The sequence below is a fragment of the Paenibacillus sp. FSL R10-2771 genome, from assembly GCF_038000205.1.
GTDB classification, from domain to species: domain Bacteria; phylum Bacillota; class Bacilli; order Paenibacillales; family Paenibacillaceae; genus Paenibacillus_AQ; species Paenibacillus_AQ phytohabitans.
The window spans coordinates 1,153,431-1,268,773 of the sequence record NZ_JBBOBM010000001.1; the positions used below are offsets into that span (position 1 = coordinate 1,153,431).

At 49.3% G+C, this 115,343-nt stretch carries 111 protein-coding genes, 3 tRNA genes and 3 pseudogenes (1 of these 117 only partly in view); 93 read left to right on the plus strand and 24 right to left on the minus strand.

Translation table 11 applies throughout. The features are described from left to right. Window positions 1-176: 176 nt before the first annotated feature. From NSU14_RS04875 to NSU14_RS04900, 6 genes are all read left to right on the plus strand, one after another. Entirely contained in the window at window positions 177-836 is a 660-nt protein-coding gene (locus tag NSU14_RS04875) for a TerC family protein (RefSeq protein ID WP_042139408.1), read from the plus strand. Between the two features lie 170 nt (window positions 837-1,006). Continuing rightward, window positions 1,007-1,519: a hypothetical protein gene (locus tag NSU14_RS04880; protein ID WP_042139407.1), complete on the plus strand. Its 513-nt coding sequence runs from the start codon at window positions 1,007-1,009 to the stop codon at window positions 1,517-1,519. 255 nt (window positions 1,520-1,774) lie between these two features. Then, window positions 1,775-3,619 carry a translational GTPase TypA gene (gene typA / locus NSU14_RS04885; protein ID WP_039304185.1) on the plus strand — a complete coding sequence of 615 codons (1,845 nt, stop codon included), beginning with the start codon at window positions 1,775-1,777 and terminating at the stop codon, window positions 3,617-3,619. Window positions 3,620-3,779: 160 nt separating this feature from the next. After that, window positions 3,780-4,076, plus strand: coding sequence for a YlaH-like family protein (locus tag NSU14_RS04890; RefSeq protein WP_042139406.1), 297 nt, complete (start codon window positions 3,780-3,782; stop codon window positions 4,074-4,076). 82 nt (window positions 4,077-4,158) lie between these two features. After that, window positions 4,159-5,280, plus strand: coding sequence for an LCP family protein (locus NSU14_RS04895; RefSeq protein ID WP_076244064.1), 1,122 nt, complete (start codon window positions 4,159-4,161; stop codon window positions 5,278-5,280). A 91-nt stretch (window positions 5,281-5,371) separates the two neighbouring features. After that, window positions 5,372-5,824 carry a pyridoxamine 5'-phosphate oxidase family protein gene (locus NSU14_RS04900; protein ID WP_042139404.1) on the plus strand — a complete coding sequence of 151 codons (453 nt, stop codon included), beginning with the start codon at window positions 5,372-5,374 and terminating at the stop codon, window positions 5,822-5,824. Between the two features lie 61 nt (window positions 5,825-5,885). Here NSU14_RS04900 and NSU14_RS04905 read toward each other — a convergent pair whose 3' ends face one another. After that, complete coding sequence (locus NSU14_RS04905) at window positions 5,886-6,458, minus strand: YhcN/YlaJ family sporulation lipoprotein (RefSeq protein WP_076244062.1); 573 nt, start codon at window positions 6,456-6,458, stop codon at window positions 5,886-5,888. 105 nt (window positions 6,459-6,563) lie between these two features. Between NSU14_RS04905 and NSU14_RS04910 the strand changes: the two genes are divergently transcribed. After that, the gene (locus NSU14_RS04910; RefSeq protein ID WP_039304201.1) at window positions 6,564-7,895 is read left to right on the plus strand and encodes a PhoH family protein; all 1,332 of its coding nucleotides are present in this window, start codon (window positions 6,564-6,566) and stop codon (window positions 7,893-7,895) included. Between the two features lie 485 nt (window positions 7,896-8,380). Beyond that, entirely contained in the window at window positions 8,381-9,613 is a 1,233-nt protein-coding gene (locus NSU14_RS04915) for an extracellular solute-binding protein (RefSeq protein ID WP_042139402.1), read from the plus strand. On the opposite strand, the gene NSU14_RS04920 is transcribed toward NSU14_RS04915, so the two are convergent. Continuing rightward, entirely contained in the window at window positions 9,605-10,735 is a 1,131-nt protein-coding gene (locus NSU14_RS04920) for a hypothetical protein (RefSeq protein WP_052422050.1), read from the minus strand. The two genes, NSU14_RS04915 and NSU14_RS04920, sit on opposite strands and share 9 nt — an antisense overlap. Window positions 10,736-10,941: 206 nt before the next feature. Further along, window positions 10,942-11,178 carry a DUF2626 domain-containing protein gene (locus NSU14_RS04925; protein ID WP_039304209.1) on the minus strand — a complete coding sequence of 79 codons (237 nt, stop codon included), beginning with the start codon at window positions 11,176-11,178 and terminating at the stop codon, window positions 10,942-10,944. Between the two features lie 347 nt (window positions 11,179-11,525). On the opposite strand from NSU14_RS04925, the gene NSU14_RS04930 reads away from it, so the two are divergent. The 41 genes and pseudogenes from NSU14_RS04930 to NSU14_RS05130 all read left to right on the plus strand — a co-directional run bounded on the left by NSU14_RS04930 (window position 11,526) and on the right by NSU14_RS05130 (window position 56,689). Next, window positions 11,526-12,173, plus strand: coding sequence for an RsfA family transcriptional regulator (locus NSU14_RS04930; RefSeq protein WP_340943250.1), 648 nt, complete (start codon window positions 11,526-11,528; stop codon window positions 12,171-12,173). Between the two features lie 132 nt (window positions 12,174-12,305). Further along, window positions 12,306-13,286, plus strand: coding sequence for a ketopantoate reductase family protein (locus tag NSU14_RS04935; protein ID WP_340943253.1), 981 nt, complete (start codon window positions 12,306-12,308; stop codon window positions 13,284-13,286). 33 nt (window positions 13,287-13,319) lie between these two features. Beyond that, on the plus strand, window positions 13,320-13,679 hold the full coding sequence (locus NSU14_RS04940) for a DUF3397 domain-containing protein (protein WP_305954203.1): 360 nt from the start codon (window positions 13,320-13,322) through the stop codon (window positions 13,677-13,679). A 150-nt stretch (window positions 13,680-13,829) separates the two neighbouring features. Beyond that, window positions 13,830-15,554 carry a peptide ABC transporter substrate-binding protein gene (locus NSU14_RS04945; protein WP_340943256.1) on the plus strand — a complete coding sequence of 575 codons (1,725 nt, stop codon included), beginning with the start codon at window positions 13,830-13,832 and terminating at the stop codon, window positions 15,552-15,554. Window positions 15,555-15,781: 227 nt separating this feature from the next. Beyond that, entirely contained in the window at window positions 15,782-16,714 is a 933-nt protein-coding gene (locus tag NSU14_RS04950) for an ABC transporter permease (protein ID WP_039304450.1), read from the plus strand. Window positions 16,715-16,717: 3 nt separating this feature from the next. Further along, window positions 16,718-17,665, plus strand: a complete 948-nt coding sequence (locus NSU14_RS04955; protein ID WP_042139397.1) for an ABC transporter permease — start codon at window positions 16,718-16,720, stop codon at window positions 17,663-17,665. A gap of 14 nt (window positions 17,666-17,679) precedes the next feature. Then, window positions 17,680-18,675 carry an ABC transporter ATP-binding protein gene (locus tag NSU14_RS04960; RefSeq protein ID WP_042141541.1) on the plus strand — a complete coding sequence of 332 codons (996 nt, stop codon included), beginning with the start codon at window positions 17,680-17,682 and terminating at the stop codon, window positions 18,673-18,675. After that, window positions 18,672-19,592, plus strand: a complete 921-nt coding sequence (locus NSU14_RS04965; RefSeq protein ID WP_042139395.1) for an ABC transporter ATP-binding protein — start codon at window positions 18,672-18,674, stop codon at window positions 19,590-19,592. Before NSU14_RS04960 ends, NSU14_RS04965 begins: the two co-directional genes overlap by 4 nt. A 187-nt stretch (window positions 19,593-19,779) precedes the next feature. Continuing rightward, window positions 19,780-21,411, plus strand: coding sequence for a bacillithiol biosynthesis cysteine-adding enzyme BshC (gene bshC / locus NSU14_RS04970; RefSeq protein WP_340943262.1), 1,632 nt, complete (start codon window positions 19,780-19,782; stop codon window positions 21,409-21,411). A gap of 24 nt (window positions 21,412-21,435) precedes the next feature. Next, window positions 21,436-22,707, plus strand: a complete 1,272-nt coding sequence (locus NSU14_RS04975; RefSeq protein WP_042139393.1) for an adenosylhomocysteinase — start codon at window positions 21,436-21,438, stop codon at window positions 22,705-22,707. Between the two features lie 203 nt (window positions 22,708-22,910). After that, on the plus strand, window positions 22,911-23,348 hold the full coding sequence (mraZ, locus tag NSU14_RS04980) for a division/cell wall cluster transcriptional repressor MraZ (RefSeq protein ID WP_039304237.1): 438 nt from the start codon (window positions 22,911-22,913) through the stop codon (window positions 23,346-23,348). Between the two features lie 38 nt (window positions 23,349-23,386). Further along, entirely contained in the window at window positions 23,387-24,340 is a 954-nt protein-coding gene (rsmH, locus tag NSU14_RS04985; RefSeq protein WP_039304239.1) for a 16S rRNA (cytosine(1402)-N(4))-methyltransferase RsmH, read from the plus strand. Window positions 24,341-24,363: 23 nt separating this feature from the next. Further along, complete coding sequence (locus NSU14_RS04990; RefSeq protein ID WP_042139392.1) at window positions 24,364-24,759, plus strand: hypothetical protein; 396 nt, start codon at window positions 24,364-24,366, stop codon at window positions 24,757-24,759. Between the two features lie 142 nt (window positions 24,760-24,901). Continuing rightward, window positions 24,902-27,046, plus strand: a complete 2,145-nt coding sequence (locus NSU14_RS04995; RefSeq protein ID WP_340943268.1) for a penicillin-binding transpeptidase domain-containing protein — start codon at window positions 24,902-24,904, stop codon at window positions 27,044-27,046. Between the two features lie 92 nt (window positions 27,047-27,138). Beyond that, window positions 27,139-29,064 carry a stage V sporulation protein D gene (locus NSU14_RS05000; protein WP_336103450.1) on the plus strand — a complete coding sequence of 642 codons (1,926 nt, stop codon included), beginning with the start codon at window positions 27,139-27,141 and terminating at the stop codon, window positions 29,062-29,064. 36 nt (window positions 29,065-29,100) lie between these two features. Beyond that, window positions 29,101-30,588, plus strand: a complete 1,488-nt coding sequence (locus tag NSU14_RS05005; protein WP_340943274.1) for a UDP-N-acetylmuramoyl-L-alanyl-D-glutamate--2,6-diaminopimelate ligase — start codon at window positions 29,101-29,103, stop codon at window positions 30,586-30,588. After that, window positions 30,585-31,997, plus strand: a complete 1,413-nt coding sequence (locus NSU14_RS05010; RefSeq protein ID WP_340943275.1) for a UDP-N-acetylmuramoyl-tripeptide--D-alanyl-D-alanine ligase — start codon at window positions 30,585-30,587, stop codon at window positions 31,995-31,997. The genes NSU14_RS05005 and NSU14_RS05010 overlap by 4 nt, the downstream gene beginning before the upstream one ends. A gap of 16 nt (window positions 31,998-32,013) precedes the next feature. Continuing rightward, window positions 32,014-32,979 (plus strand): phospho-N-acetylmuramoyl-pentapeptide-transferase, encoded by a 966-nt coding sequence (mraY, locus tag NSU14_RS05015; protein ID WP_039304257.1) that lies wholly within the window; start codon window positions 32,014-32,016, stop codon window positions 32,977-32,979. A gap of 3 nt (window positions 32,980-32,982) precedes the next feature. Further along, the gene (gene murD, locus NSU14_RS05020; RefSeq protein ID WP_042139387.1) at window positions 32,983-34,404 is read left to right on the plus strand and encodes a UDP-N-acetylmuramoyl-L-alanine--D-glutamate ligase; all 1,422 of its coding nucleotides are present in this window, start codon (window positions 32,983-32,985) and stop codon (window positions 34,402-34,404) included. Between the two features lie 49 nt (window positions 34,405-34,453). Continuing rightward, window positions 34,454-35,551, plus strand: a complete 1,098-nt coding sequence (spoVE, locus tag NSU14_RS05025) for a stage V sporulation protein E (RefSeq protein ID WP_171721020.1) — start codon at window positions 34,454-34,456, stop codon at window positions 35,549-35,551. Window positions 35,552-35,556: 5 nt separating this feature from the next. Next, on the plus strand, window positions 35,557-36,672 hold the full coding sequence (murG, locus tag NSU14_RS05030) for an undecaprenyldiphospho-muramoylpentapeptide beta-N-acetylglucosaminyltransferase (RefSeq protein WP_076244035.1): 1,116 nt from the start codon (window positions 35,557-35,559) through the stop codon (window positions 36,670-36,672). 186 nt (window positions 36,673-36,858) lie between these two features. Next, window positions 36,859-38,142, plus strand: coding sequence for a UDP-N-acetylglucosamine 1-carboxyvinyltransferase (gene murA, locus NSU14_RS05035; RefSeq protein ID WP_340943283.1), 1,284 nt, complete (start codon window positions 36,859-36,861; stop codon window positions 38,140-38,142). A gap of 66 nt (window positions 38,143-38,208) precedes the next feature. After that, entirely contained in the window at window positions 38,209-38,973 is a 765-nt protein-coding gene (locus NSU14_RS05040; protein WP_042139383.1) for a cell division protein FtsQ/DivIB, read from the plus strand. Window positions 38,974-39,123: 150 nt separating this feature from the next. Then, on the plus strand, window positions 39,124-39,327 hold the full coding sequence (locus tag NSU14_RS05045; protein WP_340943289.1) for a hypothetical protein: 204 nt from the start codon (window positions 39,124-39,126) through the stop codon (window positions 39,325-39,327). Then, complete coding sequence (gene ftsA / locus NSU14_RS05050; protein ID WP_039304274.1) at window positions 39,314-40,576, plus strand: cell division protein FtsA; 1,263 nt, start codon at window positions 39,314-39,316, stop codon at window positions 40,574-40,576. Before NSU14_RS05045 ends, ftsA begins: the two co-directional genes overlap by 14 nt. A 64-nt stretch (window positions 40,577-40,640) precedes the next feature. Further along, window positions 40,641-41,756, plus strand: a complete 1,116-nt coding sequence (ftsZ, locus tag NSU14_RS05055) for a cell division protein FtsZ (protein ID WP_042139382.1) — start codon at window positions 40,641-40,643, stop codon at window positions 41,754-41,756. Between the two features lie 127 nt (window positions 41,757-41,883). Beyond that, window positions 41,884-42,744 carry an Rpn family recombination-promoting nuclease/putative transposase gene (locus tag NSU14_RS05060; protein ID WP_340943293.1) on the plus strand — a complete coding sequence of 287 codons (861 nt, stop codon included), beginning with the start codon at window positions 41,884-41,886 and terminating at the stop codon, window positions 42,742-42,744. Between the two features lie 210 nt (window positions 42,745-42,954). Beyond that, the gene (gene spoIIGA / locus NSU14_RS05065) at window positions 42,955-43,920 is read left to right on the plus strand and encodes a sigma-E processing peptidase SpoIIGA (RefSeq protein ID WP_171721024.1); all 966 of its coding nucleotides are present in this window, start codon (window positions 42,955-42,957) and stop codon (window positions 43,918-43,920) included. Window positions 43,921-43,943: 23 nt separating this feature from the next. Beyond that, window positions 43,944-44,663 carry an RNA polymerase sporulation sigma factor SigE gene (gene sigE, locus NSU14_RS05070; RefSeq protein ID WP_039304286.1) on the plus strand — a complete coding sequence of 240 codons (720 nt, stop codon included), beginning with the start codon at window positions 43,944-43,946 and terminating at the stop codon, window positions 44,661-44,663. Between the two features lie 78 nt (window positions 44,664-44,741). After that, window positions 44,742-45,524 carry an RNA polymerase sporulation sigma factor SigG gene (gene sigG / locus NSU14_RS05075; RefSeq protein WP_039304289.1) on the plus strand — a complete coding sequence of 261 codons (783 nt, stop codon included), beginning with the start codon at window positions 44,742-44,744 and terminating at the stop codon, window positions 45,522-45,524. A gap of 165 nt (window positions 45,525-45,689) precedes the next feature. After that, complete coding sequence (locus tag NSU14_RS05080; RefSeq protein ID WP_039304293.1) at window positions 45,690-46,034, plus strand: YlmC/YmxH family sporulation protein; 345 nt, start codon at window positions 45,690-45,692, stop codon at window positions 46,032-46,034. Window positions 46,035-46,219: 185 nt separating this feature from the next. Beyond that, window positions 46,220-47,077: a peptidoglycan editing factor PgeF gene (gene pgeF, locus NSU14_RS05085; RefSeq protein WP_042139379.1), complete on the plus strand. Its 858-nt coding sequence runs from the start codon at window positions 46,220-46,222 to the stop codon at window positions 47,075-47,077. Between the two features lie 3 nt (window positions 47,078-47,080). Further along, entirely contained in the window at window positions 47,081-47,764 is a 684-nt protein-coding gene (locus tag NSU14_RS05090) for a YggS family pyridoxal phosphate-dependent enzyme (RefSeq protein WP_039304298.1), read from the plus strand. A gap of 11 nt (window positions 47,765-47,775) precedes the next feature. Continuing rightward, window positions 47,776-48,219, plus strand: coding sequence for a cell division protein SepF (locus NSU14_RS05095; protein ID WP_039304302.1), 444 nt, complete (start codon window positions 47,776-47,778; stop codon window positions 48,217-48,219). Between the two features lie 7 nt (window positions 48,220-48,226). Next, window positions 48,227-48,496 (plus strand): YggT family protein, encoded by a 270-nt coding sequence (locus NSU14_RS05100; RefSeq protein WP_039304304.1) that lies wholly within the window; start codon window positions 48,227-48,229, stop codon window positions 48,494-48,496. A gap of 4 nt (window positions 48,497-48,500) precedes the next feature. Continuing rightward, window positions 48,501-49,283 (plus strand): YlmH family RNA-binding protein, encoded by a 783-nt coding sequence (locus NSU14_RS05105; protein ID WP_076244023.1) that lies wholly within the window; start codon window positions 48,501-48,503, stop codon window positions 49,281-49,283. A 165-nt stretch (window positions 49,284-49,448) separates the two neighbouring features. Next, entirely contained in the window at window positions 49,449-49,934 is a 486-nt protein-coding gene (locus tag NSU14_RS05110) for a DivIVA domain-containing protein (protein WP_042139375.1), read from the plus strand. A 336-nt stretch (window positions 49,935-50,270) separates the two neighbouring features. Beyond that, window positions 50,271-50,564 carry a hypothetical protein gene (locus tag NSU14_RS05115; protein ID WP_076244022.1) on the plus strand — a complete coding sequence of 98 codons (294 nt, stop codon included), beginning with the start codon at window positions 50,271-50,273 and terminating at the stop codon, window positions 50,562-50,564. Window positions 50,565-50,630: 66 nt separating this feature from the next. Next, window positions 50,631-51,604: pseudogene (locus NSU14_RS05120) on the plus strand (N-acetylneuraminate synthase family protein). A gap of 1,296 nt (window positions 51,605-52,900) precedes the next feature. Then, entirely contained in the window at window positions 52,901-55,993 is a 3,093-nt protein-coding gene (gene ileS, locus NSU14_RS05125; RefSeq protein ID WP_336103783.1) for an isoleucine--tRNA ligase, read from the plus strand. A gap of 393 nt (window positions 55,994-56,386) precedes the next feature. Further along, a complete protein-coding gene (locus NSU14_RS05130) occupies window positions 56,387-56,689 on the plus strand; it encodes a DUF5665 domain-containing protein (protein ID WP_144026082.1) in 303 nt (100 codons plus the stop codon). 33 nt (window positions 56,690-56,722) lie between these two features. Here the strand turns inward: NSU14_RS05130 and NSU14_RS05135 are convergent, their stop codons facing one another. Then, a complete protein-coding gene (locus NSU14_RS05135; protein ID WP_042238479.1) occupies window positions 56,723-57,451 on the minus strand; it encodes a TraR/DksA C4-type zinc finger protein in 729 nt (242 codons plus the stop codon). Window positions 57,452-57,707: 256 nt separating this feature from the next. On the opposite strand from NSU14_RS05135, the gene lspA reads away from it, so the two are divergent. The 3 genes from lspA to NSU14_RS05150 all read left to right on the plus strand — a co-directional run bounded on the left by lspA (window position 57,708) and on the right by NSU14_RS05150 (window position 60,533). Then, window positions 57,708-58,211, plus strand: a complete 504-nt coding sequence (gene lspA / locus NSU14_RS05140; RefSeq protein WP_076244020.1) for a signal peptidase II — start codon at window positions 57,708-57,710, stop codon at window positions 58,209-58,211. Then, window positions 58,208-59,179 (plus strand): RluA family pseudouridine synthase, encoded by a 972-nt coding sequence (locus NSU14_RS05145; RefSeq protein WP_340943305.1) that lies wholly within the window; start codon window positions 58,208-58,210, stop codon window positions 59,177-59,179. Before lspA ends, NSU14_RS05145 begins: the two co-directional genes overlap by 4 nt. Window positions 59,180-59,279: 100 nt before the next feature. Continuing rightward, window positions 59,280-60,533, plus strand: a complete 1,254-nt coding sequence (locus NSU14_RS05150; protein ID WP_340943308.1) for an LL-diaminopimelate aminotransferase — start codon at window positions 59,280-59,282, stop codon at window positions 60,531-60,533. A gap of 403 nt (window positions 60,534-60,936) precedes the next feature. Here the strand turns inward: NSU14_RS05150 and NSU14_RS05155 are convergent, their stop codons facing one another. Further along, a complete protein-coding gene (locus NSU14_RS05155) occupies window positions 60,937-61,500 on the minus strand; it encodes a GNAT family N-acetyltransferase (protein ID WP_340943311.1) in 564 nt (187 codons plus the stop codon). Window positions 61,501-61,774: 274 nt separating this feature from the next. Here NSU14_RS05155 and NSU14_RS05160 point away from each other — a divergent pair, with 274 nt between their 5' ends. After that, window positions 61,775-62,596, plus strand: coding sequence for an inositol monophosphatase family protein (locus NSU14_RS05160; RefSeq protein WP_340943313.1), 822 nt, complete (start codon window positions 61,775-61,777; stop codon window positions 62,594-62,596). Between the two features lie 243 nt (window positions 62,597-62,839). On the opposite strand, the gene NSU14_RS05165 is transcribed toward NSU14_RS05160, so the two are convergent. Next, a complete protein-coding gene (locus NSU14_RS05165; RefSeq protein WP_340943316.1) occupies window positions 62,840-62,965 on the minus strand; it encodes a hypothetical protein in 126 nt (41 codons plus the stop codon). Between the two features lie 238 nt (window positions 62,966-63,203). On the opposite strand from NSU14_RS05165, the gene pyrR reads away from it, so the two are divergent. The 12 genes from pyrR (at window position 63,204) to NSU14_RS05225 (ending at window position 75,138) form a co-directional block, all read left to right on the plus strand. Continuing rightward, window positions 63,204-63,785, plus strand: a complete 582-nt coding sequence (pyrR, locus tag NSU14_RS05170) for a bifunctional pyr operon transcriptional regulator/uracil phosphoribosyltransferase PyrR (RefSeq protein WP_039304472.1) — start codon at window positions 63,204-63,206, stop codon at window positions 63,783-63,785. Between the two features lie 2 nt (window positions 63,786-63,787). After that, the gene (locus tag NSU14_RS05175; protein WP_039304360.1) at window positions 63,788-64,696 is read left to right on the plus strand and encodes an aspartate carbamoyltransferase catalytic subunit; all 909 of its coding nucleotides are present in this window, start codon (window positions 63,788-63,790) and stop codon (window positions 64,694-64,696) included. A 116-nt stretch (window positions 64,697-64,812) separates the two neighbouring features. Further along, a complete protein-coding gene (locus NSU14_RS05180; RefSeq protein ID WP_340948888.1) occupies window positions 64,813-66,093 on the plus strand; it encodes a dihydroorotase in 1,281 nt (426 codons plus the stop codon). Window positions 66,094-66,168: 75 nt separating this feature from the next. Beyond that, on the plus strand, window positions 66,169-67,347 hold the full coding sequence (carA, locus tag NSU14_RS05185) for a glutamine-hydrolyzing carbamoyl-phosphate synthase small subunit (protein ID WP_042139367.1): 1,179 nt from the start codon (window positions 66,169-66,171) through the stop codon (window positions 67,345-67,347). Between the two features lies 1 nt (window position 67,348). Further along, the gene (carB, locus tag NSU14_RS05190) at window positions 67,349-70,570 is read left to right on the plus strand and encodes a carbamoyl-phosphate synthase large subunit (protein WP_340943318.1); all 3,222 of its coding nucleotides are present in this window, start codon (window positions 67,349-67,351) and stop codon (window positions 70,568-70,570) included. Window positions 70,571-70,764: 194 nt separating this feature from the next. Beyond that, window positions 70,765-71,481, plus strand: coding sequence for an orotidine-5'-phosphate decarboxylase (gene pyrF, locus NSU14_RS05195; protein ID WP_042141534.1), 717 nt, complete (start codon window positions 70,765-70,767; stop codon window positions 71,479-71,481). Continuing rightward, on the plus strand, window positions 71,478-72,119 hold the full coding sequence (gene pyrE / locus NSU14_RS05200; RefSeq protein ID WP_340943321.1) for an orotate phosphoribosyltransferase: 642 nt from the start codon (window positions 71,478-71,480) through the stop codon (window positions 72,117-72,119). The genes pyrF and pyrE overlap by 4 nt, the downstream gene beginning before the upstream one ends. Window positions 72,120-72,273: 154 nt before the next feature. Further along, window positions 72,274-72,399, plus strand: a complete 126-nt coding sequence (locus NSU14_RS05205) for a hypothetical protein (protein WP_256703856.1) — start codon at window positions 72,274-72,276, stop codon at window positions 72,397-72,399. 289 nt (window positions 72,400-72,688) lie between these two features. Beyond that, window positions 72,689-74,257 (plus strand): extracellular solute-binding protein, encoded by a 1,569-nt coding sequence (locus NSU14_RS05210; protein WP_340943323.1) that lies wholly within the window; start codon window positions 72,689-72,691, stop codon window positions 74,255-74,257. A gap of 435 nt (window positions 74,258-74,692) precedes the next feature. Continuing rightward, on the plus strand, window positions 74,693-74,857 hold the full coding sequence (locus tag NSU14_RS05215) for a hypothetical protein (RefSeq protein WP_019909365.1): 165 nt from the start codon (window positions 74,693-74,695) through the stop codon (window positions 74,855-74,857). Between the two features lie 83 nt (window positions 74,858-74,940). Next, window positions 74,941-75,017 (plus strand) — tRNA-Met (locus tag NSU14_RS05220). 47 nt (window positions 75,018-75,064) lie between these two features. Continuing rightward, window positions 75,065-75,138, plus strand: a tRNA-Ile gene (locus tag NSU14_RS05225). Between the two features lie 423 nt (window positions 75,139-75,561). Here NSU14_RS05225 and NSU14_RS05230 read toward each other — a convergent pair. Continuing rightward, entirely contained in the window at window positions 75,562-75,978 is a 417-nt protein-coding gene (locus tag NSU14_RS05230) for a VOC family protein (protein ID WP_340943325.1), read from the minus strand. A gap of 776 nt (window positions 75,979-76,754) precedes the next feature. Here NSU14_RS05230 and NSU14_RS05235 point away from each other — a divergent pair. Then, window positions 76,755-77,558 (plus strand): undecaprenyl-diphosphate phosphatase, encoded by an 804-nt coding sequence (locus tag NSU14_RS05235; RefSeq protein ID WP_336101029.1) that lies wholly within the window; start codon window positions 76,755-76,757, stop codon window positions 77,556-77,558. A 180-nt stretch (window positions 77,559-77,738) separates the two neighbouring features. Then, a complete protein-coding gene (locus tag NSU14_RS05240) occupies window positions 77,739-78,128 on the plus strand; it encodes a hypothetical protein (RefSeq protein WP_076243876.1) in 390 nt (129 codons plus the stop codon). 72 nt (window positions 78,129-78,200) lie between these two features. On the opposite strand, the gene NSU14_RS05245 is transcribed toward NSU14_RS05240, so the two are convergent. Then, the gene (locus tag NSU14_RS05245; RefSeq protein WP_340943327.1) at window positions 78,201-78,911 is read right to left on the minus strand and encodes an SDR family NAD(P)-dependent oxidoreductase; all 711 of its coding nucleotides are present in this window, start codon (window positions 78,909-78,911) and stop codon (window positions 78,201-78,203) included. 99 nt (window positions 78,912-79,010) lie between these two features. Between NSU14_RS05245 and NSU14_RS05250 the strand changes: the two genes are divergently transcribed. The 3 genes from NSU14_RS05250 (at window position 79,011) to NSU14_RS05260 (ending at window position 80,090) form a co-directional block, all read left to right on the plus strand. Further along, a complete protein-coding gene (locus NSU14_RS05250) occupies window positions 79,011-79,370 on the plus strand; it encodes a MerR family transcriptional regulator (RefSeq protein WP_076244111.1) in 360 nt (119 codons plus the stop codon). A 98-nt stretch (window positions 79,371-79,468) separates the two neighbouring features. Then, complete coding sequence (locus NSU14_RS05255; RefSeq protein ID WP_076243871.1) at window positions 79,469-79,738, plus strand: hypothetical protein; 270 nt, start codon at window positions 79,469-79,471, stop codon at window positions 79,736-79,738. Between the two features lie 88 nt (window positions 79,739-79,826). Continuing rightward, the gene (locus NSU14_RS05260; RefSeq protein ID WP_144026075.1) at window positions 79,827-80,090 is read left to right on the plus strand and encodes a hypothetical protein; all 264 of its coding nucleotides are present in this window, start codon (window positions 79,827-79,829) and stop codon (window positions 80,088-80,090) included. Here NSU14_RS05260 and NSU14_RS05265 read toward each other — a convergent pair. Next, window positions 80,044-80,808: a WD40/YVTN/BNR-like repeat-containing protein gene (locus tag NSU14_RS05265; RefSeq protein WP_340943333.1), complete on the minus strand. Its 765-nt coding sequence runs from the start codon at window positions 80,806-80,808 to the stop codon at window positions 80,044-80,046. The two genes, NSU14_RS05260 and NSU14_RS05265, sit on opposite strands and share 47 nt — an antisense overlap. Window positions 80,809-80,838: 30 nt before the next feature. Here NSU14_RS05265 and NSU14_RS05270 point away from each other — a divergent pair, with 30 nt between their 5' ends. After that, window positions 80,839-81,108 (plus strand): hypothetical protein, encoded by a 270-nt coding sequence (locus NSU14_RS05270; protein WP_336101025.1) that lies wholly within the window; start codon window positions 80,839-80,841, stop codon window positions 81,106-81,108. On the opposite strand, the gene NSU14_RS05275 is transcribed toward NSU14_RS05270, so the two are convergent. The 4 genes from NSU14_RS05275 to NSU14_RS05290 form a co-directional block, all read right to left on the minus strand. Further along, window positions 81,105-81,263: a hypothetical protein gene (locus tag NSU14_RS05275; RefSeq protein WP_156118710.1), complete on the minus strand. Its 159-nt coding sequence runs from the start codon at window positions 81,261-81,263 to the stop codon at window positions 81,105-81,107. The two genes, NSU14_RS05270 and NSU14_RS05275, sit on opposite strands and share 4 nt — an antisense overlap. A 342-nt stretch (window positions 81,264-81,605) precedes the next feature. After that, entirely contained in the window at window positions 81,606-81,770 is a 165-nt protein-coding gene (locus NSU14_RS05280; RefSeq protein WP_156118709.1) for a hypothetical protein, read from the minus strand. 87 nt (window positions 81,771-81,857) lie between these two features. After that, window positions 81,858-82,400, minus strand: coding sequence for an ImmA/IrrE family metallo-endopeptidase (locus tag NSU14_RS05285; RefSeq protein WP_171719980.1), 543 nt, complete (start codon window positions 82,398-82,400; stop codon window positions 81,858-81,860). 143 nt (window positions 82,401-82,543) lie between these two features. After that, window positions 82,544-82,720 carry a YjfB family protein gene (locus NSU14_RS05290; protein WP_076243860.1) on the minus strand — a complete coding sequence of 59 codons (177 nt, stop codon included), beginning with the start codon at window positions 82,718-82,720 and terminating at the stop codon, window positions 82,544-82,546. 169 nt (window positions 82,721-82,889) lie between these two features. On the opposite strand from NSU14_RS05290, the gene NSU14_RS05295 reads away from it, so the two are divergent. Next, window positions 82,890-83,045: a hypothetical protein gene (locus NSU14_RS05295; RefSeq protein ID WP_155991357.1), complete on the plus strand. Its 156-nt coding sequence runs from the start codon at window positions 82,890-82,892 to the stop codon at window positions 83,043-83,045. Between the two features lie 48 nt (window positions 83,046-83,093). On the opposite strand, the gene NSU14_RS05300 is transcribed toward NSU14_RS05295, so the two are convergent. Next, window positions 83,094-83,231, minus strand: a complete 138-nt coding sequence (locus NSU14_RS05300; RefSeq protein WP_156118708.1) for a hypothetical protein — start codon at window positions 83,229-83,231, stop codon at window positions 83,094-83,096. 239 nt (window positions 83,232-83,470) lie between these two features. Beyond that, on the minus strand, window positions 83,471-83,911 hold the full coding sequence (locus NSU14_RS05305; protein WP_340943343.1) for a NucA/NucB deoxyribonuclease domain-containing protein: 441 nt from the start codon (window positions 83,909-83,911) through the stop codon (window positions 83,471-83,473). Between the two features lie 227 nt (window positions 83,912-84,138). Here NSU14_RS05305 and NSU14_RS05310 point away from each other — a divergent pair, with 227 nt between their 5' ends. Continuing rightward, entirely contained in the window at window positions 84,139-85,614 is a 1,476-nt protein-coding gene (locus tag NSU14_RS05310) for a glycosyl hydrolase (protein WP_340943345.1), read from the plus strand. Between the two features lie 15 nt (window positions 85,615-85,629). On the opposite strand, the gene NSU14_RS05315 is transcribed toward NSU14_RS05310, so the two are convergent. Continuing rightward, entirely contained in the window at window positions 85,630-86,127 is a 498-nt protein-coding gene (locus NSU14_RS05315; protein WP_336101021.1) for a zinc ribbon domain-containing protein, read from the minus strand. Window positions 86,128-86,325: 198 nt separating this feature from the next. On the opposite strand from NSU14_RS05315, the gene NSU14_RS05320 reads away from it, so the two are divergent. Together NSU14_RS05320 and NSU14_RS05325 are read left to right on the plus strand one after the other, a co-directional pair. Further along, the gene (locus NSU14_RS05320) at window positions 86,326-86,946 is read left to right on the plus strand and encodes a hypothetical protein (protein WP_144026073.1); all 621 of its coding nucleotides are present in this window, start codon (window positions 86,326-86,328) and stop codon (window positions 86,944-86,946) included. A 244-nt stretch (window positions 86,947-87,190) separates the two neighbouring features. Beyond that, window positions 87,191-87,526, plus strand: a complete 336-nt coding sequence (locus tag NSU14_RS05325; RefSeq protein WP_340943347.1) for a YolD-like family protein — start codon at window positions 87,191-87,193, stop codon at window positions 87,524-87,526. 36 nt (window positions 87,527-87,562) lie between these two features. Here NSU14_RS05325 and NSU14_RS05330 read toward each other — a convergent pair whose 3' ends face one another. Then, a complete protein-coding gene (locus tag NSU14_RS05330; RefSeq protein WP_340943350.1) occupies window positions 87,563-87,724 on the minus strand; it encodes a hypothetical protein in 162 nt (53 codons plus the stop codon). Between the two features lie 251 nt (window positions 87,725-87,975). Between NSU14_RS05330 and NSU14_RS05335 the strand changes: the two genes are divergently transcribed. The 3 genes from NSU14_RS05335 to NSU14_RS05345 all read left to right on the plus strand — a co-directional run bounded on the left by NSU14_RS05335 (window position 87,976) and on the right by NSU14_RS05345 (window position 89,429). Continuing rightward, window positions 87,976-88,662 (plus strand): M15 family metallopeptidase, encoded by a 687-nt coding sequence (locus tag NSU14_RS05335; protein ID WP_340943352.1) that lies wholly within the window; start codon window positions 87,976-87,978, stop codon window positions 88,660-88,662. Between the two features lie 76 nt (window positions 88,663-88,738). Then, window positions 88,739-89,194, plus strand: a complete 456-nt coding sequence (locus NSU14_RS05340; protein WP_052422035.1) for a WGxxGxxG family protein — start codon at window positions 88,739-88,741, stop codon at window positions 89,192-89,194. A gap of 149 nt (window positions 89,195-89,343) precedes the next feature. Further along, window positions 89,344-89,429 (plus strand) — tRNA-Leu (locus NSU14_RS05345). A 169-nt stretch (window positions 89,430-89,598) separates the two neighbouring features. Here NSU14_RS05345 and NSU14_RS05350 read toward each other — a convergent pair. From NSU14_RS05350 to NSU14_RS05360, 4 genes are all read right to left on the minus strand, one after another. After that, entirely contained in the window at window positions 89,599-90,810 is a 1,212-nt protein-coding gene (locus tag NSU14_RS05350) for a tyrosine-type recombinase/integrase (protein ID WP_336101017.1), read from the minus strand. 77 nt (window positions 90,811-90,887) lie between these two features. Then, window positions 90,888-91,160 carry a helix-turn-helix domain-containing protein gene (locus tag NSU14_RS35920; RefSeq protein WP_445669996.1) on the minus strand — a complete coding sequence of 91 codons (273 nt, stop codon included), beginning with the start codon at window positions 91,158-91,160 and terminating at the stop codon, window positions 90,888-90,890. Window positions 91,161-91,677: 517 nt separating this feature from the next. Next, complete coding sequence (locus tag NSU14_RS05355) at window positions 91,678-91,869, minus strand: helix-turn-helix domain-containing protein (RefSeq protein WP_336101042.1); 192 nt, start codon at window positions 91,867-91,869, stop codon at window positions 91,678-91,680. 81 nt (window positions 91,870-91,950) lie between these two features. Further along, window positions 91,951-92,331, minus strand: coding sequence for a sigma-70 family RNA polymerase sigma factor (locus NSU14_RS05360; protein WP_336101016.1), 381 nt, complete (start codon window positions 92,329-92,331; stop codon window positions 91,951-91,953). A gap of 894 nt (window positions 92,332-93,225) precedes the next feature. Here NSU14_RS05360 and NSU14_RS05365 point away from each other — a divergent pair. The 5 genes from NSU14_RS05365 (at window position 93,226) to NSU14_RS05385 (ending at window position 99,652) form a co-directional block, all read left to right on the plus strand. Further along, complete coding sequence (locus NSU14_RS05365; protein ID WP_340943355.1) at window positions 93,226-94,719, plus strand: response regulator; 1,494 nt, start codon at window positions 93,226-93,228, stop codon at window positions 94,717-94,719. A 10-nt stretch (window positions 94,720-94,729) separates the two neighbouring features. Then, window positions 94,730-96,490 (plus strand): sensor histidine kinase, encoded by a 1,761-nt coding sequence (locus NSU14_RS05370; protein WP_336101014.1) that lies wholly within the window; start codon window positions 94,730-94,732, stop codon window positions 96,488-96,490. Window positions 96,491-96,589: 99 nt separating this feature from the next. Next, window positions 96,590-97,945 carry an ABC transporter substrate-binding protein gene (locus NSU14_RS05375; protein ID WP_336101013.1) on the plus strand — a complete coding sequence of 452 codons (1,356 nt, stop codon included), beginning with the start codon at window positions 96,590-96,592 and terminating at the stop codon, window positions 97,943-97,945. A gap of 16 nt (window positions 97,946-97,961) precedes the next feature. Beyond that, a complete protein-coding gene (locus NSU14_RS05380) occupies window positions 97,962-98,828 on the plus strand; it encodes a carbohydrate ABC transporter permease (RefSeq protein ID WP_336101012.1) in 867 nt (288 codons plus the stop codon). Window positions 98,829-98,854: 26 nt separating this feature from the next. Continuing rightward, the gene (locus NSU14_RS05385; RefSeq protein ID WP_340948889.1) at window positions 98,855-99,652 is read left to right on the plus strand and encodes a carbohydrate ABC transporter permease; all 798 of its coding nucleotides are present in this window, start codon (window positions 98,855-98,857) and stop codon (window positions 99,650-99,652) included. Between the two features lie 116 nt (window positions 99,653-99,768). On the opposite strand, the gene NSU14_RS05390 is transcribed toward NSU14_RS05385, so the two are convergent. Continuing rightward, window positions 99,769-100,845: an AraC family transcriptional regulator gene (locus NSU14_RS05390; RefSeq protein WP_336101011.1), complete on the minus strand. Its 1,077-nt coding sequence runs from the start codon at window positions 100,843-100,845 to the stop codon at window positions 99,769-99,771. 148 nt (window positions 100,846-100,993) lie between these two features. Here NSU14_RS05390 and NSU14_RS05395 point away from each other — a divergent pair, with 148 nt between their 5' ends. From NSU14_RS05395 to rhaD, 6 genes are all read left to right on the plus strand, one after another. Then, complete coding sequence (locus NSU14_RS05395) at window positions 100,994-102,388, plus strand: MFS transporter (protein ID WP_336101010.1); 1,395 nt, start codon at window positions 100,994-100,996, stop codon at window positions 102,386-102,388. A gap of 37 nt (window positions 102,389-102,425) precedes the next feature. Further along, on the plus strand, window positions 102,426-105,176 hold the full coding sequence (locus tag NSU14_RS05400) for an alpha-L-rhamnosidase (protein WP_336101009.1): 2,751 nt from the start codon (window positions 102,426-102,428) through the stop codon (window positions 105,174-105,176). A 9-nt stretch (window positions 105,177-105,185) separates the two neighbouring features. Further along, a complete protein-coding gene (locus tag NSU14_RS05405; RefSeq protein ID WP_336101008.1) occupies window positions 105,186-106,016 on the plus strand; it encodes an MBL fold metallo-hydrolase in 831 nt (276 codons plus the stop codon). Between the two features lie 140 nt (window positions 106,017-106,156). Beyond that, window positions 106,157-108,484 carry a family 78 glycoside hydrolase catalytic domain gene (locus NSU14_RS05410; RefSeq protein WP_340948890.1) on the plus strand — a complete coding sequence of 776 codons (2,328 nt, stop codon included), beginning with the start codon at window positions 106,157-106,159 and terminating at the stop codon, window positions 108,482-108,484. 29 nt (window positions 108,485-108,513) lie between these two features. Continuing rightward, the gene (locus tag NSU14_RS05415) at window positions 108,514-110,784 is read left to right on the plus strand and encodes a glycoside hydrolase family 3 C-terminal domain-containing protein (protein ID WP_336101006.1); all 2,271 of its coding nucleotides are present in this window, start codon (window positions 108,514-108,516) and stop codon (window positions 110,782-110,784) included. A 396-nt stretch (window positions 110,785-111,180) separates the two neighbouring features. Beyond that, window positions 111,181-112,026 carry a rhamnulose-1-phosphate aldolase gene (rhaD, locus tag NSU14_RS05420; RefSeq protein WP_336101005.1) on the plus strand — a complete coding sequence of 282 codons (846 nt, stop codon included), beginning with the start codon at window positions 111,181-111,183 and terminating at the stop codon, window positions 112,024-112,026. Between the two features lie 200 nt (window positions 112,027-112,226). Here the strand turns inward: rhaD and NSU14_RS05425 are convergent, their stop codons facing one another. Then, on the minus strand, window positions 112,227-112,523 hold the full coding sequence (locus NSU14_RS05425) for a hypothetical protein (RefSeq protein WP_340943362.1): 297 nt from the start codon (window positions 112,521-112,523) through the stop codon (window positions 112,227-112,229). Next, complete coding sequence (locus NSU14_RS05430) at window positions 112,492-112,620, minus strand: hypothetical protein (RefSeq protein ID WP_336101004.1); 129 nt, start codon at window positions 112,618-112,620, stop codon at window positions 112,492-112,494. The genes NSU14_RS05425 and NSU14_RS05430 overlap by 32 nt, the downstream gene beginning before the upstream one ends. Before the next feature lie 66 nt (window positions 112,621-112,686). Here NSU14_RS05430 and NSU14_RS05435 point away from each other — a divergent pair, with 66 nt between their 5' ends. The 4 genes and pseudogenes from NSU14_RS05435 to NSU14_RS05450 form a co-directional block, all read left to right on the plus strand. Next, window positions 112,687-113,328, plus strand: coding sequence for an FAD-dependent oxidoreductase (locus NSU14_RS05435; RefSeq protein WP_340943365.1), 642 nt, complete (start codon window positions 112,687-112,689; stop codon window positions 113,326-113,328). A gap of 426 nt (window positions 113,329-113,754) precedes the next feature. Further along, window positions 113,755-113,862 (plus strand): annotated as a pseudogene (locus NSU14_RS05440) (cysteine synthase A); the annotation flags it as partial. A 110-nt stretch (window positions 113,863-113,972) separates the two neighbouring features. Further along, a pseudogene (gene cysK, locus NSU14_RS05445) lies at window positions 113,973-114,891 on the plus strand (cysteine synthase A). Between the two features lie 374 nt (window positions 114,892-115,265). Then, a protein-coding gene (locus NSU14_RS05450; protein ID WP_336101002.1) for a beta-glucoside-specific PTS transporter subunit IIABC crosses the window boundary here: on the plus strand, window positions 115,266-115,343 show its 5' portion. Its footprint extends 1,797 nt past the window's final position; the window shows 78 of its 1,875 coding nt (coding positions 1-78); its start codon is at window positions 115,266-115,268; its stop codon lies beyond the right edge, outside the window.

A 115,343-nucleotide genomic window follows, 5' to 3' on the forward strand; every position in this document is an offset into this window, starting at 1 on the left:
TCGAATTTGTTTGGAAGATATACGGGCTTTTTTGACATACGGCAGGCAGGCTATGATTTTGTATACGCTGGAACAGCCCCGCTCATGCGTAGTTTCTAAAAAAGCAGGACAGGATGCATAGCTTGTCACCCTGAGGCATACATGTATTTACATGGAGTTCAGGGAGGTTGAAAAGAATGGATTCTTTATTGCTGCTGGGTGAAATACTGATGATCAATCTGGTGCTGAGCGGAGACAACGCGATGGTCATTGCGATGGCCAGCAAGAATCTCCCGGAGAAGCACCGCAGGCAAGCGGTATGGTGGGGAGCTGCAGGGGCAGTGGGTCTGCGCTGCATCCTGACTTTTGCCGCAGTGCTGCTGCTCAAAATTCCTTATATTGAAGCCGGAGGCGCGATACTGCTGCTCTGGATCTCCTTTAAGCTGCTGCTGGAGGAGGAGGGGGAACTTAAGATTGAGGGGAGCTCCAGTGTATGGAAGTCGGTACGCACCATTCTGCTCGCCGATTTCATCATGAGTCTGGACAATGTGCTGGCGATTGCAGGCTTGGCCAAAGGAGATCTGGCACTCATCGTAATCGGGATTGCCATCAGCATTCCGATTGTGGTCTGGGGAAGCGGCATCATCGTGGGCTGGCTGCACCGTTTCCCGGTGCTGGTCTTCATCGGAGCCTATATTCTGGCGTATACGGCCGGTAATATGCTGCTGCAGGATGCTAAATTTGGTGCGGTCATTTCCTTCATGCTGCCTACATTCCACTCCATGCTGCCGATGGTGCTGGGGATTCTTGTCGTAGTAACAGGTATGCTTAAGCGGAGGATGGTATCTGCAGGATAAGAAGCGGCAATACTAGAGGCTGTGCCAAAAGCTGGAAAGCTTTGGTGCAGCTTTTTTGTGCAATTCCCCCGAATACACGAAGAATGATGGTGTTTTAATTATTTTTCAGATAAAATATAAAATGACGAGGGTCAGAGAAAAGACGCGAATTTTGAAGGGATGGGTGAAAGATGTCTTCCAAAAACGACATGAAACTGGGTGTGTTCATCGCCGCCGCCGGCATTGTGATTCTGTTCGGGAAGCTGGGGGTGTTCGGATTTCTTGGACATGCCTTGTGGCCGCTCGTAATTCTGGTTCCGGGCCTGTTCCTGCATGTGCTCTTCTTCACCCGCCGTGCTTCTGCATCTGTATTGATACCTGCGGGCATATTAACGGTATACGGTCTGCTATTTGGACTATGCAATACATGGGGCTGGGACCTGATGAGGCATTTGTGGCCTATCCTGCTGCTGGGCATTGCGGTCGGACTTTATGAATATTCGCTGTATTCTTCAGCCAGAACCAGAGGACTGACAACAACCGCTGTTATCCTTGGGCTGCTAAGCATTGTGTTGTTCATCTTCACCCTGCTCGGGACCGGAGCCTTGTATCTGCTGGGTGCCGTTCTGGTTGCCGCAGGCCTCTGGCTGATGCTGGGCCGGGGCAGACCGGGCGGGCGCAAGAAGTGGAACGGCGGCTGGTAAGACAGCCAGGCAAACGGCACAGACTGAGGGAATGGGCACCGCTGAATGTAACGCAAGGCAAAATTAGAAAAATTAAACGAAGTTGGTAACGTTTTTTTCAGAAAAAGACTTGCTTTTCATGGTGCTTTCACGATACTATTAAGGATATGTTGGAGCGTCGGGTTTCTGCCTGGCGCTTCTTTTGTGAGACTGCCGTGACATGCTATAAATTTAAACATTTTTAATTTGATAAATGAGAGGATTTGGATACAAATCATGCATTCAAGAAAAGATATTCGCAATATTGCGATCATTGCCCACGTTGACCATGGTAAAACAACACTCGTCGATCAGCTTCTCCAGCAATCAGGGATTTTCAGCGCGCACGAGCACTTGCAGGAACGGGCCATGGACTCTAACGACCTGGAGCGGGAACGCGGAATCACTATCCTAGCCAAAAATACAGCAATTACCTATAAAGAGTTCCTGATCAACATCGTAGATACCCCTGGACACGCCGATTTCGGCGGTGAAGTAGAACGTATCATGAAGATGGTTGACGGCGTACTGCTGGTTGTGGATGCTTATGAAGGCTGCATGCCGCAGACTAAATTCGTTCTGCGCAAAGCACTGGAGCAGCACCTTACACCTATCGTTGTCGTGAACAAAATTGACCGTCCGGCTGCACGTCCGAAGGAAGTTATTGATGAAGTTCTGGATCTGTTCATTGAGCTTGAAGCCAGTGACGATCAGCTTGAATTCCCGGTTGTATATGCTTCTGCGCTTAACGGCACATCGAGCATGGACCCTGAGAAGCAGGATGAAACGATGCTTGCCCTTTACGAAACCATTGTTGAACATATCCCGGCTCCAACTGAAAAAGTTGAAGAGCCCCTGCAGTTCCTGGTAACTCTGATGGATTACAATGAATACCTTGGCCGTATCGCCATTGGCCGTGTTAACCGCGGTGTAATCAAGCAGGGCCAGTCCGTAACTGTTATCATGCGTGACGGCAAGAGCAAAACAGCGCGTATCGAGAAGCTGTTCGGTTTCCAGGGCCTGAAGCGTGTTGAGACAGAAGAAGCGGGTGCAGGCGACATCGTAGCAATTGCCGGTATCAAAGACATCAACATCGGTGAGACCATTGCCGATCCGCAGCATCCAGAAGCGCTGCCTGTTCTTAAGATCGACGAGCCTACAATGCAAATGACGTTCCTCGTGAACAACAGTCCGTTTGCCGGTAAAGAAGGCAAGTGGGTAACTTCCCGTAAGCTGCGCGAACGTCTGTTCAAAGAGCTGGAAACAGATGTCAGCTTGCGTGTAGATGAAACGGATTCCCCTGATGCATTTGTCGTATCCGGCCGTGGTGAGCTTCACCTGGGTATCCTGATCGAGAATATGCGCCGTGAAGGTTACGAAATGCAGGTTTCCAAGCCTGAAGTTATCGTCAAGGAAATCGACGGAGCCAAGATGGAGCCGCTTGAACGCCTGATGATTGATGTTCCGGAAGAAAGCATGGGCGCTGTTATGGAAAGTCTGGGAACACGCAAAGCAGAAATGGTCAACATGATCAATCATGGTACTGGCCAGGTTCGTCTGGAGTTCCTGATTCCTGCACGTGGCCTGATTGGTTACAACACCTACTTCCTGACCCTGACCCGCGGTTATGGCGTTATGAACCATGCGTTTGACAGCTATGCTCCACTGATTGGCGGACAGGTTGGCGGACGTCACCAAGGCGTACTCGTATCCAGTGAAACCGGCAATACGACTCTATATGGCATGATGGGCGTAGAAGACCGCGGTATTCTCTTCCTGGAACCAGGAACTGAAATTTATGAAGGCATGATCGTAGGTGAGCACACCCGCGATAATGACATCATTGTAAATATCTGCAAGGAAAAACAGCTGACCAACGTTCGTTCTGCAACGAAGGATGAGACTGTTAAAATGAAGACCCCGCGTATGTTCTCTCTGGAAGGCGCGCTTGAATACCTGAATGATGATGAATATTGCGAAATTACACCTAAATCCGTTCGTCTGCGCAAAAAGATCCTGAACAAGGGTGAGCGCGAACGTGTAGAGAAGCAGCGTAAAGCGGCGCAAGCCAGCCAAGCGTAAGCTGTCACCCATTCAAGCCGCCGGATGAAGAATCCGGCGGCTTTTCTTGTTTATTTTCCCGGACAGAAGACCGTTCAAATTGCAGGGATTAAAAGCAGTATAAAAACGCTGAGGATGATATAATGTAAACGATACTTATATCCGGGAGGAGTGACGAGCTGTGCAGAGCTGGTTCGCTGAGCATCCAATTGTCGCTTACATTGTCATCTTTATTCTACTGACTTATGTGTATAACCGTGTATTTCGCGTCAACCAGAAGCTGCCCATCGGCAAAGAGATCGTACTTTATATTATGATGGCTATAGGCTCGGGGATGCTGCTCATCTTCCAGCATGACAAGCTTCCGATCATCCAGTGCCTGCTGGTGGCGGTAGGGTTAATGCTGCTCGTGCGGGTCCGCTACCTGGTAGAGGCCCGGCAGAAGCGGAAAGCTGCAGCTGCGGCGAAACGGCACTAGGCGCAACTTTTAGTGCTCAGGATCGTCTAAGTTATTATAAAGTTATCTAATTCTACCTGAATGAAAAGGACCTAATTCAATTATGAATACAAGCAAGGGCAGTCTGCCACCCAGATCGAACGGCCAGCAAGGAACCAACAGACAGCAGTCCAGACCCGCTGCCTCGACCAAATCAAAGAAATCAACCAACTCAACCAAATCTAATAAGAAGAAGCCTAAGAAACGCGGGTTTTTCGCCAAGCTGATGAGACTGCTCCTGATCATCCTCCTGGTTGCCGTAATTGCGGCTCTGGGCTACGCAGGGTACTTGTACTGGAAGTTTGATCAGGGAGGGTTCGGAGTGGACCAGCCGGTTCAGGCCGGGCAATCCGCTTCAGAGAAGCCGCTGACGATGCTGCTGCTAGGCACTGACAACCGTCCGAAGCACCCGTCCAATCTGACGGATGTGATTATGGTTGCGGCGTTGAACCCGGAGACCCAATCGGCGACCGTAGTCTCACTGCCGCGCGATACTTACGTAGAGCTTAGCGGCTATAAGAAAACGAAAATCAATGCGTTCTACTCCCGCTTCAAGAGCAAGGAGAAGACCTCTGGGATTCTGGCCGGGGATGAAATGAAGACCATGATGAGCAAATATCTCGATATTCAGGTCGATTATGTCACTGTGCTTGATTTCCAGGGCTTCCGGGATATCGTGGATGAATTCGGCGGTGTAGATGTCAATATCAGCGAGAATATGTGCTACACGGACAGTGTGGACGGAACCGATATTAATCTCAAGAAAGGCCAAGCCCAGCTAAACGGGGATAAGGCGCTTGATTATGTACGTTACCGTAAATCCAATTGCAGTCCGGCAACGAAGCCTTCCGATGATTTTGACCGCAATAAACGCCAGAATGAAGTGCTTAATTCGCTGATCGCGCAGATGCAGTCACTCGGAGGGGTGCTCAAAATCGGCAAGGTGCTGGATGCCGTGGACGATAATCTGGCAAGCGATATTGAGAATGCGCAGATCAAGAGCATGATAGCGACTTACTGGAATATATCTAAGGAGAATGTAGAATTTGTGCCGGTGACAGGAACCTGGCGCAGTCCCTATGTATATATTGACGATAAGGAACTGGACGCAGCCAAGCAAAGCCTTCAGGACCAGATATCCGGCCTCTCCGGTGCCGCTGCTTCTGCGGCCGCAGACAGTCCATAAGGAAAAGAATCTACAAATTGAATGCAAGTTTCATCCTGTGCTATAATATAATAAATTGAATGCACTCACGCCGCATAGGGGGCCTGTACTTATGTCCGAAGCCGTTGCTCAGCTGGGCGAAACACTGCTAGCTATGCTGCAGTCGGAAACCTTTGTTCTTCTAAACACTGTGGATGCTGAATCAGGTGGTCCTACATCTACTGCGATTTCCTGGATCTATGCAGTGAGCCCTTCTATTGTGCGCTTATCGGTAGATCACCGTTCGAGACTTGTGAACAACATGAAGGTCAACCCGCTGGTAACTATTACTGTGTTTGGTGAGGGAACGGTTCATGCCATCAACGGCCGTGCTTCTGTGAAGCAGGACCCGCTGCCGGATGTTCCTTTTAAGATGTGCTGTTTTGATGTTGAGATTGAAGCGGTCCGCAATGCGCTGTTCTATGGTGCTCATCTGGAATCTGCTCCGAAATATGCGAAGGTATACGATGCGCGTGCGGCTGAGAAGCTGGACGGACAAGTATTTGCCGCCATGCAAAAAGCCTAGTGTGCCATCACTAGGCTTTTTTTGTCTCCAGATCCTGTGCTTTGTACAGGAATGTGCAAGCTTATTGTCCGTTGCCTTGCGGTTTGGTATCCTCCGGCAGCTGCGGGATGATCCGGCCGATAATGTCGGCCATTTCTGAGGCAAAGCCGGATACCGGGTTTCCTTTGGTAATATGCTTTCCCATCTCGGCTAACCTGCTGGTGAGGTCCATGTCGGCAGTAACGAGCGTTCTTACACCCCTCGGGTCTTTGCGGATAGCTTCCGCTACCGTGTATTTCACGCTTCCGACCCGTGAGCGGGTAAGCGATCCGTCGACATCAATGCCGACAACGGCAATGTTGTTCATTACGACACAGTGGGCTCCGTTTACACCGGGAACTCTTTTGGCTAACTGTTCAAAATGATCCTTAAGTGCAACATCGCTTTCGCCCTTAACGTCAGAAGGTTGTCCGTTCTCTGGTGTAGGTTCAAGGGCTGTACCATCTTCGGACAATGTCCGTACTCCGCGATTCCCCTGGCTGCTCAAGGCCTTTGACGATTGTTTATCCTGAGGAGAGGGTGATGTCTCTTTATTAGCGATACCGCAGCTTGTCAGCAGCAGCAGTACCAGCAACAGACACATTGATTTTCTCATATGTGCTTACTCCTTTCAGCCATAATTCAGTGGTTTACCTTATCTTGCCCTTGCTGAAAAGAGTTATGTATGATCAATCAAACCAGGCGCTGTGGAGGGGATAACATGAAAAAGATATTCGTACTAGACACTAACGTGCTACTGCACGACCCCAATTCGATTTTTGCTTTCAAGGCGAATGAAGTTGTCATTCCTGCTGTAGTCCTGGAAGAAATCGACTCCAAGAAGCGTAATGCCGATGAAATCGGCCGCAACGCCCGCACCGTGTCACGCTTGTTAGACGGACTCCGGGAACTGGGCCACCTGCACAGCGGTGTGGTACTGGAACATGGAGGCACGCTGAAGGTAGAGCTTAACCACCGCAGCTTCGTAAAGGTACAGGAAATGTTCGGGGAGGTCTCGAACGATAACCGCATATTGGCTGTTGCCCTCAATTATCTCCATGAGGAGAATGAAAAGGCTGATCCCAGTCCTGTGGTACTCGTAAGTAAAGATGTACTCGTCCGCATCAAAGCGGATGTGCTTGGCATAACACCGGAGGATTATTTATCCGACCGCACCGGAGATTTGAATGAGCTGTACTCCGGCTGCCAGTCGCTGATGGTGCATCCTTCGCTGATCGATGAATATTATAGTCACCGTTTCTTGTCCATCAAACAGCTGTCGTTGTCCTACCCGCTCTACCCTCATGAATTTGTCATTCTGAAGGATGAGATTGGCAGCGGCAAATCGGCCCTGCTCAAGGTGAACAGCGATGCCAGCCGGCTCGAACCGCTGTACCTCGGCAATGATGCGGTGTGGGGCATCAGCGCCCGGAATGCCCAGCAGCGGATGGCGCTTGAGCTGCTGCTGAATGATGATATTCCGCTGGTGACCATTACCGGTAAAGCGGGTACAGGGAAGACGCTGCTGGCGCTTGCCGCCGGACTGTTCAAGGTGGAGGACGAACATAAATACAAGAAGCTGCTGATCGCCCGTCCAGTGGTCCCTATGGGTAAGGATATCGGGTATTTACCCGGTGAGAAGGACGAGAAGCTCCGTCCATGGATGCAGCCGATCTATGATAACCTCGAATTCCTGTTCGATACCAAAAAAGCCGGAGATATTGATAAAATATTGATGGGCCTGGGCAGCATCCAGGTAGAGGCGCTCACTTATATCCGCGGACGTTCCATTCCGTCGCAGTTCATCATCATCGATGAGGCGCAGAACCTGTCCCGGCATGAAGTGAAGACGATTGTCTCCCGCGCCGGTGAAGGCAGTAAGGTGATTCTGATGGGAGATCCGGAGCAAATCGACCATCCTTATCTGGATGCCGCGAGCAACGGGCTCAGCTATATCGTTGAGAAATTTAAGCAGCAGGGCATCAGCGGCCATATTACCCTTGAAAAGGGTGAGCGTTCGCATCTGGCTCAGCTGGCCGCAGATTTGCTGTAGCCTTTAGGCTCTTCGCAGCCTGGCATAATGGGCTTCAGCCCGCAAGCTTAACTGGCAGCACTCGCTCTTCAATCGGCAGCCCGCCGGTTGATTGGCACAGTCACGGCCGGGAGATGACCACTCCCGGCTTTTGTCTGCCCGCCCCCGGAACGGCAGGAGGGGATCTCTGAGATAGCTGGAGCGGAAAGGCGATAGCACCGGAGGGGAATTTTGGAACTGGAGGAGCGGGAGCGTCCGCCTTTGTCTCCGGATTTCAACCGCGCACAGCGGTTCAATCGAAGAAATCTGGAGACAACAGCGGCCGGAAGTCCAAATATTCACCGCAGGTGCGAATACCGCCTAACCGGCGACTGGTTCATCAGACTCACCCCCTCATGCCGTTCACACCTATATAATAGAAAGAGAACGTTTTCACAAACGCAGACAAGCACGTATATGTCTGCTAAAATGAGGAAGACGAGGATCACGGGAGGAGAGAGAAGCACGTGCTGAGACGCAAAAACTATTGGCTGCTGTTTGCTGTTCTGCTGCTGTCGCTGACAAGCCTGTCGCCCAGCATGGAGCTGGATACAGACGAGGGAAGCTATCCGCCCAGACAGCCGCTGGACCAATCGGAGCGCCCTCCTTCAGGTGAGCTTGGGGACGAGCAGAGCTTGACCATCCGCGTATCGCTCAGCAGTTTGGAATTTGGCGTACTGCAGCGGATCAGCAACAATTACAGCCTGTCGAGCGGGGTCAGCGTTCAACTGACCAATGTGGACACTGAAGAAGATGGAGCCTCTCAGGTACGGGAGGAACTGACGGTTGGGGATAGTCCGGATATTGTAATGCTGGACGGCCACAGTATTTTTGATCTGGCTTCCCGGGGATATTTGCTGCCTGTGGATATATACCAGAGTGTTCCCGGGAGCACCCCTCTTACCATGCTGATCCCGCAAATGCAATGGAACGGATACGACTGGGGCGTTCCGCTCGATATCGATCCCTATGTAATGGTATATTCTCCGCAGCGGCTTGCGGAATGGGGGCTGTCCGGGGCACCGTCAAGTCTGGAAGAATGGAGCGGACTGCTGAGCCGGCTGAACGAGGAGGAGACGAAGGAACATTATTTGCTGGCAATGGATACGCGGAACCCTTATGGTTATGCAGCTGTACTTCAGAGCATGGGAGGCGGACTGCTGTCTATGAGTGAAGCGCAAGCGGCTTGGACGGAAGCTGCCCGCGGATATTTTTATCTGACCAGCCGGTTTAATCAGGATATCTGGAATATGCTGCAGGATGGCAAGCTTGCGGTGGCCGTAGTGCCGCTCTCCGAATGGAGAAAATATGGAAACTCCACGCTGGCGGTCCAAGCGCCGCTGGAACAGACGGGCCACAACATCTACGAGGCAATCCATAGCCGCTTTTTTGCGCTCCCGGCACAATCCGGCAGCCCGGAGGCAGCGGTCAAGTGGCTTGCTTATGTGACCTCGAGCTCGGCTCAGCTGGAATGGCTGGAGAATACAGACCATCTGCCTGCACTGGATGAGCTGTACCGCTCTGGATTGCCTGAAATCTCCCGGCTTCCGTTCGACTCCGGATTATTCCTCACCGATGATAATGCCCCCGAGTCAGACTCTGAGGGCGAGTGGAGCCGCAAGGCTGAAGCGGCAATGCTGCTCATGACCGGCAAGCTGGATGCTGCAGGATATCAAGCAGCGGCCGCAGCCTCAGAATGAGAGGGACAGCTTGACATGGAGCACGCCGTCCGAGCTGGATACTTCTGTGGCATGCAGGAATGAGACGATTTTTGACGGATAGAAGCCCAGATCGAACTCTTCCTCCAGCGCCTGACGGGTAGTATCCGGCAGCTCCAGTCCATTGAAGACCACATGGTCCACATGGAACATTAATCCGTTGACCGGTTCCTCCTGAATGGTGTAATGACCGGTCAATGTCAGTGACAGTCCGCCGCTTTTCCCCGTGGCTGTAATCTCGTTATCCTTGAAATGAAAAGCGAAATCCTTGAACAGCGTATTCTGCGTGACCAGGAATTCGTTCAAATCCTCTTCCTTCAGCGCAAGATTATAAGTCATCCCCTTACGGACCAGCACACCGTCCCGGTTCTGGACGAACTGCGGCAGATGCTTCATCGCCGAGGATAACGCCTTGAAATAAGTCTTAACCTCATGTATTCCGATATTCTCCCAATATTTACTGAATTCCTCCAGCAGTACCCCCATGCGCTCAGGATCTGTACTGGCCTGAATACCGCCCTCAATTTCTTCATTCAAAGCAAGCACACGCTTCTGCTGCTCCTGGAGCGCTGTTTTGAGCCCGGCGAGCTCATCAGAGCTGCGCTGTGCGGCCGCAATTGTTTTTTTCAAATCCTTGTATTGTGTTTCATACTGTGACAGCGTGTCCCGGTCCTGCCCCATAATAATCTCATAATAATCATAAAGAGCGAGTACTCTGCTGATGCTTTTGGCGGACAGTAAAGCTGCAAGCAATCCGTCGCGTTCCCCCATATAATAAGCCCGCACAACTGCGCCTGCGCGTTCCTGCTGATCTGCAATGGCCGTTTGTTTGGCGGCAGACTGCCGGGTCAGCGTGGCGACTTCACTTTCAAGTGCTTGTTGTTCTGCCGTAATCCGGACAATCTCCCGTTCAATCTCCGCTGAGGACAGAGTCTGTTCGAGCAGCCTGCGGGTTTCTTCATTATCCGGAACGGCAGGTGCTGAAGCACTGAGGCCGGAACCTGGGCCGGCGGACAGATATACCGGTGAAGCCAGCGGCAGAAGTGTGCAGGTGAGAAGGAGTAGAGCTGCAAATAACCGGCGTAAGGAACTGCGGAATAACACCACATCACCACCTTGAACAGAGTTGAGTAATAGGTATGTACTAATAATATGTTTCTGCCTGTTAAAATATCATACCCTGTTTCGGCATCCGGGAACTACATTCGGACAAACAAAATTACAGCGAAAACATATAAATTCCCATACAAAAAAAACGGAGTTGCTCCTTGAGATAAAGGAACACTATCCGTTTCAGTACTGTATATGCGTTACAGCGGCAGACCCATCTGAAAGACTGTCCAATAACTGAAGCCTGTAAAGGTCAGGATCATATAACCCCAGAAGAGCAGAATGTAGGTCTTTTCAGTGAATTTCATGTAGCCGAGGATCACAAAAAAAGCGGTTTGTAAAAAGAATAGCAGGGCCATTTCCGTAAGATCACCGGCGAAAGCCATAAGTCCGATAACGAGTGTGAAAAATCCCAATACGCGAAACATGCGGTCCAAGAGAGAGTCCCCCTTCCAGTATGAATCCGGATACTGCTGCTTATTTATCATTATAACGGCTCTGCAAAACACTGTAAACGAATTCATTGAAAAAAAAGGCAGGGAATCATAATATTTATGATTTTTATAATTGACACAAGCTTTTCTCTTGGAATTTAAGAATTTATAGCATTGTAAGTATGATGTTCAGCCAAAATGGCAATACAATTTAGTATCAAATAGATTCTATGAACTCTAATAGAGGCATAGAAATGGAGTAAGCAGCTTTTATCCTTATTCACTACCCGGCAAGAGCTGCCGGTTCTGAAGATGGTTATTTCATGATGTTGTTAGGAGGGTTAGGCTTTATGACAGCCGTTAGACAGGATGCTTGGAGTGCGGAAGATGATCTGATATTGGCAGAAATAACGCTGCGTCATATCCGTGAGGGCAGCACACAGCTTGCTGCTTTTGAAGAGGTGGGTGAAAAAATCGGGAGAACCTCGGCTGCCTGCGGTTTCCGCTGGAACAGTTGCGTACGCAAAAGTTACGAGGATGCTATCGGGATTGCTAAAGGCCAGCGTCAGAAACGAAGTTATTTGAAGAAACAGCCGGTTTCCAGAGGTGCGCAGGTAGCGGGACTGATTCTTGGAGACATTGAAGAGGACTACGGACGAAGCGAAGGGTTAAGCGAGAACAGCTTATCGATTGATGCGGTAATCCGGTTTCTGAGACAATGGAAAGGCACGTTCCAGGAGGCTGGGCGGCAGCTGAAGATGCTGGAGCGGGATTTGCGAGAGAAGGAAGATGAACTGACGGAGCTGAGAGCAGAGAATGAACGCTTATCCAAGGAAGTCAATCTAGCCCAGAGCGATTACCGTGTAGTCAATGATGATTACAAAGCGCTGATCCAGATTATGGACCGGGCCCGCAGACTCGCATTTCTAAATGAAGAAGAAGAGGAAAAAACCCGCTTCAAAATGGACGCGAATGGAAACCTGGAACGGATCGAATAGAACATGAATCCCGCAAATCCTGCATCCCAGTGCCTCACGGCACCGGCATTGCAGGATTTTTTGTGTTTTGCTTTGAGCGGAGGTGCAGGATATAATTAGGAAAATTACCGGGCGGCAGGAGGATGTGTTTGCATGAAAATTGATATTATAGGGGCGGGGGCGCTCGGGCTCCTGCTTGCCGGCAAGCTCATTAGTGCGGGGAGTGAGGTCAGACTGTGGTGCCGGAGTGAGCAGCAGTGCAGAGAATTAGCAAGCAGCGGTCTAACGGTCAGCTATGAGGACGGCGGGGAGGCGATATCCGTTAAGGGTGACCGCTTCTCGGCCGAACCGGTGAGTAAGTATACGCAGCGGCAGCTGGCTGATCCGGGAGAGGTGACATTGCTAACCGTCAAACAAACGGTGCTGCATCATGAGCTTCCGGAGATTCTGCGGCCGCTTCATGACCGGAATCTTACAATGATATGTTTCCAGAACGGCTGCGGACATATAGAGCTGCTGCAAGAGCTGCTGCCGGAATCCTCCCTCTGGGTGGCGGTAACCACTGAGGCTGCCAAGAGGAAAACATTAACAGAGGTTATTCATGCAGGTAAAGGGGAAATCTGTATAGGGAAAAGCAGTCACTCTCTGCATCACAATGAATCAAACGCACAGGATTGGGACCATGACAGCGTAATAAGTTTTACTGAGGCCCTTGCAGCAGCAGGATTCAACGCCTCTCTGTCGAAAGAAGTGGATACCATCATTTACCGGAAGCTCTTGATCAATGCTGTAATTAATCCTCTAACCGCAATATGGCGGGTCCCAAACGGCGGGCTGTTGGCTTCACCTGAGCGTGTACAGATCATGAAGGAACTGTACACAGAGGCCGTACAGACCTATGATGCCTGCGGGATTAACTATGAGAAGTATGTCTGGGAGGCTATTCTTGAAGTATGCCGGGCTACATCGGGCAATATTTCATCTATGCTGGCCGATGTGCTTGCTTCAAGGGAAACGGAAATCCGCTGGATTAACGGAAGCATTGTGAATATGGGGCAGCAGCAGGGGGCTCAAGTCCCGCTGCACCGCTGGATCTGCGGACTGGTAGAGGGCATGACTGTGAGGGAGAGGTGAGGCTGTTTGGAATTTTTGCGGAATTCGTTCGGCGTGTTAAGCGTTATTCCGATTGTTCCTTTTTTAATCGTTTATTTCGCGGGCATTGGTCTTAAGCAAGAGAAGAGAAAAACTTTTTTGCTGGCGATGGACGTGACTACATTATTTTTATTGCTGTCAGTTTCAGGATTATTCAATACGATCTTTCATTCGAATTTCGGGTTCTTTCTTATACTACTTATTGTATTAATATCCGCTGGACTGATTGGAGGCGCGCAAAACCGGCTCAAGGGATCGGTCGACGGAAAACGGTTACTACGGGCAGTTTGGCGACTTTCTTTCTTTTTTATGGGTGCCAGTTACGTATTATTTATGATTGTAGGCCTCATACGATACATATCACAAGCGATGTAATGTTCCACTGCTCCGGTGAAGCGTCAACGTCACAAAATTTTAAAGAATTAAAAAAAAGTCGTTTTCAGAAAATATTGCTCTAGATTTTTTTGACCACTGGTTGTATAATCATAAACCATATACCACATTCTATTTAGGGGGAACTGCTAGATGAAGAAGAGTAAAAGTCTATTGCTCATGTTCGCATTAGTTTTGGTTATCGGCACAGTGCTTGCTGGCTGCGGCGGAAACAACAACAATGCTAACAGCGGCACCAATGCTGCAGCAACAAATGCAGCTGGTAATGAAGGTAGCACGAACACAGGAACAACTGGTGACGAGAAACTGGCTGCTGACCAGACACTTAGAGTCAACCTGACTGCAGAACCACCTACTTTTGACCCTGCTCAAGCTCAGGACAGCCAAGCTAATACCGTCCTGAAAACTATGTATGAAGGTTTGACCCGCATGAATGACGAAACTGGCCAAGCTGAGCCGGGAATTGCCGAATCTTGGGAGATTTCCCCTGACGGTCTGGTATATACATTCAAACTGCGTGATGCACAATGGAGCAACGGCGACCCTGTAGAAGCTGCTGACTTCGTTCGCGCCTGGAAAATCGTGCTGGATCCTAACACAGATCCAACTGCACCTTATGCTTACCAATTGTACTACCTGAAGAACGCTGAAGAATATTATGGAAAGAAAGTTACAGATTTCAACGAAGTGGGCGTAAAAGCTGTTGATGCGAAAACTCTTGAAGTTACGCTGAAAGCACCAACTCCATACTTCCTTGGCCTTCTGTCCTTCTATACTTATTACCCTGTACACAAATCCGTTGAAGGTAATACTAAATGGGCAACAAACAAAGATACTATGATCACTAACGGTGCGTTCACATTGACTGAGTGGACTACCGGCCAATCCCTGCAAGTAAGCAAGAACGATAAATATTGGGATGCTGCTAACATCAAGCTTGCTAAAATCGACTTCTCCCTGGTTAACAGCGGCGCAACTGAACTGCTGAGCTACAAGAACGGTGAACTTGACCGTGCTGGTGCACCACACGGCGAAATCCCGCAAGAACAGATTCCTATCGTACAAAAAGAGCTTCCTAACGAATTCCAGAGAAAAGGTATCGCAAGTACCTACTACTATGAATTCAATATCACTGAAAAACCTTTCGACAACGTTAAAATCCGTAAAGCCCTGGCAATGACTGTTAACCGTCAATCGCTGATCGACAACGTAACACTGGGCGGACAAATTCCGGCATTCGGCTATGTACCTCCAGGTATTGCTGGCGCTGACGGCGAGTTCCGTACTGCAATTAAAGACGACTACTTCACTGAAGATACTGAAGCAGCTAAGAAATTGCTGGCTGAAGGTCTGGCAGAAGAAGGTCTGACTGAACTGCCACCGGTTGAATTGTCTTACAACACAAGTGAAGGCCATAAGAAAATCGCTTTGGCTGTAGCTGACATGTGGAAACAAGCTCTGGGTATCACTGTAAACACTGTTAACCAGGAATGGGCAGTATTCATCGACAACCGTCAAAACCTGAACTACCAGATCGCACGTGCTGGCTGGACTGCGGATTACAATGATCCAATGACCTTCCTGGATATGTGGGTAACAGGCGGCGGTAACAACGATACTGGTTACGCTAACCCTGAATATGACAAGCTGATCGCTGACGCTAAAGCAAGCTCCGACTTGGCTGCACGCCAAGAAATGTTTGCAAAAGCTGAAAAAATGATCATTGAAGATGATATGATCCTGATTCCGTTCTACTACTACACAAACAACTCCCTGACTAAAGAGTACCTCAAAGGTGTAACTCTTGACTTCAGCGGTGCAATTGACTTCACTCGTGCTTACCTGCTTGAGCACTAAGAATTGTAGAACCTTCGGTTAGCTTAACTGAATAGTGGTTGTCTGAAGGTAGCAATATACTTCGGGATATATATGTGGAATTCCATATATATCCCTTTTTTTTGCATTTCAGGCTTTTTGTTAAAGATTTCACGAACTTACAAAATAAGAAATTAGACAAATGGCCAATTTTTTCATAAAATCTAATTATGTGTCTTAAAAAAATGTCGAAGGAGGTGTTGATGGGGATGGTTCGTTATGTTGCCAATAAGTTCTTCTATATGCTTGTCTCGCTGTTTGTGCTAATTTCAGCGACCTTTTTTCTGATGAAAGCCATTCCGGGGGACCCGTTTACTTCTGAAAAGAAAGTTCCGCCGGAAATAAAAGCGCGTTTATACGAGCAATATGGACTGGACAAGCCGCTCTATCATCAGTATTTCAAGTATTTGGGTGAAATTGTCCAGGGTGATCTGGGTGTATCCATGAAGCGTCTGAATCAGGATGTAACTCACTTGATCGGACAAACGTTCTCGGCGTCTCTAAAGCTGGGGGTTATCGCAATTATAGTGTCGGTTATTGTCGGAGTCTTTCTCGGCATGATGGCGGCACTCTATCATCGCAAGTTTATTGACAGTGCGGCTATGGTGCTGGCGGTGCTGGGAATTGCGGTTCCGAGCTTTGTAGTCGCCTCGCTGCTTCAGTATGTGTTTGCCTACAAGTTCCACATGTTCCCGGTTTCCGGATTTAAGGGTCCGCTGTATTATGTCTTACCTGTAACCGCACTCTCGGCACAGCCGATAGCCTTTATAGCGAGGCTAACGCGCTCAAGTATGCTGGAAGTGCTGCATGCAGATTACATCAAGACGGCTAAGGCCAAAGGCCTAAGCTGGGCAGCAATCCTAAGCCGTCACGTACTGCGGAACGGAATTCTGCCGGTTGTAACTTATATGGGACCTATGACGGCTAACATCGTAACAGGTTCTGTAGTTATCGAGCAGATCTTCGGTGTCGGCGGTATCGGTAAGCAATTCGTCGAAGCGATTGGTGTGCGTGACTATACCGTTATTATGGGGATTACGATCTTCTACGGCGTATTGCTCATGCTAGCACGCTTTATCACGGATATTGCTTATGTGTTTGTAGATCCGCGTATCAAACTAAGTGGTGGAAAGGAGGGCTAAAGATTGGCTTCTGACAAAAAATTGGTATCGCAGGATGCGAACCTGAAACCGGAAGATTTCCGTAAAATTGGAATTGATGAGCGGCAAGCTGAAGTCATTCAGCGCGAAAGTTTGTCTGCCTGGCGGGATTCCTGGGAACGTCTGCGCCAGAACAAAATGGCAATGACAGCACTGGGTATTCTTGGACTGATTATCCTTGCGGCGCTTATCGCTCCGTTGTTCTCAAAGTACAATTACTACTCAAATGATTTGCTCAGTACCAACAAGCCTCCTTCATCCGAGCACTGGTTTGGTACAGATGATCTGGGACGCGATATCTTTGTCCGTACCTGGTACGGTGCACGTATCTCACTGATTGTCGGCCTGGCTGCCGCTGCCATTGACCTTTTGATCGGGGTTATCTACGGCGGAATCATGGGTTACTTCGGTGGACGTGTAGACAATATCATGAACAAGGTATCTGAAATTCTTTACTCCATTCCTTACCTGCTGGTTGTTATCCTGCTCCTGGTTGTGCTTGAACCAAGCCTTGGAACGATCATCCTTGCGCTGACGATAACGGGCTGGATTACCATGTCCTGGATTGTCCGCGGCGAGATTATGCAGCTGAAGAACCGTGAGTTTGTTCTGGCTTCGCGTTCGATGGGTGCAGGGTCCAAAAGACTGTTGTTCAAACACCTTTTGCCGAATGCGGTAGGTCCGATTATCGTAACCATTACACTGTCTGTACCAAATGCCATCTTTGCTGAAGCGTTCCTGAGTTTCCTCGGACTTGGTGTACAGGCTCCTGTAGCTTCCCTCGGATCGATGATCAATGATTCACTGACTGGCTGGCTTTATTATCCGTGGCGTTTCCTGTTCCCGGCTATCCTGATCAGCTTGACCATGCTTTCCTTTAATATTTTTGGTGACGGTCTCCGTGATGCACTGGATCCTAAGCTGAAGAAATAAGGAGGTGAACAATGATGGAACCCATTCTGCAAGTCAAGGATTTGCAAGTTTCCTTTTTTGTAAAAGGCGGAGAAGTTCAGGCTGTACGCGGTATGAACTTTGAAGTAGGCAAAGGCGAGACCGTAGCCATTGTCGGTGAATCCGGCAGCGGCAAAAGTGTCACTGCACAGTCAATTATGCGGCTGCTGCCTGCCCCGCTCTCCAAAGTGAAGCAAGGCGAGATTGTTTTTCAAGGAAAGAATCTGCTGGACCTTAGCATGAAACAAATGGAATCGATTCGCGGCAAAGATATTGGCATGATATTTCAAGACCCGATGACTTCTTTGAACCCAACTATCAAAGTGGGCAAACAGATAACCGAAGTTTTGATCAAACATCAGAATATGTCAGCGGCCGAAGCGAAACAGCAAGGTATTGAAATGCTGCAATTAGTAGGCATTAAAAATGCGGAGGCTCGCTTTAACCAATATCCCCACGAATTCTCCGGCGGGATGCGCCAACGCGTAATGATTGCCATTGCTCTGGCCTGCCGCCCGGCTCTCCTGATTGCGGATGAGCCGACAACGGCGCTTGACGTAACCATTCAGGCGCAAATCATGGAAGTTATGAAAGAGATGCAGCAAAGACTAGGGACCTCCATCATCCTGATTACACATGATCTCGGCGTGGTTGCCGGCATGTGTGACCGGGTCATCGTAATGTATGCTGGTGAAGTGGTCGAAACAGGGACACGCTGGGAGATTTTCAAGAATCCCCAGCATCCTTACACCAAAGGTCTTTTGCGGTCGATGCCGCGTCTTGACCAAAAGAAGGGTGAGCCGCTGATTCCGATCATCGGTACTCCCCCGGATCTAATTAAGCCGCCGGTCGGTTGCCCGTTCACAGCGCGTTGCAGCGAAGCAATGCATGTCTGCGAACAGATCGATCCCGGCGCCACAGAGTTCAGCGAAACGCATATGGCGCGCTGCTGGAATCTGCATTCGATGGCCAAGGAGGTGCAGTTCGTTTGAGTAAGAATCTGATTGAAGTAGAAGGTCTTAAGAAGTATTTCAATGTAGGCAAGGGAAGAGTTCTTAAGGCTGTTGATAATATTAATTTCTCGATTCGCGAAGGCGAAACCCTGGGTATGGTAGGGGAGTCCGGTTGCGGTAAGACTACTGCAGGCCGTACGGTTCTCCGCTTGTACGAGCCGACTGCAGGAAGCGTGAAATACAATGGTACAGATATCTACAAATTGTCCGGCAGCAAGATGAAGGCTATGCGCCGTGATATGCAAATGATCTTCCAGGATCCGTATGCATCGCTTAACCCGCGGTTCACGGTTTCGGATATCATTGGTGAAGCACTGGACATTCACAATCTTGCGGGAAGCCGTCTTGAACGCAAGAAACGGATTGAAGAGCTGCTGGACATGGTTGGTCTTAACCATGATCATGCAACCCGTTATCCGCATGAATTCTCAGGCGGCCAACGCCAGCGTATCGGTATTGCCCGTTCCCTTGCGGTTAATCCTAAGTTCATCGTCTGCGATGAGCCGATCTCCGCACTGGACGTGTCAATTCAGGCACAGGTAGTCAACCTGCTCAAAGAACTTCAGGACCGTCTCGGACTTACTTATCTCTTCATCGCGCATGACCTGTCCATGGTTAAGCATATCAGTGACCGTGTAGCGGTTATGTACCTGGGCAAAATGGTTGAACTCGCGGAAAGCGAAGAATTGTACGCTAACCCGATCCATCCGTACACCAAGTCGCTGCTCTCAGCGATTCCGGTTCCGGATCCGGAAGTGGAAGCGAACAAAAAACGCATTCATCTGCATGATGAGCTGGGCAGCCCAATTTATAGTGCAAATGAAAAAACCAATGATAGCGATTATGAATTGGTCGAAGTGTCCAAGGGACATTTCGTCGCTAAACAATTCGCTTAAAATTAACAGCATTATAACCGTAGGCGGGAGCGTTCAGCTCTCGCCTATTCTTTCAATTCATGCAAGTGTAGCTGCATGGCGGCGCTTCTTTCTTTGACGCCGCACCCAACTTTGGATACAATCATAAAGGGTTTACCGATTTATGATTACATACAGCAGGTTATAGTAGAACAGGAGGCAATTGCATATGAATGTTGTACCGGAACCACTTCCTGGCGGATCTGCGCTCGCCAGTGACTATATACATCAATATGAAACTGTAGGACATTTGTACGGCGGGGATTTCCGCAACCGGGAGAGCCGGGTTAAGCGCGCAGAATGGCTTGATGGAACCGCAGGGCTCCGTGCAGACCGTACCGCGGTTGTTTCATACTTACGCAGCTATAACGGAGAGCATAATGCCCATGAAGCGGTAATGCGCTCCCTTGACTTATTGGAGCAGCCGGATACGCTGGTGGTCACAGGCGGCCAGCAGAGCGGTTTGTTCACAGGTCCGCTCTTTGTAGTATATAAGGCTATTACTGCAATTCAGGCTGCGCGGGAAGCAGCAGCCCAGCTTGGGCGCCCCGTTGTTCCGCTGTTCTGGATTGCCGGTGAAGATCATGACTGGGATGAAGTCAATCATACCTATGTACTGAACCGGACGGGCGAAATTACGCGGATTAAGCTGGATAAAGGCGAAGGTCCGCGTTCTTCTGTCAGTGAAATCAAGGTGGAAGCAGAGAGCTGGCTTCAGGCAATAGGGCAGCTGGACGGACTGCTGCAGGATAGCGAATTCAAGCCGCAGGTTATGGAGTTTGTCACAGCAGCTTCGCTGGGTGCGGACAATATGACTGCCGCTTTTGCCAAGCTGATGGGTTCTCTGTTTGGGCAATACGGGCTGATTCTGCTGGATTCTGCCGATTCCGCGCTGCGCAGACTTGAAATGCCAATGTTTGCTGCAATGATCGAGCGCAATGACGAGCTCGAGGCTGCCTACACCGCAGCGGCTGATCGTATTGCTGCGGGCGGATACGTGCTGCAGGCGGATGTGACACCCGGGAATGCCAACCTCTTTTATATACATGAGGGCGCACGGCTTCTGCTGCATAAGGAGGGGGACAGATTCGCAGACCGGAAATCCGTGGTATCTTTTTCCCGTACAGAGCTGCTGGAGCTGCTGGAGAGCCATCCTGAGCGGTTCAGCAACAACGTGCTGACGCGTCCCTTGATGCAGGACTATGTACTGCCTGTGCTGGCTACGGTGCTGGGACAAGGAGAAATGGCTTACTGGGCGATTCCGCATCAGGCCTTTAAGGTGATGGGCGGACAAATGCCGCTGATTATTCCGCGCATGTCTTTTACAGTCATAGAGGGAACGCTTCACAAGCATATGGATAAATACGGACTGTCCTTCACGGATGTACGTCTTGGTCTGGATGATAAACGCAAAGAGTGGTTAACGGCGCAGGATGAGCTGAAGATTGAAGAACGGTTTGAACAGACTAAGGCCGCATTCTCCGCGATGTACGAGCCGCTGATTGAGCAGCTTGGCGGAATTCAGGCAGGTCTGCTGAAGCTGGGGAACAGTAACAAGGACAAGATTATGGATCAGATCTCCTTCCTGCAGGGCAAAGCACTGGATGCGATGGAGAAGCAGAATGAGGCGGCGCTGCGGCAGTGGGAACGGATTGAGCTGTCCGTTATGCCTCTGGGTAAACTGCAGGAGAGAGTATATAATATGATGTATTATCTGAACCGTTACGGTCCGGGCTGGCTGGAGGAACTAATGGCCGTACCCGCCGATTACAGCGGAACACACCGCATCATTTATATGTAGGAATATATTATAGGAGGTTATAACATGAGTTCTTTGTCCAAGGAAAATAGTATCGTAACCGATATGTCGCTCGCGCCCGAGGGGCATCTCAAAATCGACTGGGTTCGCCAGCATATGCCGGTACTGAACCGTATCCGTGAGCAGTTCGAAGCGGAGCAGCCGTTCAAGGGCCTTAAGGTATCGATCACGCTTCACCTGGAAGCCAAAACCGCTTATCTGGCCAAGGTGGTACAGGCTGGCGGGGCCGAAGTTACGATAACCGGCTCGAACCCGCTGTCCACACAGGATGATGTGTGTGCCGCATTAGTTGAGGACGGCATCACCGTGTTCGCCAAATATAATCCGTCACCCGAAGAATTCAAGGCGCTGAACATCAAGGCGCTGGAGAGCAAGCCGGATCTGATTATCGATGACGGCGGAGATTTCGCCACACTGCTGCATTCCGAGCGTCCTGACCTGATGGAGAATGTCCGCGGCGGCGCTGAAGAAACAACTACAGGAATTATCCGGCTGAAGGCGCTGCAGAAGCAAGGCATGCTGAAGTTCCCGATGGTGGCTGTAAATGACGCCTATTGTAAATATTTGTTCGATAACCGCTATGGCACAGGCCAATCGGCATGGGACGGCATTGTTCGCACAACCAACCTGATTGTGGCCGGCAAGACAGTGGTTGTAGTGGGCTACGGCTGGTGCGGTAAAGGTGTAGCGATGCGGGCCAAGGGTCTCGGAGCGAACGTGATTGTTACTGAAGTGGATGCGATTAAGGCCGTAGAAGCCCACATGGACGGATTCCATGTGATGCCAATGCTGGAAGCAGCGAAGCGCGGCGACTTCTTCGTAACCGTTACCGGCAACCGGTATGTTATCCGCGGCGAGCATTATGATGTCATGAAGGATGGTGCGATCCTCTGCAATGCCGGACACTTCGATGTTGAAGTGAACAAGCCGGAGCTGGCTGAACGCTCCACCTCCCAGCGGACGGTGCGGAAGAATATTGAAGAGTATCTGCTGAAGGATGGACGCAAGCTGTACCTGCTGGCTGAAGGACGTCTGGTGAACCTGGGCGCAGCCGATGGCCATCCGGCAGAAATTATGGATACCACCTTTGCGCTGCAGGCCTTATCCCTCAAATATGTGAATGATAATTATAAAGATATCGGCGTCAAGGTGGAGAATGTTCCGTATGAGCTTGATGAGCAGGTTGCGCGTTATAAGCTGGAGAGTCTGGGAATCGCCATTGACAGCCTGACGCAGGCACAGGTGGACTACCTGGACAGCTGGAATCTGAACGACTAAAGAATGGATCTGCAAGAGCCCGGAGCCAATCAACTGGCCCGGGTTTTTATTTTTTGCGGAATATTGCAGAGCCACTTGACAAACAAGAAAAAATTACCTTGCTTCGGAAAAAGGTTTTTGATTTTTAATGGCGAATCTATTATGCTTAAGTGGTGAAAAGTGGGGCAAAGTGGGGAATCGGTACTTAGGGGTGGGGAAAGATCATGTTTATGGGGGAATACCAGCATAGCATTGACGACAAAGGCCGGATCATTATCCCGGCTAAATTCCGTGAATTGCTCGGAACCTCCTTCGTGGCGACCCGCGGCCTCGACTCCTGCCTGTTTGTTTATCCCATGGAAGAATGGGGAATCATGGAGCAAAAGCTTAAAAGCCTTTCACTGATGAAATCGGACGCCCGTGCCTTCAGCCGCTTTTTTTTCTCGGGAGCGACCGAATGTGTATGGGACAAGCAAGGCAGGGTGAATCTGCCGGGGAATCTGCGGCAATATGCCAAGCTGGACAAGGACTGTGTTATTCTGGGCGTTTCGAACCGGGTGGAGATCTGGAACAAGGAGCTATGGGAGCAGTACTTCGAACAGTCAGAGGAATCGTTCAACGAGATTGCCGAGAAATTGGTTGATTTCAATTTTGATCTATAAAACATACAATTCGAATTACTGCCTTGGAGGGATGCAGCTTGTTTCACCACATCACGGTGCTTAAGGAAGAAGCGACAGAAGGGCTGCACATCAAGAAGGATGGTATATACGTTGACTGTACGCTCGGAGGAGCCGGGCACAGTTCGCTTATTGCATCCAAGCTTAGCGGCGAAGGACGGCTGATCTGTCTGGACCAGGATGACTGGGCGCTGAACAATGCCAAAGAGAGATTGGCCGAGTACGGAGACAAAGTGGTTACGGTTAAGACCAACTTCCGTGACCTCGAGCAAGTACTGAAGGAACTGCCCTTTGTTCCGCAAAAGGACGGAGTTCCCCAAGTGGACGGGATTCTGTTCGATCTGGGGGTATCTTCTCCACAGTTTGACGAAGGGGAGCGGGGGTTCAGCTACAATCACGATGCTCCGCTGGATATGCGGATGGACCAGTCGGCACAGCTGACTGCGGCCGATATCGTCAATACCTGGAGTGAACAGGAAATTGCCCGTGTGCTTTTCCAGTATGGAGAAGAGAAGTTCTCACGGCGGATTGCCCGCAAAATTGTGGAGCGCCGGGAAGAACGTCCGGTGGAGGGCACCGGAGAATTGGCTGAGCTGATTAAAGAGGGCATTCCAGCAGCTGCGCGGAGGACAGGAGGACATCCTGCCAAACGGAGCTTCCAGGGCCTGCGGATTGCTGTCAATGATGAGCTGGGAGCTTTTGAGGATGGACTGCATGCTGCCGTACGCTGCCTTGCACCTGAGGGAAGAGTATCCGTAATTACCTTCCATTCGCTGGAGGACCGGATCTGCAAACAGATTTTCAGCAGCTATTTAAGCAGATGTACCTGTCCGCCTGATCTGCCCTACTGTGTGTGCGGCGCCAAAGGAACCCTGAAACTGATTAACCGCAAGCCCATCGTACCCGGAGAAGAGGAACTGGAGCTTAATTCACGTGCCCGTTCAGCCAAACTGCGCATTGCAGAGAAATTGTAAATGACGATAAAGGAGAGTCAGAGATGGCCTATACCCGCGGCAATTTAGCAGTTCAACCCAAGAGAAAAGAAGAGGTAAACCCGCTTTACCGTGAGAAGACAAAAGTCGTCACCAGGCGGAGAGTGCTTCCGCTGCAGGAGAAGCTTTTGTATATGATGACGCTGGGAGCCTTTATCCTGGTATCTGCCGCCCTGATCTGGCGTTACGTCCATATTTATGATTTGAACTTGCAGGCACAGAAGCTGGACAGCGAGATCGCGAAGAGCAAGAAGCAAATTGCTACCTATCAGATGGAGAAGCAGACGCTTGAACAGACGGTGGTCAAGCGGGCGGAAGAGATGGGATATAAGACTCCTCCTGTAGATTCAACAATCTATGTACCGCTTAGTAAACAGGTCACTGACAAAGCCGGCAATTAATCAGCGATTGACTTCAATCGCAATAATAGAATCTGTGAGGTTTGCTATGGTAAAAAGAATAAAACTTCGCACGCTGTTTATAGGAGGGTGTATTACCCTCTTTTTTCTTGTTTTAGTCGGCAGAGTTTTCTGGATTCAGGTAATGCAGAGTGAGAAGTGGCAGAAGGAAGCAGCTACGCAGTGGGCACATACTTCAACCATCAAGGCGGTCCGCGGTGTGATTGAAGACCGTAACGGCAGTGTTCTGGCCAGTGACGTTCCTGCCTATACTGTTGTGGTTGACCCCGAGGTCATTGCCGAGAAGGGGATCGGCCAGGAGGTCATCCAGGGACTGCATGAACTGCTTGGCAAGCCTGAAGATGAGTTGAAGAAGCTGGTAGAGGCCAAAGACGATAAGGGCAATTACTACAAGAACCGGGAGATCCGCAACGAAGGCTGGAAGATTAATCAGGATCTGGCCGATAAGGTTACGGCTTTTGTGGATAAGCTCAAGAAAGAGCATGATACCCTGGAAACGGGTGTAGGGCTTGTTAGAGAGCAGAAGCGTTATTATCCGAAGGACTCACTGGCTGCGCATATTCTGGGCTACACCGACAGGGACGGCAATGCGGTCATGGGTCTGGAAAAGTACTTCGACAAACAGCTCGCCGGTACGGATGGCAAGCTGAATTATCAGAGTGACGGCAAGGGAATCAAGCTGCCCGATTCACAGGATAGCTACCAGCCTGTAGTAAACGGAAGCAATTTCAAGCTGACCATTGACAGCACCATTCAGCACTATATCGAAGAGGCGATGAAGAAGGCTTATGCCGAGTACAAACCGAAGTCGATAAGCGTCATTGCTGCCGATCCGAATACGATGGAGATTCTGGGACTGGCCAATATGCCGACCTTCAATCCGAATGAATATTATGACCTTAAGCAGGATGCGGCTGGCTTCTATAACCACGCGATCATGTCGAGATTTGAGCCGGGCTCCACGTTCAAGATTGTACCGCTGGCCGGTGCCGTTCAGGAGAAGCTGTTTAATCCGGAAGAGACAGTCCATTCGGGCTCTATCCGGATCAAAGGGTACAGCAAACCGATCTATGATATGAACAGAGCCGGTTACGGAGATATCACCTTGCTTCAAGGGGTCAAACGTTCCAGTAACGTAGCCTTTGTCAAGATTGGTTATGAACTGCTGGGCCAGGAAAAGCTGCTGAAATATATCAAGGATTTCGGCTTTACGGAAAAGACGGGCATTGACCTCCCGGGTGAAACCACCGGTATTGTCAACCCGAATCCGAACAGGCCGATAGAGAATGCTACCTTGGCCTATGGCCATGGCAAGCTGCTGGTTACACCGATTCAGCAGCTCACGGCGATGGCGGCGATTGCGAACGGCGGCAAGCTGATGGTGCCGCATGTAGTGAAGGAAGTTACCGATCCTAATACAGGCAAGACGACGGTGACTCAGCCGGAGGTTGTGCGGCAGGTCATTTCCGAGGACAGCGCCCGTGAAACCGGCAGCTATCTCGAGCAGGTCGTGGCAGACCAGGTAATCGGAACCGGACGGCATGCCTATATCGAAGGATACCGGGTGGCCGGCAAGACCGGAACGGCGATTAAGCCTGACGGCAAGGGCGGGTATGACCGGGATAAGGTGCTTGCTTCCTTCCTCGGCTACGCTCCGGCCAATAATCCGAAGATCGCGGTATTCGTCGTAATTGATGAGCCTGCGGATGCTGCCGGCGGCGGAGCCGCAGCCGGACCTATTTTCAAAGAGATAGTCTCGCAGTCCCTGCAATATATGGGCGTACCCAAAACGGTTGAATCGGATAAAGCAGTGGGCAGCAAAACGTCAGTCAAGCTGGCGGCTGACTCTTCAGAGCTGCGCAGTACACCTGATCTCGTGAACAAAACCGTTAAGGAATCCAGACAGCTGCTCCTTAATCAAGGCTTTGACTTCGAGATTGTCGGCACAGGGGCAATGGTAATCAGCCAATATCCGGATAAGAGCACAAAGCTTGCCGCCGGACAGCGGATTTATCTGCTTACCCAGCAGGATGAAGCAATGACCATTCCCGATTTGAAGGGAGAATCTTTGCGTGATGCCCTGGAAATTCTCAATCTGCTCAAAGTAGGGATAACGGTTGAGGGCGAAGGTTATGTCACAGAGCAGACGCAGACCAAGAATAACAACAAAACGCATATTTCTCTGAAGCTCAGTCCCCTGAATGAATACGGGGAGAATATCCCTGTAGCCGTCAACGTTGACCCCGATGCAGAGGATCCTGCGGAGTAGCGCCTATATAGGCTTGTTCTAACCCCTGTTTGTCCCGAATAGTCATGGAGATAAGAGATCATGTCTATACGAGCGAAAGCGGGGAGAGCGGAATGAAGGTTTCGAAAGTCGTAACTCGGCGGAGAATGCTGTGGACGCTGCTGGGACTGGCCGTGTTGTTCGGTTCGCTGGCCGTGCGTCTTGCCTATGTACAGTTATCACAAGGGGAGAAGCTGAGCGCCAAGGCTGAGGAATCCTGGCGGCGGAATATTCCCTTCACCGCCAAACGCGGCGAGATTCTGGACAGGGAGGGCGTTGCCCTGGCATATAATATCAGCTCGCCAACGATCTATGCCATTCCTGTGCAGGTGAAGGAAAAGGAACAGACCGCGAAGCAGCTGGCTCCGCTGCTCGGTATGACCGAGGAGAAGCTGGTCACTCTGCTGACCCAAAAGAAAGCCTCGGTGAAACTGCAGCCCGGCGGCCGCAAAATTACGATGGAGCTTGCCGCGAGCATCCGTGATTTGCAGCTGCCGGGCATCGTTGTGGCTGAGGATAACAAACGGTATTATCCCTATGGCGATTTAGCCGCACATATTCTCGGCTTCACGGGAATTGACAATCAGGGGATCACCGGGATAGAGAGCATCTACGATAAGCTGCTTCAAGGCAGCGCAGGCAATATATCGTATCTGTCCGATGCCGGAGGACGGCTGATGCCAGGCTCCTCGGAGAAGTATACCGAGCCGCAGGACGGGCTGAGCCTGCAGCTGACAATTGATAAGCAGATTCAGTCGATCATGGAACGCGAGCTCGATCAGGCCATGGTGAAGTATCAGGCGCAAGGTGCCTGGTCGATTGCGATGGACCCCCGCAATGGTGAGATTCTGGCCATGGCGAGCCGGCCGGGTTATGAGCCGGGCTCCTATAAGGAATACGATGCCGAAGTATATAACCGGAATCTTCCGATCTGGATGACGTATGAACCGGGCTCCACCTTCAAGATCATTACCCTGGCTGCTGCTCTGCAGGAGGGGAAGGTTGATCTGCAGCATGAGCATTTTTTCGATCCGGGATATATTGAAGTGGGCGGTGCCAAGCTGCGCTGCTGGAAAAAAGGCGGCCACGGAAGCCAGACGTTCCTTGAAGTGGTGGAGAATTCCTGCAACCCCGGGTTTGTTGCCCTGGGCCAGCGTCTCGGCAAGGATACCCTGTTTAAGTATATCCGTGATTTCGGGTTTGGCACGAAGACAGGGATCGACCTCAACGGTGAAGCGAACGGGATTCTGTTCAAGCCGGCGCAGGTAGGGCCGGTCGAGCTTGCTACCACGGCCTTTGGCCAAGGGGTATCCGTAACACCGATCCAGCAGATTGCTGCGGTGTCTGCAGCGATTAACGGCGGCAGGCTGTATACTCCGCATGTTGCCAAAGCCTGGATTAATCCGGATACCGGTAATGTCGTATCCGAGGTTGAGCCGGAGGAAGTGCGGCAGGTGATCTCGGAGGAGACTTCGAAGAAGGTGCGGGCCGCCCTTGAGAGCGTAGTTGCCAAAGGCACAGGCCGGCCGGCGTTTATTGACGGCTACCGTGTGGGCGGCAAGACAGGGACGGCACAGAAGGTTATTAACGGCCGGTATTCTCCTACGGAGCATATCGTCTCTTTTATCGGATTTGCACCAGCGGATGATCCGCAGATCGTAGTGTACACCGCAGTTGATAATCCCAAGGGAATTCAGTTTGGGGGTGTGGTAGCAGCTCCGATCGTCCAGAATATTCTTGAGGATTCGCTTCATTATCTGAAGGTTCCGCAGCGTAAGGATCAGCTGCCGAAGACCTATAAATATGGGGAGACTCCGATTGTGACAGTTCCCGATCTGACAGGAGCTACCGTTCAGGATATTTATGAGGATTTGAACATGAATTTCATGCTGGCCCGCTCCGGATCAGGCAATACAGTGATTAATCAGGCGCCCAAAGCGGGGGCAAGAGTGGAGCAGGGTTCAACCATCCGGATTTATATGGGAACTTCCAGTGAATAATAGGATAGTCTGACAAATGTAGAGTGAGGGATTACTATGAAAATTAATGAATTGTCATCCTGTCTTGCCGCTTCGCGTCTATACGGGGAAGGTGAGACCGAGATTAGTGATTTGCAGGTGGATTCCCGCAAGGTTAAGCCGGGCGATTTGTTCATTTGCCTGCCCGGTCATACAGTGGACGGACATGATTATGCACCGCAGGCAGCCGCAAGCGGTGCGGCTGCACTAGTCTGTGAGCGGAAGCTGGAAATCGATCTGCCGCAGATCGTGGTAGATGACTGCCGGTTTGCGATGTCCGTGCTGTCGAATGCGTTCTTCGGCTCACCCAGCAGCCGGATGAAGATGATTGGGATTACCGGAACCAACGGCAAAACCACCACTACGTATCTCATTGAGAAAATTATGCAGGACAATGGCGTGAAAACGGGGCTGATCGGGACGATTCAGATGCGTTACGACGGACAAAGTTATCCAATGTCCGGTACTACGCAGGAATCGCTTGAGCTTCAGCGCACTTTGAACGAAATGGCATCCAAAGGTGTGCAGTGCTGTGTGATGGAGGTATCCTCCCATGCACTTCAGCAGGGACGGGTGAAGGGAACGGACTACCGCACAGCGATATTCACTAACCTGACTCAGGATCATCTGGATTATCACCATACGATGGAGGAGTACCGCGCGGCTAAGGCGCTGTTCTTCTCGCGGCTTGGCAATGTGATCTCACCGTGGAAGGAAGAACGTAAATATGCAGTTCTCAACGCGGATGATGCAGCAAGCAGCTATTTTGCTGACCAGACCGCTGCGGAAGTGATTACATATGGTATCGACACCCCTGCCAATGTCCGGGCCTCTCAAATTTCGATCACGTCCAAAGGAACTTTTTTCCATGTGGATACGTTTAAGGGGAAGACAGATATTTCGCTCCGGATGGTCGGCAAGTTCAATGTCTATAATGCACTTGCGGCCATTACTGCTGCTCTGCTGGAGGATGTGCCGCTGGAAGATATCAAAGCCAGTCTGGAGTCAGTAGCCGGTGTGGACGGACGTGTCGAGTCTGTGGATGCCGGACAGGATTTCGCAGTCATCGTAGACTACGCGCATACGCCGGATGGTCTGGAGAATGTGCTGAAGGCTGTCTGTGAATTCGCTGCCGGCAAGGTAATTACCGTCTTTGGCTGCGGCGGAGACCGGGATACGACCAAACGGCCGCTGATGGGCAAAATAGCTGCCAAATACAGTGATCGTGTCATGGTTACTTCCGACAATCCCCGGACAGAGGATCCGCTGCTGATTCTGCGCGATATTGAAGCGGGACTTCTTGAGGACGGCGTGTCACAGGAACGGTACGAGATGATTCCCGACCGGCGGGAAGCGATCAGAAAAGCTATTGAAATGGCAAGCCCCGGCGATGTAGTATTGATTGCGGGGAAAGGTCATGAGACCTATCAGCTAATCGGCGGAGTCGTTCATGATTTTGATGACCGCATCGTAGCCAAAGAAGTGATAAGGGGCCGAAGCTATTGATTACAAGAACGCTGTATACTATTGCGGAAATGTGCGGGGGAGAGCTGTCCTCTGCTGAAGATAAGGATATTGAACTTGCGGGAGTCGTAACCGATTCCCGCAAAATTACGCCTGCCTGCCTGTTCGTTCCTCTGGCCGGAGATAACTTTGACGGCCATCATTACGCTGCTGCTTCTCTGGCAGCAGGAGCGGCCGCTACGCTCTGGCAGCGGGATAAGGGGCCTGCGCCTGAAGACGGTCCTGCCATTCTGGTGGAGGATACACTGGCCGCTTTGCAGAGACTGTCCTCGGCTTATCTGGGCGAGCTCGCGCCGCGTGTAGTCGCCGTGACAGGCAGCAACGGCAAGACAACGACCAAAGATATGATTACCGCTCTTCTTGAAGTGCAGTACAAGGTACACAAAACACAGGGCAATTTCAATAATCACATCGGTCTGCCGCTTACGATTCTCTCCATGGACAGCGATGTTGAGATTGCTGTGCTGGAGATGGGCATGAGCTCGCGCGGTGAGATTGCCCTGCTGTCCAGGATAGCTGCCCCTGATGTGGCTGTGATTACCAACGTGGGCGAATCCCATCTGCTGCAGCTCGGGTCCCGCAAGGAAATTGCCCGGGCGAAGCTAGAGATTGTGGACGGACTTAAGCCGGGCGGCCTGCTCATCTACAACGGGGATGAACCGCTGCTCGCAGAAGTTATGGCAGAGCCCGGGTTTAATCCGCCGGAAGGGATGCTCAGCTTCCGTTTCGGGCAGTCCGGAGACAATGATGACTATCCTACAGGTCTCATGACTCATGGCGCTGGAATGACCTTCACTTCGCATCTTCATGCCGAGCGTGCCTTCACGCTGCCTCTGCCGGGGCGTCACAATGTCATTAACGCACTCGCTGCACTAGCGGTTGCCCGCCATTTCCATGTGACTGACGAGAATATAGAGACCGGATTAGCCGGGCTTAAGCTGACCGGCATGCGGATTGAAGTGATGCAGGCGGCGAACGGGCTGACGCTGCTGAACGATGCTTATAATGCCAGCCCTACGTCCATGAGAGCAGCGATAGATGTGCTGCAGTCCATGAAGTGCAGCGGGAGCAGAATCGCGGTGCTGGGGGACATGCTGGAACTTGGGCCTGATGAAGTTCTGTTCCACCAGCAGATCGGCAGCTATCTCGATCCTGCACTGACGGATGAGGTATACACTTACGGACCGCTCGCTGCTCATATTGCTGCGGCTGCGGCGGAGAGATTCGGGGCCGGACATGTATTTGCTTTTGAAGACAAAGAAGCACTAATCACGGCCTTGAATACCAAATGTGGTTCCAGGGATGTAGTACTCTTCAAAGCGTCCCGGGGGATGCGTCTGGAGGAAGTGCTTCACCGCCTGAAAGAATATTCTGAAGCTGACTTAAACTAATGGAGGGGGTGTACCCATGGATTATCAATTACTTCTGCTGACTATTGCTGTGTCCTTTATCCTTGCGGTCATTGCCGCTCCGCTGATTATCCCGCTGCTGCGCCGGATGAAGTTCGGGCAGCAGGTTCGCGACGACGGGCCTCAGACCCATCTGAAGAAGGCGGGAACGCCTACGATGGGCGGAATTATCATCATGGTGGCGTTCACGTTATCTTTTCTGAAATTTTCGGTGATTAATTCGGATTTCTACGTACTTCTGGTAGCTACGCTGGGTTACGGTCTGATCGGTTTCCTGGATGACTATATTAAGATTGCCTTCAAACGTTCCCTCGGGCTGACGGCACGCCAGAAGCTTGCCGGCCAGCTGCTGGTCGGTATCGTTCTATGCGCCCTGCTCATTTCCGGCGGACATCATACAAACATCAGCATTCCGGGAACATCGGTGAGCTTTGACTGGGGCGGCTGGTTCTACTATCCGTTTATTGTCCTGATGATGATGGCGGTAACCAATGCGGTTAACTTCACGGATGGTGTGGACGGACTGCTGTCCGGTGTCAGTGCGATCGCGCTCGCTGCTTTTGCTGTAGTTGCCATGCAGGCAACCTCCATTGCTGCCGGTGTCTGCGCTGCTGCGATGATTGGTGCAGTACTTGGCTTTCTGGTATTCAATGCCCATCCGGCCAAAGTGTTCATGGGTGATTTCGGCTCCTTCGGGATTGGCGGCGCCATTGGCGCGATTGCCATTGTAACGAAGACCGAGCTGCTCTTCGTGGTGATCGGCGGTGTCTTCGTAGTCGAAATGCTGTCCGTAATTATTCAGGTCGCTTCGTTCAAAACACGCGGCAAACGGGTATTCCGAATGAGCCCGATCCATCATCACTTTGAGCTGGGCGGCTGGTCGGAGTGGCGTGTGGTTGTCTCCTTCTGGGCGGTGAGCCTGGTGCTAGCGGCTGTTGGACTATATCTCATCAAGGGGTTGTAACATATGAAGCATCCGGATTTGTACCGTGGTGAAGAAGTGGTCGTCCTGGGGCTCGCCAAAAGCGGCGTCCAGGTGGCCAAGGTGCTGCATGAGCGCGGCGCGGTTGTGACGGTCAATGATAAAAAGGAAAGAGATCAAAGTCCCGAAGCTTCCGAACTGGAATCTTTGGGAATTTCTGTTATATGCGGCGGGCATCCGGAAGGGCTGATTCATGAGGGTGTTGCGCTTGTTGTAAAGAATCCGGGGATTCCCTATTCCGTGGCTCCGGTGCAGCAGGCTCTTGAGCTTGGCATCGAAGTCGTAACGGAGGTAGAGGTGGCTTACCATCTCTGCGCCGCACCTATGATCGGTATTACGGGCTCCAACGGGAAGACGACTACAACGACCTGGGTTGGCCGTATGCTGGAGGCAGCGGGGATGAGGCCCATAGTTGCCGGGAACATCGGTACGCCGCTCTGTCAGGCCGCTCAGGAGGCTGACGTGGACAACTGGATGGTTGTCGAGCTCAGCAGCTTCCAGCTCAAAGGGACGGAAGCCTTCCGGCCCAAGGTCGCTGCCCTGTTGAATGTTGCCGAGACCCATCTGGATTATCATGGGGGGATGGAGGATTATGTGGCCTCCAAATCCAAGCTGTTCGCGAATCAGGGGCCGGGCGACACCGCTGTACTGAACTGGGATGATCCGGTCTGCCGCGAGCTGGTTCCATATATCAAAGCAGCCATCCTGCCCTTCTCCATGACTGAAGAACTGGTTCAGGGCATTTTTGTCCGTCCATCCTTTGTGCCGGAGACAGAAGATGATCTGAAGCGGGTAATCATTTACCGGGATTATACGGAGAGCGAGACCGAAATAGCCGATGTGGATTCGATCGGCCTTCCGGGCCGCTTCAATGTAGAGAATGCGCTGGCCGCCTGCGGCATCGCCATTGCCGCAGGCGCGGACCCGGCAGTGCTTGGCGGAGTGCTGGCTTCCTTCCGCGGTGTGGAGCACCGGCTGGAATATGTGACAGACAAGGCGGGGGCCGCCTACTATAACAATTCCAAGGCTACCAATTCCAAAGCTACAGCCATGGCGCTGGGGTCCTTCAAGAAGCCGGTCATCCTCGTTGCCGGAGGTCTGGACCGCGGTTCTGATTATATGGAGCTGCTGCCTGTCCTCGGAGGGAACGTCAAGGCACTGGTGGCTCTTGGGGAGACGAAGGACAAGCTGGCCGCGGTTGCGCAGCTGGCAGGAGTAAAGACAATCATCTCCGTCGATAATGGGGAGAGCGCCGCCGCCGTGCTGCAAGAGGCCGTGCGGGAGGCTTCCGCTCTTGCGGAAGCAGGAGATGTAGTTCTCCTCTCTCCTGCCTGTGCCAGCTGGGATATGTTTACATCCTATGAGGAGCGCGGGCGTATTTTTAAAGAGGCGGTGCATAACCTTTAAGTAGGGGGGTGGATAAGCCCCTACTACGGATGCAAGAGGTGTGCTCCTGATGAACAAATCCCGTCATGCGCCCGATATCTGGCTGCTGCTTCCGATATTGGCTTTGCTGGCCATCGGTATGGTAATGGTATACAGCGCCGGGTCCGTTTTGGGCTTCCGCAATTATGGCGACTCGTTTTATTTTGTCAAAAGACAGCTGCTGTTCGCAGGCCTGGGTCTTATCGCCATGTTCATCACTGCGAATACGGATTATGTGGTGCTGAAGAAGTTCGCCAGGCCGGCCCTGATTTTCTGCTTCGTACTGCTGGTGCTGGTGCTGGTTCCCGGCATCGGGGTCGTGCGCGGAGGTGCGCGCAGCTGGCTGGGAATCAGTTCTTTCGGCATTCAGCCCTCGGAGTTCATGAAGATGGGGATGATCCTCTTTCTCGCCAAATGGCTCGGAACAGAGGATTACGATATTTCCAGCTTCACCCGCGGCCTGCTTCCGCCGCTTGCGCTGATCGGTTCCGCTTTTGCGCTGATCATGCTCCAGCCGGATCTCGGTACAGGCACTGTCATGTTCGGGGCTGCGTTGATGATGGTCTTCACGGCAGGGGCCCGGATGAAGCATCTGCTCTCCCTGGGCGCGCTGGGTGTTGCCGGGTTCGTGGGGCTTATTGCCGCCGCACCCTACCGTCTGCAGCGGATTACGGCCTTCCTGGACCCCTGGTCTGATCCGCTCGGGGCCGGATATCAGATCATACAGTCGCTGTACGCGATTGGCCCCGGCGGACTGGGGGGCTTGGGTCTCGGCATGAGCCGGCAGAAGTACAGCTATGTGCCGGAGCCGCAGACCGATTTTATTTTTTCCATATTGGCTGAGGAGCTGGGGTTTATCGGGGGACTGGCAGTGCTGCTGCTCTTCCTGATTCTGATCTGGCGCGGAATGAAGGTAGCGATGAGTCTGCCGGACCGTTTCGGCAGCTATCTGGCCGTGGGCATCGTCTGTATGGTCGCTATTCAGGTGATCATCAACATCGGTGTGGTTATCGGCCTCATGCCGGTTACCGGCATTACGCTTCCGCTGATCAGCTATGGAGGCTCATCGCTGACCCTGATGCTTACAGCACTTGGCATTCTACTTAATTTATCCCGTTATGCGAGGTGAAAGACATGCGTATTGTATTAAGCGGCGGCGGTACGGGCGGACATATCTATCCGGCCGTAGCCGTGGCCAGACAGCTGGAATCCGAAGAAGAGAAATCCGTCTTCCTGTATATCGGGGGCAAACGCGGTCTGGAGAGCAAGCTTGTTCCCCAAGAGAATCTGCCCTTTAAAGCGATTGATATTACCGGCTTCCGCCGTAAGCTCTCGATGGACAATGTGAAGACGGTAATGCGTTTCCTGAAGGGGGTGAAGGCCTCCAAAGCCATGCTGCGGGAGTTCAAGCCGGATGTCGTTATCGGCACGGGCGGATATGTCTGCGGGCCGGTAGTGTACGCTGCATCACGGCTCGGCATCCCGACGCTTATCCATGAACAGAACGCGATCCCGGGCCTGACCAACCGCTTCCTCAGCCGGTATGCCGATACGGTCGCCGTAAGCTTTGAAGGCACGGAGCCGGCTTTTCCAGGGGCTAAGAACGTAATCTACACAGGCAACCCCCGGGCAACTACGGTAATGACTGCCAACCCGCAGCGGGGATTCGCTTCACTTGGGATTCCTGAAGGCAGTACGGTTGTGCTGGTAGTCGGAGGAAGCGGAGGCGCCAGGGCAATTAACCGGGCGATGATTGAAATGGCTCCGTTTGTGGGTAAGGGTAATGGTGTTCACTATGTGTATGTTACCGGAGAGGCTTATTTCGAGGAAACCCGTAAAGCTGTGCGCGAGAAGCTCGGAAGCTTGCCGAACTCCCTGCATATTCTTCCGTATATTCATAATATGCCCGAGGTACTGGCCTGTACTTCACTCATCGTGAACCGGGCGGGGGCATCGTTTCTTGCAGAGATTACTGCGCTTGGCATTCCCTCTGTGCTTATCCCTTCTCCCAATGTGACGAATAATCACCAGGAAGCGAATGCCAGACAGCTTGAACGTGAAGGGGCAGCCGTTGTGCTGCTGGAGAAGGATTTAAGCGGCGAGGCACTATTCGCAGCGGTGCATAAGATTATCGGAGCGGACGCTGCACGCCGCAGTATGTCCGATGCCTCAAGGCGGCTGGGTAAAAGAGACTCCGCCTCGCTGGTTGTCGCCGAGCTCCGCAGACTGGCCGCAGGCCGGAAACGCTAGAATCCCGGGCTTACATTGTCACACACGAGAGGTCACGAACATAGGATGATCCTATAATCGTGACAATCACCCAGAGCACTTCCAGTTCATGAAATGTGGAGCGGGGTAGCTTCCCGGCCTATTTCTGTTGATCTGTGTACAGGAAGTGCCCAACGGTGGGTGAGCGGTAATCTCGGAGGTGATACATTGGACAAATTGGTGATTGAGGGTGGAAATCCCCTGTCAGGCACCATACGTATCCATGGAGCGAAAAATGCGGCCCTGCCGATTCTGGCGGCAAGCCTGCTGGCCGAAGGAGTTCACTCACTGCATAATGTGCCGAAGCTGCTGGACATCGAAACTATGCTGGATATTCTGGAAAGGCTGGGCTGCAGGGCCGTGCATGAAGATGAAACGGTTACGGTCGATACAACCTACGTCGCAACCTCCCATGTTCCGGAGGATTTAATGCGGCAGATGAGATCCTCCATTTTTCTAATGGGACCGCTTCTGTCCAGGTTTGGTGAAGTAACGATTTATCAGCCGGGCGGCTGTGCCATCGGGGAACGCAAAATTGATCTTCACCTGCAGGGTCTGAAGCTGCTCGGGGCGGAGATTGAGGAGACCAGCGGGATGATCTGCTGCCGGGCTGCCAAACTGACAGGCTGTGATATTCATCTGGATTATCCAAGCGTCGGAGCCACGGAGAATATCATGATGGCTGCCGCTATGGCGGAGGGGACCACAACGGTGTCCGGAGCGGCCAGAGAGCCGGAAATCCAGGATCTGCAGAATTTCCTGAATGCGATGGGTGCGCAAATCATCGGTGCGGGAACAGATACGATCACCATTCAGGGCGTCTCCAAGCTGTATCCTTGCAATTATGAGGTCATTCCCGACCGGATAGTTGCCGGGACCGTAATGATCGCAGCTGCAGCTACAAGGGGGAATGTGACACTGACCCACACCAACGCAGGACATTTGACATCCCTGATCCATGTTCTGAGGCGTGCCGGTGTTCAAATTACAGTTTGCAATGATATAATTAATATCAGCTGTATGGGGCGTCCGCGTGCAGTAGAAAGAATTGTAACCTCCCCTTATCCTTCGTTCCCTACAGATCTGCAATCCCAGGTGATGGTCCTTTTGTCCCTGGCTGACGGATTCAGTGTGATTAAAGAAACTGTATTTGAAGGACGCTTTAAGCATGTGGAAGAGATGGCCCGGATGGGAGCCGACATTTCCATTGACCTGAACCGGGCGTTTATACGCGGAGTGCAGAGATTATACGGAGCTACGGTAGAAGCCACCGACCTGCGTGCCGGAGCTGCCCTGGTTATCGCCGGACTTGCCGCTCAAGGAACTACCGTTGTTGAGCAGGCGCATCATATTGACCGCGGATATGACGGCATCGAGATACTGTTTCAGAAGCTGGGTGCACGCATTAGCCGCAAGGTACCTGTACCGGACCCGCTGGATTTGGCCAATTAAAGCTCCCTGTCTCCTTCGGCCCGAGTGCGCGGGAAGGAGACAGGGCCTTATTACGGAGATATGAGAATGCCTAAAACCCGAATGCCTCTTCTTAAAGAGGACAAGCCCAGTAAGAGAATGAGCCGTAAAATCACCATTATCCTGCTGCTGCTGTTTATTGCGCTGCTGGCCGTGATATTTTTCCGTTCGTCCGTCAGTAAGATTACGGCAATCAATTTCCAGGGGGATAAATATACATCCCGGGAGGAATTGCTTGCCGCAAGCGGTCTTACAATCGGCGGACAGTTCTTCGCGGTCTCCGGAGATTCCGTGGAAAGTGCACTGACAGGACTGAAGACGGTTCAGGAAGCGGCTGTGGACAAGAAATTCCCCGGTGTGATTAACATCAGCATTAAGGAATTCCCCGCAGTGGCATACGAGCTGGATGAGGCTGGATCGCTTGAGGCGATTCTGTCCAGCGGAGCTGCAGTATCTGTCAAGGATACTGGGATTGCCGTTGAGAAGCCGATATTAACCAACTGGAAGGCTGATGATCCTTACAAGACGAAGCTGTGCCAGGCGCTGGCTGATATTCCGAATGAACTGACCAGTGATATATCCGAGATCGTCCCCTCCCCGACTTTGTCTTTTCCGGACCGTATTAAGCTGTATACACGTTCACGGTTTGAGGTCATTACGGCAATTTCACTGCTTAAGGATAAGGTGGAATACCTGAATCAAGTAATTGAAAACGAGCAGCCGGGATTGATCAAGATGCTTGAGGCCGATTCTTATGTCCCATTTCATACAGAAGCGGAGGATTCCGGGGAGGATTCAGACACACAAGAGTAAATAGTCCCTACTAATAGAGCGGAAAAAATGCTACAATCGGTTTTACGGGCAATAAGCAATATCCCTCTTTTTTCTGCGGATTTTTTGAAATGCATTCATGGATATAGCTGTCATTTCTTAAAAGGTAGAACTTATATGCTTTAGAAAAAATTGAAAGCAGTTGTTTGCATGCCAAAAGGCTGTTATATTATTCCATTCAAAAAATTTGTAGAAAAAAGAGGGAAAGGATTAGGGATGTTGAATATGTACAGAGAAGTTTCCCGGGACCGGGATCAAAGCGTATTTTCTATTTATTTGGCTTCACAATTCATTATGATTATAACAGGAGGTGCCATAGGGCTTGAGCAACAATGACATCATTGTTAGTTTGGACATCGGTACATCCAAAGTTCGGGCAATTATTGGGGAAGTTACCAATGGAACCTTTAATATTATTGGCGTTGGATCTGCTGATTCGGAAGGAATACGCAAGGGTGCGATTGTAGACATCGATCAGACTGTGCAATCGATCAAGAGTGCCGTAGAACATGCGGAGCAAATGGTCGGTATTCAAATATCCGAGGTGTATGTCGGTATATCCGGTAATCATATCGGCCTGCAATCCAGTCACGGCGTAGTTGCCGTGCAGAATGAAGACCGTGAGATCGGCGAAGATGATATCGACCGCGTAATCAAGGCTGCTGAGGTCATAGCACTGCCTCCTGAGCGCGAAGTCATTGATGTTGTCGCCAAGCAATATATCGTCGACGGGCTTGAAGGAATTCAAGATCCGCGCGGAATGATCGGAGTTCGCCTCGAGGTTGAAGCGACGATCATTACCGGGGCTAAGACACCAATACATAATCTGCTGCGCTGCGTGGAGAAATCAGGTCTGAAGGTTAAAGATCTTGTGCTTATGTCTCTCGGGGCAGGCGGATTAGCGCTTTCCAAGGATGAGAAATCAATGGGAGCAGTACTGGTGGATATCGGTGCCGGCCAGGCGACGATAGCCGTATATGAAGAAGGTTCCTTGTGCGCAACCTCTACGATTCCGATCGGCGGAGAATTTATAACCAATGATATTGCATACGGTCTGCGAACACTTACGGATCAGGCCGAGAAGGTCAAGCTGAAATATGGCTGTGCCTGGATTGATGACGCTGCCTCGGATGTCGTGTTCAAGGTTCTGCGGATCGGCAGCAATGTTGAGAAGGAATTCAACCAGGAAGATCTGGCGGCGATTATTGAGCCCAGAGTTCAAGAAATCTTCCATCTGATCCGCCAGGAAGTGAAACGGCTTGGTTACAATGAGCTTCCGGGAGGTTATATACTAACGGGTGGCACCGTTTCGATGCCGGGCGTGCTGAAGGTAGCCCAGACTGAGCTGGCAGCCTCCGTACGTATTGCCGTACCTGATTATATTGGAGTACGTGACCCCGGGTTCACCGGCGGTGTGGGTATACTCCATACCGTTGTGCGCAGATTCCGCGGACGAAGCAGCGGTGGAAGCGCCAATAAGAAGACGGTTAACCGCAGCAAGCAAAGTGCTGCACCTAGCCAGGATTCTTCCAAGAAGCCGGGACTGGTAGAACGTCTAAAGAATATGTTCAGCGAGTTCATATAACTGTAAGTCCAGATATACTTGGACTGGCCATCCAAGCACTACTCAAGGGGGAGATGGAAACAATATGTTGGAATTTGATTTTGAAATGGAGAGCTTAGCCCAAATAAAGGTCATCGGAGTAGGCGGCGGCGGAAGCAATGCTGTAAACCGGATGATTGAAAATGGCGTTCAGGGTGTTGAATTCATCACGGTTAATACAGATGCCCAAGCGCTGCATATGGCCAAATCGGAGCATAAACTGCAAATCGGGGATAAACTGACCCGCGGACTTGGCGCTGGAGCCAATCCTGAGGTGGGGAAGAAAGCGGCTGAAGAATCCCGCGATCTGATTTCAAATACGCTTAAAGGTGCAGATATGGTATTCGTAACCGCAGGTATGGGCGGGGGTACCGGAACGGGCGCAGCGCCTGTAATTGCTGAGATTGCCAGAGAGTGCGGAGCATTGACGGTTGGCGTCGTGACCCGTCCGTTTACTTTTGAAGGCAGAAAACGTTCCAATCAGGCAGAACTGGGAATCGAAGCGTTGAAAGAAAAAGTGGATACGCTGATCGTGATTCCAAATGACCGCCTGCTGGAAATTGTGGATAAGAAAACACCAATGCTGGAGGCTTTCCGCGAAGCGGATAATGTACTCCGCCAGGCTGTGCAAGGGATCTCTGACCTCATTGCCGTTCCCGGCCTGATCAACCTTGACTTTGCCGATGTGAAGACAATTATGACGGAGCGCGGTTCAGCACTTATGGGTATCGGTATTGCGACCGGCGAGAACCGTGCCTCGGAAGCGGCCCGCAAAGCCATTATGAGCCCGCTCCTCGAAACCTCCATCGAAGGTGCACGCGGCGTAATTATGAACATTACAGGCGGCTCCAACCTCTCCTTGTATGAGGTTAATGAAGCGGCTGAGATTGTTACCTCTGCTTCCGATCCTGAAGTGAATATGATCTTCGGTGCGATTATCGAAGAGAGCATGAAGGACGAAATCAAGGTTACGGTAATTGCTACCGGCTTTGAACATAAGCCTTCCCCTGTAGCGCCTGCTCGCCGTCCTGCATCCAGCAGTGAGCCGGCAGCGGACAAGGATAAGAATGCGAATCTGCGTCCGTTCGGCAATCAGACAACCTCTGATCAGCTGGATATTCCAACCTTCCTGCGCAACCGGACACGCGGCAACAATGATTAAGAACTAAGAGCAATGAACTGCATAGCTTTTTACGGAAGCACCGTATTCGACCCGCATTTAGCCGGGACGAATACGGTGTTTTTTTGTTTTTCAGGCTGTTATAATAACGATAACGGGAGACGATGGAATGGAACTGCTGGACCCCCGGGTAGATTTCGTATTTAAACGGATATTTGCAAGCGAGAGTAACAAGGATGTGCTGCTGGCTTTTTTGAACCGGATATTCATGGATGCGGGAGATCCGCCGCTGGAGGAAGTAGTGCTGCTCAATCCGTATACGGATAAGGATGATCCGCTGGATAAGCAATCGATATTTGACATTTGGGCGAAGTCTGCAGACGGCAAGCTGATCAATATTGAAATGCAGCTGTTCAACAAATACGATATTGAGAAAAGGACCTTATATTACTGGAGCAAACGTTATGCGGGCCAGCTTCAGGTAAGCGGCAAATATACAGACCTCAAGAAATGCGTAACAATCAACATTATGAATTATAAGGTGCTGCCTAACGAACATCCGCATAGTGTGTTTCACTTACGGGAGGATGCAACCGGAACGCCGCTCACGGATGATATTGAAATTCATTTTCTGGAATTACCCAAGCTGAATCAGCGAGCTGTTCCCGGCCAAGGCGGTCTGGTGAACTGGCTGCTGTTCTTGAAGGGAATAAACCACTCGGATTGGGAGGTGCTGTTGATGAACGAGCCTGCTTTGAGGAAGGCGATGGAAACCCTGGAGTTTCTGAGTCAGGATTCGGAAGCCCGGCGTAAATATGAGGACCGCCAGAAGTTTCTGCTTGACGAAGCCTCGCAGAGAGAGGGTGCACAAAGAGAAGGGTTTGCTAAAGGCATAACAGTAGGCAGAGCAGAAGGTGAGCTCGAGGCAAAACTGGAAATAGCCAGAAATCTCCTGGCTATGGGGCTGGATCTTCCTTCTGTAATGAAGGCAACCGGACTGACTGAAGAAGAATTGAAATCTATCACTTGAATGAATATTCGAACTTGAAGTCAGCCTCTACAGGCTGGCTTTTTCTTTTATCCTCTTAATATCTCTGCTGACCTATAACTCGACAAAAAAAACGTAAGTACGCCCCCCAAGTTTAGACAGACTTTGAATGCGAGAGTTCCTATACTAATCTTATCGTCTAAAAAGAGAGCCTTCACCCTGGCCTCCGGCTAGATATCCGTTACCAGGCAGGTGAAAACACTGGTTGTTTATATTGACTTGATCTTCGCCGCCAATCTGCTGATCGACGGAATTCTATTGTGGCTGACCAGCTGGCTGGTCAAGCTGAAGGTGTCCTGGTGGCGCCTGTCTCTCTCTGCGCTGGTTGGCGCGCTCTATGTCGTGATGATGTTTGTACCGGAGCTGTCCTTCATGTACACCTTCCTCATCAAGTTCGGGTTGTCGGTAGTGATGCTGTGGATCGCGTTCGGATTTAGAAGTCTGCAAAGCTATCTTCGTGCATTAGGGGCATTTTATATCATTAATTTTGCGGCGGCAGGAGGTATAGTAGGGATTCATTATTTGCTGCAAAGCTCAGGCGACATCTGGAACGGCATTATCTTTACTTCTTCAGGCGGCCAAGCTTACCGGTTGAAAATTGGATTCTGGTTCGTGCTTGCGATGCTTCCGCTGGTGCTTCTTCTCTTCAAGCTGATTCAATCCTCGCGCAGGCGCAGGGAGCAGCTGGAGACATATATCGGTGAAGTGACTGTGGAGATTGACGGAGTATCTGTTACCTGTCCAGGGCTGCTGGACACCGGAAACCGGCTCAATGATCCGCTTACGCGAATTCCGGTCATGGTTATGGAATCCTCACTATGGGAAGGCCATCTGCCGGCCTCATGGAAAGGGAGGCTGACACAGACAGGGGCAGATACACTTGTGCTGGAAGCGGACGGGCAGTCGTTTGCCTGGCAGGACAGAATACGGCTGGTGCCGTACAGAGGCGTTAACCGCGGGGCATCCTTCATGCTCGCGTTGAAGCCGGATTCAGTGATGATAAAGCTTGGCGGCGAAACCTTTTACAGCAAGAGGGTTCTCATCGGGCTGGATGGCGGGACACTGTCGGGAGACGGAGCGTACCGGGCGGTCATACATCCTGACCTGACCCACAATGAGAGCGCTGTAGAGGCGCCGGCAGACAAGGCTATGAGTTAAGGAACATATAGGAGGAACAATAAATGGTCAAATTCAAACTTGTGCTGCAACTGCAGTATTACCGCATGCTGTTTCTGCTGGGACTGAAGAGCCAGGAAATTTATTATATCGGGGGCAGTGAAGCGCTTCCTCCTCCGCTTACACGGGAAGAGGAAGAATTCCTGCTGCAGCGGCTCTCAAGCGGTGATGCGGCGGTCCGGGCCATGCTGATTGAACGCAACCTGCGGCTGGTGGTGTATATCGCACGGAAATTCGAGAACACAGGGATCAATATCGAGGATCTTGTTTCCATCGGGGCGATTGGACTGATTAAAGCAGTCAACACCTTCGATCCGGAGAAAAAAATAAAACTGGCCACCTATGCCTCACGCTGTATTGAGAACGAAATTCTGATGTATCTGCGGCGCAACAGCAAAACTAGAAGCGAGGTTTCTTTTGATGAACCGCTGAATATTGACTGGGACGGCAACGAGCTGCTGCTATCGGATGTGCTGGGAACGGAGAATGACACGATTTACCGGAATATCGAAGAACAGGTGGACCGCAAGCTGCTGCAGAAGGCGCTGGAGAAGCTCAGTGAACGGGAAAGATTAATTATGGAGCTGCGGTTCGGACTGCGCGGCGGTGAGGAAAAAACCCAAAAGGATGTTGCTGATTTGCTTGGCATTTCCCAATCCTACATCTCGCGGCTTGAGAAAAGAATTATCAAGCGGCTGCGCAAGGAGTTCAACAAGATGGTGTAAGCTGAAGGAACCGAGGAATAAAATGCCGGACCGGGGAGATAATGTACAGTAATGTTTCTCCTTGGGAGGTAAATCATCATGACCCGAAATAAAGTCGAGATTTGCGGTGTGGACACCGCTAAGCTACCCGTTCTTACGAACGTGGAAATGCGGGCATTGTTCACTTCGCTGCAGCAGCAGGGCGAGCGATCCGCCAGAGAGAAATTGGTAAATGGTAACCTTAGACTTGTTCTTAGCGTAATTCAAAGGTTCAATAATCGTGGGGAGTTCGTGGATGATCTGTTTCAGGTAGGCTGCATCGGACTCATGAAAGCCATCGATAATTTTGACTTATCGCAGAATGTCAAGTTCTCTACCTATGCGGTGCCGATGATCATCGGAGAGATCCGCCGTTACTTGCGTGACAACAACCCGATCCGGGTATCGCGCTCGCTGCGGGATATTGCCTATAAGGCCCTTCAGGTCCGTGACAGCCTGACCAATCAGAATTCGCGGGAACCGACGATCCTCGAGATTTCAGAAGCGCTCGGTGTACCTAAAGAGGATGTCGTCTTTGCCCTTGATGCTATTCAGGACCCGGTATCCCTGTTCGAGCCGATCTATCATGACGGCGGTGATCCGATCTATGTTATGGATCAGATCAGCGACGATAAGAACAAAGATGTATCCTGGATTGAAGAGATTGCTCTTCGTGAAGCCATGCAGCGGCTGGGACAGCGCGAGAAACGTATTTTGTCCATGCGGTTCTTTGAAGGTAAAACCCAGATGGAGGTAGCGGATGAGATTGGGATCTCACAGGCGCAGGTATCGCGGCTTGAGAAGTCGGCTATTCAGCAAATGCAAAAGCATGTGAAGTCTTAAACAGCAGGCTATAGATAAGCGGGGGATATTCCGGAAGGCGCGTGAGCGGCTGCCCGGGGTATCCTTTTGTATGTAACGGCGAAGGCCGGAAATGAATTAAGACATGTTGCCAAGCCTTAAGGACATATACTGGAGCTATAGGTCTGAATGTACAGGGGTGGCAGGATGAATGAAGATTCCGTAGGGTCGGGCAAAAAGATGAAAATCTCTGATTTTCAAACCAAGGATGTTATTAATATTGTGGACGGCAAGCGGCTCGGACAGATTAGTGATCTGGAGCTGGATCTGCGCCGGGGGGTTATTGATGCCATCATCGTACCGGGATATACAAGGTTCATGGGACTGTTCGGAGGCGGTGCGGATCTGATTATCCCGTGGCGGAATATCGTCAAGATCGGTGCCGATGTCGTCCTGGTGAAGATTGAGGAATCCCGGATGCCTCAGGGCCAGGAAGAGCGGGAGATGATGTATCTGGAGCGGCCGGAACGCAGCGAGCGGCGCACTTATTAATCGGGTGCGTCTTTTTTCTGCGTATATGGGTAAAGGCATAGGGTGGGCTCAGTCGGGTCCCCGCAAAGTACCTGAATAGGCATCGGAGCATAACATCACTTTGTGGGGTAGAGTTTATGGGGTAGAGTTTATGGGGTAGAGTTTGTGGGGCTGAGTTTATGTTACACTTAAGCGGAGGTGAAGATATGGAACCGTTTATGCGGAGTGACGGAACGCCTATGCTGCTTCATCTGGAGCCGTGGCGAGAGAAGTATAATGCAATCACAGCAGGATTCACAGGCAGAGAGGGCGGCAGCGGTACGAAGCCGTATGACAGCTTCAACTGTGCGTTTCATGTCGGTGATGATCCGGCTGTTGTGCTCAGCAACAGAAAGCTGCTGGCCGAAAGTCTTGGTTTCGGGCTCCAGTCCTGGACCTGCGGAGAACAAACCCATGGTAAAGATATAGCGGTAATTACAGAACAGGACCGCGGAAAAGGCAGCCTGGACCGGTCTACAGCTTTTCAGGCTACCGACGGGCTCCTGACTAATGTGCCGGGTGTGCTGCTGACTTCCTTTTATGCGGATTGTGTGCCGCTCTACTTCTATGACCCCGTGCACAGTGTTGTGGGGCTGGCGCATGCAGGCTGGAAGGGGACTGTGGCAGAGATCGCAGCAGCGATGGTGGACAGAATGGAACAGGAGTATGGAAGCCGTCCGGAGGATATCCAGGCTGCCATAGGCCCTTCGATTGGCGAATGCTGCTACGAGGTAGATGATTATGTAATGGACCACGTCCGCCGGCTGGAGGCCGGGCTGAACCCGCTGATGATGGTGGAAGGGGCGCCGGACTTATATAGAAGCTCGGATAAGGACAGCAGCAAAAGTATGCTTAACTTGAAAGAAATGAATCAACGCATTATGATAAAAGCAGGAATATTGCCGACTCATATCGAATGTACAACTTGGTGTACAAGCTGTAACAGTGATCTGTTCTTTTCGTACCGCAAGGAAAATGGGGTTACAGGGAGAATGACGAGCTGGATCGGAATAAAGGAGAGTTGAATTTTGGCCTCATTACAGGAAAGAATCGCCATCACCCTGGAACGTGTCGCACAGGCCTGCGCGGTCAGCGGCCGTGATGTAAGTGACGTCAAGGTTATCGCGGTGACGAAATATGTACCTCTGGATACGGTAGCCGCTGTGCTGGAAGCAGGGCTCACGGAGATTGCGGAGAGCCGCTGGCAGGATGCAGAGCCTAAATGGAATGCTCTTGGACACAAGGGAATCTGGCACTTTATCGGGCATTTGCAGACCAATAAGGTAAAAGACGTTATAGGTAAATTTGAATATATACACTCGCTCGACCGGCTATCGCTGGCACGGGAGCTGCACAAGAAGGCGGACGCCGCCGGACTGGATGTTAAGGTGTTCCTGCAAGTGAATATTTCCGGAGAAGATACGAAGTTCGGTCTGCCGCCCGAAGCGGTGGAGGGTTTCCTGAAGGACATCGCCCCGCTAAGCCGTGTGAAGGTAATCGGACTGATGACCATGGCCCCGCATGAGGAAGATCCGGAGCTTACCCGTCCCGTATTCCGGGGGCTGCGTGAGCTGCGCGATTCGCTTAATCAGCTTGCTTTGACACCTGAGCCTATACAAGAGCTGTCGATGGGAATGTCGAATGATTTTGAAGTGGCGATACAGGAAGGAGCCACCCGGGTGCGCCTGGGAACGGTACTAGTAGGTCATTAGGAGGGAGATTGATGGGCGTGATGAACCGGTTTATGAGTTTCTTGGGTTTGCAGGAGGAAGAGGAAATAGTGGAGCGGGAGCAAATTTCCCGTGATGAGGATGAATACGAACCCGCCCCTGTAGAAACACGCAAAAATCAGCGGGCCAACGTCGTCAGTATCCATTCGCAAAAAAATGTGAAGGTTGTGCTCTACGAGCCGCGTTCGTATGACGAGGCCCAGGAGATTGCCGACCATCTGCGTGCGCACCGCACGGTAGTTATTAATTTGCAGCGGGTGCGTAACGATCAGGCAATGAGGATTATTGATTTTTTAAGCGGAACGGTTTATGCCCTGGGTGGAGGAATATCCAAGATTGGGGGCAATATATTTATGTGCACTCCGGATACAGTGGAAATTCAAGGCTCCATAACAGAAATTCTTGGTGACGATCAAGATTACAACAGAATGAGGTGAGCAGGTTTTGGATCAAATATCTTCAATTATAGACATCCTATTTACAATTTACTATTACATGATTATCGTATACATTCTCATGTCCTGGCTGCCTAATCTGCGTGAGAACTTTATCGGTGAGCTGCTTGGCAAGCTTGTGGAGCCGTATCTTACGCCATTCCGGAAAATCATCCCGCCTCTGTTCGGAACCATCGATATCTCCCCGATTATTGCGATTGTCGTGCTCCGGTTTGCGGTAGGCGGACTTCATTCCATTGTGGCCCTGGTGTTCGGCTAATCACATGAAGAATGAAATTTACGGCCACTTCCACCCGGATGAACGGCAATTTGTGGACAAGGCCTGGGAATGGGTTACGAATGCAGGAGAGTACCATGAGACCAAGCTGACCGAATTTCTCGATCCCCGTCAGGGATATATACTGCAGAGCCTGGTGAACCGCCACCCCGATGTCATTGTACGCTGGGAGGGCGGTTCTGACGATGCCGAGCGGAAGCGGGCTATGGTTGCGCCGGATTACCGTGATCTCACGGGTGAGGACATGGAGCTGAAGGTGCTGGCCATTACCTCGGGGGAGCAGAAATTTCTTGCGCTGGAGCATGGTGATTATATGGGGGCCATCCTGGGACTGGGCATCAAAAGAGGCAAGATCGGTGATATTCATGTGCTGGAGGACGGCTGTCACGTTGTGGTAGCTGAGGATATCGCCGATTATCTGTCCATGAATCTGACCGGTGTACACCGGATCAACGTTAGTACAGAGATACTGCCGCTATCCGGCTTACGCAGCAGCCAGGTTAAGCTGGAGACGATGGATTTCACCGTGGCTTCCCTGAGACTTGACGGAATTGCAGCGGATGTGACCCGGCTTAGCCGGAGCAAAATTCTGGCTCCCATCAAAGCCGGACGTGTGCGGGTGAACTGGAAGGTGGAGGAGGATCCGTCCTGCAGTCTGAAAGACGGTGATGTAGTTTCTATCCAGGGCTTCGGACGGTTCAAGGTGCTGGAGATCGGCAGCTTGACGAAGAAAGGCCGTTACCGGATTCTGGTAGGCAAATTTGTCTGAGTTCTTTGCAGGATTACAGGCGTGCTTGTCGAAATTGATATTCTCAAGGGAAACACCCCCCTTCACTTTTGGGGATATCCAAGCAAGCAGTCTTTCATCTTTGTCTTCCGGACAGACTATCGTTCAGGGACAATGGATGTCCGAAATTTCTAGGAGGTGCACAGCATGCCATTAACACCGCTCGATATACATAACAAGGAATTCTCTCGGAGAATCCGCGGTTATGACGAAGATGAGGTCAACGAATTTCTGGATCAGGTCATTAAGGATTACGAAAGCGTTATTCGTGAGAACAAAGAGCTGCACAACCAGCTTTTATCCATTCAGGAACGCCTTGATCATTTTGTCAATATTGAAGAAAGCCTGTCCAAGACCATTATCGTGGCTCAGGAGGCTGCAGATGATGTGAAGAACAACTCCAAAAAAGAGTCACAGCTGATCCTTAAGGAAGCGGAAAAAAATGCGGACCGGATCATCAACGAAGCGTTGTCCAAATCCCGCAAGGTAGCGATCGAGACAGAAGAGCTGCGCAAGCAGGCTTCAATCTACCGCACCCGTTTCCGGACCCTGCTGGAGGCCCAGCTGGAGCTGCTGTCGCAGGATGACTGGAATGCGCTTGAGAGCCGCGAGGTTACTGAGAACGCCTTGTGAGCGGGAATCCGGGCCATTCATTTGAATAAAAAACTCCTTAGTAGAAGTTATTGATCTTGTTTGTTTAATAAACAAGACTTCTACAAAGGAGTTTTTTTGTGTTTTATTGCGGCGCGAAAACCTTTGCAGTAATGATAACAGGGCCAGTTACAGTAATGTCTCCCTGAAGATCCTCTTGGTTTGTGGCAAATACCTGAAAAACATGATGTCCTACAGATACATTCCTAAGGATGGTCTGGAACACCTCACTGGTGAAAGATATGTCTGAGAAGGCACTTCAGCTTATGGGAGAGGGCCGGTTCAATGAGGTTATAGACAGGATCATGGGAGGGGACTATGGCAGACATTAATGACTATAAGCTGGAGAACCTGGGTCAAGAACATAAGAGCCTTGTCCTGGAGTGGCGCAACGCCGGCCATATCCGTCCTTTTATGAATCATGCTGAGCCCATTCCCTTAGATGAGCATTACAGATGGCTGAATTCTGCGGAGAAGGATGCAAGCAAGCTTGTGAAATTATGCTTTTATCAAGAACAGCCTATAGGTCTCGTTCAATTCTCACAGATCAACCTCACCAACCAAACCTGTGAATGGGGCATAGAAATCAACAATATACCGATGTGGTATTAATGGCGATCTTTCAGGAGCAATGGGAGAAGCACAGTGAAGTGTTGAAAGAGGAGGCTGCTGGAGCAAATGAAGGAAATCACGATCGGTAACCGGCGTATAGGAAGCGGGGATCCTCCTTTTATCATCGCGGAAATGTCCGGCAATCATAATCAGCCACTTGACCGGGCACTTGAGCTGGTTAAGGCGGTGGCCAAGGCTGGCGCACACGCATTTAAAATTCAAACGTATACACCCGAAACGATGACGCTGAATATCCAGGAGAGAGATTTCATGATTCCTGAATCCAACGGGCTTTGGAAGGGAAAGTCTCTATTTGAGCTCTATAAGGAGGCGTATACCCCCTGGGAATGGCACGGAAGAATATTTGATGCCTGCAGGGAACTAGGGATGATTCCCCTCAGTACACCGTTTGATGAAACCTCAAAGTCGCCTCCAAGGGAAAGCCGATGATTATTTCTACAGGAATGGCTTCTCTCGGCGAAATTGAACATGCGGTAAACACAATAACCGGTGCAGGCTGCAGTGAGTATATTCTATTAAAATGCACAAGCAGTTATCCGGCTTCGCCCGAAAACTCAAATCTGAACACCATTCCGTATTTGAGCGAAGTGTTTCATTGCCAGGTAGACTTATCAGATCATACCCTGGGCGTGGGGGCCGCCGTTGCAAGTGTAGCGCTGGGCAGCACTGTCATTGAAAAGCATTTCACCCTTAACCGTGAGGATGGCGGGGTTGATGCGGCTTTTTCTCTGGAGCCCGGGGAATTTGCTTCCCTCGTGAGAGAGACGGATACGGCCTGGAGGGCACTCGGCAGGGTTTCCATCGGTCCCACGAAGGACGAGGAGAAATCACTTCAATTCAGGCGGTCGATATATGTATCTAAGGATATAAAGGCTGGTGAAGTGCTGACGGGGGATAATATTAAAATAATTCGTCCAGGATATGGTCTAGATCCGAAATACTACGACCTGCTGTTAGGAAAACAAATGAAAAAGGATCTTCCCCTCGGCACTCCGGTAAGCTGGGAGCTGTTATTATAACCCTGCCTTCCCGGTTCCGGGCCTATGGATCTTGACAATTGGTTCTAAACAGACTATAACTAGAACATATCTGTAATCCATTGAATCGAAATTCGATGACGGGACAAGTACGATAAGGTAACGTTCTCCAGAGAGTCGGTGTTTGCTGCGAGCCGATCGTTCACGCCTTGCCGGAAGATCCTCCCCTAGAAGCTAAGCTGAAGCGTATATGCATACGTGTGTAAGCTATGCCGTCTGCCGGACGTTATCCCGGACCCGTGTGGCATTTCTGCATGCGGAACTGAGATTGTACTGAATACACTCCCCTAAGGATGTGCATGAGGTGCAAATTAGGGTGGTATCGCGAGCGCTGTCTCGCCCCTTTGGGGGCTGGATGACGCTTTTTTTGTGTGGGTCCATCCCCCTAAATCCCCCTTTCCAAGGGGGACCCCAAGGGCTGGCCGCCCTCTGGACACCTGCAACAAGTGCTCCGAGTGGTGAGTGACGATGGCGGAAGGGGAAGGATTACTGCGGCGAATGGCGCGGCCCTTCTTAGGCTGCCCTGACGGGTACGCCTGCGGGGCCTTAACTGCGGAAGACCTAGGGCGAAGATCAAGAGCGAGGCCCCGGCCCAGCGCTGCCCTAACGGGTTCGCGGGCCGGGTACCCGGCAAGAGCGAGGCCCCGGCCCAGCGCTGCCCTAACGGGTTCGCGGGCCGGGTGCCCGGCAAGAGCGAGGCTCCGGCCCAGCGCTGCCCTTCGGGTTCGCGGGCCGGGTGCCAGGGCAAGAGCGAGGCCCCGGCCCAGCGCTGCCCTAACGGGTTCGCGGGCCGGGTGCCCGGCAAGAGCAAGGCCCCGGCCCAGCGCTGCCCTAACGGGTTCGCGGGCCGGGTACCCGGCAAGAGCGAGGCCCCGGCCCAGCGCTGCCCTAACGGGTTCGCGGGCCGGGTGCCCGGCAAGAGCAAGGCCCCGGCCCAGCGCTGCCCTAACGGGTGCGCGGGCCGGGTACCCGGCAAGAGCGAGGCCCCGGCCCAGCGCTGCCCTAACGGGTTCGCGGGCCGGGTGCCCGGCAAGAGCGAGGCCCCGGCCCAGCGCTGCCCTAACGGGTTCGCGGGCCGGGTGCCTGAGGTAGAGCGTGCCGCTTGCGGCGTAAGCGGGCATTACAACAAAATTAACTTACCAAACACCTTTCCCCTGGAGATCGACAAACTTTCCGGGTGTCCAGAGGGCGGAGCCCTTGGGGCCCTCCCTTGGCGAAGGGAGGGTTTGGGAGGGATCGAGAAGGTTTAAAGACTAAACCACGGAAGGATTGACCATCATGCATAAAGTAGATGTAAAAGAAAAAGCACGGGCCAGAGATGTCCGTATCCTGAAAAAATGGAGCGACGAGAATACGTTCCGCAGATCCATGGAGAACCGCGAGGGACGCCCGAACTATGTGTTCTATGAAGGACCTCCGACGGCGAACGGCGTGCCGCATATCGGGCATGTGCTGGGCCGGGTCATCAAGGACTTCGTCGGCCGCTACCAGACGATGAAGGGCTTCCGCGTAATCCGCAAAGCGGGCTGGGATACCCACGGCCTGCCGGTTGAACTCGGCGTGCAGAAGAAGCTTGGCATCTCCGGCAAGCAGGACATCGAAGAATACGGTGTAGAGAAATTCATCAAGGAATGTAAGGAAAGTGTATTCGGCTATGAGAAGCAGTGGCGTGAGTTCACCGAAGCAATCGGCTACTGGACGGATCTGGATAACCCTTACGTTACGCTGGATAACACCTACATCGAGAGCGTGTGGAATATCCTCGCTACCGTGCATGACAAAGGCTTAATGTACCGCGGACACCGCGTTAGCCCGTACTGCCCGAGCTGTCAGACGACGCTGAGCTCCCATGAAGTGGCGCAGGGCTACAAGACAGTCAAGGACCTGAGTGCTACAGCTAAGTTCAAGCTGGACGGCAGCGGCGATTATGTGCTGGCCTGGACGACCACACCTTGGACCCTTCCGGCGCATATGGCATTGGCAATGAACCCGAATATGGAATATGTGCGTGCCCAACAGGAAGACGGCGTATATGTACTGGCCAAGAATCTAGTGGATGAGGTGCTCAAAGGCGAGTATACGATCCTGTCCACCCATACCGGTGCGGACTTTATCGGCCAGAGCTACACTCCGCCGTTCGATTATATCAAGGCAGAGAAGCATAATGTGATCGTAGGCGCATCGTTTGTTACGGATTCCAGCGGTACCGGGATCGTGCATATGGCTCCGGCACATGGTGAAGATGACTACAAGAGCTGCCGCGAGAATGGCATCAGCTTCGTGAATGTGGTGGATACCTCCGGTAAATACACCAGTGTGGTGAGCGATTTTGCCGGACGGTTCGTCAAAGACGTCGACCTCGATATCGTGAAGGTATTGTCCGAACGGGGACTGCTCTACAGTAAAGAGAAGTACGAGCACAGCTATCCGTTCTGCTGGCGCTGCGATACTCCGCTGCTCTATTATGCAACAGACAGCTGGTTCATCCAGACAACAGCGATCAAGGATCAGCTGATCGCCAACAATAACAGTGTGAACTGGTATCCGGACCATGTGCGTGAAGGCCGCTTCGGCAAGTTCCTGGAGGAGCTGGTGGACTGGAATATCAGCCGTAACCGTTACTGGGGCACGCCGCTGAATGTCTGGGTCTGCCAGGACACCGGCAAGGAGTTCGCTCCGCATAGTATTGCTGAACTGAGATCGATGGCGATCGGCGAAGTAGCAGAGGATATCGAGCTGCATAAGCCGTATGTAGACAACATCAAGCTGCGGAGTCCGTTCAGTGAAGGCGGCGTAATGGTGCGCACACCGGAAGTCATCGACGTATGGTTCGACAGCGGCTCGATGCCGTTCGCCCAGAGTCACTATCCGTTTGAGAATGAGGACAGATTCGCAGACCAGTATCCGGCGGATATGATCTGCGAAGGGATCGACCAGACACGCGGCTGGTTCTACAGCCTGCTTGCCGTATCGACGCTGTTCACGGGCAAAGCGCCTTACAAGGCGGTAATCGCCCATGGTCATATTTTCGATGAGAACGGCCAGAAGATGTCCAAGTCCAAGGGCAATGTCATCGACCCTTGGGAGATCATGAACGAATACGGCACCGACGCGTTCCGCTGGGCCATTCTGTCTGACAGTGCGCCATGGAACAACAAACGGTTCTCGCGCGGTCTGGTGGGAGAGACGAAGTCCAAGGTTGTGGATACCCTGGTTAACACGCATGCGTTCCTGACGCTGTATGCCGGTATCGACGGCTACGATCCTGCGGATCACCCGTTCAAGCTGTCAGAGCATAAGCTCGACCGCTGGATTCTGTCCCGATTGAACAGTCTGATCCTGCTGGTGGATAAAGGTCTTGCCGTTAACGATTTCGTGAATACGTCCAAAGCAATTGAGAATTTCGTAGATGAGCTGAGCAACTGGTACATCCGCCGTTCCCGTGACCGGTTCTGGGGCAGCGGGCTGGGCGAAGAGAAGCTGGACGCATACCGCACACTTACGCATGTCCTGCTGACCACAGCTACGCTGATGGCACCGTTCACACCAATGCTGTCCGAGGATATCTTTACGAACCTGGGCGGCGGCGAAAGCGTGCATCTCGCGGATTACCCGGTAGCGGATGAGAGCCTGATCGATCTTGCACTGGAAAAAGATATGGAGAGCGCCAGAGGGATCGTGGAACTGGCCCGTAACGTACGCAACGAGAGCGGCATCAAGACCCGCCAGCCATTGTCTGAGCTGATCGCATCGATTGATGATGACTTCAATGTGGCGGATTATGAAGAGCTGATCAAAGACGAAATCAACGTGAAGCATATTGTAATCGAGCACAGCGACAGCGGATTTGTGGACTTCACCCTGAAGCTGAACCTGAAGGTCGCAGGCAAGAAATACGGCAAGAACGTCGGCTTCCTGCAGGGCTACCTTAAGGCCATGGACAGTGACGCTACCCGCAAAACCGTACAGGACGGCGGACTCGCCATTGTATCGCCGGACGGGGAAGAGCTGCAGATCACATCCGAGGAGCTGCTGGTCGAGAAGCAGGCCAAACCGGGTTTTGCCTCGGCTTCCGGCTATGGATTGACGGTGGCACTGAACACCGAAATCACACCGGAGCTGGTGCAGGAAGGCTGGGTACGCGAAGTCGTACGTGCGGTGCAGGATTACCGTAAACGCCTGGATCTGCCGATCGACAAACGGATTGCTCTTACGCTGCATGTCGATGACGAGCTTAAGGCGGCGGTTACCGCATTCGAGCATGTGCTGCGCGAGAATGTACTGGTGACTACGGTTGATTTTGACGGAGATTATACCTATGAAACTGTGGATGCCGGCGGCAAGAGCATCGGAATTCATATCGGCGCTTAAGTAACACACACCCTGCATCACTTGTCCCTATATGGCATATACTAGCCGCAAAGGAAAAGCTTCTATGGGTTAGAATGCAAAATGACGAGCCCCGTGCTTAAAGAGAGAAGTCTCTTTAACCGGGCTCGTTTGCTTTGCGGGTCATAGAGATTCGAGGGAGGTGCCGGAGGCATGGGCGGATGGAAAGATGGAGATACGGAGGCCGGGAAGCCGGAGAGGCCGGAGGGGCCGGGCAGAATTTCAATTCAGACCTCGGGAGTAGACAGCGGCAGGGATACCGGTAAAGTACCGGAGGAGAAGCGGCAATTCCTGCATTCCGGGGAGCGTATACAGACACCATTTTCTTCTCAAAAGCCTGCAGCCGCGCTCGCAGCAGCCGGTGATCCGGCAGAGCTGCCGCAGGAGGAAAAGCTGAACGCGCTGTACCGGATGACCACCCAGCTGGCCCAGCAGATGGAGAAATCGCGGATTTCGGAATATACGGAGCTGCTGCATTCGCCGTTCCGGCTGATCTGGCTGAATATTTTATCCGGAGTAGCCCGGGGGCTGGGGATTGCGCTCGGGTTTACTTTTTTTGCGGCGACGATTATTTATGTGCTTCAGGTGCTCGGGGCATTGAATCTGCCGATTATCGGGGACTATATTGCGGACATTGTGCGGATCGTGCAGCATCAGCTGGAGCTGAAGACCTTCTGAACCGGGTCCAAATTAAAAAAGAGCAGCACACGGCTACTCCCTTTCTTTTTTGAGCGGGTCCAGCAGGTAGTCACCTTCCCCGTCGTCCATGTAATGGCGGTAACTGTTGCCTTTGATGATGGTTAGATGATTTCCCGTAATGTCGGTAGCGACGAAATTCTCCCATGGCTCCACGAAGCCTTCGGTTTCGTCCGCTTCGATCTCCATATCATTATAGGAGCTGATGTTATTGCCTTCGGCCATGGCAGGGGAATCGGAATTGCCCCAGCTCTCTACAATCTGCCAGGCATCCTCCCCGTCGAAGCCGTTCTGGTCCTCCCGCTCATCCAGGCTGGTCCGTCCAAAAGGCGGAGACAGCAGCTCCTCCTCCACCGGGCGGGTAAACGGAGCGCTCTGGCGGGGAGCATGCTCTTTGGTGTAACGGGTGGATGGAATCGCGGCCAGACGTTCATAAGGAATCGGTTCGCCGCTGGCTATGCAAATGCCATAGGTGCCTTCATCCATCGCCCGCAGCGCCGCTTCGATATCGTCCAGCTCATGCTCGTCCCGCTCCAGCAGGGAAATATCCATGGAACGGTTATACAGCTCGGTGGCGGCATCGCCGGGATGGTTGTCGATCTCGGACAGCTCTCCTGTAGTATCGCGCATAGCTTCCTGCAGTCCGTAATGCTCATTATTTTGCAGCCTGTGCTTGATGTCCTCCTGCTGCTGTAGCAGTAATGCGCGCAGCCCGGAGAGCTGGGTTGATGTCAGATGGCTCATTGCTGTGAGCTCCTTTCGGTGGCTTAATCCTCGCTGAAACGGTACCGTCTTTATAAAGAAGGGCAAAGCCGTTTCCGCTTGTATAGCTTGGCCGCAGGGGCCCTTTTTTAGCGATGGAAAATAGTGCCCGGACTTTGGCGGGTTTAGAGTGCCTTGCAATGGACGGTATCTTGAGGCCTGTGCTACAATATACAAGTCTTTATACAGTATTCGTACCGCGGACCGCGGGAAAAATAAGAACGGAGTGACAACTTCTGTGGTGTACTTTCTGATTGCGCTAATTGTATTTTTGATTGACCAGGGTACCAAATATCTGATTGCTACCCGGCTGGAGATTGCAGAGCAGATTCCGGTTATAAAGGATTTCTTCATTATCACGTCCCACCGCAATCGTGGAGCCGCTTTCGGAATTCTTGAAGGACAACAGTGGTTCTTCATTGTAATTACGGTTATAGTTGTTGCCGGTATCGTCTGGTATCTGAACAAGGCCCGGAAGACCCGCAAATTGCTGCCTACGGCATTGTCGCTGGTGCTTGGAGGAGCCGTCGGAAACTTCCTCGACCGGATTCTGAACGGTGAAGTTGTGGATTTCCTGATGTTCAATTTCGGCAGCTATACCTTCCCGATCTTCAACGTAGCCGATTCCTGCATCGTGGTCGGGGTAGCCCTGATTATTCTCGATACGCTGCTGGATGTGAAAGGCGAGCAGGAAGTCACCGAAGTTAAGGAATCACAGGAAGTCAGAGAAGGGAATGAATGATTTTGAATAAAGACGTCAATGAGCAGGCGGTTTCTGGCGCCCTCGAAGAAGAAAGAGACGTCACCGAATGGATGGTTGCCGCGGAGAATGCCCGGGAACGGATTGATAAGTACATTAGGGAGTCTTGGGAAGAAGAGGTTTCCCGCTCGCAGGTTCAGCTGTGGATCAGCGGTGGTCATGTGACGGTGAACGGCGCTCCGGTCAAAGCTAACTACAAGCTGTATGAAGGCGACAAGGTGGCTGTTACGGTTCCGGAAGCCGAAGTTACGGATTTAATTGCGGAGAATATCCCGCTTGAGGTTGTATATGAAGACAGCGACGTTATCGTGGTGAATAAGCCGCGTGGTATGGTGGTGCATCCGGCAGTAGGACATCCCTCAGGCACCCTGGTCAATGCGCTGATGTATCATTGCAAGGACCTGTCAGGCATTAACGGCGAGATTCGTCCGGGCATTGTGCACCGCATCGACAAGGATACCTCCGGTCTGATTATGGCTGCCAAGAATGATGCCAGTCATGCTTCGCTGGCCGCGCAGCTGAAGGAGCACAGCGTAACCCGCCGCTACATCGCAGTAGTGCATGGCAATCTGTCTCATGATAAGGGCACAGTAGATGCGCCAATCGGCCGTGATCCGCATGACCGCAAGCTGTATATGGTCACTGAGAAGAACAGCAAACGTTCTGTGACGCATTTTACGGTGCTGGAGCGCTTCGGCGACTGCACACTGCTTGAGCTGCAGCTCGAGACCGGACGGACGCATCAGATCCGTGTGCATATGAAGTTCATCGGTCATCCGCTGGTCGGCGATCCAATCTATGGACGCAGCAAAGGCACGACGATGACTGGACAGGCTCTGCATGCCGCTGTACTGGGATTTGTGCATCCTATCACAGGAGAGTATAAGGAGTTCAGCGCGCCGCTTCCGGCAGATATGGAAGAAGTGCTGTACACACTGCGCAGCAGATAAGTACAAATGAATAGATTATAAGTCCATGGCTTCTAAGGCAGCTTTGCTTCATATTTAGATCATGGATTCACAACAAAAGCCAGGAGATGAGACGAAGATTATGAGTATTGAACACTATCAGGAAACATTCATTCAGACTAATTTTGCGGACCGCATCGGCGGCGCCGGATATGGCAAGGACACTTCCATCTACAAATTCGAGAAAATCAAACGCGCCAAAGCATCGGCGAAGCAGGATTTTCCTAACATTGAATTGATCGACATGGGCGTCGGCGAGCCGGACGAAATGGCGGATGAAGGCATTGTGGCCAGACTTGCCCTTGAAGCTGCCAAAGAAGAAAACCGCGGATATTCCGACAACGGGATTCCTGAATTCAAAGCAGCGGCTGCAGTTTATCTGAAGGAAGTATTCCAGGTAGACGGCATCGACCCTGTAAATGAAATCGTACATTCCATCGGTTCGAAGCCTGCACTGGCTATGCTGCCATCGGTCTTCATTAATCCGGGTGACATCACCATCATGACCGTTCCGGGTTATCCGGTGCTGGGCACTCACACCAAATATCTGGGTGGACAAGTCTACTCCGTTGAGCTTAAGAAGGAGAACAACTTCCTGCCTGACCTGAACTCTATTCCCGAAGACGTAGCCCAAAAGGCGAAGCTGCTCTACCTGAACTATCCGAACAATCCTACAGGCGCAAGCGCAACTCCTGAATTTTTCAGCGAAGTAGTAGCCTGGGCGAAGAAATATGATGTAGTCGTTATCCATGACGCTCCTTATGCAGCGCTGACGTATGATGGCGTGAAGCCGCTGAGCTTCCTGTCCGTACCTGGTGCCAAGGATGTCGGCGTTGAGCTGCACTCCCTGTCCAAGTCCTACAACATGACTGGCTGGAGAATCGGTTTCGTTGCCGGCAACCCGCTGATCGTTAAGGCGTTCAGTGATGTGAAGGACAACAATGACTCCGGTCAATTCATCGCGATTCAAAAAGCTGCCGCATACGGTCTGTCTCATCCTGAGATTACCGAAGCGATTGCCGCCAAGTACTCCCGCCGCCACAACATGCTGGTGGATGCACTGAACAGCCTGGGCTTCAAGGCAGAGAAACCGAAGGGTTCATTCTTCCTGTATGTAGCTGCTCCAAAAGGGGTTAAAGGCGGACGCCGCTTCGAATCCGGCGAGGACTTCTCACAGTTCCTGATCCGCGAGAAGCTGATCTCCACCGTGCCTTGGGATGATGCCGGCGCGTTCGTCCGTTTCTCCGTGACTTTCGTTGCCAAAGGCGAGGAAGATGAGAAGCGTGTAATTTCCGAAATTCAAAGACGCCTGAGCGACGTTGAATTCGAATTTTAAGTTTGGTTGATGGGCCGCTGCAGAGAAATCTGCAGCGGCTTTTTGTTATGGCAGCCGATCGCTCCCGAGCCTCACTATCCACTCCGTCTGGTCAAATGTTGTACAAACTGCAACTTTACTCAGACGAAACAGGCCCTGAAAGCGCAAATCCTGCACTTTTTACAACAATCCGCTTCAGAAAAGTAAATATTCATCCTAAATGCTGTAAAAAATACAACATTTAGTCCAATGATGTATTTGCGGAGCAAAAATCCTGTAAAATGTGCAACATTACTTGGACAGGCAGGCCGGTAACAGGGGGGACAGCATGCACGGGACGGTGTTGAGAATGAGGTGGCGTTAGCAGCCTCGAATATAAAGATAAGCCAGCCGGGAACTCCCGGCTGACCTAATGAACAATAGCCTAACCCTTCCGGTAGGCCTTGCTGTGAAAGGCATTAATATGATGGAACAATGCTTCGCCGTCATCCGGTACATGTCCGCTACCATCCAGCGGCAGCAGCATCGCCTGATACGGCTCCGGCACCCAGATATACTGGTGGACATAGGAGGTCAGGACGAATCCGTTCCGCTCCCAGAAACGAATGCGCTCCTTGTGTGTATCCGAGGTTCCGGATTCAGCTTCGATAATAATCCCTCGGATGCCGTGATCTCGCACTGCCCAGTCCCTGATCTGTCCGAGGAACCGGGTTCCCGTACCCGCCCCGCGCAGCTTCTTATCGACCGCCAAGTAATCTATGATCAGTACCTTATCTTCAGTCTTTTCCACGACCGCAGTAACGGCCATAGCGGCAACTTGCCCTTGCTGATCCAGTCCCGCATGTAGATAAGCAATTCGCCGCTCCAGCATACCGCGCAGAATCCCTTCCGGTTTGGCTCCGCTGGGAAAAGCCTCCCGGTACACCGGCTCCATCTGCTTCCAGAGCTGTTCATCCCATTTATCTACTGTAATAAACTCCAGGTCCATGATTTGTTCGCCTCCATTTTTAATCATAGCAGAGGCGGGGCGGGAACGAAAATAAGCCAGCGGGCAGGATAGTTCAATCATTTTACGAATTTTTTATAAGCTGGATAATTTTATAAATTACGCAATGATTATTTTTTGAAGGTATGATTAAATTGAAGCAAGCAAGATCATCAAAGTTGTCTCTCAAAATGTTGATGATTCCTTATTAAGCAGATACCATAATCATTACTGTTTTTAAGAAATTACTTAAAAGAAACGCACGATAAGGAGGAAAATGAACGAAATGAAGTTCGACCTTCGAGAATTAGCGTTGTTTGCAGAGCAGGCTGTAACAAAAGCGGGTGACAGGATTTCCGAATTGCGCAGCCGGGAAAAAATTGAAGTGAATTACAAGGATTATGGTGAACTTGTGACATCCGCTGATTTGTTATCGGAAAGAATCATTCAAGAAGCCATAATGGGTAAATTTCAAGGTCATCGAATTCTTTCGGAGGAAAATGGAGTACATAACTGGGATAATTTCAAGTTTGACGGTCCGGTTTGGGTAATTGATCCCTTAGATGGAACAGTTAATTTTGCCCGCAACCTGCCGCATTACGGCGTTTCATTGGCTTTTGCCCTTGATGGCGTAGTACTGGCAGGAGCAGTATATGCGCCGGATTTGCACTGTACTTATGTTGGGATTAAAGGGGAAGGCTCATATTGCAATGGTGAGCGTTTACGAATTCGTACATGTACTTCGCTGTTTGATGCTGTCATAGGCACAGGTTTTCCGCATGATCCAGCAAAAGTGGAACCAGCAATCGAAAGAGTGAACCGACTCAGAAGAAGCTGTCGTGACATTAGGCGTTTTGCCGCCCCGACAGTAGACATTTGTTATGTGGCGTCCGGTAAATTAGATGCGCATACGGAAAGTCTTTCACCGTGGGACGTAGCCGCCGCAGGCTTGATTGCGCGGGAGGCGGGAGCATTAAGTTGCAATGTACATGTGGTGCCCGAACACATTCCTAATGAACCCTATGGTGAAGAGGCCGTATTCACGACACCCGGAATCTTTGATGATCTTTTGACATTATTGCGGAAGGAATCTGAATAAAAGGTTCATTCTTTTTGCAGCATTGTTGTATGTAAGAAAATGTTAGCTTAGAAAGACATGTTTAATGAAAAGGCCATGCTTTTCAGGATAGCTTTAGTTCCAAATATGCACTATCAGCGCAGCGCTATAGTGCCGCCTTGCCTGCCCCACCCCTCCCCGTTTAGGTGGAAGCGGCGGAGGGGTTTTTGGAACTGTAGGAGCGTTAGCGTCCGCCTTTGTCTCCGGATTTAATCCGCTTAGCGGTTAATCAAATAAATCTGGAGACAACAGCGGCCGGAAGTCCAAAATCACCGCAGCCGCGCCCTTCACCAAAACGCAGCCGCCCTTTGCCTGTGAAGAAAATTTGACACCACCCCTTTCATCTGTCATAATTCCCTATAGTTGAATATGCGCCTTTAATTCAGTCCCGTGAGGCTGGCAAGGTAACGTGAATCGAGGTTCGCGAACATGGAAGCAGGAATCCGTATGAGTACGGAGAGCCTTTTTATGCGCGCGGACACGCCATCTTTTTGAATCTGCGGATTTCACTCCTTGCCTGTTTCGGGCAAGGAGTTTTTTGTTTATCCGGGAACTTGAACAGGCGATCAAGCAGGAGGATGGCACGATGATGGTTACTGAAAAAAATGTCATTATGGACGAAACGGCGATTCGCCGGGCACTGTCACGCATTGCACATGAGATTTTGGAGAAGAACAAGGGTATTGAGAATTGTCTGCTGGTCGGCATCCGTACAAGAGGGATTTATCTGGCCCAGCGGATTGCGGAGCGCATCAAGGAGATTGAAGGCGTGGATATACCTTACGGTGAGCTGGATATCACGCATTACCGCGATGACCGCGAAGGCGGCGGTGACAACAGGGAGTCGATGGACAAGGCTGTGGTCAACAGCAATCTGACCCTGCCCCCGGGCAGCAACGGCATCCAGGACAAGAAAGTGATTCTGTTCGACGATGTGCTGTACACCGGCAGAACCATCCGGGCGGCGATGGATGCGCTGATGGATTGCGGACGGCCGCGGATGATCCAGCTGGCGGTACTGGCTGACCGCGGACACCGGGAACTGCCCATCCGCCCCGACTATATCGGCAAGAACGTACCTACCTCCAGGCATGAGCAGATTGAAGTGTCACTGACCGAATACGACGGCAAGGACGAAGTGTACATTATTTCAAACCGGGAGGAACGATAACAATGATGACGGCAACCAAAGTGAAGGAACGCAGTCTGCTGGGGATTAAGGAGCTGGACGCTTCGGAAATCAGCCAGCTTTTGAACAGAACGGCTTACTGGGACAATCAGAGCGAGAAGCTCACGCCGGTACTGAGAGCGCATTTTGTTGCCAACATGTTTTTTGAGAATAGCACACGGACCCGCTTCTCCTTCGAAATGGCCGAGAAACGGCTGGGCGTTCAGGTCCTGAACTTCACGGCGGCAGCTTCCAGTGTAGAAAAAGGCGAGTCGATCTACGATACCGTACGCACCTTAGAATCGATGGGGATCGATGCCGGAGTTGTGCGTTTGAAGCCTGCAGGCGTGCTGCAGCAGTTGGCCGAGAAGGTAAGCATCCCGCTGATTAATGCCGGAGACGGCAACAATGAGCACCCTACACAGGCGCTGCTGGATCTGTACACGATGCGCAAGCATTTTGGAGAACTGAAGGGCCTGAAAGTGTCGATTATCGGAGATATTATGCATAGCCGGGTGGCACGCTCCAACCTGTGGGCACTGACGAAGATGGGTGCAAGCGTTCAGTTTTGCGCACCGGCGAATATGCAGGCTCCTGAGCTTGCCGCCTACGCCCCATACGTTTCAATGGAAGAAGCGCTGAAAGCGGATGTGGTTATGATGCTGAGAGTGCAGCTGGAACGGCATTCCTCCGGTATTATTTTATCGGCAGCAGAGTACCGGGAGCACTTCGGACTTACGGAAGAACGCGCTGCGAAGCTGGACAAGGGGACGATCATCATGCACCCGGCGCCGGTCAACCGCAATGTCGAGATCGATGATGCAGTGGTGGAGAGCAGCCAGTCACGGATTTTCCCGCAGATGGCGAATGGAGTCCCGGTACGGATGGCAGTGATGGAGAGAGCACTTCAATAGCAAGATTCCGCAAAAAAACCTCACATAACTTTATTAATAAATATACACAAAGATGAATTTTTATTATATAATAACTTAAGAGCTTACGGCTGCGGCCTGAGGCACAAAGGAGAATCATAACCGTGATCATTAAAAACGCCAGTGTACTGGGCCAAGAAGGCGTGCTGGAGCGTAAGCATATTGTAGTGTTGGACGGGGTAATCTCTAAGATTCTGGATGCCGCGGAAGCGGTTGAAGAAGCCGGGGAGATTATTGAAGCGGAAGGCAAGCTGCTGATTCCGGGACTGATCGATATGCATGTGCATTTACGTGAACCGGGGTTTGAGCATAAGGAAACGATTGAGACCGGCGCACGTTCGGCGGCCAAGGGCGGATTCACGACCATCGCCTGCATGCCGAATACACGCCCGGTAACAGACAGTGCAGAGATCGTTCAATTGGTAAAAGACAAGGCGCGTGAAGCCGGACTCGTGAAGGTGCTGCCTTATGCGGCCATTACGAAGAATGAGCTCGGACTTGAGCTGACTGATTTTGCGGCACTGAAAGCGGCTGGAGCGATCGGCTTCACCGACGACGGTGTAGGCGTACAGAGCGCACAAATGATGAAGGATGCCATGAAGCTGGCGGCAGGAATGGATATGCCGGTCATCGCGCACTGCGAGGACAACTCGCTGGTTGAGGGCTGCGCGGTAGCGGAAGGTACGTTTGCCGACAAGCATGGGCTTAAGGGAATTCCGAATGAGTCGGAAGCCATCCATGTAGGCCGCGACATACTGCTGTCTGAGGCTACTGGCGTTCACTACCATGTTTGCCACGTCAGCACCGAGCAATCGGTACGGCTGATCCGTCAGGCTAAGCAGATCGGCATCAAGGTGACTGCTGAGGTGTGCCCGCATCATCTGCTGCTCTCGGAGGAAGACATTCCGGGAATGGACGCGAACTGGAAAATGAACCCGCCGCTGCGCTCGCGCCGCGATGTGGAGGCCTGCATCGAAGGACTGCTGGACGGCACACTAGATATCATCGTTACCGATCACGCACCGCACAGTGCGGAAGAGAAAGCAAAAGGCATGCAGCTTGCACCGTTTGGCATTGTCGGTTTTGAGACAGCCTTCCCGCTGCTGTATACCGCTTTTGTGGCCACTGGCAAATGGGATCTGTCCCTGCTGGTCCAGCGGATGACCGCTGATCCGGCCCGGGTGTTCAGATTGAACACTGGCAGCCTTGCAGTAGGGGCGCCTGCCGATCTGACACTGATTGATTTGAATGAAGAGAAGGAAGTGGACCCGGCAACGTTTGCCAGCAAAGGGCGGAATACTCCTTTTGGCGGATGGAAGCTTAAGGGCTGGCCGGTGAAGACTTGGGTAGACGGCAGAGCCGTATGGAGTGAAGTATAACTGACGGTTATGGCAGCCAGGCTGCCGGCCGTGACATAAGAATCAGACTACAGAAACAAGAAGGAGTGGAAGGGAATGCAGGCGAGATTGCTGCTTCAGGACGGAACGCTGTTTACAGGCACCGCATTTGGCGCGGAAGGCGAAAAGACGGGCGAGGTTGTATTTAACACAGGAATTACGGGATATCAGGAGGTGCTGTCGGACCCTTCGTACTGCGGCCAGATCGTCACAATGACGTATCCGCTGATCGGAAATTACGGCATTACCCGTGATGATTTCGAATCTGTGCGCCCTTTTGTGCACGGCTTTGTGGTGCGTCGTCACGAGACTGTGCCCAGCAACTGGCGTGCTGAATACAGTGTAGACGATCTGCTGAAGGAATACGGCATTCCCGGAATCAGCGAGATTGATACCCGGATGCTGACCCGCATTATCCGCCATCACGGCACGATGAAGGCGATCCTCACCACTTCGAATAAACGTGTGGAAGAACTGATGGAAATGATGGGCGATACTACAATTGAAGAATTGCGCAATCAGGTAGCCCGTACCTCCACAACCAAGACATATAGCAGCCCGGGGAATAAGGAACGTATCGTGCTGGTAGATTACGGCGCGAAGACAGGCATTCTGCGCGAGCTGAACAGCCGCGGCTGTGATGTGGTTGTCGTGCCTCACGATGTGACTGCAGATGAGATCCGCCGCCTGAATCCGGACGGAATCCAGCTGTCGAACGGCCCTGGGGACCCTAAGGATGTGCCTTATGCGGTTAAAACCATATCCGAGCTGCTCGGCGAATATCCGATCTTCGGCATCTGTCTGGGTCATCAGCTGTTCGCGCTGGCATGCGGCGCCGATACCGAGAAGCTCAAATTCGGCCATCGCGGCGGTAACCATCCGGTCAAAGAGCTGGAGAGCGGACGCTGCTTCATCACATCGCAGAACCATGGTTACACGGTTAATGAAGAATCCGTAGTGAACACGGATCTGGAAGTAACGCATATTAACAACAATGATAAGACCGTCGAAGGACTGAAGCATACCCGTTACCCCGCTTTTTCGGTGCAATACCATCCGGAAGCGGCGCCGGGACCGCATGACAGCAGCTACTTGTTCGACCGTTTCCTGCAGATGATCGCAGACCACAAGGCGAAACTGCCGGCAGGCTCGCGCCAGGCGCAGCTTGCGGCCAATGCCAGAATCACGGCACCGAAACCTGCAGCACAGCTTGAAGCCGTGAAAGGAGCACTATAACATGCCTAAGAACGATAAACTCAAAAAAATTCTGGTTATCGGCTCCGGTCCGATTGTCATCGGCCAAGCCGCCGAGTTTGACTATGCGGGCACACAAGCCTGCCAGGCGCTCAAAGAAGAAGGCGTAGAGGTTGTGCTGATTAACAGCAACCCGGCTACGATCATGACCGATACCAATATGGCTGACAAAGTATATATTGAACCGATTACGCTCGAATTCGTGACGGCGATTATCCGCCAGGAGCGTCCGGACGGACTGCTGCCGACACTGGGCGGACAGACCGGCCTCAACATGGCAGTGGAGCTGGCCCGTGCAGGCGTACTGAAATCCGAGAATGTGAAGCTTCTGGGTACACAGCTGGAATCCATTGAGAAAGCAGAAGACCGCGACTTGTTCCGCGAGCTGATGCGTGAGCTGGATCAGCCTGTTCCTGAGAGTGCCATCATCACAAGTGTGGAAGAAGCGATGGGCTTCGCCGCCGGCATCGGCTATCCGCTGATCGTCCGTCCGGCCTACACGCTGGGCGGAACAGGCGGCGGGATCTGCGACAATGAGGAAGAGCTGCGTGAAACCGTCAAAGCAGGTATCCGTTACAGTCCGATCGGCCAATGTCTGGTGGAGAAGAGCATCGCCGGCATGAAGGAAGTCGAATATGAAGTCATGCGTGATAAGAATGACAACTGTATCGTAGTCTGCAACATGGAGAACTTTGATCCGGTTGGCGTACATACAGGCGACAGTATCGTAGTAGCGCCAAGCCAGACGTTGTCTGACCGTGAGTACCAGATGCTGCGCAGCGCTTCACTGAAGATTATCCGCGCGCTGAATATCGAAGGCGGCTGTAACGTGCAGTTCGCACTGGACCCGCAGAGCTATCAATACTATGTCATTGAAGTGAATCCGCGCGTAAGCCGCTCGTCGGCGCTGGCGTCGAAGGCGACCGGGTATCCGATTGCCAAGATGGCCGCCAAAATCGCCCTCGGCTACACGCTCGATGAAATCGTCAATCCGGTTACCGGACAGACATATGCCTGCTTCGAGCCGACACTGGATTATATCGTCAGCAAAATCCCGCGCTGGCCCTTCGACAAGTTCATCTCTGCGAACCGTAAGCTGGGTACCCAGATGAAGGCAACCGGAGAAGTGATGGCCATCGGGCGTACCTTCGAAGAGTCGATTCACAAGGCGATCCGGTCGTTGGAGATCGGTGTGCACCGTTTCCGTCTGCCTGGCGCAGAGCTGCTTGAAGACAGTGTACTGCGTAATAGACTCGCCAAAGCGGATGATGAGCGCCTGTTCCTGATTGCAGAAGCGTTCCGCCGCGGCTACGGGCTGCAGGATATTCAGGATACGACGAATATTGACTGGTGGTTCCTGTCCAAGATCGAAGGCCTCGTGAACTTCGAGGACGAGATCCGCGCGGAAGAAACCTTGTCCGCAGAAATTCTCTATCAGGCTAAACGCAAGGGCTTCACCGACCGGGCGATTGCCGAGATCCGTGCCGAAGGGCGTCCGGGCGGGGCATTCACCAAGGAATCCGAAGTACGCGTGCTGCGTCTGCAGCAGGGTCTGGTTCCGGTATTCAAAATGGTCGATACCTGCGCCGCCGAATTCGAAGCTTCAACGCCATACTACTACTCGACCTATGAGACCGAGAATGAAGTGATACATTCCGATAAACAGAAGGTTATCGTGCTCGGCTCCGGTCCAATCCGGATCGGCCAGGGTATTGAGTTCGACTACTCTACCGTGCATGCAGTATGGGCCATCCAGAAAGCCGGCTATGAAGCCGTAATTATCAATAATAATCCTGAGACGGTGTCAACGGATTTCAATACATCAGACCGCCTGTACTTTGAACCGCTGTTCTTCGAGGATGTCATGAACGTTATCGCCCAGGAGAATCCGATCGGGGTTATCGTACAGTTCGGCGGACAGACAGCAATCAATCTGGCTGCACCGCTCGCAGCAGCAGGTGTGAACATTCTGGGCACGAGCCTGGAGAGCATCGATGAAGCGGAGAACCGCAAGAAATTCGAAGCACTTCTGGCCCGTCTGGATATCGCACAGCCAAAAGGCAAGACGGTTATCAACATTGACGAAGCCGTTGAAACAGCGCAAGCGCTGGGGTATCCGGTGCTGGTTCGTCCATCATATGTCCTCGGCGGCCGTGCAATGGAGATTGTCTACAACGATACAGAGCTGCTGAGCTATATGGTTGAAGCGGTGAAGGTTAATCCGGAGCATCCGGTGCTGATCGACCGTTACATGCTGGGCAAAGAGGTTGAAGTCGACGCGATCTGCGATGGCGAGACCGTAGTGATTCCGGGAATTATGGAGCATGTAGAACGCGCAGGGGTTCACTCCGGTGACTCCATCGCCGTCTATCCGCCGCAATATCTGGATGAAGGCCTGAAGCAGAAGATCTCCGAGATCACGATCAAGATCGCTAAGGAACTGAAGACAATCGGACTGGTCAACATCCAGTTTGTCATCTATCAGAACGAAGTGTATGTGATCGAGGTTAACCCGCGCTCCTCGCGTACGGTTCCTTTCCTGAGCAAGGTGACAGGCATTCCAATGGCTAATCTGGCAACCAAGATCATCCTCGGCGGCAAGCTGAAGGAAGACGGGTACACAGAAGGGCTGTGGCCGGAAAGTGACTACGTTTCGGTAAAAGTGCCAGTGTTCTCCTTTGCCAAGCTGCGCAGAGTAGAACCGACGCTTGGACCGGAAATGAAATCGACCGGCGAAGTTATGGGCCGCGACAAGCTGTATGCCAAAGCGCTCTACAAAGGGCTGATCGGTGCGGGAATGAAGATTCCGGCCACCGGAGCAATCATCGTTACCGTAGCAGATAAAGACAAAGCTGAAGCGGTTGAGCTGATGAAAGGCTTCCATGCCATGGGCTACAAAATCATCGCTACCGGCGGTACTGCGCTTGCGCTTGAGCAGGCCGGGCTGAACGTGATGAACGTCAACAAGCTGGATGAAGGTGAGCCGACCATTCTGGATCTGATCCGCAGCGGTCAGGCGAACTTCGTCTTCAATACACTGACCAAAGGCAAGACGCCTGAGCGTGACGGGTTCCGTATCCGCCGGGAAGCGGTTGAGAACGGCGTTGTATGTATGACTTCGCTGGATACTGTAACCGCGCTGCTGAGAATGCTGCAGACGATCAACTTCTCGTCACAGTCGATGCCTGCTTTTGTCGGACAATAATAAATAGGGTAAGGGCCGCCGCTACAGGCTGCTACAAGGACGGTTTGCGTTAGCGCAGACCGTTCACCTATGCCCGGGACCTTGAAGAGCTCATTACCACTTGATTACAGAAAGAAGGCTGGCAAATGGACGGGACCGCAGCACAGCAGCACCACGAACATGAGAACATCGGGCAAGTAGAAAAGCGTAATGAAATGGCCGGACGGCTGATGGTTGCCCTGGACTATCCGGATGCGGCACAGGCGAGGCTATTACTCGACCAGCTGGAAGGTATCCCTTGCTATATGAAGGTCGGCATGCAGCTGTTCTATGCTGCCGGGCCGGACTTCATCCGGGAGCTGAAGGAACGCGGCTATTCGGTCTTCCTGGACGTCAAAATGCATGATATCCCGAACACCGTCCGGGGCGGGGCGGAGAGCCTGACCATGCTGGGCGTTGATATGTTCAACGTGCATGCCGCCGGAGGAGCTGCCATGATGGCTGCTGCTCTGGAAGGCGCAGCGAAGGCCGTCAGCCTGCATCCGTCGCTGCATATTCCGCTCATTATCGCGGTGACCCAGCTGACCAGCACCAGCCAGGAGGTTATGAACAGCGAAATCGGCATCGCCGGAACGGTGACGGACACGGTTGTACGGTACGCCAAGCTTGCGGCGGAAGCCGGCCTGCATGGTGTGGTAGCATCGCCGCAGGAATCAGCGGTGATCGCAGCAGCCTGCGGACCGGATTTCCGCACGGTGACCCCGGGTATCCGGCCTGCCGGTGCCTCCCTTGACGATCAGTCCCGGGTTATGACACCCGGACAAGCTATACGGCAGGGCAGCCACTACCTGGTAGTGGGCCGGCCGATTACAGCGGCGGCAGATCCGCGCGCCGCAGCACTTACCATTATTGAGGAGATGAGCGAAGTATGAGCCCATTAGAGAATAAAAGTGAACAAGTTGCACGTTACCTGCTGGAGATTGGAGCGGTAGCCCTGCGCCCGCAGGAGCCGTTCACCTGGACCTCCGGCATCAAATCGCCGATCTATTGCGATAACCGCCTGACCTTGTCCTTCCCGGTTGTCCGTAACTATATTGCTGAGGCCTTCGCAGAGCTGATCAGAAGCAGCTATCCGGACGCTGAGGTGATTGCCGGGACTGCAACAGCCGGAATTCCGCACGCGGCCTGGGTGGCCGATAAGCTCGGTCTGCCGATGGCTTATATCCGCGACAAGGCCAAAGGCCACGGCAAGCAGAACCAGATCGAAGGCCTGATCGCTCCCGGCCAGAAGGTGATCGTGATTGAGGATCTGATCTCCACCGGCGGCAGCTCGATCAAGGCCGCGCAGGCTGTGCAGGAAGCGGGCGGCGTACCGCTGGCCGTACTGGCTATCTTCAGCTATGAGCTGGACCGCGCCGTAGATGCCTTCGCCGCTGCGGAAATCCCGCTGCAGAGCCTGTCCAATTACAGCACACTCATTGATGTGGCGCTGGCTCAAGGCACGATCGCTGACTCGGATGTAGCGCTGCTGCAATCGTGGCGTAAAGACCCGGCAGCGTTCGGCGTATAAGCTGGATTGCAGATACATCAATACCTCACACTTGATTTGTTACCGGCTCATTTGAAACTTCTTATGAAGCTTCTTAGTGAGCGGTGTGGACATTAATGTTGTACGTTTTACAACTTTGTCTCATGCATAGCCAGGTGTTTAGGAGGATTGTTGTATGAAATACAAGAATATTCCTGCTAAGCCGCTTGGTGAAGAGGAAATGCTGCATTTTCTACAACAATCTTCGATTTTGGCCGATAGGATGAGGAAAATGTTGTATTCTGTGCAGGATTTTGTGTAAAGCTGACGGATCCCTACAATAAAAGGCGGATGAATCGGGAAATTCATGCGACAACAGCCGCCGCCCGGAAGCAGGCCAGAAATACAGCAAGAAGCCCCGTGCCTTCACAGGTACAGCAGGGCTTCTTTTTTTGCGTTAGACAAAAGCAGTCTGTGCCAAGGTGAACAAACTGTCTTTTTAGTTTAAATGGGATGTCACTTCCGATATTCGAATAGGCTATATAATGCTAAATAAAGGCATGCTCAGCCACTTGTCCAGGCTTATGATATTTCATTAGGAGGCTATAAATATGGCTAAATCAACGATTCCTCTTCTGCTCAGGCGCGGTCTTCAGCTGGCACTCTGTGCGGCGGTACTGTTGCCTGTTATTTCGGCTGAAGCGGCGGCAGCCCCTGTCAGCTCTGCCACTTCGGCCAAACCCCTGACGGCATCCGTGGTGACGCAGCCATCGGGAGGACAGCGGGTCCTGCGGATCGGCAGTCTGTGGAGTAACAGCGATGATACCTATCTGCGCCAGAATCTGACTGACCTCTATGAGTTCACGCATCCGGACGTGAAGCTGGAGTTTGTTCCGGCGGTGGATCAGGAGCAGTTCCGCTTCACCAACACGTACATGGTGGAAGGACCGGAAGCATTGGGGCATATGCGTGACATCATGGTTGGCAGTGATCCGGTAGATGTGGTCATAGGAGACAGCAGCCTGATCAGGAGTCTGGCAGCCCAGAACATGCTTGAGCCTCTGCAGCCGCTGATTGACCGTGACGGCTATGATATCAGCAATATGGCACCAACGATGCTGAATGGTGTCCGTGAGCTCGGAAGGGGCCATCTATTTGCGCTGGCACCTACTTTCAACGCCAGTGTAGTTTTCTATAACAAAGGGATATTCGATGCTGCCGGAGTGAATTATCCAACGGACGGGATGACCTGGGATGAATTCTTCAAGCTTGCAGGTATGGTGACGAAGACCTCCAAGCAGATGGATGAGCGGATATATGGCTTCTCAAGGAGCCGTTATGTCGGCGATCCGTTCGGGGATATGCAGGCGTATCTTTCTCCTCTGCAAGCTGCTATGTACGATAACCAAGGCGGGGCAATGACAGTGAACAATGCGCTGTGGAGTAAAGGCTGGACTACCTTCAGCAATCTGATTCAGAAGAAGATTATCCCCGGCCCGGATGATATTGAAGCCGCAGCCGCAGCTGTTGCCGAACCTGCAGAGACCGGATTTAACCCGTTTCTGGGAGACTGGTTTCTGACGGGCAAAGCGGCAATGGTCATCGGGGAATATGGTTATATCAACGAGTTGGCTTCCGCGGACCGCAATGCGCTCCTGATTAAGAACATTAATTTCAGACATGTGGATTGGGGAATCGCCGCCGTACCTACGTTTGCCGAGAAGCCGGGCGTGGCCGTCGGCGCGGGACTGGATCAGATGCTGGCCATCAGCAGTACCGCGCAGAATGAAGAGGATGCCTGGGAGCTGATCAAATTTGTGAACAGCAACGAAGTAGCCAGAATCAAGGCGGCCAATCCTTATCAGCTTACCTCCCGGATGGATTTCAACCGTTCACAGAAGGCTGGAGTAAGCCTTGAACCCTTTTACAATGTGAAGCCTGTGCGGGTGACGGACGCTAATGTGGAGAGTCTAGCGTACAAGATGCCTAATATTTATCAGATTAATCTGGCCGGACAAATGCTGTTCAGCGAAGTCATTCAAGGCAAACGGACGGTAGCGAATGCCCTCAAGGCCTGGGAGCAGCAGGGCAACCATATGCTTAACGCGATGCGCAAAGATCCCGCGGTCTTGTTCAATCTGGACAACGGCTGGCTGGAGCGAAGTGCGAAGGGCAAGTAGTATAGCGTCAAATTTAAACTAGTGAGAACCACTTTGGAAAATCATTTGCCAATGGTTTGTAGTGACCCCATTATGGTATATCCGATCCGGTATGCTTAAGTGCACTTTGTACAACTAAATCGTCTGATTTATAACCAAATAATCGTTTAGTTGTATTTCGTGCAATTAAACTTCGAGTTGCAGACGGTTTTCCCCGATTCGGGCAGATTTAGTTGTACAGACTACAGTTATAAGAGGCAAGCATCCCTTTTTGCTGTTTTTAATTGTACATTATACAACTATCCTCTGAATTCTTGAATGGAAAATAATTTCAGACAAGCGGTGCAGAAATTGCCAGCCGTTCCGCAGGGCTTTTTTCCTGTTATTAATGAAAAACTGGGCATGATAATGATCAGAGCAGCAGCAAACATTAATACGAAAAAGGAGAAGGGCATCATGAATTGGATATACTTCGCGAAATTGTTCAGGACAAGATTTCAAGCGGGTTGTCTGGCTAAAAGACTTGAACAGGACGGCTGGATCTACGGCTATCATGATCCGCGTTTTGTGGAAATTTACCGTTCGCGCAAGGGCCGCTACGGTGTGCGTTTTCTGCCATAAACAAATTAACCAAATTCATCCTTGACTTTATCTATGCTTATATTGTATATTATCTATTGTCGCTGTTTGAATATGATTACTGACGCGGGGTGGAGCAGCCCGGTAGCTCGTCGGGCTCATAACCCGAAGGCCGCAGGTTCAAATCCTGCCCCCGCAACCAATTTTATTTCATCAGACAGCACTTGTATAATACGGATATCCTAGTCCGGGCCCTTAGCTCAGTTGGTTAGAGCGGTCGGCTCATAACCGATTGGTCACAGGTTCGAGTCCTGTAGGGCCCACTTCACTAAAACCCTTACCCTGTAAGGGTTTTTTGCTGTTTATAGAGTCGGCGGAGCGAATAGGCTTGAGTGGGGAAAGGTCTTAATTTTGAGATGCTGACGGAATTGCTAACGGAGACTTATATTCCACAGGTTCAAGCTTTAAACTCGATTTTTACATCATATTTATTTTGGTTATCCTGCGTGATTTCAGAATCTCCGCCTTTATGGGTAATCCACTTTAAAGTAAGCCACTTTATATCCTCAGCATGGCCTTCCTTAAGAAAAAAAGTATAGGAAAATCAATCTATGGTGCGCGGTTCGTGCGGTCAACGATTTGAATTAAGAGCATACATAAAATAACCCTGTCGCAAAAAAGACGCCGGGGAAGGCACCCGTCATCTTCCCTTGTTAATCCAAGTATCAGTGCGCTCTCCGTTATCCTTAACCTTGAGCGGCATCCGTGTTCATGTAGTTGATTGCCCACATATGGCCGTCCAAGTCCTCGAAGGCCCAATGATACATGAATCCATAGTCCTCAGGCTCTTCGTACGATTTCCCGCCCAAGGAGACCGCAGTATTCACGATTTCAACCACCTTTTCTCGGCTCTCGAAGGTGAGTGCGATCGTCATTTGCGCATACTTTTCCGTATCAACGGTTTCCTTCTGCGTGAGCGACTTTAATAGTTCTTTGGTGAGCAGCATGATCTGCAGGTTGTCGCCGATCACGATGGCTACCGAATTCTCATTATCGGGGAATTGCGGGTTGAGCTCGAATCCGAGTCCGGTGAAGAACGCCTTCGACTGTTCTACGTTGTTTACAGGCAGATTGAAGCTCGTGAATGTGGACATTAATACCATTTTTAACACCTCATCTTCAAAATGGTTTGTTGTCATTGATGCCTTCGTTTATTTAGACGAAAGCCAATCCGGGAATTCATCGGTCTACTTGATTCCTGCCACTCCTGTATTATTGTAAAATGCAAACCCAGTATATCAACGAACTTCTCAACATACCAGAGTTACACGTAAGCCAGATTCTGCTTGTTAATCACAATGAGCCATCTGTCGGTCTTCAAGAGGAAATCCTATCTGCATGTACCGGCGATCCGTTTGTTCTGTACGACTTGTCATGCCGGATTCGGATAGACCTGCGAATTTGTGGGACACAAATAACGCTACAGCTCAACAGCCAAAAATTTTTTAGTGGGGAGAATTAGCCATGTCCAATGAGCATTCCGTAAGTCATCTAAGAGGTATTCATTAGTATCATCCTACATTAGGACAGATATAATAATATGGTGTTGGAGATTTCGTTAAGAGGAGAAGATAACGAAGGGCCAGAGGCGGCTATGTTTAGCAGTAGAAATGGATTAACTGTGTGGCAGCTGCCATAAAGAACTTGCTATGAGGTGAACCTATGAAGCGAGAAAAGCCAGCAGATGCGTTTCAATCGGTATATTTTATTACTGATTGGTGGGACGGGCCAAAATCCGGATTTGCTGATTATAAATGATCAATGTGACAATTATGTCATGCTGAATGGAAGATTGTAAGGTCAATCGATTGGGAAATAATTATGTCCCCCGTATACTGGAAATAAAAAGCTTCCATTACCGAAAGGGGACTATCCACTGGTGACTGACATTATGAAAGCAATCATTCTCGGCATAATCGAAGGTTTAACTGAATTTCTACCGGTATCATCTACCGGACATCTTATTTTAGCAGGTGATTTGCTTAGCTTTGAGGGAGAAGCTGCAATCACTTTTAAGATTGTTATACAGCTGGGTGCAGTAATGGCGGTTTTAATTCTTTACTGGAAAAGGTATTTGGAGATTGGGTCTAATATGGTTAGAATGGATTTCTCCAAAAGTAAAGGATTAAACATCATTCATATGATATTAGCTATGTTGCCTGCATTAATCATGTATCTCCTCTTCAAGGATACTATAAAAAGCCGTTTATTCGGCCCGACTCCTGTCGTGATCGGTCTAGTAGTCGGGGGCTTGTTGATGATCATCGCTGCACGGAATAGGCGGACAGAAACCGCTGATACGATGGATGGAATTAGCTATAAACAAGCCTTCGGAATCGGTCTGTTCCAATGCCTGGCGTTGTGGCCGGGATTCTCAAGATCGGGTTCGACGATTTCAGGCGGCCTTTTGCTAGGCACTAGCCAAAAAGCCGCCGCAGATTTTACATTTCTTATTTCCGTCCCTGTCATGTTTGGTGCAAGCTTGTTGGATTTGTATGATAGCCGTGATTTGTTGAATTCTGACGATTTACTTCTAATGTTAATTGGCTTTGCGGCATCCTTTATAGTGGCAATGATTGCCGTAGTGACCTTTATCAAACTGATTAAACGTCTTCGCTTGGAATGGTTTGCCCTCTATCGGTTTGTATTAGCAGCTCTCTTCTATTTCATCGTCATACATTAATTAGTTCCATTTAGTTGTTAAGGATCTAATGTGAGTTTTCTGGAGAAGGTTCAAATTTTCACAATGTATTTTTGTTTAAAAATGCGATACACTGGACTCACACAAGATTGTGATTGCTAACTGAAGGAATTTTACAGCAGCGGAAAATCACATCTTCTTATCTATTTGGGAGGTGTCTTTTTGGAAGACGTAATTAATTTTGTCCAAACCTTCAAAGGTCTAGAGGCGCGGATTAATGAATTCATTAACGAGGATTCGTCTCTGGAATATGTGGAGGGATCTGAAGAAGTAGTGGCTGGAGGAGCTTACGCCTGGTCTAAATTAAAACCCGCTGAAATAAATAAGCAAGATCACATTGACTCTGATTATATGGAATTAGCAGATGAGGTCAGAAAAGTTTTGAAAAATGAACACAGCCCCCATATTGAAAAATTTGAACGGAGTTGCGCCTTAGTTTTAAACTATATTCGGCAAGACACTTTGCTCTGGGTTCCTGGTTTGAAAAATGTGATTGAAAATATAAAATCCGAATTGGATTTACAGCAGTTTTTCATGGAAGTGACACGATAGTCTGTTATATTGAGGCCCGTCAACCGTAATCCGTTGGCGGGCACTTTTCTTTCGTGGCAAGTCTAACCTGCATTACCAGGCATAAACCCCATTTACATCGAGAAACTCCCCGTTATGCCGCTTACCATCCGTTGCGTAGCCGACAATAATAGCTGCACCGTCTGCTTTGGATTTGCCGCCCTCGGCATTGCCGTTCAAATCCGTCTTGGTGAAGCCGGGAGTTACGGCGAATACTTGAGTATTGCTGTCCTTGCATTCAATCGCCATGGCCACGGTCATTGCATTGTTGGAGGTTTTGGAGGCATTATAGTCAAAAGCATTAAGCGCATATGCAGAGCTCTGCATGAAGTGAAGTGAAGCCATATCGGTCGATACGTTCACAATGGTTCCTTCATTCTTTTGGATTAAAGGGAACAGCTGTTGATTCAGGCGGAACGTTCCGAAGAAATTCACTTCAAAGGCATTGCGCAAATCGGCCTCCTGGGTTGCACTGAATGAGCTCGAGAAGGCTCCCGGCATGCCGGCATTATTAATTAAAAGCTTCAGATCAGCGTAATTGGCCTGAATGCTGCCGGCTGCTTGTTCAATACTCTCTTGATTAGTCATATCAATTTGCACAAACTCTGCGTTTAATCCCTGGTTTCTTAGTTCGGAAGCTGCGGCTTCCCCCCGTTCAACACTGCGTGCACCAAGCAACACCTTCCAGCCGGCTTCACCGAGTTGTCTCGCAATTTCAAATCCAATTCCTTTATTGGCGCCTGTTACAAAAGCGGTTCTGTTCATCGTAATCCTTCTTTCTGTGGGATATGGTCTAGCAACAATTCAAAGCTTATTATGCTACACTAAGTGTAGGTCAACATAAATATTTGGGAGTGAACCGGAATGTTTACGATAGGACAAGTCGCCAAAAAAGTTGGGGTGGGCATAGGGGCGATCCGCTTCTATGAACGAAAAGGACTTCTGGATGCAGTAGCCCGCAATGAGCAGAACAACCGACTGTATACCGAGCAGGAAATTACCTGGCTGATCTTCCTTAGATGTCTGCGTGAAACGGGAATGAGCGTGGAGGAGATCAAGAAGTATCATGATATGGTCAAAGCCGGCACGGCTACCTTACCGGAGCGGATTACGCTTATTCAGAATCAGAAGAAACAGCTCCTGGATGATATAGAAGCGAAAAAAGCACAGCTCATACATCTGGAGCATAAGCTGGAGCGGTATTATGCCGGGGAGAATTATTAATAGATAATATTCTGGCGCGGTTCTCTATGGATTCAAGATGTATGTCATGGTCCCCGTCTATCATTATATGGTAGTATTTAGTAAATGGAGGGGCTTAGATGAAATTAATGAAGAGATTGGGTTTGTGGTTACCGATTCTGTCTGTAGCGGTATGTATGATTAATCTGTCAGGACAAGATGATAAAAACCTGCTGCTTTTTTTGACCGGTCCTTTACTGTTATGGCTTAACCCTCAGCTGACAGATCTGCATTACACCATGGACAATGAACTTCTGTTCCAGTTTATACTATACGGAATTCACTTCTTCTTCTGGCTGGGGTTTGGATTATTGTTCGATTGGTTATTAGCGCGCAGAAGAGCGAAGTAGAGTTCCGAAGTTCTAAGAATGACTTCAGGGAGAAGTTGACTTCACATTCCATTTACTGGGTAATAACTTGTAAAAGGAGCGTGAGGCTATGAATATCGCAGACTGGAGCATTATGGATTGGTTCTCGCGGCTGGTGGGAATAGGAATTATCTACTCGGCTGTGCAGCTGGCCTTCTCCCGAAAAGGGGTCAAGATTCGAACCCGGAGGCCTTTCCGGGAAACTATGGAGTCTACAGCTACGCCAGGCCAGCAAACGGTTCTTCGGGTGGGCGGAGTCTTCGGGATCTTTCTGGGTCTTGCGGTTGTCATTTATGGAACGAGGATTTTTGATGTGCTGTTTCCATGGATGTAGCCCAATCCTTGCCGTCCGGTGAAGTCCAAAGGGCATGGCCAATGCGGATTTCCCAAGAATAATGCTCCTTATCCTGAATTTCAGCAGCGTCCCAGGACAAACTGTTCCATGTACCGGCGGTAGGGTCAGTTATAGCATTCCAGTGCCGCCCGTAATCTTGGGTCACGAAAAACAGGAAAAACGAAGTGTTTCCGCCCTGTGCATTCTGTATCTCCGTGTGATCCGGAATCATGATTCCATAGGATGTTGAGCTGAAAAAAACAGGCGGTGCAGGATCGAACATGGAAGAGGCGTATTGATCAGGCACTTCAAGCTTCTCTTGGGTCCAGTGCGCTCCGCCATCTCCGGTTGTGTACAGCCGCTGGGTCCCTGGCTGCGGAGTGTTGATGGTTAGCCAGCCGTTATCCGCACTACTGAATGTAAATGCTCCAACCGGTCCGGACGGTAAGGTTCCATTCTCCGAATCACTGAGCTTATCCCAGGTCTTGCCGCTATCGGCCGTCTGGTAGATCGCATTATCAGCTCTGAACATCCCGGAACCGGCCGAAGTGACCTTCCAACCGTGCATCTCATCCAAATTATATTGATAAGTCTGAATGTTCTCTGTAGACACAGAAGCACCTGTATCAGCGGCTTGTGCGGGCATCGGATTAAATGTGAACCCCCAAAGGCCAGCTGCAAGTTGCAGCAATAACCAAACACTTCTTAGAATTTCCACTACAAACACCTCCCTTGTCCATAGTAAGGGATGGGAGCTGGATATAAGTTACAGAAACATGATGAAACGATTAAAAAATATATAACCAGAGGAGAGTGGAGAAAGAGTGAAGCAGAGGATAACAACCGTGAACTGGAGAAGCGGGTTGCTGCGCTGGAGAAACGGATTGCTGTGATGGAGAACTATAACCCGCCCCCGCAGTCCACCAAAAAGGTAGTCTGGATCATGCTTGCGGTAATACTCGGAATCTCCCTGGCAATGGCGGGTATCGGGATTATCCAGTTTGTCAGCAGCGGCTAGTCGTTATTCTTGTCATTAATCAGCAGAGAAGTGCAGACCAGCGCTACAATAAGCATGATGCCCATTGCGATCATTTGAAAGATATTATTATAGGGATCTGAGAACGTTATGTATTCGAATACGACCTTGGATAGTAAATAGTAAAGAATACTCAATAGGCTTAGAAAGACTAGAGCGGCTACGATCCATTTCTTGATTGTCCTGATAGTGATAGAATCACTCCGTCCGCGGGGATAATAAATTGCAGTTACTCCCATTATTGTACAATATGGTAGCACAAGAGAAAACTGAAAATTGCAGTCCCCTGACCCTTTGCCCATAATCAGAACCTGCTCAGCCTGATTTAAGGTTGGTTTAAGCAACAGTGAGTATAGTGTATACATACCCCCTGATAGAAACCTTAGACCCTGCCGGATATTGGCGGGGTCACTTTTTTATAGGGTGAAAGGTTATGGACTGAGCTAGCTCTCTATATGCTGATTATTCTTCACGGAGGTTTAATCGTACTCCTTGGGTTCCTGCAGTAAGATGGAGAAGGTCTGCGTTTCGTGGTCCACTTCAATGGTCTCAATGCCGACAAAATCCGGAATTTCGGGATGAACTGCATCTACGCTGTAATCCGGATGGGTCAGCAATAATTGAATGACTTTTATGGCTTCCATGTCGCTCCCCTTTACGGTTGAAATGTAACCATGCATAGAGGTACATCTGTTGTTCTAATGTCTATGCCGGTATTATCCCCGCAGCGCTTAGCGAATATGTCTATGGATTAATTTTCTGTCTTCGTTTCTTTCCATTACGGCCATCAATTGCCCCTGGAAAATCCGCCGCTGGATCTGGTCAATTCGCTGCAGAGCCAGCTCCACAGGAACCTGGAAGGTACTGGCAAGCTCAGCCACGGCATCCTCACGCAGTTCAGGCAGTGTCCGTGCAGAAATCATGGAATAGGGCATGGCGGCATAGAGAATAAACCGTTCCGATTCATCCTCCTGCGCCTGCGTGAACTGTTCAGGCATCAGAGTATGCTTGCCGGCATGGCGGAGCAGATGACACAGCTCATGGAGGAACTCCAGCCGCTGCAGTTCGGGAGGAAGCCTGTTGTCGATAAACATACTGTACATTCCAGCGCTGGCCTCAATGCTCTTGCTACGGACATCCAGATAATGAATCCAGATATTCAGCCGCTCGGCTATGTATTCAATGGATATGTCGGACGGCTGGCGGACACCGATGCGCTGATATAAATCCTCTGTCCATTTCTCCAACGCAGTCATCTGATAATAGGATTGCATAATCAATCACCTCAATATAAGATCGTATGTTCGTATTAAAGGTCAAAAGAAAAGCCCTGAAGGGCTAAGCAATCAGCACACTCAATAGTCAGCAGCTGAATGGATATGGAACGGGTGTTCCTATGTATGTAAGCATAAAGCAATCAGGCGCGAATATCAAGTGTTTTTCCCAAGGTGGGGTGTGCGCCCTGACTCAGCATCTGGACCATATTCTGGGCATCCGTCTGTGCCTGATCTTTGGCAATACTCATGACCTGTAATCCCGCAGCCTGCAATAAAGACGACTGGTTCATGACAACCGATAGTGCAGCAATATCCATTTGTGTTCCTCCTCCAAGATTTTTTGAAGCAGCGCATCCACCTTTTATATCGACCGAATAGGGCTTGGCCGTTAGGTGAATGGCATTTCTTTGCCAATTGGCCCATGCCACCGGTTAGATTTCCACATATTCTGTGCTGTATTCAATATTCAAGAGGAGGAATTAAATTATGGGAGCAGAGTATGGTTGCGGTTGTGGAAATAACGTCGGTGGAGTTAATCAGGGTCCTCCGATTGTTCCGGTTGTAAGCCCTTGGACTTCGACTGGTGCGATTCTGGTTCTGTTCATTCTGCTGGTTATTATCACTAAAGCCTGTTTGTTCTAGAACCGCATTGAACAAGTGCTGCCCTGTCTGGCCTGAGGCCGGATGGGGCTATTTCTTTTTTTTGCGTGCCGCCGGACCGATCTGGCGTTTGATTCTGCCTGTATGCTCATCCGTTTCAATGATATACAACTCCTTGACTGTACCTGCAAGTGCAAACCATTCCTGTAAGGCTTCAGCCTCGGACATAGGGCCGTACAGCCTTTTCCCCCGATAACAGATATAGAACACTCCCGGCTCTCCGTCTATGGAATAATATCCCACCCTATTTTACGCTTTATTTGGGTGAAATTGCATAAAGAACTGTCGTTCGCATAACAGGCATGCAAATGTCCTTATATGACGGAGAGGAGAGCGGCTAATATGCGATCTGTTTCTTATCAGCAATCATTTGCGGTAGCGGTAGCCGGAGCATTCAGGCATTCTGCCTATTTGAACATGAACTCTACGCGGGTACCGTCTGCGAAGTCCTCCAGCTGATTGCCGACCCAGCTTCCAGCTCCGCGGTTATCGCTGGGAGTTATGTATTCAATATCAGCGCCGGCTCCACCTTCCGCACACATCGCCATCGGCCATTCGTCGCGGTCATAACCTTTTTTGGTGGGTACGCCCTTCAGGGATTCCTTACGGTTGTCTTCGGCTTCATTCCGGTCAATCGTGCAGATGGGGGACTCCCCGTTCTCAATCGCTTCCTGAATATGTCTGGCGGTCTCCGGATAACGGTCAGACGGGAATTCCAGCCGTACAACCTCTGACTGGCCAGAAGACGGCGTCTGGGACGGAAGCTGACCATTCTCCCCGAAGTAGTAAGCAGCCAGGCTGAGCAGAACAACAATAATAAGACTGGTGATGAATTTTTTGGCTTTCATATCTGCTCCTTAAAAGTTTTGTTAGCATAGCTTCCAATGATAAGCTCCGGCAAAACTCGCTTCGGAAGCATACGCTTAAGTATTGTGGGCGCAGGAAGCCTACGCTCACAATAGTATAGCGTATGACTGCGGGATTGGAACAGACGTAATTCTTGTCTATCCGCCGTTCTGATGTTACATAATTCGCCATAAAATGTACAAACAGATGGAAAAGGATGGTGGATAAAGTGGAACAGCGTGTACTCAGAGATCTGCTGGATTCCGCGTCACGGCTGGTAGGGGATGTACAATGGCAGGCCGCCTTCCGCAGTGTGCTGATGAGTCCTGCGGATGCGGAGCTGGCCCTGCCAGCGCGTAAATTGCTGAACACCTTATACTGGCTGCAGGGGCAAGGCGTGATCAGCGGACAGCATGATTATCTGGAGAGCCCGGATGAATTCAGCGTGAAGCTGAAGAATACCGGCGGGAGCTATGCGGGACTTCACGGCTATGAAATGGGTGCCATCAGCAACCAGACGGAGCAGCAAATCAGCAGCCAGCGGCAGGCCGTCACAGACAGTGCAGTCCGCTGGCATCATGCCGGGGGAATCGTGACGATGAGCTATCATGCCAATCTGCCGGGAACCGCTCCGGCCTGGGCGAATGTCTCGATGAGCCTCAGCGAAGCAGATTTCAACAAATATATTACTCCGGGAACCGTCCAATACACAGCAATGATTGCAGAGCTGGACAAAGTAGCCGTGTATCTCAAAAAGCTGAAGGATGCTGGTGTACCTGTGCTCTGGAGACCTTACCATGAGATGAACGGCGGCTGGTTCTGGTGGGGGCAGAAGTCTTCCTTCAGCACCCTCTGGGAGATTATGTTCGAGCGGTATACCGTATATCACAAGCTGCATAATCTGCTGTGGGTGTGGAGTCCGAATGCGAAGAATCAGTGGTGTGACGAACCTGCGAAATATTACCCGGGCAGCGGAAGAGTAGATGTGCTGGCACTGGATATCTATGACGCGGACTTCAAGGGGAGCCATCATGACAGCCTCTGGGATCTGGGGCGCGGCAAGCTGATCGCCATTGGCGAGAATGGGGAGCTTCCTCCGGCAGCCCAGCTGGCTGGTTCCCAGAACAAATGGAGCTACCAGATGACCTGGGGCAAGCTGCTGTATGAGAAGAACAGTGATGCGGTGATCAAAGCTTTTATGAAGGATAATTTCGTGTTCACGAGAGACGAATATGCAGCAAAGGCGGCAGCAATGGATCCATCACCGGGCGGTATTCCTAAGCCGGGCTTGTATGGCCAGTACTATAATAACATTACGCTCAGCGGTACGCCCGCCCTCACCCGGACGGATGCCCACATCAACTTCATCTGGAGACAGGCAGCCCCTGATCCGGCTATTGGTGCAGATTTGTTCTCGGTAAGATGGAGCGGCAGGCTAAGTGCGGTGTACAGTGAGACTTACACCATCTATACTTCTTCGGATGATGGCATCCGGGTGTGGATCGACGGCAAGCTGATTATTGACAGCTGGATGAAGCAGAGCGGGCAGGAACGGCAAGGCAGTGTGAAGCTGATTGCGGGTAAGCTGCATGAGCTGAAGGTGGAGTATTACGAGAACCAGGGGGATGCGCGGGCCGTGCTGATGTGGGAGAGCCCCAGCCAGGTCAAAGGCGTAATTCCGGCAGGGGCTTTGTATCTTCCTTAACAGTAAGGTCTTAGGTCAGATTTGTTCGCGGTAGCTGATGTTGTTGGCGACTTTTTCGTTGCGGACGGCTTGTCGCAGCACGTCTTTTACGGTCTGAACCTTGCGGATTTTGCGGAAAGGAAGCTGCGGCGACGAGGCGTCATCCGAGAGGATCGTAAGCGTTCCAATGCCTAATATACGGTCGGGAATCGACTGCGTGACGGAAAAATCATTGACCCGCAGCAGCTCGATTTCTTCGACATCCTTGCCGATCAGTCCGCTCTTCACCATAATCCGCTGGGTTGTAATCGTGTATCTGGTGGTATTGAGTCCAATAAGCCCCTTGAGCCGGTCGGATATGCCCGCAGGCTTACCCTGCCACAGCTCGGTTTCTGTGCTTGTTCCGGAGACCCGGCCTGCCGCCGGACGGCGTGCTGCTGCCGGAGCGTTATTATCCTCTGTACCTGCTCCGCATTCTCCGCAGAATTTGGCACCTTGCTTATATTCCGCACCACAGGCTGTGCAATAAGGCATAAGATATCTTCCTCTCGTATAACGGATAATTTGATTATAGTATAACAAGAATTCCCAGTCAGTACCGGGTTCTTCTTGTGTTTCTTTCTGTGAATACGCTTTATCTCAGGAAAATGTTTCATCCCGGCCGATTTTACATTAATTTCATTTGCACTTAACAAAATTCGATATTATTCTGTTAAGTGGAGGGATATAAATATGAGACGATTTTTATTTGCAGGATTACTTATGATGGTTGTAGTCCTAAGTGCCTGCAGCAATGACAGCGCAGAACCTGCTTCGCAGGAAGTAGTGCAGGATACAGTTCAGAGCTTTTACAATGAAATGTCAAAATTCGATGAAATGGGTAAATCCTCGCTGGAAAATTTCAACACCACCTTAACTTCTTATTCAACCGGAGAGGCGACCGAGAAGGAGCTGCAGAAGGCCGTGGACGAGTTCCAGGATACAGCCTCCGATATTGCCGATCAGGTGAGTGACGTGAAGATTTCCAAGAGCCTGCCGGACACGATCCAGACGCTGCTCAGAGATTCAATTATTGCTTTTAAAAGTGCCTATTCCATTAAAGAGCAGGCCTCCAAAAGCGCGGTTTCTCCCGATGTAACTGCCGAGGAATTCAATGCAATGAACCAGCAGGCGGATGTAGCGATGCTGTACGGCATCTCCAAGCTGAATGAAGCCAGAGCGGCCGCCGGACTGATTGACCCGGAAGAGAGCACAGAAGGTCTAATTGTGGACCCGTCAGAAGCGGACGCGGCTGCGAAGACGGATACGGGAGCTGCAACGACAGAGAGCACGGCAGGAAACACGGCCAATTAAAAAGTATTCATCCCCGTTTAGTGCCTGAGTAATTACCAGAATGAATTCAAGCTAGCCCCACTGCTGTGGGGTTATTTTGTTGTGCCGGCGGAGTCCGGTATGGTTCCTTCCAGGTCTTGGTGCTTACATATATTTCTGCTTGCTTAAAAAGCCGGATCACGGATATAATACAAACATACGTTCGGTATATGAGCGGACAACGTATTGCGGTATTGTATACAGACCATAGATTGGGGGAGCGGCAATGGGCAAAAAGCTGGAGGGCAATAACCTGTGGGACAGCAACCGGACAGTACTGCCGGAGCAGATGCGCGTAATCAGTAGAGGTGAACGGGAGACGTGGCAGAGCGTCAGGCCGGTTCCGGATGAGCACAAGCTGGAGGAGATTGAGCATACGCTGGCTTTGTCGCTGCGGAGTCATGTACGGGTAACGGTAGTGTTGTTTGACCCTCTTGAGCACAAGCTGCTTAGCGGATTTGTAACCTCCATTCACACCCACTCGCGCGAAATCAAGCTGCAGTGGGCGGAGGAATGGAAGTGGCTGAACGTGGATGATATTGTGGACGCCTATATCGTCTGAGGGTGCAGGCGAAGCTGGCCGGAGCGGACGGAGCGGTTAATTTCTCCCGGCGGCTTCCGTCTTTTCATAAGCAATCAGCGTGACTCCGGGATTCCCGGTCATCCGGGCGATGGCCGACTCGGCCTCGCGGATCACCTCAACAACATCTTCCTGATCGCTAAGCGCGGCCACCTTATAGCTGTCACTGTGAATATCCATGGTTGTCCACCTTTCCATGCGGGATTAAGGATTAACGGTACTCCATGTTAGTGTGGCCTGTGGTGCAGCAATTCATCCTTGTTGGCTCCTGTTTACGCTAAGCTGGATCAAGCCTCATTAAAGCCCTCAGGAATGCCTGGGGGCTTATTTCGTATGCTTCAGGGAACCTGGCAAACTTGGGCGGATGCAGGGGTGAAAGTGTACATGCAACATTGTACAAGCGGGCATTTACTATACCAGGGGGTGAGTATATGCTGACTTTGGATCAAGTGAAGAGTAAGTCGGCAGGGTGGCTGGGCAATCTGCATCCGGTGCTGCTGGCGGGTGCTACAGAGCTCATCCGGCGGAGTTATGCCAGAGGGATTCCGATCCTCATTACCCAGGGAATGCGCACCATTGCCGAGCAGAATGCGCTATACGCGCAGGGAAGAACGAAGAAAGGCGCTATTGTAACCAATGCCAAGGGCGGGAACAGCTATCACAATTACGGCCTGGCAATTGATTACGCACTGCTGCTGCCGGATGGCAAAAGCGTATCCTGGGATATGAAGCGTGACGGAGACGGGGATAAGGTAGCGGACTGGCAGGAGGTTGCACAGGAGGCGAAGAAGCTCGGTTTCGAGTGGGGCGGGGACTGGAGTTCCTTCAAGGACTACTCTCATCTGCAGATGACCTTCGGACTAACCACTGCTGAGCTCCGGGCCGGTAAGCACCCCACCGTTCAGCAGGTGAAGGACGCATTAAGCCGGATTAACGGAGGTGACCCAGAGGTGAATACCGAGGTTAAAGTAAATATCACATTGAACGGACAGAAGCTCACGACCGGCGTGCTGGACAGCGTCACCACGTATGCTCCGGTACGCGCCATTGCCGAAGCGCTTGGAGCCAAAGTGACCTATGATGCGCTCAGCAAGACCGTGAACATCATAAAGGAATAATCTGCGTTGCATAGATGATGTGCCGTGTGGGGAAATTATCAGCGATAAACCATAACCACAGAGGAGGCATACCATCTTGAACAAGCTGATTACAAGCCTTGCATGCGGCACAGTACTTTCCATGAGTCTGCTCGGAGCCGGTTACACATCTGCTGCGGCTGGCACGACAGGAATGGGCGGAACGGCACCCGTTACCAACAGCACAACATCGGATACCCGGATGGGCACAATGGGTAACATGGGTGACATGGATGGCCGGAGCACACAAATGATGAACGGCCGGGGCAATACCATGATGAACCAGACGACAGGCACCATGCACAAGAATGAGACGATCATGAAGGATAAAATCCGTACCGGAGACAACAGCTCCGTCTCTCCGCTGAACAACACTACACCAACCGGCATCTACCGGGCACAGAGCACCACAGGCGATAACGATAACGGCTCTAATTGGGGCTGGCTCGGCCTGCTCGGACTTCTGGGGCTGGTTGGTATGCGGAGCAGAAGCGGCGAGCGCGAACGCCACTAAGCAGGGTAGGAACTGCAAAGAGCCCGCATCAGTTTCGGCTGATCGGGCTGTTTGTCTGGATACAGGAAAATTTAATGGTAATTATTTATTGCGTATCCCCATAATACGTGATATTATATTTCTTGTCGCGTTAACCACGCACATAACATGCCGGGGTGGCGGAACAGGCAGACGCACAGGACTTAAAATCCTGCGGTACGTGAGTACCGTACGGGTTCGACCCCCGTCCTCGGCATCCTTGATTTATAAGGGTTTTTTCCGAAAAACCTTGGTTTTTGAAACAGCTTGGGAGAGAACTTTTCATCGAGTTCTCTCCTGCAGTTCTCTCCTTTTTCCGAAGGAGAGAACGAGGAGAAGATTGCATAACTCTCATGAAATATTGAGGGGGATGTGATCTTTTTTTATTAAAAGATCAAAACACCACTCATTGTTGATGCCGAAGATACTTTGGAACTGTACTCTAGATGAGAATAAATGTTGGCCGTTGTAGAATAGTTGCTGTGTCCCAGCCATTCCTGAATTTCTTTCATACTGACTCCATTGGCGAGTAGGAGACTTGCACAACTATGACGCAGGTCGTGATAGCGAATATGACGAAGACCATTTTTTTTAAGAGTTCTAGTGAAGTTCTGTGTGATATAACCGGGTTTAATTCGTTGTCCCAACTTATCCAGATAGATATACTCCTCGTAATCAGTGCAGTAGGATTTACCACATATGGCTTCATTGAGAGCTTGAAGCTCACGAATACGCAGCAGTAATTCCTCAAAGGCCGGCACAAGAGGTAAGGTGCGACGACTCGGTTTGTTTTTACCCCGGTCCTTTTCAATGATGTGTTCTTGACCTTCGAAATAAACCGGAGTTACAGTGTGCCTAATACTAATCGTTTTGTTTTCAAAATTAATTGCAGTCCATTTCAATCCGACTACTTCACTTCGCCGCAATCCATAAAAAGCGGCAAGAATGACTGCTAGCTCTATCAGTTCGTCCTTAACTTTTTCAAACAGAATATTAGTCTCCTGCTTGTTGTAAAAACTGCCAACAAAATCATTTTTCTTTGGTCTTTCAATCTTATCTGCCGGATTAGTGTTAATTAAATCATTTTTGAGAGCATGTTTTAGCGCTTTGCGAATATTAGCGTGATAATGGAGAACCGTGTTGGTTGTCACTCCATTTTCGTCAAGCTCATACTGATAGTAATCTTGAATGTGACATGGTAATAGCTCTTTGAGAAAAAGCCTTTTTTCTTCAAAGTAAGGTACAACATGATTAGTAATGACATTGTAGTACGAAGCGTACGTAATAAATTCAACTTGGTGTTTCATCATAGCTAGCCACTGAAGCATGAACTCAGAAAATAGTGGCCCTAGATCGACAGACTCCTCAACTGGTTTTTCTTCGATAATTTCTTTAACTTTCCGTTCTTCCTCAATAGCATTTAAAAGAAGACCAAAACTCACCCTTGTCTCTAATAGCAATGCTTCTGCTCTTTTTTTGTTTCCTTTTACCGTAAGTCCAGTTGGAATCCACTTTGGTTTTCTCTTGCCTTCTTCATTTTTGCAATTCAAGACTATATAAAAAAGACCTTTCTTTTCCTGTAGGTGGCCTGCTACCATGAATATTCCTCCTTCATAGCAGCCCGCATTGCTCCTACCATTGACGAATTAATTATAACACGTATAGAGAAGAGGGTTCAATGCGGTAAAGCGTCAAAGTGAGGGCGGTCGAAATTGAAAGTGAACAAATTAAGGTACAAAAGGATATTTATCTTTGGGATTTTATAAATCCTACCAATTTTGAAATGACTAATTTCATTTTCGTGTAATAGTTTATATGCAGTTTTAGTACTTATCCCGCCAAGCATTTCACACATTTCTATAATGTTCACAACATCAGGGTAGTTTTGGAAGACGAGATTGTGTGCCTCTTGTTGAGCTAGCGTTATAAGTTCAGATTGCATGTTCATCTAGACCTCCTGCCCATTCATTTGTTGTTAAAAAGAGGAACTTGAATAGTTGAATATTCCAAACTGTCGATGGTTAGTCAACATCATAGCTCTGTATATTCACAGAGACTCCCCCTCGTCCGAGCAGGCTACCCCCAATACTTTTACTCTGGCCAGGTAGAAGTATCATTATTTCTCTTGCAGGTCATTGCGATTCATTCCACCATGGATTGATTTTGCCAGAAGTTAGTCGCTCTCATTTGAACAAAAATTATGTGTTAACAAATGGTCATGGCGATTCCGCTTAGTCGCTTTACGGTATACGTATGCAAGAGTAATGTATTTGAAATATTTTATAAAGTTGTCAAAGTTCAATGGTACGAATATTCTGTTAAATTTACTAAGGACTACATTAACTAAATAGTTAGAATCAATTAAAAAGGCAACGGTATTGCCAAAATAATATCAACGACTTGATATTTTCTGTGTTTCTAGTGAGAGGGAATAATATTGACTTAGTACTAAAAAAGGAAAATTTCTAAAGCAAATATCGATTAAGATCGAAACGACGAAGTGCAAGTATAAATACGATTACCAATTGTTGTTTGCAATCTTCATGAAATACTCCATTTTGACGTGAAAACTTATTGATTAGTGGTTGATAGCGCTCTACAAGTTCTGCCTCGGCATGTTTATCTCCATTTTGGGCTAATTTTAATAAATCAATCACTTCTTTCAAAGAGTAGCTTCCTTTTTTTCTATGGCGTAAATAAACAAGAGAAGAGGAGAGAAGAATGAGAAAGAATTCTTATTATAATTCCATGTCCACCTTAAGTTTTACAAGTATAGTTGTTTTAAACTTAGATATTGCTTGCCTTGAAACTCCAAGTATTTGTGCAATTTCTTTGTCTGTTTTATCTTGATAGAACTTCAAGTAGATCACCTTCTTTTCTAGAGTGGTTAAATTATCTAAAGCTTGACTAAGACTTGCATAATCATCAACTATGGCAGATGTCGTAAATGAGCCAACTACAACATCTATCTCATGAGCAGATTCGTCAAGTGGGGCAACGCGATATGATTCTCGATTAAGCTTTTTAAAATAATCTCTACTAGCATGTTGAAGACAAGATTTAATATAACTACTAAATCCCTTTTCTACAGCTTCGATAAAATGATTATTATTTCTCATTTTTTACATCTCCTCTCATTAGGTAAATGGGGAAGGGAGGCTAAAAAGGCAACTTGAATGTAAATTATATTCTAAAATTGGCAAAATCGTTCTTTAGAGATAGATAAAAACTCTAATAATTTGTCATTTTTTAACACAATGTAAAATTGTGTAACTAGTTCTTATAATTATCTGATAATTGACTCTTTTGGTACTTTAGGTGCAAATAAATCAGTATTTTTTTTTATGAGCAAGAAATATCTTCTTGCCCTCTTTGGCTGCATGTACATTTCACTCCTTTTTAAAACTTTATTGCTTAAATATAGTGATAAGATACTTTATTTTCAACATAAATAAAGATGAAAATTATATGATATGTTTTTTTCGATCTTTAAAATTTGCATAAAAGAAATAATGATATAAATTTTATTTGTTTTAAAAAATAAACACAAAAGAGAGGTTTGTGGATTAGGCGAAATTAATGAATAGAAAGCTATTAATACAGAGCATCTTGTTTTTAAGTATGTTGTAGTGCGTGAAAGGGATTTAGAAATTCGAGTAAAAGCATTGAACTAATTCTTATTAATAATAAATTGAATGAGGATGCTCGAAGAGTTTTTGTAGCTTGTGCCGTGTTAACTCACGACAAAGCTACTCCCCATATACTACGTAGTTCAAGCTTGATTCATTTCAGTTCCAAAAAATCGATAAAGATCATACCTGAAAAAAACAGACGGAATCTAAAAAAAAACGCCATAGGCACTCTAAGTCACTTCATGTACGCTTCAAATAAGAAAATCAATTTATAGACTTTATAGACCCAAATAGATTCGAGACCCTACTAGAGATGACAGCAGTTCAATCTCTGATGATATAATCATGCCAAAGCAGGTTGTGAACAAGGGAGTGATGATAATGTTGAAAGCGGTTATATTTGATGATGAACATATCGTGCTTCAAGGTCTTCAGCAGATAATTGAATGGGAACGATACGGCATTGAGTTAGTTGGAACAGCTGAGGATGGTTTAGCTGCACTGCAGTTAGTCCGCAAATGTAAACCGGATATCATTTTTACAGATATCCGTATGCCTGGGATGGATGGGTTACAACTGATTGAAATTGTTGCAGCTGAGGCGCCCTGGACCATGTTCATCGTATTTAGCGGATTTAATGAATTTGAATACGTGCGTCGTGCTATTGGTCTTGGAGTAGTTGATTATCTAGAGAAGCCAGTTACCATAGCCAAGATTGAAGAATCATTAGGTAGGACAATAACTAAGATAGGGAAAGAACAAGCATTCAGCGAGATGAAGACGAAGTTGGATGAGAGCCGGGAAAAGCTTTTAGAGAAATCGACGTTGGATCTTCTTCTTGCTGGCGGACAAGTAGAACAGGAATGGAAGGATACCTTTGGTGAGGAATGGGCGAATGTTGTTGCAGTCACCGTCCTTGCCTTCCCGGATAAACAAATCCCACTAACCGAACACTCTTCTTATTGCATTGTTCCTGTGGCAAATGGTAATCAGCAACTTGCAGTTGTTTTACATAGGGATACTTCCTCGAATGCTTTGGATGAAGAGTTAATTTCAATATCTGGTTTGATTACAGGTACATTTGGATCTGGTAGAACTTACAAATCTATCAATGACGCCTCGCGTAGTTACCGGGAAGCACTTCGTGCACTTCGTTATGGTCAGTTTTTGGAACAAAGTGGATGGGTTCGGATTGTGGATGTGGAGGGAAGAGATGAACAACTCCCTTTAGATCTCAGTTCACAAGAGGAAACAGTAATTGTCTCATTACGAATGGGAGATCGTGACTGGTTGTGCCAGACGATTGACGATCTTAAAGTCTGGACAGAGGGACAGAAGCTAACACCTGAACGTGTGGAGCAAGAATTGGTGAAACTGATGTACCTTGGCTTAGAGGTTGCGAAAGAAATGGGCTGCTCCCCCAGTGATTTAGCGGATATTCATCCACTGGAACTACAACATCTGAACACTCGGGACAATATGTTCTTGTGGCTGCGTGCCAAACTGGAGCTGCTTTTGTCCTGGGCAAATGGAGCCCGGCGTACGCCCAGACATCCTGCAGTAGAGAAAGTGCTGATGTATATGAATGAGCATTACGGAGAGGACCTATCGCTTCAAGATCTGGCTCAATATGTTGGCCTTAACCCCACTTATTTTAGTTTGCTATTTAAGGAGCAAATGGAGATATCCTATATCAAGTATCTAACGGGCATACGAATAGAACGTGCAAAAGCAATGTTAAAAGAGGGATATCGAGTGAACGAAGTGAGCGAGAAGGTGGGTTACTTGAATTACAGACATTTTACAGAAATTTTAAAAAAAATGGTCGGAACTACTCCAGGACAATACCGGGATGCCCATCACACCAAGAAATGAGGGGGTACATGTGCTGAAAATAAAGAGCACGAAGTTGTTTCACTTCACAAAAATCCGAAGTCGATTCTTTGCTGCAATGATTTTGCTATCCATTCCTGCAATTCTTTTGGTTGGTTATATCTCTTTCAACATCACTAAGGATACAGTAACCGGAATGAATGAAAAATCAAACAGGGAGCGGTTGCGAACCTCCAGTGAAATTGCCGATTTGTTATTCCGGAATATTAACAACCTGCATTATTCAATTGTTGTCAATACAGCAATCAGAGAAGAGTTGCGTGGAGAAAATGATTCTGCGATCTGGCCTGAAGAACAGCACTTGCGGATGTCTGCCCGTCTTCAGCGCCTGATCAGCAGTAGTTATTCTGATACTCGTTATGTGAAATCGATCTGCCTTCTAGATTTAAACTTTAATACAGCTTGTTCGGGCCGTTCCGATGATATGGGGAAGTACGAGAGCGAAGAAAAGATTGCAAGCATCAAGGCCTCCGATTGGTACCTTAGTGTTTATAGTAGCAAGGGCAAGGTCGTCTATTATCCCAAGGATATTTTTGGGGAAAGGAATGATGCATTTTCTACCATTAAGCTCTTCCGCGATTCTACAGATACAAGCGGAGAACCGATAGGTATACTCATCGTCAATGTTTCAACAACAATCTTCGATAAAATTTTTGGCACCGGTTACTATGGTTCATATATGGCGATTGACGCAAATGGTGGTCCAACTCATAAGGTATACGGAAGTTTTTCTATTGGACTAGAGGATAAAGGAGGGGTGGATAAAGTAGTTGAAGGACTTCATCATCAAGGTTATCTTGTTAATTCTCTATATAATCAGAGCACAGACTGGACATTTTTGCACCTGGTAAGATCAAAGGATCTACTGAAGCAATCTCAAAATATTCGTTGGATAACTATGGCAATTGCTGCAGGATTTGCTGCAATCGCCCTTGCACTCTCCTATTGGATATCGGGAACTGTCACGCGTCCATTGTTGAGACTCAAGAAAATGATGCTGGACTGGACGATGGGCGTCAAGAAATTTCCGGAAAGCTTCGATAATGATGAAGTTGGTGTAATCGGAAAGACCTTCAGGAGGGTCATATACGAGAACGATGAGTTGAATGCGAAGCTAATCCGGTCAAAACTCAATGAGCGCGAAGCAGAACTTCGGGCATTGCAGTCACAGATCAAGCCACATTTTCTGTACAATACCCTTGATTCGATCTACTGGATGGCAATTTTGAATGACAATGATCAAGTTGCTCAGATGGCGGAGTCGTTGTCGGAGAGCTTCAAACTGAGCCTTAACAAAGGGAAAGAAACGATGCTGGTATACAATGAGCTCAAGCATATTGAGCACTATCTTCGTATCCAGAACATCCGTTTCAATAATCGGTTCAGTTATCTTCAGGAGGTAGACGAGACTATTCTCGGCATGGAAATCCTGAAGCTGTTGCTGCAGCCGCTGGTTGAAAACGCTATCTACCACGGGCTGGAGCCAAGGGTCGGGGAGGGAATCATCCGATTGACGGGTGTAAGGGACGGACAGTACTTGGTTTTTACAGTGGAGGATGACGGGGTTGGCATGGAGGACATTTCTCTTATGGAACAAGGGTATGGGGTTAGGAATGTGAAGGAGAGACTCAAATTGTATTACGGAGAGAGCAGTTCTTTTCATGTATGGAGTCGCCTTGGAAAGGGAACAAGAATTAATCTGCGATTTAAACCTTATATTGATCCTGAAAAAAACAGACATGCACCAAAATAATGAAGCGCTTACATTGGTGGTGAATAAAATATACACTCATTTCAGCGGAAGGTTTTTACCCGCAAGTTAACTAAATAAGTTTTATGGGAGGAAATACAGATGAAAACAAGAGGGATCAGAGCATTCACTATGTTGCTGTGCGCACTGCTGATTATTGGGTTGTTGTCTGCATGCGCTGGTAATGGTAATGGAAAGGGGGATAATGACACCAGCCCAAGCGGAACAGCGGAAGAGAAAACATCAGAGACTAAAGATGTTACTCTTACCGTCATATCCGGAAACCTTCAGGATACGGTGACACAGACCAATGCTTATATTGAGGCCTTTACCAAGAAATATCCGCATATCAAGATCGAACTGGAAACCTTGCCCGGAGGCACAGAAGGTGACAATATTACCAAAACTCGGCTTGCAACGGGTGATATGGCGGATGTGTTTTTTTATAACTCCGGTTCCTTAATGCTTGCATTGAACCCCGAGAAAAATCTGCTTGATCTTACAAATGAACCGTTCATGGAGAATGTGATGGATTCCTTCAAAGCTACAGTAACCCAAAATGGTAAGGTTTATGGTGCCCCATTTTCTTCAACAGGGGTAGGCGGCTGGTTTTATAACAAGAAAATCTACGCTGATCTCGGTCTCAAGGTGCCAACAACCTGGGCGGCATTAATGGACAATAACGAGAAAATCAAAGCTGCGGGTATTACGCCGGTCATTGGCAGCTTTAAAGACACTTGGACTGCACAGATGATTTTCCTGTCTGATTATTATAACGTACAGGCACAAGTTCCTACGTTTGGTGAAGACTTTACAGCGCACAAAGTAACAATTGCCGGAACACCAGCCATACTCCGCTCGTTTGAGAAGATGCAGGAAGTTCATGAGAAGGGCTACTGGAATAAAGATGTTTTGGCAACGACGTATGACGCTGCGCTAAAAATGCTGGCTGAAGGTAAGGGCGCTCATTATCCTATGTTGTCACTGGCGACAACGGCGCTATCTCAGAATTATCCTGACGAGATCGACAATATCGGCTTTTTCGCCCAGCCGGGTGACGATGCTTCCAAGAATGGAATTACTGTTTGGATGCCGAGTGCAGCTTATATTTATAAAGAGAGCAAGCATATTGAAGAAGCCAAATTGCTAGTGAGCTTTATAGCATCCGTAGAAGGTACTGAGGCGATAGGTTCTGTATCGGATCCGAATGGTCCTTACTTGATCAAAGGAGCCACGATTCCCGATAGTGTACCGCAGCTTGTCAAGGATATGCTGCCGTACTTCGAAAGCGGCAAAAATGCTCCTGCGCTTGAATTCTCATCGCCTATAAAGGGACCGAACCTTGAACAAATTACAGTTGAAGTCGGAAGTGGAATTAAGGATGCCAAAAAGGGAGCCGAGTCCTACGACAAGGATGTCGAAAAGCAGGCGAAACAGTTGGGGCTGGAAGGATGGTAACTAGGAGAGATACTTTATGAACAGCATATTTAAGCGGACCTATTCGTATGTGTTTCTGATTCCTGCAGCTATCATTTATTTTGTTATCTTCATTCTGCCAACAGTAGTATCATTTTTCTTCAGTCTGACTCGTTGGGATCTTTCAACATGGGAGTTCATCGGTTTGGAGAATTTCCGGATGTTCTTCAGTGAAGAATCGCTCAGCATCGGATTCAAAAATACGTTGATTTATGCTATTGTCACCTGCTCCATGAAGGTTGTTCTCGGTCTTCTTCTTGGTGTATTGCTGACCTCCAAAATCCGTACTAAGGATTATCTGCGATCGGTCGTCTTTTTCCCTACACTTGTGAGTACCATCGCTGTGGGCATTGCCTTTAGTATGATGATGCATCCCACGGAAGGAATGATTAACACATCTCTGGCCGCCATTGGCATCACCGGTCCCGACTGGCTGGGTAACCCGAAGCTGGCATTGCTTTCAGTCGCATTTGTCGATGTATGGAAGGGGATAGGGTTCGCGACTGTAATCTATATTGCCGGCATTATGTCCATTCCACAGCATTATTATGAGGCGTTGCAGATTGACGGCGGAAACGGCTGGAATAAATTCTGGAACATCATTGTTCCACTCAGCCGCCCCGCTACAAATTCTGTCATTATCCTCGCTTTCATAGGTGGCCTCAGGTCGTTTGATCTGGTCTGGGCGATGACGAAGGGCGGACCTGGCTTCACGACTGACCTGATCGCGTCCATTATCTTTAAGCAATATCAGGGCGGATTCTATGGTCTCGCTACGGCTGGAAATGTGGTATTATTCATTGTTGTTACAGCATTTGCCTTCCCGCTCTATACGTATTTAAACAGGAAGGAAGTGGAACTGTGAGAAGCGCCAGAAAGTTCCTATATGAAATGCTCGGCGTTCTGTTCACGATCGTAGTTTTCTGGATTCCGTTCTACTTCATTATTGCGAATGCGGGCAAGAGTGTGAAGGAAGCTTCACTGTTGAATTTGAAATGGCCGAAGGTTCCTCAGTTCTGGGAGAACATGAAGATTGTGTTCCAGGCACGGGATTACATGCTGCTGCGGGCCTTCCTTAACAGCAGTGTTCTGACTGTGGCGTCGATCATACTGCTCGTCATACTCTGTGCAATGGCGGGTTACGTACTACAGCGCCGAAGTGACAGGTTAACACCTGTGTTTAACTTCCTTATTCTAGCGGGGTTAATTATTCCGCCCGCTATAGTTCCAACCATTTGGGTCATGGATGGATTAGGCTTGTTTAAGAAGCTGATTGGCTTGATTATGGTAGAGGTTGCACTTGGTTTTCCATTCACGGTTATGCTCTATAAGGGCTTTATGTCCTCGATTCCGCGTGAAATTGACGAGGCAGCGGTTATCGATGGCTGCGGCGGATTCAGGTTGTTCTTTCGCATCATTCTGCCGCTCCTCCAGCCTGTCACAGCCACCATTGTCGTATTGTCTTCGGTGACGATTTTCAACGATTTCACGAATCCGCTTTATTTTCTTCCAGGATCAAAGAATGCGACTGTGCAGCTGACACTGTATAATTTCCAGAGCCAATTTGTGACGCAATATAATCTGCTGTTTACTAATATTCTGTTAATCACGATCCCGCCGCTGATTCTTTTCCTGATCTTCAACCGCCGGATTGTCGCGGGGATGACTGCGGGATCAGTTAAGGGATAAAAAAGCCGACAAATGCAAACAAGATTCGCTATAATGCAGTGCACCTTAAGAAGTCTTTAATTAGGCTCTTGTTAGGTGCACTGCAATAATATCTATTAAATATAAAGCTGGTGATATCAAACATTCTGTTTGAATACATTCCGATACTCATTCGGAGTTAATCCATATAAACTAAGGAATTTTTTATAAAAGAAAGTGAGGTTGTTATAGCCGATTTTTCGGGATATATCATCAATACTTTCTTCTGACAACTGCAGTAGCAAGGCAGCATGTTTGAATTTTTGTTCTTGGACAATGGTGAGAAAATTTTTTCCGGTCACCTTTTTGATGATTCTGCCCAAATGAGCGGGGGAGAACTGGAAATGCACAGCCGCGTGCTCTAGCGTTAATTCCAAATAGTTCTCTTCAATAAAAGCTAACAAATCTATGATGGATATACTGGGATATCTGGATGTTTCTCTCAAAAAGACCTCATAACTGTCACTTTCCAGAAGCCTGCTGAACAGAATAGTCAGGTATGCTTTAATGATTTCAGGGTTAGCACTTTTATTGTCAAACGCCTCGCACAAAATATTCTGAATGGTTTGTTTGATTTGCCAGTTTTCTTTTGTCCGGAATAGCAGGAAGTTTTTTTCTCTGGTGATATTGGATATGATCGAGGCAATGGTTTTTCCTAAAATATTATCCCCTAAGATTTTGAAAATGAACTGATTATCGAAAAATTCATTTTTTGCCAAGAAGTTTATTAAGATATCCTCTTTCCCTACTTTGCTGATGGAATGTTCAACATTTTTGTTAAGAATTATAATATCGCCTTCGCTCAATCTGAAGCTCTTGCCTTGAATCTCCTGATAAAAAGTCCCGCTGTAGATGTAGTTCATTTCAAATAAATTATGGGTATGATTAATCATTTTGACAAAACGGGTATGCCTGGAAATCACAAATAATTCATCTGTAACATTCAATTTCAGAACATTGTTATCCACTGTGTAGTTAGGGACAGACTTGGTGATGATTTTGGATGATTCTACGGGTGTAACCCAAGTGTTAACATTATTTGAGACCCATTCATTTGATGATGGTGGAGTGAGGATCATTGCTCTTACCTCTTCATCAGAGAGTTCCTTATGTTGTAATTCGTTCTCCAGATCTGTTAATTCAAGTAATAGAGCATCTAATTCGGTATAGTTCATCAAAGTGCCCCCCTTTTATGAATCCATCACTTTTGGTTAGTCAAAACAACAGTTATAGACATTGGTGAAAGTGCTTCCATGCTTTATTATAGCTCTATTGGGTACCCAACAGGTAATAAAGAGCGCGAAGCTGAGTGGAGGAAAAGTGATGAGCACCGGATTTGATCAATATTATGAAAACGCTATTAAGACACCGTTTAAGAAGAGAGAATTGGTTAGTTATACAATTGGAGGACTCGGAGACTCCGTCCTGTCAGGTGTTGTAACCACCTTTTTTATGATATTTGCTACCTCTGTCATGAAAATTTCACCGATAACGATTGGAACTATTCTTCTAATAACGAAGTTCATTGATGCTTTCTGTGATCCTGTAGTTGGTGTGCTGATGGACAATACAAGAACAAAGTACGGGAAATTAAGACCTTATATCTTGTTCGGCGGTTTATTTTGGGCAGCAATCACGGCTCTGCTGTTTTTTAATCCTAATTTCTCTTCACATGCCTTGCAAATTGCTTATGTAGCTCTTATATATACGCTTTGGGGTATCGGTTTTTCATTGTTTGATGTCCCTTATTGGAGTATGTCGGCGATTATTTCTACAGATCCTGAGAAACGCAATTCAATTGTCAGTTTGACTAGATCAGCGACCACTTTAGGGTCTTTATTGGTATCGTTAACAGGTGGAATTCTGATTACGTATTTTGCCAAACTGCCGCACAGCGGGCAAGGGTACTCATACTTGGGATGGTTGTTCTCTTTACTCGCCGCTATCAGTTTCATCATTCTGTTTATTGTATCGAAAGAAAGAGTGAAGCCCCGAGTAGAGAAGACCGGCTTCAGAAGCATCCTGAATATATTGAAGATTAACAAACCCTTGCAAGCCTATATTATCAGTCAATTCCTACAGGTGTTAACAATGGTTGTTACCATGTTGACAAGCTACTATGCTATTTATAATCTCGGCAGTATTGCGCTGCTGTCATTTATTATGGTGCCTACGATGATCGGTTTCCTGTTAACGCCTCTGGTTATTCCGAAATTGCTTAGAGTAACAAAAACGCCCAATCTGTTGTTGTATAGCGGAATTGCTTCAGTTATAACGGGAGTCATTTATTATACGGTAGGCTATCAGAATTTAATTTTTGTATTCATCATTTCTATATTTTCGGGATTCTTCATCTCCATGAGCATGAGTTTATCCACTATTTATGTTGTTGATTCAATAGATTACGCAGAATGGAAAACTGGCTACCGGGCGGAAGGTTTAATGTTCTCCATCCAGTCGCTGACCGCAAAGATTATGTCTGCAGTAGGCTCCTTCGTCACCGGTATCATGCTGACGGCTATCCACTTTAACACCGATACAGCCATACAGTCTGCATTTACACTCAAAGGCTTGTTTTTCATTACTGTATTTGGAGCCGGAATCAGTTCCATTCTAGGCTCAATACCTCTTTTACTATGCAAATTCAAAGGGCAAGAGAGAGAGAAAGTATTGTCCGAAGTACTGGCTAAAAGAGCAGCCGCCAAAATTGACGTATAGGTCATAGATTAATTAGATAAAGGTGAGGAGAGAACATATGAAGGTAACAGATGTACGAATAAATGGATTAAAGAATCCGGTTGGTTTTGCATATCCAGTGTTAAAGTGTTCGTGGAAGGTTAAGGATACGAACTTAAAAATGCAAAAGAGCGCGAAAATTGAGGTTAGCCAAACTGAGACTTTTGAAAACGTTCTATATCTCAAGGAAAGCGATGATCTGGACTCTATTGGAGAAGCCATTCTTATGGATTGCTTACCCAAGACCAAATACTACTTCCGGGTTGAAGTGGAGACCGAAGATGGAGATATTGCCGTAAGTGAAACTGCAACATTTGAAACAGGGAAAATCGATGAGCCCTGGAGCGCGGACTGGATTGGTACAAAGGAAGGTGATTTATTCCATCCGTTGTTTACAAAAACATTCGAACTGAAGAACCCGGTGAAGAGTGCGCGTCTGTACATTAGCGGACTCGGGCTATATGAAGTGTCTATAAATAATGAAAAAGTAGGAGATGAATACCTCACTCCTCTATACAGTGATTATCATACGGAGTACCAGTATCAAACCTATGATATTACCGACATGCTTTCCAGTATTAATAAAGTGGAGATAATGCTTGGAAATGGCTGGTATAAAGGACGTTTTGGACTGGGTGATTTAAAAGAGAATTTCGGAAGTGTTTTTGCCTGCATAGCTGAGCTACACATTACCTACCAGAATGATGAGGTACGAGTAATTAATACCGATGAAACTTGGCGTTACACCGGTTCTGACATAGAGCTAAGCGATATTTATGATGGTGAAATTGTCAACCGCATGCTGTGGTCTGATCAATCTAATCAAGAGAGAGAGGTCCGCATTATTGATCTGAATAAGAATAAGCTAATCAGCAGATACAGCTTGCCCGTTATCGTAAAAGAAGAAAGAAGAATTCAGAAGATTATCACTACGCCTGCGGGAGAAACCGTACTGGATATGGGGCAGAATTTCTCAGGTTTTAGTGAATTCCGCAATTCGTTCCCTGCAGGAACAAAGCTGGTTTTTGATTTTGGTGAGATACTGCAGAACGGAAATTTCTATAACGATAACTACCGTTCAGCCAAGTCACAATTTATATATATATCTGCTGGTACGGATGAAGTGGTTAGACCCCGGTTCACTTTCTTTGGATTCCGTTATGTTCGGGTTACAGGGTGGATTGGAAAATTGTCTGAGCATGAAATAACAGGTAAGGTCATTTATTCTGATTTGGACCAAACCGGAACGATAGAAACTTCTGATGAGAAGATTAACCGGCTATTTCAGAATTGTCTATGGGGGCAAAAATCTAACTTTATCGACTTCCCTACGGATTGCCCACAGAGGGATGAACGCTTAGCCTGGACTGGAGATGCACAAGTATTTGCGGAAACGGCTTCCTATAACATGGATACAAGGGCGTTTTATGATAAGTTTATGCATGACTTAAGAATAGAACAAATGAAACACGAGGGAATCATTTCAGCCTATATTCCGGTTCTGGGTGATCCTATTGCGACCAGTGTATGGGGTGACATTGGAACATTCTTACCTATGGTGCTCTATAACCATTATGGAGATAAAGATATTCTGAGAAAAAACTTCGCGATGATGAAAGACTGGGTTGATTATATCACAAGAGAGGATCAGAAACGGGGTCAGCAATACCTGTATAATTTCGGTTCTCATATTGGAGATTGGCTGGCACAAGACGGGAGATCACCGCAGAGTTTTAAAGGGGGGACGGATGACAGCTTCATCAGCTCTGCTTACTATTATGAATCTCTAAAAAAAGTTGCTGAAGCCGCAAGCATACTAGGAGATAATCTGAACGAACAGAAGTATAGTAATCTATCCGAAAAGGTGTTAGAAGCTATTCTTTATGAATACTTTTCGGCTTCGGGCAGATTAAGCATAGACACTCAAACCGCTTACTTGGTCGCTTTGAATTTTGGGATCTATATGGATAAAAAGAAATTAGTAGAAGGTCTTCGTGAAAGGCTCTATAAAGATTGCTATAAATTAACCGGTGGCTTCGTAGGTGCACCCATTATGTGCAAGGTGCTGGCCGAAAATGGAATGGAAGAGGAAGCTCTGGATTTCTTGCTGCAAGAAGAGTATCCAAGCTGGCTATATTCAGTGAATCTGGGCGCCACGACGATTTGGGAACGATGGAACTCAGTACTCTCAGACGGCAGTATGAGCGGGACAGTCATGAACTCCTTAAATCATTATGCGTACGGATCAGTTATTGAATATCTCTACAGGGATCTTGGGGGAATCAGACCGTTGGAAGCCGGATTTAAGAAGGTTTCGTTCGCTCCGCAGATTAACGGGAAGTTCCAGCATTTTTCTGCCGAATATGATTCGGTAAGCGGAAAGTATGCTTCACACTGGAGAATTAACAAAGACGGTAGTGTATGGGTAAAGTTTGAAGTTCCGTTCTCGCGTACCGCAGAAGTCCATCTTCCGGAATACCATGGAGAGAGCATTTTCCTGGAAGCAGGAACTCATGAATTCACCTATAATCCATCGAAGGATTTTAGAAATTTATTTTCCATGAAAACGCGTCTGTCCGAATTATCCAAACATGAGAAAGCATTAGAAGTTCTGAAGAAAAGAATCCCAATGGCCATTGAACTCATAAAGCTTGGAGATATCGATGGATTGTCACATTCATTAAGCACGCTGAAGAAGATGGATTTCTTCGGTATTAAGGAAGAGGATATCGAAGCTGCAGCAAGTGAGATTCTAATAATTCAGCGATAAGGAGGAAATATGAATTATTATACAGCTAATAAAATTTCGGAACATGTCACGCAAATCACAAGCTTAACAAATGAATTTCTATATCTGATTGAAGGAAAGCTGGAGGCAGTTTTGATAGATACCTGCTTAGGGATTGGAAACCTGAGAGCATTTGTCGAGAGTCTGACAAGCAAACCAATCACGGTCATCCTCACTCATGGGCATGTGGATCATGCGATGGGAGCGCCTGAATTCGAACGGGTCTATATGAGTTCAAAGGATAATCCGGTTTTTATGGAACATAGTGATCTGGAGGTCAGAAAAGAATATATTGCAATGGCACTTGGAGACAAGGCCCCTAAGCTTGATGACGGAGATTATGTGCAAGCCACAAATCCGGATTTCATGGAGCTGAAGGAGGGAGACCGCTTTGATCTGGGGGGGATTCAGCTGGAGATATACGCTGCAGGTGGTCATACGCCAGGCACTATGGCAGTTCTCATTGTGGAAGAAAGATCATTGATTCTGGGAGATGCCTGTAATCATTCTACCTTTCTGTTCGATAAAAATTCCTATTCTGTGGAGAAATACCGGGCATCCATGGAGCAGCTAGATGTGAGCACTAAAGGGAAATATGATCAGGTATACTTATGCCATCATGAAGCCGTGGCACCCCGGGAAATTCTGCAGCAAATCATCATTCTGTGTAATGAAATAATGAAGAGGGAAACGGATGATGTTCCTTTTGAATTCATGGGACAGATAAGCTATTTTGCCAAAGCTGTAGATAAGAACTTAAAGAGATTAGACGGCGGGCTCGGAAACATTATATATAATGCAGACAACATTTTTGAAAAGTAGAAACAGCAACACAGAGTGGAAATTATTACATTGAGGTGATCGATATCCTAAATCCAGTTTCAAACGATGAAGCACGAAGAGCATTTGAGTCACCATTAGTGGAGGAGAACCGATACTGGAAGGCGGGTTGGATATGGGATGTGCTACAGCCTGAAAGTAATGTTGCGCATGAACACATCCTTGTCTATTTCCGGAGAACATTCTTTATTGCAGATGGTGAAAAGCCAAGTCTTAAGCTGGACGTTACAGCGGATAGCCGTTATCAGTTATACGTAAACGGACAACGAGCGGAGGTCGGCCCTTGCAAGCCTACCCGGCAAGCACAGTACTATGATTCAGTCGAAGTTACCCCTTTTTTACGGACCGGAACGAATGTATTGGCTGTGAAGGTTCTGCGTTATCCATCATCTGAACCTTTTCAATATGGCGAGGGTGGACCCACCTCTGTCTGGCGCTCGCAATCTGCCGGATTGTTAGTCGAGGGTAGTGTTTGTAACGAAGAGGGAGACTTACTTGAATCCCTGGATACTGATTCAAGCTGGAAGGTATTTCGGCACAAAGGATACCATAACAGACCCAGTTCACTCATTATGTGGATGGGCGGATTGGAAGAAGTAGACGGTAGTGGGGCACCTTCAGACTGGACTAAGCCTGAGTTTGATGATCATTCTTGGTCAGCAGCGTGTGAGTTCGCAGAAACCAGAGGATACGGGCTATTAAATCCTTGGCAGCTGCTCCCTCGTCCGATTCCGTTTCTGTATGAGGAAGAGAGAAACTTTGTAGCTGTAACCCGAGTGGAGCAGATAGAGATACCGCAAGCAGAGGGTCTGTTACATTCTCCGGTTAAAGGCTCGCTATTTCTGCAACCAGGACAGTCGATCGCGATGGAATTGGACGCTGGAGAGCTCACTACGGGTTATCTGTATATTTCTGTCCATGGAGGCAGGGGAAGTGAGATCCGTCTACTCTGTGCAGAGGGTTATGAGGCGCAGGAAAGTCAGGAGCGCAATCGAATCAAGGGCAATCGTGAAGATACAAGCGGTAAGCTGCTAGGAGATTATGATGTATACCATGTAGCGGGAACGGGGGAAGCCGGAGATGAAGCGGAACACTACGAACCATTTTGGTTCAGAACCTTTCGTTATGTGAGAGTGGAGATCGAAGCAGGAAATGAGCCGTTAGAGCTAATATCGATTGCTTATCGTGAAACCGGGTATCCGCTCGACGTCCAATCCACCTTCCATTCATCGGATGCAGGGCTGAACAAGCTATGGGACCTTAGTGTGAGAACCTTACGCCGGTGTATGCATGAAACGTACGAAGACTGCCCGTATTACGAGCAGTTGCAGTATACCATGGATAGCCGCTTAATGATGCTGTACACGTATTATGTAAGCGCCGATGAGCGGATGCCGCGCCGTACAATAGCTGATTTCTATCAATCCAGAATGCCTTCGGGCTTGCTGCAATCCCGCTATCCAAGTACCGATCCTCAAGTCATTCCTTCGTTCTCACTGTACTGGATTGATATGCTGGCGGAGTATTATAAGCACACTGGGGACTGGAAGCTGATAATCCGCTACCGGCCGGCGATGCTGGAGCTGCTGAATTGGTTCAACGACCGCTTAACCGCAGAGGGGATTGTAGGAGTCACTTCGAATCGGTATTGGACCTATTTCGACTGGGTAAATGATTGGCCGATGGGCTCACCGCCAGAGAGTGCAGAACACCCCATGATATTGCTAAGTCTGATGTATGCAGCCGCACTGCGCAAAAGCTCCACACTATTCCGTGTGACAGGATGGAGGGAGGTCGCAGGTGAACTGGAAATGCGGGCAGAGAGTATTTGCAAGGCGGTGAATAAGCTGGCTTGGTCCGAAGAGAAGCAGCTGTACCGGGAGCTTCCCGGGACGGAAATCTACTCCCAGCATTCGCAAATTATGGCCGTTCTGGCAGGAGCAATTACTGGAGCGGATGCAAGGGGACTGCTGCAGAGAGCTTTACGGGAGCCAATTCACCGTGTGACTTTGCCATTCACTTACCTGCTCATGCAGGCATTAAAACAGGTCGGTTTACATGAAGAATTATTCGGATTATGGGATCGTTGGCGTATTTTTGAACAGCAGGGATTAAGCACACTTCCCGAGACGGAAGTGAATTCCCGCAGTGATTGCCATGCCTGGAGTGCCGTTCCACTGGCGGAGTTTCCAGCTTCGCTCTTAGGCATTACCCCAGCAGAACCGGGTTATGCTGCTATCCGGATTGCACCGGTGATTGGGAATCTGACCTCAGCAAGCGGGAGTGTGATTACTGTGCAAGGAATCGTCCATGTGGAGTGGAAGCTGGAAGCAGGAGAATTTAAGATAATAGCTAGAACACCGGACAGTGTTCCAGCTGTTATCGTTTTGCCGGATGGTTCAGAGTATTCATTCCGGAATAAGGCCACTTTTACTGTAGCAATCAATTAGAGAAGAAGGTACTTTCAAGGAGGCTTACAATGATGATAAATATTCACCACCTAATATCACAAATGACACTTGAAGAGAAAGCCGGACTCTGCTCCGGGCTGGATTTCTGGCATACCAAAGGAATTGAACGGCTAGGTATTTCCTCGCTTAGGATGGCTGATGGACCTCACGGTTTGCGCAAGCAAAAAGAGAGTGCCGATCATCTTGGGCTTCATAATAGTGTGCCAGCAACCTGTTTTCCATCGGCGGCGGGACTAGCTTCTACCTGGAACCGTGAGCTGATCCACCGGGTTGGTGAAGCACTAGGTACCGAATGTCAAGCAGAGGAGGTATCTGTCCTGCTGGGACCGGGCGCGAATATCAAACGTTCACCGCTAAACGGGCGGAATTTCGAATATTTCTCAGAGGACCCCTACCTGTCTTCAGAAATGGCAGCCAGTCATATTAAAGGTGTTCAGAGTCAGGGGGTGGGCACATCACTTAAGCATTTTGCAGCCAATAATCAAGAGTACCGCAGAATGTCTACCGACGCCGTAATTGATGAGCGTACGTTGCGGGAAATTTATCTCGCCAGCTTCGAAGGGGCGGTGAAGCAGAGCCAGCCGTGGAGTGTGATGTGCTCCTACAATCGGGTGAACGGTGAATATGCATCGGAAAGTGAAACTTTGCTGACCCGGATTCTCCGGGACGAATGGGGATTCGAAGGCTTTGTGGTATCCGATTGGGGTGCGGTGAATGAACGGGTGAATGCACTGCAGGCAGGACTGGAGCTGGAAATGCCTTCAAGCGGAGGAATTGGTGATACGAAAATTGTTGCTGCTGTGAACAGCGGTGAGCTATCCATAGAGACATTGGATCTGGCGGTGGAGCGGATGCTGAGCTTTATCTTCAAGTGGGTAGAGAGCCGCAAGCAGAATGCAACATTCGATGCGGAACAGCATCACAGACTGGCGCGTGAAGTGGCCCGGGAGTGTATGGTACTACTAAAGAATGAAGACAGTGTTCTGCCGCTGGCTAAAGCAGGAAGACTAGCCATCATTGGAGAATTCGCCAAAAAGCCTCGTTATCAGGGAGGAGGTAGTTCACATGTGAACCCGACGAGGCTAGACGATGCTTTTGTTGAAATGCAGTCCGTGACGGGGAATTCTGTAAACTTATTGTATGCCCAGGGATATAAGCTGGATGACGATCAGACGAATGAAATACTGCTTGAGGAAGCGCAGGAGACTGCTGCAAAGTCGGATGCCGCAGTGCTGTTCCTTGGACTTCCTGACAGTTACGAATCCGAAGGATATGACCGTAGTCATCTGTCGCTCCCAGCAAGTCATATTGCCCTGATTGAGGCAGTGGCTGAAGTTCAGCAGAATGTTATCGTGGTACTGAGCAATGGTGCTCCAGTAGAGATGCCTTGGATAGGCAAGACGAAGGCAGTGCTGGAAGGCTATCTGGGCGGACAGGCTTTTGGCGGTGCAGTTGCTGACTTGATCTTTGGTGAAGTCAGCCCAAGCGGAAAACTGGCCGAGACGTTCCCGGTGAAGCTGAGCGATAATCCATCATATTTGAATTTTCCAGGCGAGGGCGACAAGGTTGAATACAGGGAAGGATTGTTCGTAGGCTATCGTTATTATGATAAAAAAGAGCTTGAGCCACTGTTTCCGTTCGGCTTCGGTCTGAGCTATACCGAATTTGAGTACAGCGGCCTAGTACTGGATAAGACTCGTATGAAAGATACAGAAACCGTACATGTTAGCATAACCGTTAAGAACATCGGCAGCCGAATTGGTCAGGAGATCGTGCAGCTCTATGTCGGAGGTCTGGAGAGCAGTGTCATTCGTCCAATGCAAGAGCTGAAGGCTTTCCAGAAGGTGGAGCTGCAGCCGGGTGAGGCACGAGAGGTTTCATTTACGCTGAATAAGCGTGCTTTTGCCTATTACAATACAGAGCTTAGAGATTGGCAGGTCGAGAGCGGTCTCTTCAGTATTGCTGTCGGAGCTTCTTCCCGTGATATACGTCTAGTTGCTTCGCTGGAAGTGGAGTCCACCACCGAAATTGCAGTGAGTTTCCACCGGAATAGTACGGTCGGTGACCTGCTGGACAATCCGCTTACTGCGGAGAAGGCAAAGAAATTCAGCAGTATTTTCGGACTGGAGGATGCGATGGAGCATAATCCGGAAATGCATCTGGCGATGTTGAAATATATGCCGCTGCGGGCCTTGATCGGCTTCGGTCAGGGTAAATATACTGAGGATGATTTGACTCAGGATCTATTTGAAATGAATTCGCTTATTGGTGCAAAGTAACTATTATCTCATGGTAGTAAATGCAATTACATTAAGGATAGAATGGACCTTTTTGCTGGTCATTGAGACAGGAAGATTCAAGATGTGTAAATAGATTTGGGATTCTGTATGATCCTGTAATAAGAGCTTCTTGTCCTGCAGCAAGGGAAAGGAGCTCTTTTGCATGAAGACAAAATGCTGAAGTGAAATGCTTGATTGATTAAAATCTATAAGTCAAATTGAGTGATGAAAACAGAAATAAAACAAATAAAAACAACGTAAAACATTACTGAGTTGTTGATATAAAAGATTATTAGGAATAATATGAAGCTATAAAAGATAACTTTTAACAGGCAGCATTATGTAAAAGATAAGAAAAATTAAATAATAAATTCATTATTAAGGAGCCAACGATCTATGATAGCATCTATAATTGATTCCAAAGGCTATATCAGCAATATTGAAGCGCCATTTATTCAGGAAATGTCCGAGATTACTCACCATATGTGGTCGCTCGGCTGGGATGAAGTGAATGGTGGGAACATTAGTTATTTGCTGGATGAAGAAGAAGTAAGGAAGTATATTAATACCAGTGAAGCTTTGCGTAGCATTAATCTTACATTTCCAGTAGCAGAGTTGGCGGGGAAATACTTTATTGTTACAGCTTCTGGAAAGTATTTCAGAAATGTAATTAAAGATCCGGAAGCTAACCTTGGGGTGCTTCGTGTCAATGATACAGGAGAGCGTGTGGAGGTACTATGGGGCCTCAGTAATGGAGCGGTTCCAACCAGCGAACTAGCTTCTCACTTTATGAGTCACATTGAGCGTTTGAAGGTTGACCTGTCACATCGGATTGTTTTGCACACCCATGCTAGCAATATCATCGCGATGACGTTCACGCATGATCTGAATGAGTTCAAATTTACCAAAACACTGTGGGAAATGTGTACAGAATGTCTAGTTGTTTTCCCGGATGGTGTAGGTGTCATTCCTTGGATCGTCCCTGGCAGCAGTGAAATCGGACGCGCTACGGCCAATAAAATGAAAAATTATCGTGCGGTAATCTGGCCTCACCATGGTATATTCGTGACAGGTTCAACGATGGATACAACCTTTGGATTAGTAGAAACGATTGAAAAAGCCGCCGCCGTCTACAATTTTATAGGCGGAAGAGAAATCAAACAGATCATTACAGATCAACAGCTGTGCGATTTGGCAAAAGCTTTCCACGTAACCCCAAAGGCAGGGGTTCTGGAACTCTAAGATTTGCTCTTCTGTTAATGTAGATTAGTCTTATTGAATGTTCTATGAAAGGAACAATTCTTAACCCTTCAACTGTGTATACTTGCATTATTTCTTATTAAATGCAGAATGGAGGTATAGAGCTGCTATGCCTCCCGCCTTGTGACCATAGGGTTCACTTACGTTTCCAGACATCGTTAGGCTGATGCAAATATTTTGCTCTATTTTTTGCAATGAGAAATATAATTTTTCAGCCACTGTATCGTAACAGTCTCACGCAAGATAGCACCATCTAATACAAGATAATCACTGAAATTATAACTATCCAAAGGAGGGATTTCATCATATCTTTCCTTATTTCTGCATAAATGCTCCAGTCTCTCTTGATGTTGTCGCAGCTGGTGCTCCAACAGCTGAATCCGGGTGGTGACATCCAAGTTGTTGGAGAAATACATTCGTAGCCGGAACACATCTTTAGGTGTAGGTTCAAGCGGCTCTTCTTTCTTTAGCCATTGCAAAAAGGCTTTTGCCTTGCTCCGTAATCGAGTACAGTTTTTTCTCCAGTATTTCTCCGCTAATTTGGATCTCAAAAACAATAAGTCCCTCATCCAGCAATTTTTTTAATTCCGGATAGATCTGGCTATTGCTTTTACGATTACCAACTCAGTAGGTCCGATCACGATGATATCGGGAGGCTGGATTAATGACCGGTTCGGACCCAAGAGAGTCATCTTGGTAGGAGGCCTGTTATTCGGGGGCGGGATGATTCTATCCGTGTTTGCAACGTCAATGGGCTTCCTGGTCCTTACGTACGGTATCCTCTGCTATTGTTCCCCCATTCCAGGACTTAATGGTGACAATGTAGTTGTTGTTAATGACTATTATCTGGAGAAGGATACGGTTACAGATAGCGTAGTCGTTTTGGGAGGCGGTCTGGCGGGTTCTGAAGCAGCCATTCACCTTGCCCAGGAAGGCAAGATTGTGCATTTAGTGGAGATGAGAACCGAACTGGCACCGGATGCCAATATCAGACATCGGCCGATTATGCTGAAGGAAATCGAAAAGCTGAACATTCAAGTTCATTTAGGGTATAAAGGGCTGTCTGTTACACCGGGAGGTGTGGTTTGCCTGAATCCGGACGGGGATGAGCAGCTGATTCCGGGAACTGCGGTCATTTGTGCGCTTGGACAGCGGGCAAGAAGAAACGTCGTAGACCAACTAATTGATTGTGCACCTCATGTTGCACAAATTGGGGATTGTGTTAAAGCGTCTACGATCACTACTGCAATTTATCAAGGATTTCATGCAGCGCTTGATATTTAATATCCGAACCTCATAGTTATTATCGTCCTAAGAGAGGAGTGATCGAGTGATCATCTCTTCTTTTGTGCGTTTGGTAGTGCATCGTGCAAACGGGTGGATGTTCCAATTACACCGCAAGATGACGGTAGTGCATAGCTGTATAATAGACTCTCGGGTCATTTTAAAGCTGATTATGAATTTTTAGCAGAGAAGGTTCGAGTCATACTTAAAATGACAATACCAGATAAAGAAAGATTTGAGCGTAGTTATGAATGGGTTTTAAACAACACTACCAAGATACATTATTATGGGTACCAGGAGTGAAAAATGTATTTAAGGGCAAGAAAATTGAGTTGGATCTACAGCACTTTATTCATTGATGATCATTAAAATCAATAATTCTAGAGCTCGTCAACCTTAACTGATTGATGGGCTTTTGTTTCATGGAAAACCAAACGGAGAATGGCCGCCCGGGAGGGTATCCTTGTGGGGCCTTCCTCTGGAGCCGCCGTATGGACTGCACAGCGGGTGGCCATAGAGCTGGGAGCCGGTTAACGAGTCGTTTGCGTCGCGCCAGACAATGGTGAACGTTATTTAAGCTTGGACTTTTGTAAATTCTGATTCTCTTCGAAGTAAAGCACGAACAAAAAAAGGAGTGTATACCAATGGCATCTATTGTTGTAGATAGTATTACCGAACTCATAGGCTGTACTCCCGCCGTTCGGATTACAAAAATGACAGCTCCAGAGGACGCGGACGTGTATGTAAAGCTGGAATATTTTAATCCGAGCGGCAGCGTCAAGGATCGAGCAGCATACAATCTGATCCTCCAGGCGGAGCTCGACGGGCGGCTGAAGCCGGGCGCGACCATTATAGAGCCGACTAGCGGAAATACAGGCATTGGCCTGGCGATGAATGCTGCAGCCAAAGGATATCGTTTAATTATAACGATGTCTTCGAACATGAATAAGGAACGCATTCAAATTTTGAAGGCGTATGGCGCAGAGGTCGTTCTGACTCCTGCCGAGGATCGCATACCCGGCGCGATCCGCAAGGCGCTTGAATTGAATACCGAGATGCCGGGCAGCTATCTTCCCAGCAATTCAAAACCCGGCCAATCCGGACATTCATCGAACAACGACGGCCCGCGAAATTTTGCAGCAGCTTGAAGGTCGCCTGGACACATTCGTTGCCACGTCGGGAACGGGATGAACCATTACGGGCACAGGCGAGGAATTGCGCAAGTCACTGCCTGATCTTCGCGTGCTGGTGGTGGAGCCGAAGGGATCACCGGTGCTTTCGTGTGGTACTCCCAGCCCGCATAAGCTTGTAGGCACAATTCAAGGTTTTATTCCGCCGATTCTGAATCAAATCATTTATGATGATATTGTTCAGGTGAGCGCCGAGGATGCCTTGCAAACTCTTAGGGCTACTTGCCAGCGGCAAGGTATACTGGTAGTTCCCTCCTCAGGAGCTTCCGTCTGGACGGAGCTCCAGGAGGCGAAACGGCTCGGTAAGGGTAAACGGGTGCTATGCATCGTTCCTGACAATGGAGAGCGCTATTTGAGCTCGGATATATTTTGAGAAAGCCACTCAAGCCAGCCATATAAGCCAATCCGGGCAGATAATGGCGAGATTTCAGATCATTTATTGTAGCCAGTCCGTTGTATTGATCTGTTAATTCCGGTTTGAAAAAACGTTCCTGGATCTAATCCCGGTGAATGGACTGAAAGCCGATTAGTAAATGTTAGGTTAATTAAAGAAAGCGTTGACATTCCTACTTTGCTATGCTAATTTTATACCTGTAAGAGCTAATAATTGAATAAGGATTGTTACTGGTAAAGCAGGCAAGACCTAAATTACAGAACGAGGGATAGTATTATCTCGATCGTCTGTTGATTTAGGTCTTTTTTTGTTACCAAATTCAATCTTTATATTTAAGACTAGGGGGATTAAGAATGGGAAAGTTCACTGAGCTCTCGAACAACATCGTCGACAATGTGGGAGGAGCAAAGAATGTAACCGAATTGTACCAC

Excerpts from the sequence above, each read along its gene's own strand:
- NSU14_RS04875 (WP_042139408.1), top strand. The coding sequence starts at position 177 with ATGGATTCTTTATTGCTGCTGGGTGAAATACTGATGATCAATCTGGTG.
- NSU14_RS04880 (WP_042139407.1), top strand. The coding sequence starts at position 1,007 with ATGTCTTCCAAAAACGACATGAAACTGGGTGTGTTCATCGCCGCCGCC.
- typA (WP_039304185.1), top strand. The coding sequence starts at position 1,775 with ATGCATTCAAGAAAAGATATTCGCAATATTGCGATCATTGCCCACGTT.
- NSU14_RS04895 (WP_076244064.1), top strand. The coding sequence starts at position 4,159 with ATGAATACAAGCAAGGGCAGTCTGCCACCCAGATCGAACGGCCAGCAA.
- NSU14_RS04900 (WP_042139404.1), top strand. The coding sequence starts at position 5,372 with ATGTCCGAAGCCGTTGCTCAGCTGGGCGAAACACTGCTAGCTATGCTG.
- NSU14_RS04905 (WP_076244062.1), bottom strand. The coding sequence starts at position 6,458 with ATGAGAAAATCAATGTGTCTGTTGCTGGTACTGCTGCTGCTGACAAGC.
- NSU14_RS04910 (WP_039304201.1), top strand. The coding sequence starts at position 6,564 with ATGAAAAAGATATTCGTACTAGACACTAACGTGCTACTGCACGACCCC.
- NSU14_RS04930 (WP_340943250.1), top strand. The coding sequence starts at position 11,526 with ATGACAGCCGTTAGACAGGATGCTTGGAGTGCGGAAGATGATCTGATA.
- NSU14_RS04935 (WP_340943253.1), top strand. The coding sequence starts at position 12,306 with ATGAAAATTGATATTATAGGGGCGGGGGCGCTCGGGCTCCTGCTTGCC.
- NSU14_RS04945 (WP_340943256.1), top strand. The coding sequence starts at position 13,830 with ATGAAGAAGAGTAAAAGTCTATTGCTCATGTTCGCATTAGTTTTGGTT.
- NSU14_RS04950 (WP_039304450.1), top strand. The coding sequence starts at position 15,782 with ATGGTTCGTTATGTTGCCAATAAGTTCTTCTATATGCTTGTCTCGCTG.
- NSU14_RS04960 (WP_042141541.1), top strand. The coding sequence starts at position 17,680 with ATGGAACCCATTCTGCAAGTCAAGGATTTGCAAGTTTCCTTTTTTGTA.
- bshC (WP_340943262.1), top strand. The coding sequence starts at position 19,780 with ATGAATGTTGTACCGGAACCACTTCCTGGCGGATCTGCGCTCGCCAGT.
- NSU14_RS04975 (WP_042139393.1), top strand. The coding sequence starts at position 21,436 with ATGAGTTCTTTGTCCAAGGAAAATAGTATCGTAACCGATATGTCGCTC.
- mraZ (WP_039304237.1), top strand. The coding sequence starts at position 22,911 with ATGTTTATGGGGGAATACCAGCATAGCATTGACGACAAAGGCCGGATC.
- NSU14_RS04990 (WP_042139392.1), top strand. The coding sequence starts at position 24,364 with ATGGCCTATACCCGCGGCAATTTAGCAGTTCAACCCAAGAGAAAAGAA.
- NSU14_RS04995 (WP_340943268.1), top strand. The coding sequence starts at position 24,902 with ATGCAGAGTGAGAAGTGGCAGAAGGAAGCAGCTACGCAGTGGGCACAT.
- NSU14_RS05000 (WP_336103450.1), top strand. The coding sequence starts at position 27,139 with ATGAAGGTTTCGAAAGTCGTAACTCGGCGGAGAATGCTGTGGACGCTG.
- NSU14_RS05005 (WP_340943274.1), top strand. The coding sequence starts at position 29,101 with ATGAAAATTAATGAATTGTCATCCTGTCTTGCCGCTTCGCGTCTATAC.
- mraY (WP_039304257.1), top strand. The coding sequence starts at position 32,014 with ATGGATTATCAATTACTTCTGCTGACTATTGCTGTGTCCTTTATCCTT.
- murD (WP_042139387.1), top strand. The coding sequence starts at position 32,983 with ATGAAGCATCCGGATTTGTACCGTGGTGAAGAAGTGGTCGTCCTGGGG.
- spoVE (WP_171721020.1), top strand. The coding sequence starts at position 34,454 with ATGAACAAATCCCGTCATGCGCCCGATATCTGGCTGCTGCTTCCGATA.
- murG (WP_076244035.1), top strand. The coding sequence starts at position 35,557 with ATGCGTATTGTATTAAGCGGCGGCGGTACGGGCGGACATATCTATCCG.
- NSU14_RS05040 (WP_042139383.1), top strand. The coding sequence starts at position 38,209 with ATGCCTAAAACCCGAATGCCTCTTCTTAAAGAGGACAAGCCCAGTAAG.
- ftsZ (WP_042139382.1), top strand. The coding sequence starts at position 40,641 with ATGTTGGAATTTGATTTTGAAATGGAGAGCTTAGCCCAAATAAAGGTC.
- NSU14_RS05060 (WP_340943293.1), top strand. The coding sequence starts at position 41,884 with ATGGAACTGCTGGACCCCCGGGTAGATTTCGTATTTAAACGGATATTT.
- sigE (WP_039304286.1), top strand. The coding sequence starts at position 43,944 with ATGGTCAAATTCAAACTTGTGCTGCAACTGCAGTATTACCGCATGCTG.
- sigG (WP_039304289.1), top strand. The coding sequence starts at position 44,742 with ATGACCCGAAATAAAGTCGAGATTTGCGGTGTGGACACCGCTAAGCTA.
- NSU14_RS05080 (WP_039304293.1), top strand. The coding sequence starts at position 45,690 with ATGAATGAAGATTCCGTAGGGTCGGGCAAAAAGATGAAAATCTCTGAT.
- pgeF (WP_042139379.1), top strand. The coding sequence starts at position 46,220 with ATGGAACCGTTTATGCGGAGTGACGGAACGCCTATGCTGCTTCATCTG.
- NSU14_RS05095 (WP_039304302.1), top strand. The coding sequence starts at position 47,776 with ATGGGCGTGATGAACCGGTTTATGAGTTTCTTGGGTTTGCAGGAGGAA.
- NSU14_RS05105 (WP_076244023.1), top strand. The coding sequence starts at position 48,501 with ATGAAGAATGAAATTTACGGCCACTTCCACCCGGATGAACGGCAATTT.
- NSU14_RS05110 (WP_042139375.1), top strand. The coding sequence starts at position 49,449 with ATGCCATTAACACCGCTCGATATACATAACAAGGAATTCTCTCGGAGA.
- NSU14_RS05115 (WP_076244022.1), top strand. The coding sequence starts at position 50,271 with ATGGCAGACATTAATGACTATAAGCTGGAGAACCTGGGTCAAGAACAT.
- ileS (WP_336103783.1), top strand. The coding sequence starts at position 52,901 with ATGCATAAAGTAGATGTAAAAGAAAAAGCACGGGCCAGAGATGTCCGT.
- NSU14_RS05135 (WP_042238479.1), bottom strand. The coding sequence starts at position 57,451 with ATGAGCCATCTGACATCAACCCAGCTCTCCGGGCTGCGCGCATTACTG.
- NSU14_RS05145 (WP_340943305.1), top strand. The coding sequence starts at position 58,208 with ATGATTTTGAATAAAGACGTCAATGAGCAGGCGGTTTCTGGCGCCCTC.
- NSU14_RS05150 (WP_340943308.1), top strand. The coding sequence starts at position 59,280 with ATGAGTATTGAACACTATCAGGAAACATTCATTCAGACTAATTTTGCG.
- NSU14_RS05155 (WP_340943311.1), bottom strand. The coding sequence starts at position 61,500 with ATGGACCTGGAGTTTATTACAGTAGATAAATGGGATGAACAGCTCTGG.
- NSU14_RS05160 (WP_340943313.1), top strand. The coding sequence starts at position 61,775 with ATGAACGAAATGAAGTTCGACCTTCGAGAATTAGCGTTGTTTGCAGAG.
- NSU14_RS05165 (WP_340943316.1), bottom strand. The coding sequence starts at position 62,965 with ATGACAGATGAAAGGGGTGGTGTCAAATTTTCTTCACAGGCAAAGGGC.
- pyrR (WP_039304472.1), top strand. The coding sequence starts at position 63,204 with ATGGTTACTGAAAAAAATGTCATTATGGACGAAACGGCGATTCGCCGG.
- NSU14_RS05175 (WP_039304360.1), top strand. The coding sequence starts at position 63,788 with ATGATGACGGCAACCAAAGTGAAGGAACGCAGTCTGCTGGGGATTAAG.
- carA (WP_042139367.1), top strand. The coding sequence starts at position 66,169 with ATGCAGGCGAGATTGCTGCTTCAGGACGGAACGCTGTTTACAGGCACC.
- carB (WP_340943318.1), top strand. The coding sequence starts at position 67,349 with ATGCCTAAGAACGATAAACTCAAAAAAATTCTGGTTATCGGCTCCGGT.
- pyrF (WP_042141534.1), top strand. The coding sequence starts at position 70,765 with ATGGCCGGACGGCTGATGGTTGCCCTGGACTATCCGGATGCGGCACAG.
- pyrE (WP_340943321.1), top strand. The coding sequence starts at position 71,478 with ATGAGCCCATTAGAGAATAAAAGTGAACAAGTTGCACGTTACCTGCTG.
- NSU14_RS05205 (WP_256703856.1), top strand. The coding sequence starts at position 72,274 with ATGAAATACAAGAATATTCCTGCTAAGCCGCTTGGTGAAGAGGAAATG.
- NSU14_RS05210 (WP_340943323.1), top strand. The coding sequence starts at position 72,689 with ATGGCTAAATCAACGATTCCTCTTCTGCTCAGGCGCGGTCTTCAGCTG.
- NSU14_RS05215 (WP_019909365.1), top strand. The coding sequence starts at position 74,693 with ATGAATTGGATATACTTCGCGAAATTGTTCAGGACAAGATTTCAAGCG.
- NSU14_RS05230 (WP_340943325.1), bottom strand. The coding sequence starts at position 75,978 with ATGGTATTAATGTCCACATTCACGAGCTTCAATCTGCCTGTAAACAAC.
- NSU14_RS05245 (WP_340943327.1), bottom strand. The coding sequence starts at position 78,911 with ATGAACAGAACCGCTTTTGTAACAGGCGCCAATAAAGGAATTGGATTT.
- NSU14_RS05250 (WP_076244111.1), top strand. The coding sequence starts at position 79,011 with ATGTTTACGATAGGACAAGTCGCCAAAAAAGTTGGGGTGGGCATAGGG.
- NSU14_RS05255 (WP_076243871.1), top strand. The coding sequence starts at position 79,469 with ATGAAATTAATGAAGAGATTGGGTTTGTGGTTACCGATTCTGTCTGTA.
- NSU14_RS05260 (WP_144026075.1), top strand. The coding sequence starts at position 79,827 with ATGAATATCGCAGACTGGAGCATTATGGATTGGTTCTCGCGGCTGGTG.
- NSU14_RS05270 (WP_336101025.1), top strand. The coding sequence starts at position 80,839 with ATGGGAGCTGGATATAAGTTACAGAAACATGATGAAACGATTAAAAAA.
- NSU14_RS05280 (WP_156118709.1), bottom strand. The coding sequence starts at position 81,770 with ATGGAAGCCATAAAAGTCATTCAATTATTGCTGACCCATCCGGATTAC.
- NSU14_RS05285 (WP_171719980.1), bottom strand. The coding sequence starts at position 82,400 with ATGCAATCCTATTATCAGATGACTGCGTTGGAGAAATGGACAGAGGAT.
- NSU14_RS05290 (WP_076243860.1), bottom strand. The coding sequence starts at position 82,720 with ATGGATATTGCTGCACTATCGGTTGTCATGAACCAGTCGTCTTTATTG.
- NSU14_RS05295 (WP_155991357.1), top strand. The coding sequence starts at position 82,890 with ATGGGAGCAGAGTATGGTTGCGGTTGTGGAAATAACGTCGGTGGAGTT.
- NSU14_RS05300 (WP_156118708.1), bottom strand. The coding sequence starts at position 83,231 with ATGTCCGAGGCTGAAGCCTTACAGGAATGGTTTGCACTTGCAGGTACA.
- NSU14_RS05305 (WP_340943343.1), bottom strand. The coding sequence starts at position 83,911 with ATGAAAGCCAAAAAATTCATCACCAGTCTTATTATTGTTGTTCTGCTC.
- NSU14_RS05315 (WP_336101021.1), bottom strand. The coding sequence starts at position 86,127 with ATGCCTTATTGCACAGCCTGTGGTGCGGAATATAAGCAAGGTGCCAAA.
- NSU14_RS05320 (WP_144026073.1), top strand. The coding sequence starts at position 86,326 with ATGAGACGATTTTTATTTGCAGGATTACTTATGATGGTTGTAGTCCTA.
- NSU14_RS05325 (WP_340943347.1), top strand. The coding sequence starts at position 87,191 with ATGGGCAAAAAGCTGGAGGGCAATAACCTGTGGGACAGCAACCGGACA.
- NSU14_RS05330 (WP_340943350.1), bottom strand. The coding sequence starts at position 87,724 with ATGGATATTCACAGTGACAGCTATAAGGTGGCCGCGCTTAGCGATCAG.
- NSU14_RS05335 (WP_340943352.1), top strand. The coding sequence starts at position 87,976 with ATGCTGACTTTGGATCAAGTGAAGAGTAAGTCGGCAGGGTGGCTGGGC.
- NSU14_RS05350 (WP_336101017.1), bottom strand. The coding sequence starts at position 90,810 with ATGGTAGCAGGCCACCTACAGGAAAAGAAAGGTCTTTTTTATATAGTC.
- NSU14_RS35920 (WP_445669996.1), bottom strand. The coding sequence starts at position 91,160 with ATGAACATGCAATCTGAACTTATAACGCTAGCTCAACAAGAGGCACAC.
- NSU14_RS05360 (WP_336101016.1), bottom strand. The coding sequence starts at position 92,331 with ATGAGAAATAATAATCATTTTATCGAAGCTGTAGAAAAGGGATTTAGT.
- NSU14_RS05365 (WP_340943355.1), top strand. The coding sequence starts at position 93,226 with ATGTTGAAAGCGGTTATATTTGATGATGAACATATCGTGCTTCAAGGT.
- NSU14_RS05375 (WP_336101013.1), top strand. The coding sequence starts at position 96,590 with ATGAAAACAAGAGGGATCAGAGCATTCACTATGTTGCTGTGCGCACTG.
- NSU14_RS05380 (WP_336101012.1), top strand. The coding sequence starts at position 97,962 with ATGAACAGCATATTTAAGCGGACCTATTCGTATGTGTTTCTGATTCCT.
- NSU14_RS05385 (WP_340948889.1), top strand. The coding sequence starts at position 98,855 with ATGCTCGGCGTTCTGTTCACGATCGTAGTTTTCTGGATTCCGTTCTAC.
- NSU14_RS05390 (WP_336101011.1), bottom strand. The coding sequence starts at position 100,845 with ATGAACTATACCGAATTAGATGCTCTATTACTTGAATTAACAGATCTG.
- NSU14_RS05395 (WP_336101010.1), top strand. The coding sequence starts at position 100,994 with ATGAGCACCGGATTTGATCAATATTATGAAAACGCTATTAAGACACCG.
- NSU14_RS05400 (WP_336101009.1), top strand. The coding sequence starts at position 102,426 with ATGAAGGTAACAGATGTACGAATAAATGGATTAAAGAATCCGGTTGGT.
- NSU14_RS05405 (WP_336101008.1), top strand. The coding sequence starts at position 105,186 with ATGAATTATTATACAGCTAATAAAATTTCGGAACATGTCACGCAAATC.
- NSU14_RS05415 (WP_336101006.1), top strand. The coding sequence starts at position 108,514 with ATGATGATAAATATTCACCACCTAATATCACAAATGACACTTGAAGAG.
- rhaD (WP_336101005.1), top strand. The coding sequence starts at position 111,181 with ATGATAGCATCTATAATTGATTCCAAAGGCTATATCAGCAATATTGAA.
- NSU14_RS05435 (WP_340943365.1), top strand. The coding sequence starts at position 112,687 with ATGATATCGGGAGGCTGGATTAATGACCGGTTCGGACCCAAGAGAGTC.